This window comes from Pseudomonas mosselii (assembly GCF_019823065.1).
Taxonomy (GTDB): Bacteria; Pseudomonadota; Gammaproteobacteria; order Pseudomonadales; family Pseudomonadaceae; genus Aquipseudomonas; species Aquipseudomonas mosselii.
On sequence record NZ_CP081966.1, the window covers coordinates 2,805,850 to 2,918,012 of the forward strand.

General features: G+C 66.1%; 104 protein-coding genes and 1 pseudogene (1 of these 105 running past the window's edge). 54 read left to right on the top strand and 51 right to left on the bottom strand.

All coding sequences use genetic code 11. From position 1 onward, the window contains the following. Window positions 1-184: 184 nt before the first annotated feature. Entirely contained in the window at window positions 185-1,057 is an 873-nt protein-coding gene (locus K5H97_RS13010; RefSeq protein WP_028692176.1) for a helix-turn-helix domain-containing protein, read from the bottom strand. 166 nt (window positions 1,058-1,223) lie between these two features. On the opposite strand from K5H97_RS13010, the gene pobA reads away from it, so the two are divergent. Continuing rightward, a complete protein-coding gene (pobA, locus tag K5H97_RS13015) occupies window positions 1,224-2,411 on the top strand; it encodes a 4-hydroxybenzoate 3-monooxygenase (protein WP_028692175.1) in 1,188 nt (395 codons plus the stop codon). 50 nt (window positions 2,412-2,461) lie between these two features. Here the strand turns inward: pobA and K5H97_RS13020 are convergent, their stop codons facing one another. After that, window positions 2,462-3,106, bottom strand: coding sequence for an ankyrin repeat domain-containing protein (locus K5H97_RS13020; RefSeq protein ID WP_028692174.1), 645 nt, complete (start codon window positions 3,104-3,106; stop codon window positions 2,462-2,464). A gap of 159 nt (window positions 3,107-3,265) precedes the next feature. Here K5H97_RS13020 and K5H97_RS13025 point away from each other — a divergent pair, with 159 nt between their 5' ends. Further along, window positions 3,266-4,147 (top strand): LysR substrate-binding domain-containing protein, encoded by an 882-nt coding sequence (locus K5H97_RS13025; protein WP_028692173.1) that lies wholly within the window; start codon window positions 3,266-3,268, stop codon window positions 4,145-4,147. Window positions 4,148-4,164: 17 nt separating this feature from the next. Here K5H97_RS13025 and K5H97_RS13030 read toward each other — a convergent pair whose 3' ends face one another. Further along, entirely contained in the window at window positions 4,165-4,893 is a 729-nt protein-coding gene (locus K5H97_RS13030) for a DUF899 domain-containing protein (RefSeq protein WP_028692172.1), read from the bottom strand. 246 nt (window positions 4,894-5,139) lie between these two features. Between K5H97_RS13030 and K5H97_RS13035 the strand changes: the two genes are divergently transcribed. From K5H97_RS13035 to K5H97_RS13080, 10 genes are all read left to right on the top strand, one after another. Then, complete coding sequence (locus tag K5H97_RS13035) at window positions 5,140-5,748, top strand: transposase (RefSeq protein WP_028692171.1); 609 nt, start codon at window positions 5,140-5,142, stop codon at window positions 5,746-5,748. A gap of 65 nt (window positions 5,749-5,813) precedes the next feature. After that, a complete protein-coding gene (locus K5H97_RS13040; protein ID WP_232854068.1) occupies window positions 5,814-7,364 on the top strand; it encodes a ShlB/FhaC/HecB family hemolysin secretion/activation protein in 1,551 nt (516 codons plus the stop codon). 32 nt (window positions 7,365-7,396) lie between these two features. Then, a complete protein-coding gene (locus K5H97_RS13045; RefSeq protein WP_028692169.1) occupies window positions 7,397-9,202 on the top strand; it encodes a DUF2341 domain-containing protein in 1,806 nt (601 codons plus the stop codon). Between the two features lie 10 nt (window positions 9,203-9,212). After that, on the top strand, window positions 9,213-9,638 hold the full coding sequence (locus K5H97_RS13050; protein ID WP_028692168.1) for an ExbD/TolR family protein: 426 nt from the start codon (window positions 9,213-9,215) through the stop codon (window positions 9,636-9,638). Window positions 9,639-9,646: 8 nt separating this feature from the next. Next, on the top strand, window positions 9,647-10,318 hold the full coding sequence (locus K5H97_RS13055; RefSeq protein WP_028692167.1) for an energy transducer TonB family protein: 672 nt from the start codon (window positions 9,647-9,649) through the stop codon (window positions 10,316-10,318). A gap of 38 nt (window positions 10,319-10,356) precedes the next feature. Continuing rightward, window positions 10,357-12,057 (top strand): putative porin, encoded by a 1,701-nt coding sequence (locus K5H97_RS13060; RefSeq protein WP_028692166.1) that lies wholly within the window; start codon window positions 10,357-10,359, stop codon window positions 12,055-12,057. Between the two features lie 15 nt (window positions 12,058-12,072). Further along, complete coding sequence (locus K5H97_RS13065) at window positions 12,073-12,720, top strand: hypothetical protein (RefSeq protein ID WP_028692165.1); 648 nt, start codon at window positions 12,073-12,075, stop codon at window positions 12,718-12,720. Between the two features lie 28 nt (window positions 12,721-12,748). Further along, complete coding sequence (locus K5H97_RS13070; RefSeq protein WP_028692164.1) at window positions 12,749-13,225, top strand: YbjN domain-containing protein; 477 nt, start codon at window positions 12,749-12,751, stop codon at window positions 13,223-13,225. Further along, window positions 13,222-14,178, top strand: coding sequence for a peptidylprolyl isomerase (locus K5H97_RS13075; RefSeq protein WP_028692163.1), 957 nt, complete (start codon window positions 13,222-13,224; stop codon window positions 14,176-14,178). Before K5H97_RS13070 ends, K5H97_RS13075 begins: the two co-directional genes overlap by 4 nt. A gap of 99 nt (window positions 14,179-14,277) precedes the next feature. Further along, complete coding sequence (locus tag K5H97_RS13080; protein ID WP_051555736.1) at window positions 14,278-15,198, top strand: LysR family transcriptional regulator; 921 nt, start codon at window positions 14,278-14,280, stop codon at window positions 15,196-15,198. A 9-nt stretch (window positions 15,199-15,207) separates the two neighbouring features. Here K5H97_RS13080 and alkB read toward each other — a convergent pair whose 3' ends face one another. The 6 genes from alkB to K5H97_RS13110 all read right to left on the bottom strand — a co-directional run bounded on the left by alkB (window position 15,208) and on the right by K5H97_RS13110 (window position 23,897). Further along, on the bottom strand, window positions 15,208-15,852 hold the full coding sequence (gene alkB, locus K5H97_RS13085) for a DNA oxidative demethylase AlkB (protein ID WP_028692161.1): 645 nt from the start codon (window positions 15,850-15,852) through the stop codon (window positions 15,208-15,210). A gap of 347 nt (window positions 15,853-16,199) precedes the next feature. Beyond that, entirely contained in the window at window positions 16,200-17,447 is a 1,248-nt protein-coding gene (locus tag K5H97_RS13090) for an IS256 family transposase (protein WP_060489951.1), read from the bottom strand. 879 nt (window positions 17,448-18,326) lie between these two features. Continuing rightward, a complete protein-coding gene (locus tag K5H97_RS13095; protein WP_028692101.1) occupies window positions 18,327-19,772 on the bottom strand; it encodes a curlin in 1,446 nt (481 codons plus the stop codon). Between the two features lie 30 nt (window positions 19,773-19,802). Further along, window positions 19,803-20,273, bottom strand: a complete 471-nt coding sequence (locus tag K5H97_RS13100) for a curlin (RefSeq protein WP_028692100.1) — start codon at window positions 20,271-20,273, stop codon at window positions 19,803-19,805. Window positions 20,274-20,289: 16 nt separating this feature from the next. Continuing rightward, the gene (locus tag K5H97_RS13105; protein WP_028692099.1) at window positions 20,290-22,524 is read right to left on the bottom strand and encodes an Ig-like domain-containing protein; all 2,235 of its coding nucleotides are present in this window, start codon (window positions 22,522-22,524) and stop codon (window positions 20,290-20,292) included. A 26-nt stretch (window positions 22,525-22,550) separates the two neighbouring features. Beyond that, on the bottom strand, window positions 22,551-23,897 hold the full coding sequence (locus K5H97_RS13110) for a hypothetical protein (protein ID WP_028692098.1): 1,347 nt from the start codon (window positions 23,895-23,897) through the stop codon (window positions 22,551-22,553). Between the two features lie 387 nt (window positions 23,898-24,284). Here K5H97_RS13110 and K5H97_RS13115 point away from each other — a divergent pair, with 387 nt between their 5' ends. The 4 genes from K5H97_RS13115 to qhpG are packed head-to-tail and all read left to right on the top strand — an operon-like array spanning window position 24,285 to window position 29,875. Beyond that, a complete protein-coding gene (locus tag K5H97_RS13115; RefSeq protein ID WP_028692096.1) occupies window positions 24,285-26,198 on the top strand; it encodes a sigma-54-dependent Fis family transcriptional regulator in 1,914 nt (637 codons plus the stop codon). 3 nt (window positions 26,199-26,201) lie between these two features. Further along, a complete protein-coding gene (locus K5H97_RS13120) occupies window positions 26,202-27,929 on the top strand; it encodes an ABC transporter ATP-binding protein (protein WP_028692095.1) in 1,728 nt (575 codons plus the stop codon). Then, window positions 27,919-28,596: a subtilisin-like serine protease QhpE gene (gene qhpE / locus K5H97_RS13125; RefSeq protein ID WP_028692094.1), complete on the top strand. Its 678-nt coding sequence runs from the start codon at window positions 27,919-27,921 to the stop codon at window positions 28,594-28,596. The genes K5H97_RS13120 and qhpE overlap by 11 nt, the downstream gene beginning before the upstream one ends. Next, window positions 28,589-29,875, top strand: coding sequence for a flavin-dependent monooxygenase QhpG (qhpG, locus tag K5H97_RS13130; protein WP_028692093.1), 1,287 nt, complete (start codon window positions 28,589-28,591; stop codon window positions 29,873-29,875). Before qhpE ends, qhpG begins: the two co-directional genes overlap by 8 nt. 1 nt (window position 29,876) lies before the next feature. On the opposite strand, the gene K5H97_RS13135 is transcribed toward qhpG, so the two are convergent. Both K5H97_RS13135 and K5H97_RS13140 read right to left on the bottom strand, forming a co-directional pair. Next, window positions 29,877-31,190 (bottom strand): alginate export family protein, encoded by a 1,314-nt coding sequence (locus tag K5H97_RS13135; protein WP_028692092.1) that lies wholly within the window; start codon window positions 31,188-31,190, stop codon window positions 29,877-29,879. An 89-nt stretch (window positions 31,191-31,279) separates the two neighbouring features. After that, a complete protein-coding gene (locus K5H97_RS13140) occupies window positions 31,280-32,773 on the bottom strand; it encodes an aldehyde dehydrogenase family protein (protein WP_028692091.1) in 1,494 nt (497 codons plus the stop codon). 444 nt (window positions 32,774-33,217) lie between these two features. Between K5H97_RS13140 and peaA the strand changes: the two genes are divergently transcribed. The 5 genes from peaA to K5H97_RS13165 all read left to right on the top strand — a co-directional run bounded on the left by peaA (window position 33,218) and on the right by K5H97_RS13165 (window position 39,503). Next, the gene (peaA, locus tag K5H97_RS13145; protein WP_028692090.1) at window positions 33,218-34,783 is read left to right on the top strand and encodes a quinohemoprotein amine dehydrogenase subunit alpha; all 1,566 of its coding nucleotides are present in this window, start codon (window positions 33,218-33,220) and stop codon (window positions 34,781-34,783) included. 35 nt (window positions 34,784-34,818) lie between these two features. Further along, on the top strand, window positions 34,819-36,249 hold the full coding sequence (peaB, locus tag K5H97_RS13150) for a quinohemoprotein amine dehydrogenase maturation protein (protein WP_028692089.1): 1,431 nt from the start codon (window positions 34,819-34,821) through the stop codon (window positions 36,247-36,249). A 1-nt stretch (window position 36,250) separates the two neighbouring features. After that, window positions 36,251-36,574: a quinohemoprotein amine dehydrogenase subunit gamma gene (gene qhpC / locus K5H97_RS13155; RefSeq protein WP_028692088.1), complete on the top strand. Its 324-nt coding sequence runs from the start codon at window positions 36,251-36,253 to the stop codon at window positions 36,572-36,574. Window positions 36,575-36,593: 19 nt separating this feature from the next. Next, window positions 36,594-37,712 (top strand): quinohemoprotein amine dehydrogenase subunit beta, encoded by a 1,119-nt coding sequence (gene peaD / locus K5H97_RS13160; protein ID WP_028692087.1) that lies wholly within the window; start codon window positions 36,594-36,596, stop codon window positions 37,710-37,712. A 108-nt stretch (window positions 37,713-37,820) separates the two neighbouring features. Then, complete coding sequence (locus K5H97_RS13165) at window positions 37,821-39,503, top strand: AMP-binding protein (RefSeq protein WP_028692086.1); 1,683 nt, start codon at window positions 37,821-37,823, stop codon at window positions 39,501-39,503. Between the two features lie 3 nt (window positions 39,504-39,506). On the opposite strand, the gene K5H97_RS13170 is transcribed toward K5H97_RS13165, so the two are convergent. The 3 genes from K5H97_RS13170 to K5H97_RS13180 form a co-directional block, all read right to left on the bottom strand. Next, complete coding sequence (locus tag K5H97_RS13170; RefSeq protein ID WP_028692085.1) at window positions 39,507-40,064, bottom strand: TetR/AcrR family transcriptional regulator; 558 nt, start codon at window positions 40,062-40,064, stop codon at window positions 39,507-39,509. A gap of 138 nt (window positions 40,065-40,202) precedes the next feature. Continuing rightward, window positions 40,203-41,354 (bottom strand): acyl-CoA dehydrogenase family protein, encoded by a 1,152-nt coding sequence (locus K5H97_RS13175; protein WP_028692084.1) that lies wholly within the window; start codon window positions 41,352-41,354, stop codon window positions 40,203-40,205. Window positions 41,355-41,370: 16 nt separating this feature from the next. Then, window positions 41,371-42,441: an enoyl-CoA hydratase/isomerase family protein gene (locus tag K5H97_RS13180; protein WP_028692083.1), complete on the bottom strand. Its 1,071-nt coding sequence runs from the start codon at window positions 42,439-42,441 to the stop codon at window positions 41,371-41,373. A 429-nt stretch (window positions 42,442-42,870) separates the two neighbouring features. Here K5H97_RS13180 and K5H97_RS13185 point away from each other — a divergent pair, with 429 nt between their 5' ends. From K5H97_RS13185 to K5H97_RS13195, 3 genes are all read left to right on the top strand, one after another. Continuing rightward, a complete protein-coding gene (locus K5H97_RS13185) occupies window positions 42,871-43,719 on the top strand; it encodes a helix-turn-helix transcriptional regulator (RefSeq protein WP_028692082.1) in 849 nt (282 codons plus the stop codon). A gap of 68 nt (window positions 43,720-43,787) precedes the next feature. Next, complete coding sequence (locus K5H97_RS13190) at window positions 43,788-45,278, top strand: aldehyde dehydrogenase (protein WP_028692081.1); 1,491 nt, start codon at window positions 43,788-43,790, stop codon at window positions 45,276-45,278. 22 nt (window positions 45,279-45,300) lie between these two features. Next, window positions 45,301-46,683 carry an aspartate aminotransferase family protein gene (locus K5H97_RS13195; protein ID WP_028692080.1) on the top strand — a complete coding sequence of 461 codons (1,383 nt, stop codon included), beginning with the start codon at window positions 45,301-45,303 and terminating at the stop codon, window positions 46,681-46,683. 43 nt (window positions 46,684-46,726) lie between these two features. On the opposite strand, the gene K5H97_RS13200 is transcribed toward K5H97_RS13195, so the two are convergent. Next, window positions 46,727-47,524, bottom strand: coding sequence for a helix-turn-helix transcriptional regulator (locus K5H97_RS13200; RefSeq protein ID WP_028692079.1), 798 nt, complete (start codon window positions 47,522-47,524; stop codon window positions 46,727-46,729). A 205-nt stretch (window positions 47,525-47,729) separates the two neighbouring features. Between K5H97_RS13200 and K5H97_RS13205 the strand changes: the two genes are divergently transcribed. Both K5H97_RS13205 and K5H97_RS13210 read left to right on the top strand, forming a co-directional pair. Then, the gene (locus K5H97_RS13205) at window positions 47,730-49,094 is read left to right on the top strand and encodes an APC family permease (RefSeq protein WP_028692078.1); all 1,365 of its coding nucleotides are present in this window, start codon (window positions 47,730-47,732) and stop codon (window positions 49,092-49,094) included. Between the two features lie 17 nt (window positions 49,095-49,111). After that, a complete protein-coding gene (locus K5H97_RS13210; protein ID WP_028692077.1) occupies window positions 49,112-50,221 on the top strand; it encodes a DmpA family aminopeptidase in 1,110 nt (369 codons plus the stop codon). Window positions 50,222-50,320: 99 nt separating this feature from the next. Here K5H97_RS13210 and K5H97_RS13215 read toward each other — a convergent pair whose 3' ends face one another. Further along, window positions 50,321-51,649, bottom strand: a complete 1,329-nt coding sequence (locus K5H97_RS13215) for an MFS transporter (RefSeq protein WP_028692076.1) — start codon at window positions 51,647-51,649, stop codon at window positions 50,321-50,323. A gap of 155 nt (window positions 51,650-51,804) precedes the next feature. Here K5H97_RS13215 and K5H97_RS13220 point away from each other — a divergent pair, with 155 nt between their 5' ends. Continuing rightward, complete coding sequence (locus tag K5H97_RS13220; protein WP_028692075.1) at window positions 51,805-52,908, top strand: sugar diacid recognition domain-containing protein; 1,104 nt, start codon at window positions 51,805-51,807, stop codon at window positions 52,906-52,908. Window positions 52,909-53,019: 111 nt separating this feature from the next. Continuing rightward, a complete protein-coding gene (locus K5H97_RS13225) occupies window positions 53,020-54,159 on the top strand; it encodes a glycerate kinase (protein WP_028692074.1) in 1,140 nt (379 codons plus the stop codon). A gap of 114 nt (window positions 54,160-54,273) precedes the next feature. On the opposite strand, the gene K5H97_RS13230 is transcribed toward K5H97_RS13225, so the two are convergent. Then, complete coding sequence (locus K5H97_RS13230; protein ID WP_028692073.1) at window positions 54,274-54,921, bottom strand: helix-turn-helix transcriptional regulator; 648 nt, start codon at window positions 54,919-54,921, stop codon at window positions 54,274-54,276. A 227-nt stretch (window positions 54,922-55,148) separates the two neighbouring features. Here K5H97_RS13230 and hisN point away from each other — a divergent pair, with 227 nt between their 5' ends. Then, window positions 55,149-55,940: a histidinol-phosphatase gene (gene hisN, locus K5H97_RS13235; protein WP_028692072.1), complete on the top strand. Its 792-nt coding sequence runs from the start codon at window positions 55,149-55,151 to the stop codon at window positions 55,938-55,940. Between the two features lie 80 nt (window positions 55,941-56,020). Beyond that, on the top strand, window positions 56,021-57,079 hold the full coding sequence (locus tag K5H97_RS13240) for a metal-dependent hydrolase (RefSeq protein WP_028692071.1): 1,059 nt from the start codon (window positions 56,021-56,023) through the stop codon (window positions 57,077-57,079). A 15-nt stretch (window positions 57,080-57,094) separates the two neighbouring features. Here the strand turns inward: K5H97_RS13240 and K5H97_RS13245 are convergent, their stop codons facing one another. The 3 genes from K5H97_RS13245 to K5H97_RS13255 all read right to left on the bottom strand — a co-directional run bounded on the left by K5H97_RS13245 (window position 57,095) and on the right by K5H97_RS13255 (window position 59,085). Further along, window positions 57,095-58,297 carry an ISL3 family transposase gene (locus tag K5H97_RS13245; RefSeq protein ID WP_003464938.1) on the bottom strand — a complete coding sequence of 401 codons (1,203 nt, stop codon included), beginning with the start codon at window positions 58,295-58,297 and terminating at the stop codon, window positions 57,095-57,097. 165 nt (window positions 58,298-58,462) lie between these two features. Further along, a complete protein-coding gene (locus K5H97_RS13250) occupies window positions 58,463-58,645 on the bottom strand; it encodes a hypothetical protein (protein WP_028692218.1) in 183 nt (60 codons plus the stop codon). A 101-nt stretch (window positions 58,646-58,746) separates the two neighbouring features. Continuing rightward, window positions 58,747-59,085, bottom strand: a complete 339-nt coding sequence (locus K5H97_RS13255) for a hypothetical protein (protein ID WP_028692219.1) — start codon at window positions 59,083-59,085, stop codon at window positions 58,747-58,749. 161 nt (window positions 59,086-59,246) lie between these two features. Here K5H97_RS13255 and K5H97_RS13260 point away from each other — a divergent pair, with 161 nt between their 5' ends. Continuing rightward, window positions 59,247-60,068, top strand: coding sequence for a shikimate 5-dehydrogenase (locus K5H97_RS13260; protein WP_028692220.1), 822 nt, complete (start codon window positions 59,247-59,249; stop codon window positions 60,066-60,068). 83 nt (window positions 60,069-60,151) lie between these two features. Here K5H97_RS13260 and K5H97_RS13265 read toward each other — a convergent pair whose 3' ends face one another. The 3 genes from K5H97_RS13265 to K5H97_RS13275 form a co-directional block, all read right to left on the bottom strand. Beyond that, entirely contained in the window at window positions 60,152-60,397 is a 246-nt protein-coding gene (locus K5H97_RS13265) for a hypothetical protein (protein WP_028692221.1), read from the bottom strand. A gap of 93 nt (window positions 60,398-60,490) precedes the next feature. Then, window positions 60,491-61,018, bottom strand: a complete 528-nt coding sequence (gloA, locus tag K5H97_RS13270) for a lactoylglutathione lyase (protein WP_028692222.1) — start codon at window positions 61,016-61,018, stop codon at window positions 60,491-60,493. A 206-nt stretch (window positions 61,019-61,224) separates the two neighbouring features. Continuing rightward, a complete protein-coding gene (locus K5H97_RS13275) occupies window positions 61,225-61,581 on the bottom strand; it encodes a histone-like nucleoid-structuring protein, MvaT/MvaU family (RefSeq protein WP_028692223.1) in 357 nt (118 codons plus the stop codon). Between the two features lie 346 nt (window positions 61,582-61,927). Here K5H97_RS13275 and K5H97_RS13280 point away from each other — a divergent pair, with 346 nt between their 5' ends. Further along, window positions 61,928-63,217, top strand: coding sequence for an OprD family porin (locus K5H97_RS13280; RefSeq protein WP_028692224.1), 1,290 nt, complete (start codon window positions 61,928-61,930; stop codon window positions 63,215-63,217). Between the two features lie 64 nt (window positions 63,218-63,281). Beyond that, window positions 63,282-64,031, top strand: a complete 750-nt coding sequence (gene cobF, locus K5H97_RS13285; RefSeq protein ID WP_028692225.1) for a precorrin-6A synthase (deacetylating) — start codon at window positions 63,282-63,284, stop codon at window positions 64,029-64,031. Between the two features lie 169 nt (window positions 64,032-64,200). On the opposite strand, the gene K5H97_RS13290 is transcribed toward cobF, so the two are convergent. Next, the gene (locus K5H97_RS13290) at window positions 64,201-64,515 is read right to left on the bottom strand and encodes a hypothetical protein (RefSeq protein ID WP_028692226.1); all 315 of its coding nucleotides are present in this window, start codon (window positions 64,513-64,515) and stop codon (window positions 64,201-64,203) included. Window positions 64,516-64,675: 160 nt separating this feature from the next. On the opposite strand from K5H97_RS13290, the gene K5H97_RS13295 reads away from it, so the two are divergent. Genes K5H97_RS13295 through K5H97_RS13305 form a run of 3 tightly spaced genes read left to right on the top strand, consistent with a single transcriptional unit; the run spans window position 64,676 to window position 66,791 of the window. After that, window positions 64,676-65,320 (top strand): STN domain-containing protein, encoded by a 645-nt coding sequence (locus K5H97_RS13295; RefSeq protein WP_232853941.1) that lies wholly within the window; start codon window positions 64,676-64,678, stop codon window positions 65,318-65,320. Continuing rightward, entirely contained in the window at window positions 65,317-65,859 is a 543-nt protein-coding gene (locus K5H97_RS13300; RefSeq protein WP_028692228.1) for an RNA polymerase sigma factor, read from the top strand. Before K5H97_RS13295 ends, K5H97_RS13300 begins: the two co-directional genes overlap by 4 nt. A 29-nt stretch (window positions 65,860-65,888) precedes the next feature. Next, entirely contained in the window at window positions 65,889-66,791 is a 903-nt protein-coding gene (locus K5H97_RS13305; protein ID WP_028692229.1) for a FecR family protein, read from the top strand. On the opposite strand, the gene K5H97_RS13310 is transcribed toward K5H97_RS13305, so the two are convergent. Continuing rightward, complete coding sequence (locus tag K5H97_RS13310) at window positions 66,784-67,377, bottom strand: type II secretion system protein GspJ (RefSeq protein ID WP_028692230.1); 594 nt, start codon at window positions 67,375-67,377, stop codon at window positions 66,784-66,786. The genes K5H97_RS13305 and K5H97_RS13310 overlap by 8 nt on opposite strands. Beyond that, a complete protein-coding gene (gspH, locus tag K5H97_RS13315) occupies window positions 67,374-67,808 on the bottom strand; it encodes a type II secretion system minor pseudopilin GspH (RefSeq protein WP_028692231.1) in 435 nt (144 codons plus the stop codon). The genes K5H97_RS13310 and gspH overlap by 4 nt, the downstream gene beginning before the upstream one ends. A gap of 115 nt (window positions 67,809-67,923) precedes the next feature. Between gspH and K5H97_RS13320 the strand changes: the two genes are divergently transcribed. Continuing rightward, complete coding sequence (locus tag K5H97_RS13320) at window positions 67,924-68,364, top strand: general secretion pathway protein GspC (protein ID WP_028692232.1); 441 nt, start codon at window positions 67,924-67,926, stop codon at window positions 68,362-68,364. On the opposite strand, the gene K5H97_RS13325 is transcribed toward K5H97_RS13320, so the two are convergent. Then, window positions 68,346-68,825, bottom strand: coding sequence for a GNAT family N-acetyltransferase (locus tag K5H97_RS13325; protein ID WP_028692233.1), 480 nt, complete (start codon window positions 68,823-68,825; stop codon window positions 68,346-68,348). The two genes, K5H97_RS13320 and K5H97_RS13325, sit on opposite strands and share 19 nt — an antisense overlap. Window positions 68,826-69,069: 244 nt before the next feature. On the opposite strand from K5H97_RS13325, the gene K5H97_RS13330 reads away from it, so the two are divergent. The 4 genes from K5H97_RS13330 (at window position 69,070) to K5H97_RS13345 (ending at window position 73,509) form a co-directional block, all read left to right on the top strand. Further along, window positions 69,070-69,690, top strand: a complete 621-nt coding sequence (locus K5H97_RS13330) for a LysE family translocator (protein ID WP_028692234.1) — start codon at window positions 69,070-69,072, stop codon at window positions 69,688-69,690. Between the two features lie 18 nt (window positions 69,691-69,708). Continuing rightward, on the top strand, window positions 69,709-70,581 hold the full coding sequence (locus K5H97_RS13335; RefSeq protein WP_028692235.1) for an alpha/beta fold hydrolase: 873 nt from the start codon (window positions 69,709-69,711) through the stop codon (window positions 70,579-70,581). 293 nt (window positions 70,582-70,874) lie between these two features. Continuing rightward, window positions 70,875-72,011 carry an HlyD family secretion protein gene (locus K5H97_RS13340; protein WP_028692236.1) on the top strand — a complete coding sequence of 379 codons (1,137 nt, stop codon included), beginning with the start codon at window positions 70,875-70,877 and terminating at the stop codon, window positions 72,009-72,011. Next, the gene (locus K5H97_RS13345; protein WP_028692237.1) at window positions 72,001-73,509 is read left to right on the top strand and encodes an MDR family MFS transporter; all 1,509 of its coding nucleotides are present in this window, start codon (window positions 72,001-72,003) and stop codon (window positions 73,507-73,509) included. Before K5H97_RS13340 ends, K5H97_RS13345 begins: the two co-directional genes overlap by 11 nt. A gap of 3 nt (window positions 73,510-73,512) precedes the next feature. Here the strand turns inward: K5H97_RS13345 and K5H97_RS13350 are convergent, their stop codons facing one another. Both K5H97_RS13350 and K5H97_RS13355 read right to left on the bottom strand, forming a co-directional pair. Continuing rightward, window positions 73,513-74,118: an START domain-containing protein gene (locus K5H97_RS13350; protein ID WP_036986571.1), complete on the bottom strand. Its 606-nt coding sequence runs from the start codon at window positions 74,116-74,118 to the stop codon at window positions 73,513-73,515. 80 nt (window positions 74,119-74,198) lie between these two features. Continuing rightward, the gene (locus tag K5H97_RS13355; RefSeq protein WP_028692239.1) at window positions 74,199-75,035 is read right to left on the bottom strand and encodes a bifunctional allantoicase/(S)-ureidoglycine aminohydrolase; all 837 of its coding nucleotides are present in this window, start codon (window positions 75,033-75,035) and stop codon (window positions 74,199-74,201) included. A 255-nt stretch (window positions 75,036-75,290) separates the two neighbouring features. Here K5H97_RS13355 and K5H97_RS13360 point away from each other — a divergent pair, with 255 nt between their 5' ends. Together K5H97_RS13360 and K5H97_RS13365 are read left to right on the top strand one after the other, a co-directional pair. Then, on the top strand, window positions 75,291-76,199 hold the full coding sequence (locus tag K5H97_RS13360) for an NHL repeat-containing protein (RefSeq protein ID WP_028692240.1): 909 nt from the start codon (window positions 75,291-75,293) through the stop codon (window positions 76,197-76,199). Window positions 76,200-76,403: 204 nt separating this feature from the next. After that, window positions 76,404-77,429: an IS110 family RNA-guided transposase gene (locus K5H97_RS13365; RefSeq protein WP_197867106.1), complete on the top strand. Its 1,026-nt coding sequence runs from the start codon at window positions 76,404-76,406 to the stop codon at window positions 77,427-77,429. 1,325 nt (window positions 77,430-78,754) lie between these two features. Here K5H97_RS13365 and K5H97_RS13370 read toward each other — a convergent pair. Beyond that, window positions 78,755-79,387, bottom strand: a complete 633-nt coding sequence (locus tag K5H97_RS13370) for a hypothetical protein (RefSeq protein WP_028688762.1) — start codon at window positions 79,385-79,387, stop codon at window positions 78,755-78,757. Between the two features lie 257 nt (window positions 79,388-79,644). Here K5H97_RS13370 and ppk2 point away from each other — a divergent pair, with 257 nt between their 5' ends. Beyond that, complete coding sequence (ppk2, locus tag K5H97_RS13375; protein ID WP_028688763.1) at window positions 79,645-80,463, top strand: polyphosphate kinase 2; 819 nt, start codon at window positions 79,645-79,647, stop codon at window positions 80,461-80,463. Window positions 80,464-80,472: 9 nt separating this feature from the next. Here the strand turns inward: ppk2 and K5H97_RS13380 are convergent, their stop codons facing one another. The 3 genes from K5H97_RS13380 to K5H97_RS13390 form a co-directional block, all read right to left on the bottom strand. Continuing rightward, window positions 80,473-81,606 carry an HlyD family secretion protein gene (locus K5H97_RS13380; protein WP_028688764.1) on the bottom strand — a complete coding sequence of 378 codons (1,134 nt, stop codon included), beginning with the start codon at window positions 81,604-81,606 and terminating at the stop codon, window positions 80,473-80,475. Next, a complete protein-coding gene (locus K5H97_RS13385) occupies window positions 81,603-83,231 on the bottom strand; it encodes an MFS transporter (protein WP_028688765.1) in 1,629 nt (542 codons plus the stop codon). The genes K5H97_RS13380 and K5H97_RS13385 overlap by 4 nt, the downstream gene beginning before the upstream one ends. Before the next feature lie 64 nt (window positions 83,232-83,295). Next, window positions 83,296-83,805, bottom strand: a complete 510-nt coding sequence (locus tag K5H97_RS13390; RefSeq protein WP_028688766.1) for a GNAT family N-acetyltransferase — start codon at window positions 83,803-83,805, stop codon at window positions 83,296-83,298. A gap of 145 nt (window positions 83,806-83,950) precedes the next feature. Here K5H97_RS13390 and K5H97_RS13395 point away from each other — a divergent pair, with 145 nt between their 5' ends. The 3 genes from K5H97_RS13395 to dksA all read left to right on the top strand — a co-directional run bounded on the left by K5H97_RS13395 (window position 83,951) and on the right by dksA (window position 86,336). After that, entirely contained in the window at window positions 83,951-84,511 is a 561-nt protein-coding gene (locus tag K5H97_RS13395; RefSeq protein ID WP_028688767.1) for a gamma carbonic anhydrase family protein, read from the top strand. A 2-nt stretch (window positions 84,512-84,513) separates the two neighbouring features. Then, on the top strand, window positions 84,514-85,851 hold the full coding sequence (locus K5H97_RS13400) for a dihydroorotase (RefSeq protein ID WP_028688768.1): 1,338 nt from the start codon (window positions 84,514-84,516) through the stop codon (window positions 85,849-85,851). Window positions 85,852-85,928: 77 nt separating this feature from the next. Then, window positions 85,929-86,336, top strand: a complete 408-nt coding sequence (dksA, locus tag K5H97_RS13405) for an RNA polymerase-binding protein DksA (RefSeq protein ID WP_028688769.1) — start codon at window positions 85,929-85,931, stop codon at window positions 86,334-86,336. Here dksA and K5H97_RS13410 read toward each other — a convergent pair. Both K5H97_RS13410 and K5H97_RS13415 read right to left on the bottom strand, forming a co-directional pair. Next, the gene (locus K5H97_RS13410) at window positions 86,333-87,046 is read right to left on the bottom strand and encodes an MgtC/SapB family protein (protein ID WP_028688770.1); all 714 of its coding nucleotides are present in this window, start codon (window positions 87,044-87,046) and stop codon (window positions 86,333-86,335) included. The two genes, dksA and K5H97_RS13410, sit on opposite strands and share 4 nt — an antisense overlap. Window positions 87,047-87,384: 338 nt before the next feature. Then, on the bottom strand, window positions 87,385-88,155 hold the full coding sequence (locus tag K5H97_RS13415; RefSeq protein ID WP_028688771.1) for a class I SAM-dependent methyltransferase: 771 nt from the start codon (window positions 88,153-88,155) through the stop codon (window positions 87,385-87,387). Between the two features lie 73 nt (window positions 88,156-88,228). Here K5H97_RS13415 and K5H97_RS13420 point away from each other — a divergent pair, with 73 nt between their 5' ends. After that, window positions 88,229-88,690, top strand: a complete 462-nt coding sequence (locus K5H97_RS13420; protein WP_028688772.1) for a sterol desaturase family protein — start codon at window positions 88,229-88,231, stop codon at window positions 88,688-88,690. Window positions 88,691-88,705: 15 nt separating this feature from the next. Here K5H97_RS13420 and K5H97_RS13425 read toward each other — a convergent pair whose 3' ends face one another. Then, entirely contained in the window at window positions 88,706-89,599 is an 894-nt protein-coding gene (locus K5H97_RS13425; RefSeq protein ID WP_028688773.1) for a bile acid:sodium symporter family protein, read from the bottom strand. A 174-nt stretch (window positions 89,600-89,773) separates the two neighbouring features. Between K5H97_RS13425 and K5H97_RS13430 the strand changes: the two genes are divergently transcribed. Beyond that, window positions 89,774-90,652, top strand: a complete 879-nt coding sequence (locus tag K5H97_RS13430; RefSeq protein ID WP_028688774.1) for a Dyp-type peroxidase — start codon at window positions 89,774-89,776, stop codon at window positions 90,650-90,652. Between the two features lie 283 nt (window positions 90,653-90,935). Here K5H97_RS13430 and K5H97_RS13435 read toward each other — a convergent pair whose 3' ends face one another. The 6 genes from K5H97_RS13435 to K5H97_RS13460 all read right to left on the bottom strand — a co-directional run bounded on the left by K5H97_RS13435 (window position 90,936) and on the right by K5H97_RS13460 (window position 96,987). Beyond that, window positions 90,936-92,222, bottom strand: coding sequence for an alginate export family protein (locus tag K5H97_RS13435; RefSeq protein ID WP_232108888.1), 1,287 nt, complete (start codon window positions 92,220-92,222; stop codon window positions 90,936-90,938). Between the two features lie 168 nt (window positions 92,223-92,390). Then, entirely contained in the window at window positions 92,391-93,158 is a 768-nt protein-coding gene (locus K5H97_RS13440) for an SDR family oxidoreductase (protein WP_028688776.1), read from the bottom strand. Continuing rightward, window positions 93,155-93,946: an SDR family NAD(P)-dependent oxidoreductase gene (locus K5H97_RS13445; RefSeq protein ID WP_036985702.1), complete on the bottom strand. Its 792-nt coding sequence runs from the start codon at window positions 93,944-93,946 to the stop codon at window positions 93,155-93,157. The genes K5H97_RS13440 and K5H97_RS13445 overlap by 4 nt, the downstream gene beginning before the upstream one ends. Beyond that, window positions 93,943-94,761, bottom strand: coding sequence for a molybdenum cofactor biosynthesis F family protein (locus K5H97_RS13450; protein WP_028688778.1), 819 nt, complete (start codon window positions 94,759-94,761; stop codon window positions 93,943-93,945). Before K5H97_RS13450 ends, K5H97_RS13445 begins: the two co-directional genes overlap by 4 nt. A 76-nt stretch (window positions 94,762-94,837) precedes the next feature. Continuing rightward, on the bottom strand, window positions 94,838-95,497 hold the full coding sequence (locus K5H97_RS13455; RefSeq protein ID WP_081791512.1) for a helix-turn-helix transcriptional regulator: 660 nt from the start codon (window positions 95,495-95,497) through the stop codon (window positions 94,838-94,840). Window positions 95,498-95,499: 2 nt separating this feature from the next. Next, the gene (locus tag K5H97_RS13460) at window positions 95,500-96,987 is read right to left on the bottom strand and encodes an aldehyde dehydrogenase family protein (RefSeq protein ID WP_028688780.1); all 1,488 of its coding nucleotides are present in this window, start codon (window positions 96,985-96,987) and stop codon (window positions 95,500-95,502) included. A gap of 287 nt (window positions 96,988-97,274) precedes the next feature. Between K5H97_RS13460 and K5H97_RS13465 the strand changes: the two genes are divergently transcribed. The 5 genes and pseudogenes from K5H97_RS13465 (at window position 97,275) to feaR (ending at window position 102,388) form a co-directional block, all read left to right on the top strand. Next, window positions 97,275-98,444, top strand: a complete 1,170-nt coding sequence (locus K5H97_RS13465; RefSeq protein WP_028688782.1) for a p-hydroxyphenylacetate 3-hydroxylase oxygenase component — start codon at window positions 97,275-97,277, stop codon at window positions 98,442-98,444. A gap of 62 nt (window positions 98,445-98,506) precedes the next feature. Further along, window positions 98,507-99,016, top strand: a pseudogene (locus tag K5H97_RS13470) (flavin reductase family protein); the annotation flags it as partial. 212 nt (window positions 99,017-99,228) lie between these two features. After that, window positions 99,229-100,728: an APC family permease gene (locus K5H97_RS13475; protein WP_028688783.1), complete on the top strand. Its 1,500-nt coding sequence runs from the start codon at window positions 99,229-99,231 to the stop codon at window positions 100,726-100,728. Further along, window positions 100,709-101,272 (top strand): DUF3156 family protein, encoded by a 564-nt coding sequence (locus K5H97_RS13480; RefSeq protein ID WP_051555606.1) that lies wholly within the window; start codon window positions 100,709-100,711, stop codon window positions 101,270-101,272. Before K5H97_RS13475 ends, K5H97_RS13480 begins: the two co-directional genes overlap by 20 nt. 150 nt (window positions 101,273-101,422) lie before the next feature. Further along, window positions 101,423-102,388, top strand: a complete 966-nt coding sequence (gene feaR, locus K5H97_RS13485) for a transcriptional regulator FeaR (RefSeq protein WP_081100287.1) — start codon at window positions 101,423-101,425, stop codon at window positions 102,386-102,388. Between the two features lie 91 nt (window positions 102,389-102,479). Here feaR and K5H97_RS13490 read toward each other — a convergent pair whose 3' ends face one another. From K5H97_RS13490 to K5H97_RS13530, 9 genes are all read right to left on the bottom strand, one after another. Beyond that, on the bottom strand, window positions 102,480-103,589 hold the full coding sequence (locus tag K5H97_RS13490; protein ID WP_028688785.1) for a class II histone deacetylase: 1,110 nt from the start codon (window positions 103,587-103,589) through the stop codon (window positions 102,480-102,482). Continuing rightward, complete coding sequence (locus K5H97_RS13495) at window positions 103,586-104,755, bottom strand: MFS transporter (protein ID WP_051555607.1); 1,170 nt, start codon at window positions 104,753-104,755, stop codon at window positions 103,586-103,588. The genes K5H97_RS13490 and K5H97_RS13495 overlap by 4 nt, the downstream gene beginning before the upstream one ends. Before the next feature lie 9 nt (window positions 104,756-104,764). Continuing rightward, on the bottom strand, window positions 104,765-105,634 hold the full coding sequence (locus K5H97_RS13500; protein ID WP_028688787.1) for a transporter: 870 nt from the start codon (window positions 105,632-105,634) through the stop codon (window positions 104,765-104,767). A gap of 96 nt (window positions 105,635-105,730) precedes the next feature. Beyond that, complete coding sequence (locus K5H97_RS13505; RefSeq protein ID WP_036985706.1) at window positions 105,731-106,702, bottom strand: helix-turn-helix transcriptional regulator; 972 nt, start codon at window positions 106,700-106,702, stop codon at window positions 105,731-105,733. 213 nt (window positions 106,703-106,915) lie between these two features. After that, a complete protein-coding gene (locus K5H97_RS13510; protein WP_028688789.1) occupies window positions 106,916-107,281 on the bottom strand; it encodes a cupin domain-containing protein in 366 nt (121 codons plus the stop codon). Window positions 107,282-107,311: 30 nt separating this feature from the next. Then, window positions 107,312-108,610, bottom strand: coding sequence for an NAD(P)/FAD-dependent oxidoreductase (locus K5H97_RS13515; RefSeq protein ID WP_028688790.1), 1,299 nt, complete (start codon window positions 108,608-108,610; stop codon window positions 107,312-107,314). Between the two features lie 267 nt (window positions 108,611-108,877). Further along, on the bottom strand, window positions 108,878-110,035 hold the full coding sequence (gene cprA, locus K5H97_RS13520) for a cationic peptide resistance protein CprA (RefSeq protein WP_028688791.1): 1,158 nt from the start codon (window positions 110,033-110,035) through the stop codon (window positions 108,878-108,880). Between the two features lie 370 nt (window positions 110,036-110,405). Beyond that, a complete protein-coding gene (gene pdeM / locus K5H97_RS13525) occupies window positions 110,406-111,068 on the bottom strand; it encodes a ligase-associated DNA damage response endonuclease PdeM (protein WP_028688792.1) in 663 nt (220 codons plus the stop codon). Continuing rightward, on the bottom strand, window positions 111,065-112,163 hold the 3' end of the coding sequence (locus K5H97_RS13530) for a ligase-associated DNA damage response DEXH box helicase (protein ID WP_051555608.1). Its footprint extends 1,499 nt past the window's final position; only the last 1,099 of its 2,598 coding nucleotides appear in the window; its start codon lies off the right edge, out of view — the gene reads right to left on this strand; its stop codon occupies window positions 111,065-111,067. Before K5H97_RS13530 ends, pdeM begins: the two co-directional genes overlap by 4 nt.

The window sequence follows — 112,163 nt, forward strand, 5'->3', positions numbered from 1 at the left end:
CCAGGTTGACGTATACGTCAAGCGGACCTCCATGGGAGTTTGGGCCCCTGTGGGAGCGGCCTTGTGTCGCGAAAGGGGCGCGTAGCGGCCCCAAACCAACAGTAGCGCTGCAAAAAGCTGGGGCCGCTTTGCAGCCCTTTCGCGCCGCTCCTACAGGGATCGCGCAAGGCTAGTGGGGCTTGTTTCAGGTATTGACCGACCTGCGGTATTCCTTGGGCGTCCGGCCATCGAGCCGCTTGAAGAACCGCGCAAAGTAGGTCGGATCGCTGAACCCCAGGCTGTCGGACAACTGGCTGATGCTCATGCGGGTATACGCCAGATTACGCCGTGCCTCGAGCAGCAGGCGCTGGTGGATCACCTGCAACGCCGATTGCCCGGCCAACGCTCGGCACAGCTGGTTCAACTGCAGGCTGGTGATGCCCAGCCGGCTGGCGAAGTCGTCCACGGCAAGGTGCTCGCGGTAATGCGCCTCGACCAGGCGCAGGTAACGCCCCAGCAACTGCTGGTCCCGTTCGTCCTGGTTACGCGCGGGCAAGGCCTGCTGCTGGCGGTGGATCCAGACCATCAGCGCGGTGACCAGCGCCTGCAGCAGGGGGCCTCGTGCCGGCGCGCTGCCTTGATACTCCTGCTGCAGCGTGTCGATCAGCCCGTGCAGGCGCAGACGATCCTGGCCCAGCGGGTAACAGCGGGCAGCGGTCAGTACGCTCAAGGGAGCGCCGAGGCGCTGTTCCAGATCGACCACCAGGGCCGTGCCGAAGGTCAGTACGTGCCCCTGGATATCGGCGCTGAAGCGAAAACCATGCACGGTGAGCGGCGGCACCACCTGGATCGCCGCCTCGCGAATCACCCGGCGCTCGCCCTCGATCTCCACCTGGGCCTCGCCCCGCTGCACATAGAGAAGCTGGAACAGCTCGGCATGCCGATGCGGTTTGATTTCCCAATGGTGCAGGCGGCTGCGCGCCGGGATCGACTCGCAGTGCAGCAGGTCGGTGTCCGGCCAGGCGTGATGTTCGCCGTACAGCTGGAACAGCGGGATGCCGGGGAGCGGGATGTGCATGAAGGATTGTCCGTTAATCGAACGAATTTTTGAAAAGTGCAGTTTTTGACACAGATATCACACGTTTCGCCCAAGGTTCGCCAGTAAAAATACAGGTGCAAACCCTAACAGCAGATGTGCGGCCACTGCCAGTACCGGCCGGCATCGTCATCGCGAGACAACAACAATGAAGACTCAGGTTGCAATCATCGGCGCCGGCCCCTCCGGCCTGCTGCTGGGCCAGCTGCTGCAGCGTGCGGGCATCGACACGCTGATCGTCGAGCGCCAGACCCCCGACTATGTGTTGGGACGCATCCGCGCCGGCGTGCTCGAGCAAGGCACGGTCGACCTGCTGCGCGAGGCCGGGGTGGCCGAGCGCATGGACCGTGAAGGGCTGGTACACGAAGGCGTTGAACTGTTGGTCAATGGCCGTCGCCAGCGCCTCGACCTGAAGGCGCTGACCGGCGGCAAGACGGTGATGGTGTACGGTCAGACCGAGGTCACCCGGGACCTGATGCAGGCACGCCAGGCCAGCGGGGCGCCGATCATCTATTCAGCGGACAATGTCCGCCCCCACGCCATCGACGGCGAGCGGCCCTACCTCACCTTCGACAAGGACGGTTGTCAGCACCGGGTCGATTGCGACTATATCGCCGGCTGCGACGGCTTCCACGGAGTGGCGCGCCAGAGCATTCCGGCCGACGTGCTGAAGATGTACGAGCGGGTCTATCCGTTTGGCTGGCTGGGGTTGCTGGCCGACACCCCACCGGTCAACCACGAGCTGATCTATGCCCACCACGAACGCGGCTTCGTCTTGTGCAGCCAGCGCTCGCAGACCCGCAGCCGCTATTACCTGCAAGTGCCTTTGCAGGAGCGGGTGGAGGACTGGCCAGACGCGCGCTTCTGGGATGAGCTCAAGGCGCGCCTGCCGGCGGAGGTGGCCGCGCAACTGGTCACGGGGCCGGCGCTGGAGAAGAGCATCGCGCCGCTGCGCAGCCATGTGCTCGAGCCCATGCAGCATGGCCGGTTGTTTCTGGTGGGCGACGCCGCCCATATCGTCCCGCCCACCGGCGCCAAGGGGCTGAACCTGGCGGCGTCGGACGTAAACTACCTGTATCGGATCCTGGTCAAGGTGTACCGCGAGGGCCGCACCGACCTGCTGGCGCAGTACTCGCCGCTGGCCTTGCGGCGGGTGTGGAAGGGCGAGCGTTTCAGCTGGTTCATGACTCGGCTGCTGCATGATTTCGGCGCGCATCAGGACGACTGGGACCGCAAGATGCAGGAGGCCGACCGCGAGTACTACCTTGGTTCGCCGGCCGGCCTTGCCAATATTGCCGAGAACTACGTTGGGCTGCCGTTCGAGGCTGTGGAATAGAACAGTGGGGGACCGCTTTGCGGTCCAATCGCCGGCAACGACGCCAGGTTCTACTGCTCCAAGAGCGTCACCATCTCCCGGTATCCGCGCTGGCGGGCGTGCTCCAGCGCGGTCACACCCTCCTTGTCGGTGATCCGCGGATCTGCTCCGGCCGCCAGCAACCGGCGCACGATCTCCACATACCGAGGGCCGCCATCGCCAAGGATCACCGCCTCAAGCAGCGCGGTCCAGTGCAGGCGGTTGAGGTGGTCGACGTCGACGCCGGCCTCGATCAGCAGTTGCACGGTCTCGACGTGACCGCGCTCGGCCGCCGGGATCAGTGCGGTGCCGCCGTAGCGGTTGGTGCTCTTGAGGTCGGCGCCATGGGCCAGGGTCAGGCGCAGGATGTCGTTGAGCCCGCGCGCGCCGGCATACAGGTAGGGGCTGTCGTTGATGTTGTCCTTGGCGTTGACGTCGGCACCGGCCTCGATCAGCACCTTGGCCACCTCCACCTGGTTGGCATGGGTGGCCACCAGCAGCGCAGTCTGGCCCTGGTCGTTGCGGGTATCAGGCAGGGCGCCACGGTCGAGCAACTGGCGCACGGCAGGGGCGTCACCGTGGCGGGCGGCATCGAGCAAGGGGGGATTCATGGCTGAGGTCTCGGCATGGGTGGCAAGGCTCAGGCTCAACAGCAAGGCGGCGAACGGCAGGCGCATGGTCATCGGTATCCTGATGCGACGAAGCTTGAATGTAGGGCCCTTGTGGTTGTAGGAGAAGTGAATTATCCGGATGGGATCCAGTGTATTTGCGCATGTTGCCGGCACTGGGCGCCCATGGTAGAAGTCAGCCTTGTCATTCAGAAGTCGAATACAGAGATGTCTTCCAGCGTAAAACCGAATAGGGCCTTGTTCGACCTCGACCTGCTGCGCGCCATCGTCGTGGTGGCCGATTGCGGCAGTTTCACCACCGCCGCCGCCCGCCTGCATTCCACCCAGTCGACCATCAGCCAGAAGGTCCGCCGCCTGGAGGACATGGTCGGCCATCGCCTGCTGGTGCGTGGCAACCGCGATGTGTTGCCCACCGATGCCGGGCAGACCTTGCTCGGTTACGCCCGGCACATGCTGGCCCTCAATGACCAGATGCTTGAAGCCCTGGCCGGGGCGATGGTCGGGGTCACCGTGCGCCTGGGCGTGCCGGAGGATTTCGTCGGCGGGCGCACCACCAACGCATTGTCCGCGTTCAGCCGACGCCACCCGCAGGTCAAGCTGGAGGTCACCAGCGGCCTGTGCCGCGATCTCAGCCAGGCCTACGACAACGGTGAACTCGACCTGGTGCTGCTCAAGCAGCGGCGCAACAGCCGCGAGGGCGTGGCCTGCTGGCCAGAGCGTTTGCAGTGGATCGACAGCGCGCGCACGCCGTCCTTCGAGCTCGATCCGATTCCGTTGGTGACCTTTCCGCCACGCGGGCTGTACCGCGACGACATGATCAGCGCGATCGAAGGCATGGGCCGGCGCTGGCGCATCAGCTTTACCAGTTCCAGCCTCAGCGGGATCCAGGCGGCGGTGGCCGACGGCATGGGCATCAGCCTGCTGCCCCCGCGGGCGGCGCTCGACGAGCATCGGGTGCTGGGCGCCGGGCAGGGGCTGCCGGAGGTGGACAGCTACGAAATCGTGATCGTGCACCGGCCAACGGCGGACGCGATGGTCAAGGCGCTGGCCGAGGTGCTGACCGAATTGCTGGCGGTGCAGGCGATCTGACACCACCAGCGAAACGATCAGTCCCCGCAGCAGTGTGACTTGCCTTGGGCCCCGTCATAGCGATCATGATGGCGCACCCAATCCATCGTCCCTTCCTCGTTGCGCCCCAGGGGGGCCACGTCGAGGAAGTTGTAGGCATTGACCAGGATGTCCAGCCCCCGGGCATAGGTGGAGTAGGTGTGGTACAGGCTGCCGTCGGCGTCCCGGTAGAACGCGCTCAATCCGGGCAACTCCGCCTCGTCGCCGCTGTAGGGCTCGTAGTTGTACTGGGCGCTGCCATCGGTGGCGACAGTGACCCCGAAGTCCTGGTTGAAGGTGCTGCCGTGCGAGGAATACCACGGGAACTGCCAGCCCATGCGCTGGCGGAACGCCTGGAATTCGCCATAGGGTGCCCGTGACACCGCCACCAGCGACACGTCATGGTGGGCCAGGTGCAGGTTGGCGCCGTCGAAATGATCGGCGAGGAAGGAGCAGCCCGGGCAGCCTTCGCTCCAGCCCCCGGCGAACATGAAGTGATAGACCAGCAGTTGGCTGCGCCCGGCGAACAGCTCGGCCAGACTCAGCTCACCGTGTGGGCCCTGGAAACGATAGTCCTGCTCCACCTGCACCCAGGGCAAGGCGCGGCGGGCAGCGGCAAGTTCATCGCGTTGATGGGTAAAGGCTTTCTCGTGCAACCAGAGTTGCCGGCGGGCGGCGAGCCATTGGCTGCGCGTGACCACGGCATGCTTGGGGGTGGAATGGCTCATGGGCGTGACTCCACGCTGGGGGTTCACCGAGTGGTCGAATGGCAGCGCGGACATTCGACGCTGGATTTTCCGTTGCCGACCAATGGTTGCTCCGCCCCCTCGATGCAGTCTCCCTGATGAACCTTTCATGACAAAACGTCGGTAGCAAAGCGCCACCCCCGTCAAAGCCATGGATACCGGCAAGGCATCTGGCCATCAGGCCGGTCGAGCCTTGGGGAACGGCCTGGGAGCGGGGCGATGGGGACTATGGAACGCTACACGAAAGTGGGAATGCAGGAGCTCGACCAGCGCCTGGCGAAGATCGTCGAGGCGGCGCGCAAGCAGCCGGTCTCGGTCTATCGCTACGGCGCGCCGTGGGTATGGATCGTCTCCCAGGAAGACTGGCAGGGCGCCCTGCGCGAGGTGGCCAGCTGCGTGCCGCCCGGGCATTCGCTGGCGCTGCTCAAGCCGCGTATCGAAGCCTTGCTGGATGAGCACCAGGCCGCGCTGGCGCTGCTGGCCGAGCAGCAGGGCATGATCATCGCCCCGCACACACTGATGCACGTGCTGCTGCTGCAGTTGCTGTATTCGGTGCCCAGCGAGAAGCAGCTCTACGAGCAGCTCAACTACAACCTGCTGTTCCGCTGGTTCGCCGGCCTGGAACTGAAATCGCGGGTGTGGAACTTCAGCCTGTTCAGTCATGACCTCGGCGTGCTGCTGGGCAGCGCCATGGCCGTGTCGCTGCTGCAGCGCATGGTCGACGAGGTGCTCGGCGCGAGCCTGCAGGCCATGCCCGAGTTCAGCCTCAACCTGGCCTTGCTGCACAGCTGGCTGGCACGTCACCAAGGTCAGGCCGCGCCTGACGCAAACCACTAGAAACCCAACGAATTCCTGGCGCTCAAGGGGGCGGTGTGGAGCATTTTTTCTTCAAGCGATGCGCCATGGGCGCAGGGCTGCTGTCGTGCCTGCTGGCGGGCAACGTGTCCGCGGACGAGGCGCAGCGCCGGGTCGAGATCAATGAATACGTGGTGCGCGGCAATACGGTGCTCGACGCCCAGGCCATCGAGGAGGCGGTCTATCCCTACCTGGGGCCGGACAAGTCCCTGGCCGACCTCGAAGGCGCCCGCGAGGCCCTGCAGAAAAGCTACCAGGCCCGTGGCTACCAGTCGGTGTTCGTCGAGCTGCCCGAGCAGAAGGTCGAGGGCGGCGTGGTCTACCTGCAGGTGAGCGAAACCAAGGTCGGGCGAGTGCGGGTGGTGGGCGCCAAGCATTACTCGCCGCTGGAGATTCGTGAACAGGTTCCGGCGCTGGAGGAGGGCAAGGTGCCCGACTTCGCCCAGGTGCAGGACGAACTGGCCACGCTCAACCGCACCCCGGGCCGGCAGGTCATGCCGTTGGTGCGCGAAGGCCAGCGGCCGGGCACCATGGATGTCGACCTGCAGGTCGAGGACAAGCAGCCCTGGCACCTGAGCCTGGGCCTGAACAACGATCACAGCGCCGACACCGAGAAGCTGCGCAGCGTCATCAGCCTGGGCTACAACAACCTCTGGCAGGCCGGCCACAGCGTCTCGCTGACCTGGTTCACCGCGCCCCAGGACCGTGACAATGCCGAAGTCTGGTCCGGCTCCTACGCCGCACCCCTGAACGAGCGCTGGACCGTGCAGTTCTCCGGCTACCACTCCGACAGCAACGTCGCCACGGTGGGCGGCACCAACGTCCTGGGCAAGGGCCATTCCTATGGTGTTTCGGCAATCTACAACCTGCCGGGCGTCGGCGCCTGGGCCAACGCCCTGTCGATCGGCGTGGACTTCAAGGACTTCGACGAGCAGGTCGGCCTGGGCGCCAGCAGCGACAAGGTACCACTCAAGTACGCCCCCATCACCCTGGGCTACACCGGCTACCGCTTCACCGAGCAGGACCAGCTGAGCCTGGGCCTGAGCCTGGTGGCCGGCACCCGCAGCCTGCTGGGCTACGGCAGCGACGACGCCGAGTTCGACTACAAGCGCTACCGCGCCGATTCCAGCTTCGCCGCGCTCAAGGGCGACGGCAGCTACACCTTCGACTTCGCAGGCTCCTGGCAGAGCGCCTCGAAGCTGGCCTTCCAGCTGGCCTCGGGGCCGCTGGTGTCGAACGAGCAGTTCGCCGCCGGCGGTGCCACTTCGGTGCGCGGTTACCTGGCCGCCGAGCGTACCGGGGACGACGGCCTGCTGTTCTCCCAGGAGCTGCGCACCCCATCCATCGGCCGCTATGTCGGCAGCTACATCAGCGATTGGCGCTTCTATCTGTTCGCCGAAGGCGCCCAGCTGCGCCTGCAGGACGCGCTGCCCGAGCAGGACGACCGCTACAGCCTGGCCAGTGCCGGCATCGGCACCCGCGCCACGCTCAACGACTGGCTGTCCGGCAGCGTCGACTGGGCCGTGCCGCTCAAGGACGGCCCCAACACCGACAAGAACGCTTCCCGTGTGCACTTCAGTGTGCAGGCGACCTTCTGACTCATTGACCGGCATCGACCTGGAGACCTCTCATGCAACGCCTGATATTGACCTTGCTGCTGTGCCTGGGCTTCGCCCTGCCGGGCAGCGCCAGCGCCTGGTGGCAGGACGACTGGATGTACCGCAAGCAGATCGCCGTGGACACCACGCCCCAGGGCGCCGGACTGACCCAGGCGCTGGGCCGCACCGCGCTGCTGGTGCGCCTGCACACCGGCAACTTCAGCTTCGACGGCGTCAGCGAGACCGGCGCCGACATCCGCTTCGTCAGCGCCGATGACAAGACCGTGCTCAACCACCATGTCGAGCAGTTCGATCCGCTGATGGGCATGGCGCTGATCTGGGTGGACGTGCCACGCATAGAAGCGGGCCAGCGCCAGGAGCTGTGGATGTACTACGGCAACCCGAAAGCCCAGGCGCCTGCTGGCCAGCCCAGCTTCGACGCCGACTACACCGCGCTCTACCACTTCGACAGTGCCACCGCCCGCGACGCCAGCCCCTATGGCAATCAGCTGCAAGGGCCGACGGTGAGCGTCGACGGCGTGATCGGCCGGGCCATTCAGCTCGGTGGCCAGGGCCTGCAACTGCCGGCCAGCGCCTCGCTGCAACTGCCGGCGGGCGCGGCGTTCACTTTCAGCACCTGGCTGCGCCAGGATCAGGCGGTGGGCGAGCAACTGCTGCTGGCCCGTCGCGAGGCCGGCCACAGCCTGTTGCTGGGCCTGGCCCAGGGCGTGCCTTTCGTCGAGGTTGACGGCCAGCGCGCCAGCGCCAGCCAGGCCGTGAGCGCCGGTCAGTGGCAACACCTGGCACTGGTGGGCGAGGGCGGCAACCTGAGCCTGTTGCTCGAAGGCCAGCCGGTGGCCCGCCTGGCCGCCAGTCTGGCGGCCTTCAACGGTGCCGTCGGCATTGGTGGTGACCTGCCGCCGCCCGAAGGCGAGGTGACCAGCCAGTTCGCGCCTTTTGTCGGCGCCCTGGACGAACTGCGCCTGTCGCGCGTGGCCCGCAGCCAGGCAGGCCTGCAGGCCGATGTACTGGCCCAGGGCGCCGAGTCGCGCCTGGTGGTGTACGGCGTCGACGAGGAACAGTCGGGCTTCGGCTTCGGCGGCCTGGGCTTCCTGCTCAAGGCGGTGCCGGTGGACGCCTGGGTGATCATCGCCATCCTGGTGCTGATGATGGTGCAGTCGTGGGTGATCATGCTACGCAAGCAGCGCACCCTCAGTCGCGTCACCGCCGCCAACACCCGCTTTCGCGAGCGGTTCGCCATGGTCGGCACGCGCCTGGAGCAGTTCGCCGACGATCAGGACCTGCATGGGCGGCTCACCGACTCCTCGCTGTGGCGCCTGTACCTGGTGGCCGTGCAGGAACTGCGCACCCGCCGCGCCCAGGGCGCCGACACCCGCGAAGTGTCCGCGGCCACCATCGAGGCCATCCGCTGCTCCATGGACGGCGTGCGCACCCGCGAGAACCAGGCGTTGTCATCGAAGCTGTCGACCCTGTCCAACGCCATTGCCGGCGGCCCCTACATCGGCCTGCTGGGCACGGTGCTGGGGATCATGGTGGTGTTCCTCGGCACCGCCATGGCCGGCGACGTCAACATCAATGCCATCGCCCCGGGCATGGCCGCGGCGCTGCTGGCCACCGCCATGGGCTTGTTCGTCGCCATCCCCGCGCTGTTCGGCTACAACCGCCTGACCACGCGCAACCGCGAGGTCAGCGCCGACATGCGGGTATTCGTCGACGAGTTCATCACCCGCCTGGCCGAGCTGCACGGCGAGGGCCAGGCCGGTGAAGCGGCGCAGCGCCCGACCGGGCGCAGCGTCAACCCGTCGGTTCCGGCGTGAGGGCACAGCCATGGCATCCGTGAACAACGCCCATGACGACGACACCGACGCCGCGGTCGACAGCATCAACATCACCCCGCTGGTGGACGTGCTGATGGTGGTACTGGTGATGTTCATCCTCACCGCCACTGCGCAGGTTTCCGGGATCCAGGTGCAGCTGCCCAAGGCCAGCGCCACGGTGTCGCTGGCCCAGCCCAAGACCAAGGCGATCTCGATCAACGACGCCGGCCAGGTGTTTCTCGACGCCTATCCGGTGACGCTGCAGGAGCTGGAGGACCGCCTGCGCAGCGAGAAGGCGCGCAACCCCGACTTCCCGCTGATCGTGCGCGGCGACGCGGGCGTGCAGTACCAGAAGGTGGTCGAGGTGCTCGACCTGCTGCGCCGTCTCGAACTGGCCCAGGTCGGGCTGGTTACCGGCAAGCCGAACCAGGGGTGAGGGCAGCCATGGAACGTACAGTCAACCCCCGCCGCCTGCTGACCTGGGCCGTGCTCGCCGTTGCTGGCGCTGGCCTGGCCTGGCTGCTGTGGCAGTGGGCCAACGACATGGCCGGGGTGCGCCGCGAAGCGCCCAAGGTGCCGGCGATCATCCCGCTGCCGCCACCGCCGCCACCACCGCCCGAGCCGCCCAAGGAGCCCGAGCCGCCGGTCGAGGAGAAGATCGTCGAGCCGCAGCCGGTGCCCGAGGCCGAAGAGGTCAAGCCCGCCGAGGAGGCGCCCGATCCGGCCCAGGACCTGGCCGAGCCGATGCAGATGGACGGCGACGCGCAAGCGGGCGGCGACAGCTTCAACGTCGGCGCCGGCAAGGGCGGCGGCATGGCCGGTGGCGGCGGAGGGGGGCTGGGCAGCGGCACCTACAGCCAGTACCTGGCCTACGCCTTCCAGCGCCTGCTGCGCGACAACCCCGAGCTGCGCAACCTGGTGTTCAACCTGCAGGCCGAGATCTGGCTCAGCGCCGCGGGCGAGATCACCCGTGTCGAGCTGCTGCGCGGCAGCGGCGAGCCGGAGGTGGACGCCCAGGTGCTCGCCGCCCTGCGCGGCGCCCGCGCCCTCGACCAGCGCCCGCCCGCCAACCTGACCTTGCCGGTGAAGATCGCCCTGCAGGGGCGCCGGCCATGAACAACGAAGCACGACTGACCCACAGGAGCTGCAAACCCATGAAGTGCCCAGTCAACCGATTGACCCTGGCGCTCGGCCTGCTGGCCGCCGCCACCGCGGTCGGTCCGACCGTCGCCCACGCCGCGCCGTCGGAGAACGCGACCGTCAACCTGATCCGCCTGCTGGTGGAGCAGGGCGTGCTCAAGCAGGACAAGGCCGACGCGCTGATCGCCCAGGCCGAACGCGAAGCTCAGCAGGCGCGGGTCGCCGCCAGCGGCGCGCCGATTGTCGCCCAGGCCCCGGCCGCCAACGGTGAGGTGCGCGTGCAATACGTGCCGGCCATCGTCCGCCAGCAGATCCGCGACGAGATCAAGGCGGAGGTGATGAGCACCGCCAAGCAGGAAAACTGGGCCGCGCCCAACACCTTCCCTGACTGGGCCTCACGCATCAGCTTCGACGGCGATCTGCGTTTGCGCTACGAGTCGCGTTCCTATGCCGATGGCAACAGCAACGAGATCGTCGATTTCGCCAAGCTCAATGAAAAGGGCCCCTACGACGTCAACCCCAACAGCAGCTCAAGCCTGCCTCCGTTGCTCAACACCCGCGAGGATCGCGACAGCCTCCTGCGCCTGCGGGCGCGCTTCGGCCTCAAGGCGCAGCTGGCGGAGAACTGGGTGGCTGGCATCCGCGTCGCCACCGGCTCCAACAACAACCCGGTCTCGACCACCCAGAACCTTGGTGGCGGCTTCGGCAAGAAGGACATCTGGCTCGACCAGGGTTACGTCACCTGGACGCCGAGCGAGCGCCTGACGCTGACCGGCGGGCGGATCGCCAACCCGTTCATGTCCACCGACATCCTGTATTCCCACGACCTCAACTTCGATGGCGTGGCGGCGCTGTTCGACCAGCCGCTGGGCCGCGACCTCAGCCTGTTCGGCACCGTCGGCGCATTCCCTGTGCAATACAGCGACGACAACGCCACCAGCAACGGCCTGGATAAGGAAGACAGCGACAACAAGTGGCTGTACGGCGCGCAGTTGGGCGCGAAATGGGCGCTCAACGACAGCAATCGACTCAAGGGCGCGATGGCCTATTACCGCTTCGACGATATCGCCGGCGAGCGCTCCAGCCCTTGCGCCCCGTGGGATGGCCAGCCGGGCTGCGACAGCGACGAATCCCGGCCGACCTTCATGCAGAAGGGCAACACCGTGTTCCTGCTCCGCGACATCACGCCGAATCCGGCCAACCCGGCGGCCACGCCGCAGCCGCAATTCGTCGGCATCGCCTCGGAGTTTGAGCTGCTTGATTTGAACCTGGTGTGGGACGCCGACCTGCCCCATGACTTCAAGCTGCGCAGCCAGGCCAACTACGTCCACAACCTGGCCTACGACGAGGGCGACATGCGCAAGCGTTCGGCGGGACAACTGGCCAACAACGTCGACGAGAACGGCAACCTCAAGAGCGGCGGCGATGCCTGGATGCTCCAGTTCACCCTGGGCAACGCCCTGGACATGCGCAAGGCCGGCGACTGGAACCTGTTCGCCGGCTACAAGCGCATCGAGCCCGACGCGCTGCCGGACGGCTTCAACGACTCGAGCTTCCACCTCGGCGGCACCAACGCCAAGGGTTATTTCCTCGGTGGCAACTACGGCCTGGCCGACAACGTCTACGCTACAGCCCGTTGGTTGAGCAGCGAGGCGGTCTACGGCGCGCCGTTTGACATCGATGTGCTACAACTTGAAGTCAACACTCGGTTCTAGGGAAGGAGCACGGGCATGAACAAGGGAGCTTATCGCCACCGCTGCGCCTGGTTGATGCTGGCCCTGGGCGCAAGCCTGGCGGCCTCGGCGTCGGCCGAAACCCTCGAGGAACGTCTGCGCACCCAACTGCGCAGCACCACGCAACAGCTGCAGGCCCTGCAGAGCGAGCAAGCCCAGGCCAGCGCCGCCCGCCAGGCGGCCGAGCAGCAGCGTGACGCTGCTCAAGGCCAGGTACGCGAACTGACCGCGCAACTGGCCAAGGCCCGCGGCCAGAGCGAGCAACTGGCTGGCCAGCAACAGGCCGTGCACAGCCAGGCCCAGGCGCTGGTGGCCAGCAGCAACGAACAACTGCACAAGTACAAGCAGGCCTATGACGAGCTGCTGGCGATGGCGCGCGCCAAGGAAAGCGAGCGCGCCACCCTGCAGGCGCAACTGGGCGAGCGTGACAGCCAGGTGCAGCAATGCCAGGCCCGCAACCAGCAGATGTACGGGGTGGCCAAGGAGATGCTGGCCGCCTACGAGAAGGTCGATATCGCCGATGTCATGAAGATGCGCCAGCCCTTCGCCGGTGGTGCCCGGGTCAAGTTCGAGGAGCTGGCCCAGGCCTATGGCGACAAGCTTTACGAAAGCCAGTTCGACGCCCCCAAGGGCGTGCCCCATTGACGTTTTCTCAACGCAAGGAAGTAAGCACATGACCGAAGTGACCCTGATCGAAACCGTTAGCGCCGACTCCCTGACCCAGTTGCTGCAGGATGCCGGCTGCCGGGTCAACCGCACCGAGCAGAACGCCGTGGTGCAGTTGCTCAGCGCCAGCCAGGGCGTGGGTTATGCCGTACGTTTCGGCAACCGGGCCGCGGGCAAGGACGGCGAGTTCCTCGACTTCACCTTCAGCTGCGCCCTGCGTATCCAGGGCGAGCTGCCGGCGGGCCTGGCCGAGCACTGGAACGCCAGCCGCCGCTTCGCCCGGCTGTCGGTGCAGGGCGAGTTCCTGGTGATGGAGCAGGATGTGGTGGTCGCCGATGGCGTCAGTCAGCAGCATTTGCTGGGCAGCCTGGTGCTGTGGGATCGATTGCTGCAGGAACTGATCGTCTACCTGCGCGACTACAGCCGTAACGTGGCCGGCCAGCAACAAACCCAGGTCGCCCATGACGAAGAGCGCGCCTCGTGACGGCGCGCACTTTCTGGGCCGGCGCCGGCGCGCTGGCCATTGTCGCGGTGGCGGTTGCCCTGGCCTTGCGCCCGGGCGACGAGCCGGTGGCGGCGGCGCGTCCAGCGTCGCCAGCCGCCCTGGTGGCGGCCGACAAGGGCCCGGTATTGGCGCGCCTGGGCGAGCAGCAGGTTGGCAGTGGCGAACTCAAGGCGCTGTTCGCCCAGTTGCCCGAGGAAGCCCGGGCCAGCCTGCGCGGCGACCGACCGGCATTGGAGGCCTGGATCCGCGCCCGCCTGGCGGAAAAGGCTCTCTACCAGCAGGCCGAGGCCCAGGGCTGGTTGCAGCGCCCGGAAATCCAGGTGCAGACCCGCGCGGCCACCGAGCAGATCGTCCTGCGCGACTACCTGAACTCGGTGAGCAAGGTGCCTGACGATTACCCCAGCGAGGCTGAGCTCAAGCAGGCCTATGAGGCGGGCAAGGCCGGGTTGCAACTGCCGGTGCGCTACCGCCTGAGCCAGATCTTCCTGCGGGTGGAAAATCCCAGGGACGACGAGGCCGTGCGCAAACAGGCCCAGACGCTGGCCAAGCAGGCCCAGGCTGCGGATGCGGACTTTGCCGCGCTCGCCCGTGAACACTCCCAGGATGCCGGCACGGCCTCCGCCGGCGGCGACACCGGACTGCAGGCCCTGGCGCAATTGCAGCCCGAGGTTCGCGGAGTGGTGCCCAAGCTGAAGGTGGGCACGGTCAGCGACCCGGTGCAGAGTGTAGCGGGCTACCACATCATCAAGCTGGTCGAGCAGCAGCCCGCCAGGGCAGCGACCTTCGAGGAGGTGGCGCCACGTTTGCGCGAATTGCTGCGCGCCCAGCGCCAGGAGCAGGTGGCCAAGGCCTATGTCGAGGGGATGTTCGACACGGCCACCCTGAGCATCGATGGCGCGGCGCTGAACCAGGTCCTGGAAAGCAGCCGCTAGTCGCCAACAACCATGGAAGAGCCGGGCCTGCCCAGGCGGGCCCGTGGGAGGCGAGGGATGCCGATCGATCTGTCCCCGGGGCGAGCCCCGGATACCGCCATGCCTGTCGTTCGTCCCCAGGTGCCGTTGGCCCTGGACGAACAGACCCTGAACTGTTTCCTGGTCACCGCGCGCTGCGGCTGTTTCATGCAGGCGGCGCGGCGGCTTAATCTCAAACCGGTGGCCCTGCGCAAACGCCTGGCGGCGCTGGAGGCGCGCCTGGGCTACAGCCTGTTCGTCAACCGCAACAATAACCCGGTGCTCAGCCAGCAGGGTGAACGCCTGCTGCTGATACTCCAGGCGCGCGAGCCGGTCGTGCCGCTGCCGCGAGAGCAAAGCGCGAGCGTGCGCTTGGCCGTGGCCGAGCCGCTGCTGCAGGACCTGCTGGGTCGCAACCTGATCAACTTCGTGCGCCAGCATGCCGGCATGCGTCTGGAGGTGGCCACCCTTGACGGTCGCCAGGCGCCCGAGCAGGTTGCCGATGTCGCCCTGTGGCTGGGTGATGCCAGCCACGGCGCCCATGCTGGCAGTTTTGCCGGTGCGGCCCCCGAGGCTCTGGCCACCCTCGAGTACCTGCCGCATATCGCCAAGCGCTATGCCCGTGAGGCCAACCGGCCGACCAGCCTGGCGGACCTGCAGGACTACATGCTGGTGCAATGGCAGGGCGAAGCTGGCGTGCAGGCGCTGATGCCCTGGCAGGCGCTGCTGCGCACCCGTACGGCCGGGGTGACGCAGATCCAGGACTACGAGATGTACTGCCAGCTGATCAAATGCAGCGCCAGCGTCGGCTTGTTGCCGCACTATGCGACGCACCTGGACCGTGGATTGCTGGCCTTGCCGGGCCTGTTCCGCGAACCGATGCGGCGGCGGGTGTGGCTGGCGGTCAACGGCCAGACCGAGGCCGACCCGCTGGTGCAGGTGATGGTGGGGGCGATCCGGGCTGCTTTCGACGAACGGCGCGAGTGGTTCTGTAGTCCGTAGCTGCCGAACTCATCCTGCCTTGCGCAGGGTGAGGTTGATTCGTCGCTCGCCCATGCGTGGGTGAACGCCAGGTTTGATCGGCATCACGCCATGAAAGCGCAGACGGTCTTCGCCGCCCCATACCAGCACGTCACCGTGATTCAGCGGGATGCGCTGGGGACGGTCCGAGCGCTGCAGGCCGCCGAACAGGAATACCGCTGGCAGACCCAGTGAGATCGAGACGATCGGTTGTCCGTAGTCTTGTTCGTCGCGGTCCTGGTGCAGGCTCAGACGGGTGCCGGGCAGGTAATGGTTGACCAGGCAGGCGTCCGGTATGAAGCCTTCGAAGCCTGCCAGTGCGGCGGCTCGGGTGGCCAGGTCGATGAGTACCTGGGGCAGGGCGGGCCAGGGTTTTGCGCTGACAGGGTCAATGGGGGTATAGCGGTAGCCGTTTTCGTCGCTGATCCAGCCCAGTGAGCCGCAGTTGGTCAGGGCCACTGCCATGCGCAGGCCGCCGGGGGTTTGCATATGGCGAAATGGTGCTGCGCGGAGCACGGGGCGCAGGGCGTCCAGCAGGGGTTCGAGGTCGGGCAGGGCGAAGCCGGGCAGCAGCGTTGTCTGGAGGGCCAGGCGCTGGGGGTGGGGGGCGAAGAGGTCGAGGTTGGACTGGATCATGGTTGGCTTGGGGGAGGCCTGGGGAGGGGGTATTGTAGCTCGCGCTGGCGGGTGTAGGGATCTCGTATGGTTTTGAGTGTTTTAACTCTGGTGGCGTATTGTGTTTAAAGGTTTGTGGGTTGTTGTTGTTGTTGTTGTTGTTGTTGTTGTTGTTGTTGTTGTTAGGTGGTTTTGGAAGTTGTATGCGCATTTATTTGCGATGTCGACGCTTATTTCGTTGTTTCGCCTTGCGGCGACTTACTTTTGTCTTGGCAAAAGTAAGCAAAACCGCGCGCTCATTCATCCGGAAGTGTCAGATTTTTTGTGTGCGGGCCGGTAACGGCCTGCCGTCAGGCAGGCCCTGACTTTCACCAGGTCGGCCTGATGAACCGATCTCCGTACAAAATCGCGAATTGATTCATCGCACTTTTCCAATCATGCGCCGCTGAGCCCCAGTTCGCCGTGATGTTTCGCAGCCCCAGCCAGATCAGCTTGGTAGCTGCGTCATCGTTCGGGAAATGGCCTCGGGTCTTGATGATCTTGCGCAGCTGGGCATTGATACTCTCGATGGCGTTGGTGGTGTAGATCACTTTCCGGATGGCTGGTGGGAAGACAAAGAAGGGAATCACTCGATCCCAGGCGCGTCTCCAGGCCGCAACGACCGTTGGATACTGCTTGCCCCAGGGCCCGTTTTCAAACTCATCGAGTGCCTGCTCAGCCGCTTCGGCGTTGATGGCCTGGTAGATCGGCTTGAGCGCCTTGGCCAGTGCCCGCCGCTTGTCCCAGGCAGCAAAGTCCAGGCTGTTGCGGATCAGGTGCACGATGCACGTCTGCAGCGTCGTCTCTGGAAACACGGCGCTGAGAGCCTCTGGCATGCCTTTGAGGCCATCGGTCACGGCAATCAGCACATCCTCGACACCACGTGTCTTGAGATCGTTAAAGACCTTCATCCAGAACTTCGCACCCTCGGTGTTCTCGATCCAGATGCCCAAGATATCGCGCGTCCCGTCGGGTAGAACGCCCAGCGCCAAGTAAATGGCCTTGTTGCGCACCAAGCCTTCTTCGCGGATCTTCACCCGCAGTGCATCGAAGAAAATGACCGGGTACATGGGCTCCAGTGGCCGCTGCTGCCACGCGCCAATTTCTTCCATGACCTCGTCTGTCACAGAGCTGATGAAGTCGGGTGAGACCTCTGTTCCATACTGCTCGGACAGAAAGGCTCGGATCTCTCTGACCGTCATGCCACGGGCGTACATGGCGATGATCTTGTCATCGAAACCGGTGTACCGCCGCTCATGCTTGGGGATGAGAATGGGCGCAAAACTGCCGTCTCGGTCACGAGGAATTTCCAGCCGCAGCGGGCCATCGCCGGTCAAAACCGTCTTGCCACTCTTGCCGTTACGCTGGTTGGTTTCATCCTCTGGGCGCTGCGCGCCCGGCGGATAACCCAGGTGGTGGCCAAGTTCGGCGTGCAGAGCGCGTTCGATCAAGGCCTTCTTGAACGCCGCAGAGGCATCCTCGATAGCCTCTGCGGTCATCAGGCCCTCACCGAACTGCTCCAGCAGCTCTTTGGGGATTTTGGGCAGGTCACGCAAGGGTTTCTTTTTGGTTGGCATACATGCACCTCTTACTCATGTTATGCCCGAACACAAAATTTCTGACACCCTCATTCATCCGGCCCCTACGCTTCGCTACGGGGTCCCCTCACTCCGGCCTTGCTCCCGGGAGGACCGCGCTGCAGGGCCCATCCTGGGCCCCAGCGCTTGACGGGCATCCATGCCCGTCACCTCCCTCCGCAAGACCTGCGTTCGGCCTCCTGAAGTCGCGCAAGTTACGGGCGGCGCCTGAACTAACGCAGCTGTCGCTAGTTTAAACTTAATTAATCTCTCGATCGCATCGCGAGGCAAGCCAGCTCCCACGCGATAGTCGCCGTTATATATAACCCTGTGGAAGCGGGCTTGCCCCGCGAAAGGGCCGGAACAGCCAATACATAACTAACGGTCAAACAACTAACTTCGCGCTTCTTGCTCTTGCTCTTGCTCTTGCTCTTGCTCTTGCTCTTGCTCTTGCTCTTGCTTCTAAGCGCGCGATAGTTCAGGCAACACCAATTGCGACTTCAGGAGGCCGAGCGGAGTTCTTGCGTAGGGAGGTGACGGCCATGGATGGCCGTCAAGCGCTGCGCCCCAGGATGGGGCGTTCAGCGCGGTCCTCCCGGGAGCAAGAACGGAGCGAGGGGACCCCGGAGCGAAGCGCAGGGGCCGGATGAACGGAGCGGAACGGTTTTGCCTACTTTTCCCAAGAGAAAAGTAGGCCGCCGTAAGGGCGGAAAGGTGACTAAATGTCGTTATCTTCTACGAATGCGCATAAAAATATCAAAACAATCATCCCAGAACCAGAACCAGAACCAGAACCAGAACCAGAACCAGAACCAGAACCCGAAAAAAGAACCGCAGTGCCAGGGGAGCACCAACACCGCGGTCCAAGGGGAAAGCCCGTCACTGCTGGGTAACAGTCGCCATGTTGGCATTACCATACTGCGTAACATTGGCCGTCTGACTCGCACCGCTCTGGTCGACAAACGCCTGGTTGTTATTCCCCGCCTGAGTCACGTAGGCCAGGTTGACCCCATCGGTCTGCTTGATGGTCGCCTCGTTCCCATAGCCCTGCAGCTGGTAGGTGTAGCTCTGGTTGCCACTACCCGACTGCTCGACGGTAATGCTGCCGCCGCTACCAGCAGCCAACCCCTCGGCATAGTTGCCAGTCCCCCGCTGGTCGGCGATGAGCAGGTTGTCGCTGCCGTTCTGCTCGAAGTACAGTTCGTTGTTGCTGTCTGCCTGGCGGGTCTCCATCTGGTTGCGGTTGCCATTCTGGTTCAGCCGCGCGATCTGGGCGTTGCCTTCCTGGGTGATATTCACCCCGTTGCCATGACCTACCTGGTTGATCTGCGCCTGCTGCCCGACCCCGAATTGCCCGCCGGACTTCTCGCCCTTCCAGTTGCTGGCCATGATCTTGTTGGCGTTGCCCACCGTGCTGATGGTCAGGCTGTGGTTGTCACCGGTCTGGTAAGTGAAGTGCAGGTTGTTGTTGCCCACCTGCGAAATGTTCGTCACCGCCTGGCTGGTTTCGTATTGGTCCGACCAACTGGCGTTGCCACGGCCTGTCTGGCTGAGGCCGGCAGTGTTGACCTGGCCGAAACTCTGGTCGATGTAGCCTTCGTTGGCCTGGCCATTCTGGTAGACACTGGCCTGGCTGGCGGCCTGGTTGTCCTGCCACACTTCAACCGAGTTGCCGGTACCGTACTGGTCGATGCCGATGGTGCCGCCCAGGCCGTCGCGCTGGTCGCCGTAGGCCCAGTTCTGCTTGCCCTCCTGGTAGATGGCGATATCACCATCCCGGTGGGTCAAATGCTCGGCGGCGGCTTGGTTGTCGCTGCCACCTTGCATGATCGAACTCTTGTTGTTGCTGCCACCGAACAGCTGTTCGACGGTCGCACTGTTGCCGAAGCCCGACTGCAAGGTGGTGGCCTTGCTGCCGGTCTGCGTGTCCTGCCAGATGATCGACTGGTTACCGCTGCCGGCCTGGATCTGCAGCGCCTCGTTGTTTTCACCCACCGACTGGCTGGCGAATGCATCGTTGAGCTCGCCGCCGGCATGCTGGGTGATCTGGCTGCCGTTCTCGTACAGTTGCTCGGCGTAGCCGGCGTTGAACGAGCCGGTGGCGCTTTGCTGGATGTGGCTGGTGCTGGCGTCCTGCAACGCCATGTGGTTGTGATCGTGGCCGGTCTGGTTCTGCGTGGCCGAGGCGAAAGGCGCCTGCGACTGCTTGACCTCGGCAATGTTCTGGGCGCCTTGCTGGTTCTGGGTCGAAACGCTGTCGTCAGCCATGGCTTGGCCGGCAAGGGCCAGGACGATGGCAGCGCTCAGGGGGGCGAGCTTGTGCATGGTGTTGCCTCCAGATCTGTCTTGTTGGGCCTAGCGGTATTGGGTGACATGGACCTGCTGGCCGTTGCCGGCCTGGGTCACGGCGCTGTTCAGTCCCGTGCCACGCTGGTCGATGGTGGCGCTGTTGTGGTTGCCGATCTGTTCGATGGCGGCGCTGTTGTCGCTGCCGTTCTGGCGGATCGTGGCGTTGTTGCCTTGGCCCTGCTGGCTGATCGCGGCCGTCAGGTCGCTGCCCTCCTGCAGGATGTACGCTTCCTGCGCGCTCCCTGCCTGGACGATCCGGCCCAGCAGAGCCTGGCCGTTCTGGTCGAGGGCGGCGCGGTTGCCCGTGCCCAGTTGCTCGATCACCGCGGCCTGGCCGGCGCCCGACGGCATTAGGCGCAGCACCAGCGGCTCGCCGAGGTCGCTGCCGACGGCGAGGTCGGCGTTGTCCATCAGGTCGTCGGCCAGGGCCTGGCCGGTGAGGGCCAGGCTCAGCAGCAGTGGGTACAAGGCATTCATGGCATCCCCCCGAGTGTTACTGCACCACCACGTTGACCGTGCGCGTGGTGCCCTGGCTGCTGGTCACCGTGGCGGTCGGCGCGGCGGTGGGCACCAGCGTCGTGCTGTTGCTCACCGTCAGGCGCCAGCGGCCGGTGACCGGCACGGTGGTAGTGCCAAGGGTCTGCACGCCGGTGGTGGTGGTCACGCGCACGGTGATGGTGTTGCCGGTGGTCACCGAGGACGTTCCGCTGATGTCCCAGTTGAAGCGATTGTTCGAGCGCGCCGTGACCGTCGCCGCGGTGACCGCGAAGGTCTCCTGGGCCGGCCGTGGCGATACCTGCACGGTGACCGTGCCGGGCGTCGAGGTGGCGCCGATCGCGTCACGGGCGATGTAGCTGAAGCTGGTGGTGAACGTCGCGCTCACCGTGGCCGGTGGCGTATAGGTGATCACGTTGCCGTCGGTACTGACCGTGCCGCGCCCGGCCGGGGTCGGCTGGGTGACGCTGGCGATGGTCAGCGGCAGGTTGCCTTCCGGGTCGGTGTCGTTGGCCAGCGCGTTGATGGTCAGTGGCACGCCGAGGGTGGCAACGCTGTCGGCCACTGCAGTCGGAGGTTGGTTCGGCGCGACATTGACGGTTACCGTGGCCGGTGTCGAGTTCAGTCCCTTGGCGTCCTGGGCGCGGTAGCTGAAGGTCGCCACCACGGGCGAGGTTGCACCGCTCGGCGGGGTGTAGGTCACCGAAGTGCTGCCGTTGAGCACCACGCCGCCCAGGCCGGTGCCAGGCTGGGTGAGGTCGGTGATGCTCAGCGGCACATTGCCGTCCGGGTCGCTGTCGTTAGCCAGCAGGTTGAGGGTGATCGGCACCCCGACACTGGTGCTGGCGCTGTCGGCCTGGGCCACGGGAGCCTGGTTCTCGGTTGGTACCGGGGCGTTGCCGACCACCACCACCGGCTCCACATCGACACCGCCATGGGCCGACTTGACGGTGATGCTGGCGGGTGGCTGGGCCAGGTCGTTGACCGTCAGGCTCTGCTGCACGCCGGACTTGGACATGCGCCCGAAGCCCTGTACCAGCAGGTCGGGCACCACCACTTCATCACTGGAGTGGGCCTCGACCAGCAGGCGCTTGGCGCTCCAGTCGTAGCGCGCGGTGGCAACCTTGACCACGTCGCTGAGCTTGCTCGACAGCGCTGTCGGGCGCGTGGTGCCGGCCGGGCTGCTGGCAGTGACCACCACCACTGACGGCGGCACGGCCTGGCTCAGTTGCTGGCTGAAGAACAGCCCGTTGTTGTCGGCGAGCATGCTGAACTGGCACGGTGACGGCGGCGAGCCGATCAGTGCCAGGCCGTTGCGCAGGCACAGGCTGGCGCTGTTCGGCGCCTTGGCGAAGACCTCGACGCGGGTGCCGGCGGCGTTGCGCTGGTAGGTGGCGCGCTCCAGCGTCACCGGGGTCTGCTGGCGCTGGTCGAGAACCTTGCCCGAGACGCTGAAGACGTTGGTCTGGATGGTACCCGCCGGGCCCTGGATGCGCACGAAGTTGGTGTTGTTCGGGCTGCCGGTCACCGCCTCGGTGATGTTCGGGTCGCCGACGAAGGTCTCGGTGGCGCCGGTGTCCGGGTTGACCTCGGTGTAGGGGCCGCCGACCCCGCGCAGGAACGGGCCGAGATTACCGTTCAGGGCGCCGCTGAAGTTGCCCGGCGCGCCGATGCCGATGTCGCGGGTTATGTTGATCGCCCGCCGGCCGGCGGTGGTCACGTTGACCGTCTCGACGCCGAACGGGTGGGTGATGGTGTAGGTGCCGGTGCGCGGCACCGAGGCGCGGATGCGGATGCGGGCGAAGCTCTGCTGGTCGCCGTTGACCGGGTTCTCGGCGGCGAAGGCCGCCTCGAGGCCTGCGACATAGACTTCCAGCTCGTAGCCGCTGTTGCCCACCTGCGGGATCTGGGTCTCGGCCAGGAACCAGAACATCTCCGGCGGCCAGTTGTCCGGGAACACCAGCGGCAGGGCATCGTCGTAGACCCCGGGCTCGGGCAGCAGGGTGCACATGTAGGCCGGGGCGCCTGGCGCGCCCGGTGCCCGCGAGCTGGTGGCGCGTGACTGGCACAGCTCCAGGGCGAGGTTGTTGGCGTCCTTGTACCACATCGGGTAGCCCCCGGTGGCGAAGGTGTAGGGGCCGGGATCGACCTCGCTCAGCGCTGCCCAGGCCGCGCTGCTGACGGTGAGGGTGAAACCAGCGGCGCACAGCGCCCGACGCGACCAAGTATTCATGCGGCCTCCTTGAAGGCGGTGTCTGTTCATGGCACCAGCACCACGTCTTCGTTGTCGCTGCCGCCGTGGCTGCTGGTGACTTGCACCTGCGCCGGCGGGATGGGTGACAGCCCGGTGGTCAGGGACTTGACCGCGCCGTTGCCGCTCAGGTTGCCGATCAGCGTGCCGTTGCCGGTGCGGGCGGTGAGGGCGGGCGGGCTGGTCTCGTCGCTGCTGCTGGCGACCAGGGTCAGCTGGCCGCTGGCCAGGCTGTATTCGGCGCGGCTGATGATCACCAGGTCGGTGAGCGGCATGGCGGCGCTGGTCGGCGTGCTGGTGGCGATGGCCAGGCTGTTGTCGGCGGTCACCTGCAGGGTCAGCGGCAGGGTCGGGTTGAGCGCAGATTGGGCGTACCAGGCGCCGGTGCCGTTGGCCTCGCCCAGGGGCAGGGCCGGTGTCTGACTGGTCAGGGTGACCGTGGCCGGCGCCGGCGGCGCCATGACGAACACATCCTGCTGGGCCCGCAGGTCGCCGTTGACGGTGTGCCGTGAGTAGGTGCTGCGCTGCGGGATCAGCGGTGTCGGGCGGTTGACCGTGGACAGCTTGCCGGAGACGGCGAACAGCTCGGTGCGCAGGTCGATGCCGTTGGGGCCTTCGATGCGCACGAAGTTGGTGTTGAAGGGGCTGCCGGTGACCGGCTCTTCCAGGTTCGGGTCGCCGATGTAGCGTTCGCTGGCGCCAGTGCCCGGGTTGGTTTCGGTGTAGGGCCCGTTGACGCTGCGCAGGAACGGCCCGACGTCGCCCTTGAGCGCGCCGCTGTAGTCACCGGGGGAGCCGATGCCGATGTCGCGGGTCATGTTGATCGCCCGGCGCCCGCCCGCTGGCACGTCGAAGACCTCGACGCCGTAGGGGTGGGTGATCGTGTAGGTACCGGCCACCGGCACATCGACGCGAATGCGCACCCGGGCGAAGCTGACCTGGTCACCGTCCACCGGCTCTTCGGCGGCGAAGGCAGCCTCGATGGCCGAGCCAAAGCTCAGGTCGATACCGCGGGCGGCATCGACGATGGCGGCGTCGGCGGTGAACCAGAAGGCCTCGTCGGGGAAGTTGCTGGGGAAGACGATCGGCTGGGTGTCGTCGAACACGCCGGGGGTGGGCAACAGCGTGCACATGTACGAAGGCGCGCCGGGGGCACCGGCGACTCGCGAGCTCACCGCCTTGGACAGGCACAGGTCGAGCACCCGGCCGTGGCTGTCCTGGTACCAGGCGGGGAACTTGCCGGTGGGCAGGGTGTAGGGGCCGCTGTCGACCGCGTACAGCGCAGCCTGGGCCGGTAGCTGGAGCAGGCCGGCGAAGATCGCCACGGCCAGCGGGTGGGGAATCGGTCGGTGCATGAGTTGCTTCCTCCTGCAAACGGGCCCATGGGTTGGGGCGTCTGGGGAGGGATCGGCAACTGTTGTGCCAGGTTTTTCAGGGGGCGGTTGAAGGGCTCTGGGGTAGGGGTTTCAGCGTTTCTGGCAGGTGTTCGGCTAGGTATGGCGGGTGGGCGGGGGGACCCAGGATTGGGGAATGGGGCAGGGCTTTCAGGGGTTCGCCGATAGCCTTGCAGCGCTTATGAGATCGAGCGCCGTCCGCGCGGCGCTCGATCTCATAAGCGCTGAAAATTCCCCGGCATACACCTCCCAGCGCGTACCTGATGACTACCAACGATTTCTGACGCACACTGCCGAAAAATCCGATGCCCATTGCCCCGCCTGAGCGGGGCACCCCTGGAGCACGCAATGGCGCGACAACTTCCAACAACAACCGCCAACGATCCACTGCAGCAATCCCGTCTGGTCCGCCTGAAACTGGCCAGCGAAGGCGAACTGCCCTCCGGCATGCTGCGTGACGAAATCGATGCCTCCTGGCGCCGCAGCCTCGGCCATGGCCTTGACTGCCTGCAGGGCGAGCAGGTGGGCCTGGGCATTCGCCATGGCCTGGACCTGCGCGCGCTGCTGGAGCACAACCGCCTGCTGATCGACGCGGTCACCCCCGAACTGGACTACCTGGTCAAGCGCCAAGGCAAGAGCGGCATCGTCATCCTCGGTGATGCCCAGGCCAACGTGCTGGCCATCGAGGGCCAGAAGCACGTGCTCGCCCGCGAAGGCCTGCGTGACCTGCACCCGGGCAGTTGCTGGAGTGAGGCCCTGCGCGGCACCAACGCCATCGGCACGGCGGTGGTCGAGGGCCAGCCGACCCTGATCAACTGCGGCGAACACTATCTCGACCGGCTCAGCCCGTTCTCCTGCACCTCGGTGCCGCTGCGCGATCCGCGTGGCGAGGTGATCGGCGTGCTCGACGTGACCCGCGAAGGCGTCATGGCCCAGCCCCAGGATAGCCTCTCCACGTTGCTGCTCGCCGCCGGCAATATCGAAAGCCGGTTGTTCGGGCTGTATCACCCCGAGCACCTGGTGCTGGCCTTCCACAGCCGCCCGCAGTACCTGGCCAGCGCCTGGCAGGGCCTGCTGGCGCTGAGCCTGGAAGGCGAGGTGCTGGCGGCCAACGACAATGCCTGCCAATTGCTGCAGATGCCGCGCCAGGCGCTGCTTGGTCGGCGCAGCAGCGACCTGCTGGGCGAGCGCTCGCCGGCATTCATCGCCCGCCTGTGGCAGGGCGGTGTCAGCAGCGTGCAGACCGCCAAGGGTGAATTCTTCTTCCGCGCCTTGCAACTGCCACGGCATGGCCGCATCAGTGGTCCGGCGCCCACCACCAGGTCGACCGAGCCGGCCAAGATCCAGGCCCTGGAGGCCCTGGCCGGTGGCGATGCACGCCTGGCCCGTGCCTTGCGCATGGCCCGCCAGGGCCTGGCCAATGGCTTGCCGGTGCTGCTGCTGGGCGAAACCGGTACCGGCAAGGAAGTCGCCGCCCGCGCCCTGCACCAGGCCGGAACGCGGGCCGACAAGCCGTTCGTGGCGGTCAATTGTGCGGCGATTCCCGAGGGCCTGATCGAGTCCGAGCTGTTCGGCTACCGTGAGGGCGCGTTCACCGGCTCGCGCCGCGGCGGCATGGTCGGGCGGCTGATGCAGGCCCATGGCGGCACGCTGTTCCTCGACGAGATCGGCGACATGCCCCTGGCCTTGCAGGCCCGTCTGCTGCGTGTCCTGCAGGAGCGTCGGGTAGCGCCGCTGGGCGCCGGCGACGAGCAGGACATCGACGTGGCGCTGATCTGCGCTACCCACCGCGATCTCAAGCGACTGGTCGCCGACCAGCAGTTTCGCGAAGACCTCTACTACCGGGTCAACGGCGTATCCCTGCGCCTGCCGGCACTGCGCGAGCGCGACGACCTGGCGACGCTCATCCAGGGCCTGCTGGACAAGTCCGGGGCCAGGGGCGTAAGCCTCGATGCGCCCTTGGTGGCGCTGCTGGAGAACTTCGACTGGCCGGGCAACATCCGCCAGCTGGAGATGGTGGTGCGTACTGCCCTGGCGATGCGCGAGGAGGGCGAGCAGGTGCTGACCCTCGACCATCTCACCGACTGCCTGCTCGATGAACTGGCCAGCGGCGCCGCGCCGTCCGGCAGCCTGCGCGACAACGAGCTGGAGCTGATCCGCGCCGCCCTGGCCCGCCATCAGGGTAACGTCTCGGCGGCGGCCGAGGCCCTGGGCATCAGCCGCGCGACGCTGTATCGCAAGCTCAAGCAGTTGCGTGGTTGAGCCATGGGCGGACTGTTTTCCCGATTGATCGAATCCAGCGAGCCGGCGCTGATGCGTCAGGCGCTGGCCTGGCTGTATGGCTTCGTGCGTCCACACCGTGGCGCCATTGGCGCGCTGCTGGCGCTGTCCCTGGGCGCCTCGCTGCTGGCCCTGGCGCAACCCTGGCTGGTCAAGACGCTGATTGACGAGGGGCTGCTGGCCAAGGACTACCAGACCCTCTGGCACATGGCGGCGATCATGATTGTCGCCGGCCTGTTCGGTACCGTGCTGGCCGGGGTCAACCGCTACCTGCACACACGGCTGTCCGGGCGCATCCTGTTCGCCCTGCGCGATGACCTGTACCGCCATTTGCAACGGCTGTCGCCGACGTTCTATGGGCAGCGGCGCACCGGCGACATCCTGTCGCGGTTGGACGGCGATGTCGCCGAGATCCAGCGCTTTGCCGTGGATTCGCTGTTCTCGGCGGTGTCGGCGCTGATCGGCCTGGTCGGCGCCGTGGCCTTGATGCTCATGCTGTCCTGGCAGCTGTCGCTGCTGCTGGCGCTGTTGATCCCGCTCGAGGTGCTGTGGCTGCGCTGGATGCGGCGCAAGGTCGAGCGCGAGGTGCGCAGCCTGCGCGAGCGCTCGGCGGACGTGTCGTCGTTCCTGGTCGAGACGCTGCCGGCGATGAAGTTCATCCAGGCCGCCGGCCAGCAGCAGCGCGAGGCCGAACGTCTCGACCGGCTGGGCCAGGGCTACATGGGGCAGTTGCTCAAGGTACAGGTCACCGAGTTCTTCACCCAGGCGGTGCCCGGCACCCTGACCTCCTGGTGCCGGGCATGCGCGTTCCTGGTCGGCGGCTGGTGGGTGATCCAGGGGACCTGGCAACTGGGCGCGCTGATCGCGTTTTCCACCTACATGGGCATGGCCGTCGGCCCGGTGCAGAGCCTGCTGGGCCTGTACGTGGCGGTGCAGCGGATGGCCGTGAGCCTGGGGCGGGTGATGGAACTCAAACAAGAGGCGGTCGCGGTGCGCGAGGCGGATGATCCCAAGCCCATGCCGCAGGGGGCCGGCGAGCTGCGCCTGGACCGGGTGTGCTTCGCTCACGACGGCCGCCAGGGCAGGGTGCTGGACAAGGTCGATGCCTGCCTGCCGCCCGGGGCCAAGGTTGCCATCAGCGGCGCCTCCGGTGTCGGCAAGTCGACGCTGATCGACCTGCTGCAACGCTTCTACGACCCCGATGACGGGCGCATCCTGCTCGATGGCGTCGACCTGCGCGAGCTCGACCTGCAGGCCCTGCGGCGACGCATCGCCGTGGTCAGCCAGGACATCGTCCTGTTTCGCGGCACCCTGGCGCAGAACCTGGCCTACAGCACGCCCCAGGCCAGCCGTGACGACCTGGAGCGAGTGGTGCGCCTGACCCGCCTGGACAGTCTGGTGCAGAGCCTGCCGCTGGGGCTCGACGGCCTGCTGGGCGAGCGCGGCCAGCAGCTGTCCGGCGGGCAGAAGCAACGCATCGCCATCGCCCGGGCGCTACTGCAGCAACCGACAATCCTGGTGCTGGACGAAGCTACTTCGGCGGTGGACGAAGCCACCGAGCGCGAGGTGATCGCCGCCATCGACCAGTTGTTCGCCGGGCGCACGCGGATCCTCATCAGTCACCGCGCCTCGACCCTCGCCGACGCCGACCTGCACCTTGAGCTGCACGGCGGGCAGTTGCGCAGCAAGGAGCCCGTCGACCATGGCCGCTGAACCGTGGATTGGCGTGATCGACAGCGGCTGCTCGCCGGAGCAGGCGGCCGGCCTGCTGGATGCGCGACGTTTCTGGCTCGAAGAGGGCAGGTTGCGCGAGGGTGACTCGCTGCCGGACGCCTTGGGCCATGGCAGCGCCGTGCTGGCGCGGCTGCGCGCCGAGTCCGGTGCCCAGCCCGTGCTGCTGGCCCAGGTGTTCGCCGGGCAGGGCAGTACCAGTGCCTTGCAGGTGGCGGCTGGCCTGTTGTGGCTGGTGGAAGCCGGCGCGAGCGTGGTCAACCTCAGCCTGGGTCTGCGCCAGGACCGCCCGGTGTTGCGCCAGGCCTGCGCCGAGGCCGTGGCCGCCGGGGTGCTGCTGTGCGCCTCGAGCCCGGCGCGGGGCGAGCCGGTTTACCCGGCCAGCTACCCTGGGGTCATCCGCGTGACCGGTGATGCCCGCTGCGCTCCCGGGCAGTGGTCGTGGCTGGACACGGCCCAGGCCGACTTCGGCGCGGCGGTCGGCAGCGATGGCGGGGCAGGCGCCAGCCTGGCCTGCGCCGCGTTCAGTGGCCGGGTGGCGGCCCTGCTGCGCGATGAGCCCGGCATGACCCGGGAGGCGCTGTTGCGGTGGCTGAAGCATCACGCGGCGTTCGCCGGCCCTGAGCGCAAGGGGCCGATCGATGCCTGAAGCAAGCATCCTGGTACTCGGCGCCGGGCCTGCCGGCGCGGCCACGGCCCTGGGGCTGCGGCGGATGGGCTACCCCGTCACGGTGGTGTCCGACTGGCGTCGCTTCGCCGCGGTGGAAGGCGTGTCGCAGCGGGTGCTGGAGGGCCTGCGTCATGCAGGCCTGGGCGCCGCCCTGGCCGAGGCCACCACGCCGGCCACGCGCCAGGTGCACTGGAACGGCGAGCGGCTGCAACCGAACCAGGAGTGCCTGCTCGATCGCCAGCGTTTCGACCAGGCCCTGCGCGACGACCTGCGCCGCGCCGGTGTCGAGCTGGTCGAAGGGCGTGTGCGCGAGGTGGAGCGGGGGCAGGGGTACCGGATACATCTGGACGACGGTCGCACCCTGCACGGCGAGTTCCTGGTCGAGGCCCGTGGTCGTCAGGCCCCGTTGAGTGAAGGTCGCCTGCGCGGGCCGGAGACCGTCAGCCTGCTCAACCTCTGGCAGGCCGCGCCCGGCACGCCGGTGTCGGCGGTGGAGAGCCTGGACGACGGCTGGGCCTGGATGGCGCGGCTGGCCGATGGCCGCTGTTACTGGCAGGTGACGCTGGACGCGACGACGGCGCAGTTGCCGGGCAAGACGGCCTTGCCTGAATACTGTGCCGAGCGTCGGCGTGGTTCGGCGTTGGTGGCGCAACTGTTCGGTGAGCGGGCCTTCGCCCCTGCGCAGGTGCATGCGCGCAGCAGCACGGCGATCCTGGCCGGCAACTGCGCGGGCCCGGACTGGCTGCGGGTTGGCGATGCCGCGATGGCGGTCGACCCGCTGTCGGGCAATGGTATCTTCCAGTCGTTGTCCTCGGCGCTCCAGGCGCCCGTGGTGATCAATACCCTGTTGCAACGACCCGGGCAGGCGGACTTGGCGCAGCGCTTCCATCAGACACGGGTCGAGCAGCTGTTCCTGCGTTTCGCCCGGATCGGCCGGGATTTCTACGCGCAGGAAACGCAGCGCGTGGCCCAGCCGTTCTGGGCCCGCCGCCGGGGTTGGCCGGATGCCCAGCCGCTGCACGCGGCGGCTGACTGGCAAGCGGTGCGGGTGGAGCGACGCCCGGTGTTGCGCGAAGGCTGGGTGGAGGAGGCCGAGGTGGTGGTGACGGCGGACCAGCCGTTGGGCGTGTGGCACCTGCAGGGTGTCGAGCTGGCGCCGGTAGTGCGGGGGTTGCAGGCCGGCATCGGCCTGGAGCGCCTGGTGAAAAAGGCGCACCAGCCGATGGTCGAGCGCTGGTTACGCGAACAGGGCCATTGACTCAGAAGAACGTCCCGACCACCAGTTGCAGGTAGGTTCCGCTCTCCGGCCCACCCACCTGCACGCCGCCATCCTGCGCACTGCGCTGTGGGGTATAGAACCCCACCAGCGGGCTGATCAGCCAGTGCTCGTTGATCATCCATTCGACATACAGGTCCACCTCGCGCCCACCCAGGTTGCCCTGGTCGGTCTTGAGCGTGTCGAAGTCGAAGTACAGCGCCCCCACGGTCAGGCCCTCCCGCGGCGTGGCCTTGAGCGCCACATGGTGCACCTGGGTGTTGCTGTTGAAGGGACCGGCGTAGTTGGCCGCCACCTCGCCCTGGAACCAGGTGCCGTAGCCACGGCTCAGGCCATAGAACAGCGGGTCGAAATGCTCCGAGAAGCGGCTGTAGCGGTAGGTGGCGGTGGGCGACCAGGGCAGTGCGGAGAAGGTCCAGTTGCCCTCCAGGTACCAGGCGTTCTCGCGTCCGTCACTGCGGTCCTGGGTGACATATTCGGCGGCCAGTTCGAGGTCTTTGACCCCCAGGTTGCCGCGCCCGCGCAGGCTCACCGTGTCCATGCCGTCGCGGTGTTCCAGGCCGAGGATCTCGGCGTAGCGGCGGTCGACATCCAGGCCGTGGATCCAGCTCAGGCCCACGGTGCCTGCATCGGCGACATGTTCGAAGTTGGCCACCGCCATGGAGGTGTCGGCCTGGAACGGGTTGTCTGATTTGAGCCACATCAGGTCGCCACGCCAGCCTTGCTTGCCCCCCAGGCGCAGCACGGCGGTGCGGTCGAAGGCCTTGCGCGCCGCCAGGTAGTAGGCGCCGCCCCGGTCGAAATCGGCACCCAGGTCGACATTGCCGGCATTGACCGGGTCGCCCTGGATCAGGAAGCCGTCGCCGAGGGTGATGACCTGGCGCCCCCCGGAGACATCGATGCCATCCTCACCGAGGGCCGGGAACAGGCTGCCCGAGCGCCAGCCGAGGTAGGCGTCCTCGATACCGGTGCGACGTTCGTTGCCCAGAGTGAAGCCGGCGGCGTCGCCATCGCCCCAGGTGGCCGAGCTGAGCAGGCTGAAGGCACCGTACAGCGTGCCGCTGCCGGCCAGGGCGTGGCTGGCGCTCAGGCCGTATTTGACGTAGCCCTCGCGCCAGTTGCTGCTGCCGGGCTGGCGGTTGCCGAACTGGTCGAAGCTTTCGTCGCTGTGGAAGACGCCGAACAGGGCTTCGAGGTTGGCGTCCAGGGTGGTGCCGGCGTTGTTGTAGAGTTCATGGGCCTGGGTGAAGGGGGAGGCCAGCAGCAGGGCCAATGTGCAGGCGAGCTTGTGCGTCATGGTGTGCTCCATGTTTTTATTGTGTGTTCTGTAAGGTCTGTACCGGCCTCTTCGCGGGTAAATCCGCGAAGAGGCCAGTGCAGGAAGACTCAGAGCTTGATCAATACCGACTTCAGCTCGGTGTAGTGCTCGATCGCCGCCGCGCCCATCTCGCGGCCGACGCCGGAGAGCTTGTAGCCGCCGAACGGCAGCGCCGGGTCCAGCGCGCTGTGGCAGTTCACCCATACCGACCCGGACTTGATCCGCGGGATCATCCGGTGCACCGCGGCCAGGTCGTTGGACCAGATGCTCGCGCCCAGCCCGTAGGGGTTGTCGTTGGCCATGCGCACCACCTCATCGAGGTCGTCGAACGGCATGGCTACCAGTACAGGGCCGAAGATTTCCTCCTGCACCAGCCGGTGGCGTTGGTCGACATCGACGATCACCGTTGGTTTGACGAAGTAGCCCGGGCCGAAGCCTTCGCCGCCGCAGGCGATGGTCGCGCCCAGCTCGCGGCCCAGGTCGATGTAGCCGGTGACCCGGTCCTGCTGCTTGGCCGAGATCAGTGGCCCCATCTGCACGGTCGGGTCCAGGCCGTTGCCCAGTTTCATGGCGTTGGCGATGCCGGCGATATCCGCCACCACATTGTCGAAGTGCTTGCGGTGCACGTACAGGCGGGAACCGGCGCAGCACACCTGGCCCTGGTTGAAGAAAATCGCCGTGGCGGCGCCGGCGGCGGCTTCCTGCAGGTTGGCGTCGGGCAGGACGATGGTCGGCGACTTGCCGCCCAGCTCCAGGGTGACGCGGGTCATGTTGTCCATGGCGGCCTTGCCGATCAGCTTGCCGACCTCGGTGGAGCCGGTGAAGGTCAGCTTGTCCACGCCCGGGTGGCGGCTCAGGGCGGCGCCGGCGTTGAGCCCGGTGCCGGTGATCACGTTGAACACGCCGTCCGGGTAACCGGCCTCGCTCACCAGCTCGGCGAGCTTCAGCGCGGTCAGCGGGGTTTCGTCGGCAGGCTTGAGGACCACGGTGCAGCCGGTGGCCAGGGCCGGACCGAGCTTCCAGCAGGCCAGCAGCAGCGGGAAGTTCCAGGCGACGATGGCACCGACCACGCCGACCGCTTCGCGGCGAATGAAAGCATGGAACTCATCGTCGGGCATCAGCGGCAGTGAGGGCTCGACCGTGCTGCCTTCGAGCTTGGTGGCCCAGCCGGCCATGTAGCGCAAAAAATCGATGGCCAACTGCACATCCATTACCTGGGCCACCGCGGCGCTCTTGCCGTTGTTCAGGCATTCCAGCTCGGCCAGTTCCCGGGCATCGCGCTGCATCAGGTCGGCCAGGCGCCACAGCAGGTTCTGCCGCTCGCGCGGGCGTGTTCGGCTCCAGGCCGAATTGTCGAAGGCCAGGCGCGCGGCCTGCACGGCGCGGTCTACGTCCTGGGCCTCGGCTGCGGGCACCTCGCCGAGGATCTCGCCGGTGGCCGGGTTGCGCAAGGTCATGGTGCGGCCGCTGACGGCGTCCTGCCAGTCGGCGCCGATGCGCATCCTGAGCTTGCGTGCGAGGAAGTCGCGGGTGGCGGGTAGGATCGGCAGTTCGGAATGCATGGGCGGTGCCTCTTGTCAGGGTTGTGACCAGGGTCGGGGCAATGGGCGTGCCAAAGGACTCGGGTGGCGGGCAAGGCCCGGCTAGCGGTGGTTTTTGCCGGATTGGGAGTGAATAGAATCAGGGTTGATCTGTTGCATATTGAGATCGGGTGAGACGTCATGCGATACACATGGTTATGCGTTCGGCTCGAGGGTGCTGGGGGCGCAAAGCAGCCCCAGGATTGCCAGCCACGGCGGATGTCTCAAGGTGAAACACCCAGTCGCGAAATGGGACGTTCACCTACAACCCCAGACGCAGGCCCATTCCCGCAAAACATAGGCAACTCACTGATCCAAAACATTTTTGCTACAACTGGCATGCTTCCTGTATCGCAACTGTCACATGCACACCGCTGTATCCAAGCGTGCGAATAACGATAAGAACAACACCGTGGAGGTCTGACCTTGAAGACGACTCGACTCCGGCGGCAGGCGGGCACACTGGCGCTGGTCGCCACCGCACTGCTGTCCGCCCAGGCCATGGCGGCCGAGCAGGGCCCGAGCCTGTTGCAGAACAAGTGCATGGGTTGCCATATCCCCGAAGGCAACGACAGCTACAGTCGCATCAGTCACCAGCGCAAGACCCCGGAAGGCTGGCTGATGAGCATCGCCCGCATGCAGGTGATGCATGGCCTTTCGATCAGCGACGACGAGCGCCGCACCCTGGTCAAGTACCTGGCCGACAAGCAGGGCCTGGCGCCCAGCGAGACCGAGGGCGTGCGCTACGCCATGGAGCGCAGGCTGAACACCGTCGAACACTTCGACGATCAGCTCAGCCAGATGTGCGGCCGCTGCCACTCCGGTGCCCGGGTCGCCCTGCAGCGGCGACCGGCCAAGGAATGGGAGCACCTGGTCAACTTCCACCTCGGCCAGTGGCCGTCCCTCGAGTACCAGGCCCAGGCCCGCGACCGCGACTGGCTGGACATCGCCCTCAAGCAGATGGTGCCGGACCTGGCCAAGCGCTTCCCCCTCGACAACCCGGCCTGGGCCGAGTGGCTCAAGGCACGGCCCGAGTCCAAGGTCCTGGCCGGGCAATGGGCGTTCAGCGGCCACATGCTGGCCAAGGGCGACGTGCGCGGGGTGATGACGGTCAGCGCCGAGCAGGGCGATACGTTCAAGGTCGAGCTCAAAGGCGCCTATGCCGATGGCACGCCGTTCAACGGCAGCGGCTCGGCGATCCTCTACAACGGCTATGAATGGCGCGGCAACGTCAAGGTCGGCGAAGCCAACCTGCGCCAGGTGTTCGCCGCCATCGACGGCCAGATGAAGGGCCGCATGTTCGAGGCCGAGCACGACGAGCGCGGCCTGGACTTCAGTGCCTCGAAAGCCGGTCAGGGTCGCCTGCTGGCAGTGCAGCCGGCCTTCATCAAGGCCGGTGCCGAGAGCGAGATCACCCTGGTGGGCAGCGACCTGGCCGGCAACCCGGACCTGGGCGCGGGTGTCGAGGTGACCGAGGTGCTGGAGTCGACGCCGACGCTGATCCGGGTCAAGGCGCGTGCCGCCAAGGACGCCGCGAGCGGCCAGCGCGAAGTGGCAGTGGGCGCGCTCAAGGGCGTGCAACTGGCGGTGTACGACAAGGTCGAGGAGGTCAAGGTGGTGCCGGCGTTCTCCATTGCCCGTATCGGTGAGAACGGCGCCTCGGTGCCCAAGGTCCAGGGCCGCTTCGAGGCCGAGGCCTGGGGCAGGGACGCCGGCGGCCAGCCGCTGCGCATCGGCTACCTGCCGGCCAGCTGGAAGGTCGAGCCGTTCAACGAGCGCGCGGTCGAGGACGAGGACGTCAGGTTTGCCGGGCAGATGCAGGCCGATGGCGTGTTCGTGCCGGGCGGGGCAGGGCCCAACCCCGCGCGCAAGATGATGACCAACAACGCCGGCAACCTGAAGGTGATCGCCACCCTCGCCGACGGCGGCCAACAGGGCGAGGGTCACCTGATCGTCACCGTGCAACGCTGGAACAATCCGCCGCTGCCATAGGCATCAACTGACGCATCGAATCCCGGGAGGTCGCCATGGGCGCACTACTGAACCTGGTCGAACGCAACCTGCACGAAGTGCAGGTGGATGCCGACCGCATGCTGTTTCATATCCCCAGCAGTTCGCTGTTCGCCGCCGACGCGGTGACCGGCGGCATCATCGACACCTTGCGCCGCCAGGGCTGCTCCGCCGAGGAGCTGATGCAACGTCTCGGCCAGCAGTTTTCCGGGCAGGACATCGAGGAAACCCTGCGCGAGCTGATCGCCCTTGAAGTGGTCAGCGACGGCTCGCCGCTGACCCCGGAGATCGCCCTGAAGCAGGTCGAGCGTACGGCGCTGAACACTGTGGTGCTCAACGTCAACACCGGCTGCAACCTGAGCTGCACCTACTGCTACAAGGAAGACCTCGACAAGCCGTCGGCCGGGCGCAAGATGAACACGGCCACCGCCGAGGCCTCGGTGGAGATGCTGCTCAAGGAGTCGCCCGACGAGCAGCGCTACAGCGTGGTGTTCTTCGGCGGCGAACCGCTGTCCAACCGGGCGCTGATCGAGCACATGGTGACCTACTGCGAGCGGCGTTTCGCCGAGGCGGGCAAGCAGGTCGAGTTCATCATGACCACCAATGCCACCTTGCTGACCGAGGAAATCGTCGACTGGCTCGACGCCCACCGTTTCGGTTTGTCGGTCAGCATCGACGGGCCCAAGACCGTACACGACCGCAACCGCATCACCGTGGGCGGGCAGGGCACCTACGACGTGGTACGGCGCAAGGCAGACATGCTGCTGTCGCGCTACCGCAGCCGGCCGGTGGGGGCGCGGGTCACCCTGACCCGTGGCATCACCGACATCGAGACCATCTGGAACCACCTGTTCAACGAACTGGGCTTCGCCGAGGTCGGTTTCGCCCCGGTGACCTCCGGCGACATGGCCGACTTCAACCTCACAGGCGAGGAGCTGGTGCAGGTGTTCGCCAACATGAAGGCCCTGGGCCGGCGCTACCTGGAGGCGGCGCTGGAGCACCGCAACATCGGTTTCTCCAACCTGCATCAGCTGATCACCGATATCCACGAGGGCCACAAGAAGGCCCTGCCGTGCGGGGCCGGGTTGAAGATGCTGGCGGTCGACCACGAGGGCGAGCTGAACCTGTGCCACCGTTTCACCGGCTCCAGCTTGCCGACCTTCGGCAACGTGCATCAAGGCGTGAAGCAGGCGCAGCTCAATGATTTTCTCTCGCAGCGTCTGGACCGCAGCGGCACCGGCTGCGACAGCTGCCGCATCCGCAACCTGTGCTCCGGCGGCTGCTACCACGAGAGCTACGCCCGCTACGGCGATCCGCAGCACCCGACCTACCACTACTGCGAGCTGATGCGCGACTGGGTCGACTTCGGCATCGAGGTCTACAGCCGCATCATGGCCGCCAACCCGGCCTTCATCGATCGCTACATCACTCCCAGGAAGGCGCACTGACATGAAGCACCTCAAACCGCTGAACAACAAGGCGCGCATTCTTGAACAGGCCGCCGCCGAAGACCGCGTCGACGAAGTGCTGGCCATGAGCGCGGTGGCCGGCTGCACCGCCACCACCGACCCGGGCTGGGAGGTGGATGCCTTCGGCGGCGTCAGCTCGCTGTGCCAGCCGATGGAGGCCGACCTGTACGGTTGCTCCGACCCTTGCTGGTGGCCGGCCCAGGTGCCGGACATGATGAGCACCTACCAGGACTGGAACGCCCAGGCGAGCAACTCCGCCGAAGACTGGCGCAACCTCGGCACCGTATTCCCGAAAGACAAATAGAACGACAAGGGGAAACCGCATGAAAGCTGGATTCTGCGCGCAGCTCGCGCTCACCGTCGCCGCCACGGCCTGCGCCTGGGTGGCCCAGGCCGACGAGGCAAAGGCCTTGAAGGCTGGCCATGAATACCTGATCGCCACCAACTACCCGAACAACCTGCACGTGGTCGAAGTGGCCAGCGACACGCTGTACAAGACCTGCCGCATGCCCGATTCGTTCGGCCCCGGCACGGCGATGATGGCGCCGGACAACCGCACCGCCTATGTGCTGAACAACCATTTCGCCGACATCTACGGCATCGACCTGGACAGTTGCAAGACCACCTTCCACGCCAACCTCTCCAGCGTGCCGGGCGAGGTCGGCAAGGCCATGTACTCCTTCGCCATCAGCCCCGACGGCAAGGAGGTCTACGCCACGGTCAACCCCAGCCAGCGCCTGAATGACCACTACGTGGTCAAGCCGCCGCGTCTGGAGGTGTTCCGCACCCGCGATGGCCTCGACGCCAAGCCCGTGCGCTCGTTCCCGATGCCGCGCCAGGTGTACCTGATGCGCGCCGCCGATGACGGCAGCCTGTACGTGGCCGGGCCGGACATCTACAAGCTCGACGTCAAGACCGGCAAGTACAGCGTCGCGCTGCCACTGCGCAGCTGGAACCGCCCGGGCTACAGCGCCCCCGACGTGCTGTACTTCTGGCCGCACCAGAGTTCGCGGCATGAGTTCTCGATGCTCTACACCATTGCGAAGTTCAAGGATGCCAAGCAGGACCCGGCCACCGCCGAGCCGCTGTACGGCTACCTGAGCATCGACCTGAAGACCGGCAAGGCCCACACCCAGGAGTTCGCCGAGCTGACCGAGCTGTACTTCACCGGCCTGCGTTCGCCGAAGGATCCGAACCAGATGTACGGCGTGCTCAACCGCCTGGCCCGCTACGACATCCAGCAGAAGAAACTGGTCAAGGCCGCCAACCTCGACCATACCTACTACTGCGTGACCTTCGACAAGGCCGGCGACAAGCTCTACTTGGGCGGCACCTTCAACGACCTGGCGGTGTTCGATCCGAATACGCTGGAGAAGGTGCGCAACATCAAGCTGCCTGGTGGCGACATGTCGACCACCACGCCGCAGGTGTTCGTTCGCTAGCGCCATCGCGGGGCAAGCTCGCTCCCACGCCGGCCACACTGGACCGGTGGGAGCGAGCTTGCCCCGCGATAGGGCCATGTCAGGAAAAACAAAGACAAGAGACAGCCCATGCCCCAGCCCAGCCATACCCAAGGCTCAAAAGCCACTCCATTGCTTACCCATTGCATCGGCGACGTCTTCGACGCCACGGTCGCCCGCTTCGCCGACCGCGAAGCGCTGGTGGTCTGCCACCAGCACCTGCGCTACACCTGGCGGCAACTGGCAGATGCTGTCGACCAGCACGCCCGCGCCCTGATGGCCCTGGGCCTGCAGGCCGGCGATCGCCTGGGCATCTGGGCACCCAACTGCGCCGAGTGGTGCATCACCCAGTTCGCCAGCGCCAAGATCGGTGCGATCCTGGTCAACATCAACCCGGCCTACCGCACCAGCGAGCTGGAGTACGCCCTGGGCCAGTCGGCCTGCCAATGGGTGATCTGCGCCGACGCCTTCAAGACCTCCGACTACCACGCCATGCTGCTGGACTTGGCGCCCGAGCTCGGCGCCTGCCGGCCGGGCGAGTTGCACAGCGCGCGCCTGCCCGAGCTGCGCGGGGTCATCAGCCTGGCCGCCACGCCCCCCAATGGCTTCCTGGCCTGGTCGGCATTGCAGGCCCGCGCCGGCGAAATCGACGCCGGGCAGTTGGCCGTACGCCAGGCCAGCCTGCACCGGCATGAGCCGATCAACATCCAGTACACCTCCGGCACCACCGGTTTCCCCAAGGGCGCGACCCTCAGCCACCACAACATCCTCAACAACGGCTACATGGTCGGCGAAAGCCTCGGGCTGACCGAGCACGACCGGCTGGTGGTGCCGGTGCCGCTGTACCACTGCTTCGGCATGGTCATGGCCAACCTCGGCTGCATGACCCACGGCAGCACCCTGATCTACCCCAACGACGCCTTCGATCCGCTGCTGACTTTGCAGGCTGTGGCCGAGGAGCGCGCCACCGCGCTATACGGTGTGCCGACCATGTTCATCGCCGAACTCGACCACCCACGCCGCCACGAGTTCGACCTGAGCAGCCTGCGCACCGGCATCATGGCCGGCGCCACCTGCCCGATCGAGGTGATGCGCCGGGTGATCGACGAGATGCATATGGGCGAGGTGCAGATCGCCTACGGCATGACCGAGACCAGCCCGGTTTCGTTGCAGACCGGCGCCGCCGACGATCTGGAGCGCCGGGTGACCAGCGTCGGCCGCACCCAGCCGTGGCTGGAGAGCAAGGTGATCGACAGCACAGGTGGCACCCTGGCACGCGGCGAAATCGGCGAGCTGTGCACCCGCGGCTACAGCGTAATGCTCGGCTACTGGAACAACCCCAAGGCCACCGCCGAGAGCATCGATGCCGATGGCTGGATGCGCACCGGCGACCTGGCGGTGATGGACGATGAAGGCTATGTGCGTATCGTTGGCCGCAGCAAGGACATGATCATCCGCGGTGGCGAGAACATCTACCCGCGGGAGCTTGAGGAGTTTTTCTTCACCCACCCGGCGGTGGCCGACGTGCAGGTCATCGGCATTCCCTGCAGCCGCTATGGCGAGGAGATCGTCGCCTGGGTCCGTCTTCACCCGGGTCAGGCGCTGGGCGAGGACGCGCTGCGAGACTGGGCACGGGCGCGCATCGCGCATTTCAAGGTGCCGCGGCATTTTCGCTTCGTCGACGCGTTCCCGATGACCGTGACCGGCAAGGTACAGAAGTTCAGGATGCGTGAGATCAGCATCGAGGAATTGGCGGGCGGCACCGATCAATAGCCGTCAGCCCTGTGGCCGGGCGCCGTTCAGGAACAGCTGCTCGACCGTCCGCGCGCTGTCGGCGCTCGCGGCGCGGCCACGGTGCTCGGCATCGACCATGCCGTAGACCAGGGTCATGAACGTTTCGGTGAACACCGCCGCGCTGATATCGATGCGCAGCACGCCCAACTGCTGGGCGCGCAGGAAGAACGCGTCCATGGCCTGGATATAGGCCTGCCAGCGCAGGTCCTCGGCGTCGTTGAGCAAGGTGTCGGGGCGGTACTGGAACATCAGGAACATCAGCAACTCGCGGTGCTTGAGGTGTTCGGCGATCAGGTGACGAATACCGGCCAGCGGTTCGATGCGTTCCAGGTCGGCTTCGAGGATGACCTGGTTGAGCACCTGCTCGCCATGGTCCTCGAGCAGCTTCACCAGGTTGTCGCGGGTGCCGCAGAAACGGTGCAGGGTCGCCTTGCTGACCCCGGCGGTTTCCGCCAGCTCCTTGAGGGTGGCGCGGGGGTGGACGACAATGGCCTGGGCCAGGGCTTTGAGCAGGCGCTCTTCCTGGAGGGTTCTACGCATGTGGGACCTCGAGTCCGGATTCGGCGACGAAATATCCACAATTGTATCATATGAGACGAATAAATCTCATTGAGCGCATGATGACCGAGATTACGCGATCCCACAGGGATCGCGTATGGCCTGAGGCAATGGCCGGGCTCAAACCGTGTAATGCTTCAACTCACGCGCAATCAGCATGCGTTGGATCTCGCTGGAACCCTCGTAGATCTGGGTAATGCGCGCATCGCGATAGTACTTCTCCACCGGGTAGTCTTCCAGGTAGCCGTACCCGCCATGCACCTGGATCGCCATCGAGCAGACCCGCTCGGCCATCTCCGAGGCGAACAGCTTGGCCTGGGAGGCCTCCGACAGGCAAGGCTTGCCGGCGCTGCGCAGGCGCGCGGCATGCAGGATCAGCAGGCGAGCTGCGTTGACCTGCACCTGCATGTCGGCCAGCAGGTTGGCGATGCTCTGGTGCTCGTTGATCGGCTTGCCGAACTGGATGCGCTCGCGGGAGTAGGTCAGCGCCGCCTCGAACGCCGCGCGGGCAATGCCCAGGGCCTGGGCGGCGATGCCGATGCGCCCGCCTTCGAGGTTGGACAGGGCGATGGCCAGCCCCTTGCCGCGCTCGCCCAGCAGGTTGGCGGCCGGGATGCGGCAGTCGTCCAGGGTCACCGCGCAGGTGTCGGAGGCGCGGATGCCCATCTTGTGCTCGCTGCGGTCGACCTTGAAGCCTGGGTTGTCAGTGGGTACCAGGAAGGCCGAAAGGCCTTTCTTGCCCAGTTCCGGGTCGGTCACGGCAAAGACGATGGCCAGTTTGGCGCGGCGGGCGTTGCTGACGAACTGCTTGGCGCCGTTGATCACCCACTGGCCATCGACCAGTTCGGCGCGGGTGCGCAGGTTGTGGGCCTCGGAGCCGGCCTGCGGCTCGGTCAGGCAGAAGCAGCCGATCGCCTCGCCGCTGGCCAGTTGCGGCAGCCAGGCCTGCTGCTGCTCGGGCGTGCCGTAGGCCAGCAGCGGGCCGCAGCCCACCGAGTTGTGGATGCTCATCATCGCCCCGGTGGCGCCATCGGCGGCGGAGATTTCCTCCACCGCCAGGGCGTAGGCCACGTAGTCGGTGTAGCTGCCGCCGAACTGCTCCGGGGCGACCATGCCGAGCAGGCCCAGTTCGCCCATCTTGCGCACCGCGTCATCGTCGATCCAGCCGGCCTTTTCCCAGGCCTGGGCATGGGGCGCGATCTCGCCGCGGGCGAAATCGCGGGCCATGTCGCGGATCATGATCTGCTCTTCGCTCAGTTCCAGGTCTTGCATCTGTGTACTCCCGGGCTCACAGGCCTTCGAAGAATTGGTCGACCCGCTGGGTGGTGAGGCCGGCCAGGGTCGGCGGATTCCAGCGGGGTTGCTTGTCCTTGTCGACGATCAGGGCGCGCACGCCTTCGATGATGTCGCCATGGGCGAACCACTGGCGGTCGATGTGCAGTTCCATGGCGAAGCAGTCTTCCAGGGCCAGGTGGCGGCCGCGACGCAGCAGTTCCAGAGTCACGGCCATGGCCAACGGCGAGCGCGTATCCAGCAGGTCGGCGGTGTCCAGCGCCCACTGGCGACTGTCGCCGATGGTCACGGCGCGCAACTGCTCGATGATGCTCGGCAGGTCGGGCAGGGCGAAGAAGTGGTCGATCACCGGGCGCAGTTGCGCCAGTGGCGCGTCCGCCAAGGTCTGGGTGCCCAACCCGGCGAGCAAGCCTTGCAGGTCCTTGAGCGGGTTGGCGCCGAACGCCAGGCGGTCGAGCCTGTCATCGAGGGCCGCGAGCTTCTCACTGTCGACATACCAGTCGGCCAGGCCGCAGTACAAGGCATCGGCCGCCTTGATCTGGCTGCCGCTGACGCCCAGGTAGATGCCCAGCTCGCCCGGTACCCGGGGCAGGAAGTAGCTGCCGCCGACATCCGGGAAGTAGCCGATGCCCACCTCGGGCATGCCCAGGCGGCTGCGTTCGGTGACGATGCGCAGGTCGCAACCCTGGGCCAGGCCCATCCCGCCGCCGAGGGTGAAACCGTCCATCAGCACCAGCACCGGCTTGCGGTAGCGGTGGATGCACAGATCCAGGGCGTATTCCTCGACGAAGAAGTCCTCGTGGAGTTTCTCGCCGGCCTTGTAGCTGTCGTGCAGCGAGCGGATATCGCCACCGGCGCAGAAGCCCTTGGGCCCCTCGCCACGCAGCATCACGGCGTGCACCTGCGGATCCTGGGCCCACTGGTCGAGGTGGCGCTGCAGGCTGCGCACCATGTCCAGGGTCAGGGCGTTGAGGCCGGCGGGGCGGTTGAGGGTGAGGTGGCCAATGTGGTTGCGGACCTCGGCCAGTACTTGATCCGTTGCCGAGGGTTGAGCGTGCGCGGTCATCGCGGTCTCCCTGCTTTGTTATTGATTTTCCAAGTGAAGTCCTGGAATGCGCGGGCGGATCGAACGATCCTGTCATGCAAAATTACCTCGCACAATTGGCAAATCTGCAGGGCTGCCCTGCATTTTTGTCATCACGCGCATTCCCGGCCCGACGCGGTACTGTAGCAATAGCGCGCAATCTGTAGGAGCGGTCTTGCCGAGGCGTCGGACCGGTCGGAAAGGGCCGCAAAGCGGCCCCGGCGATAGGTGCATCAACGCTGAAAACCTGGGGGCGCTGCGCGCCCCTTTCGCGACACAAGGCCGCTCCTAAAAGGATCGTGCGGCAATTAAGACTCGTCCCTCATCTTCCTCACCCCGAAGGGTGATAGCCGCCCGTCCCCCCCCATGAAACAATCCCGCCCAGCACTCACCCTGGCGGGGACAACAACAATGAGCAACGCCCAGCTGAATTCGCCCGACTGGTACGCACAGATGGCCCGCGTGGTCGACGCCATTGGCACGCCCGTTTTCGTCGAGGCATTGTTCGCCGCCCTCAACCAACTGGCGACGTGCCAGGCCATCACGGTGTTCCTGTACCCACGCAAAGGCCTGCCCTCGGCACTGTTCGCCAAGGACGACGAGGGACCCTGGCTGCCGGAGGGCAACGTGCAGAAGTACCTCGAAGGCTACTACCTGTTGTGCCCGTTCTACCGCGCCTGCATGGACGGCATGCCCGCCGGCTGCTATCGCCTCAGCGATGTCGCCCCCGATCATTTCAAGCGCAGCGAGTACTACACCTCGTTCTACCAGCATGCCCACCTGGAGGACGAACTCAACTACCTGGTGCCGCTGGACGCCCAGCTGTCCATCGCCGTGGCCCTGGGCAGCACCCGGCGCCTGGGCAGCCGCCAGGTGGCCGAGCTCAAGTGCGTCGCTGCCTGGGTGGTGGCGGTGGTGCGCCGACACTGGGGGCAGCTGGATGCCGAGGCCCTGGGCGGACGCTTCGAGAGCGTGCTTGGGCGGCAGATCAACGCCGCGCTGAACAATTTCGGCTCCTCCCTGCTCACCGAGCGTGAATGCCATATCGCCCAGTACCTGCTGCGCGGCCATTCCACGCGCTCGCTGGCCGAACGCCTGGGGATCAGCGAGGACACCGTCAAGACCCACCGCAAGAACCTCTACGCCAAGCTCGACATCGCCACCCAGGCCGAGCTGTTCTCGCTGTTCATCGCTTCGCTGGCCCAGGCCCAGGAAGGCTTGAGCAAGGACCCGCTGGAAAGCTACCTGCGACGGCGCTGAACCACCGTTTCACTTCATCCAGACAACGACAATCACCGGCCCCGCGTGTGGCCGGAGGGGAGACCTGCGTGCATACGAAAAGCGATTGGCAGCAGCGCGCTGCACGGCAAAGCTTCATCACCACCGCGTTGATCGACGGCCGCCCGGTGGCGGCCCGCGACGGCGTCACCTTCGCCGCCGTCAATCCGGCGACCGGGCGTTGCCTGGCCCAGGTCGCCGCCTGCGCCGACGACGAGATCGACCAAGCGGTGCGTGCCGCCCGCCGAGCCTTCGAGCACGGCCCCTGGGCACGCATGGCTCCGGCCGAGCGCAAGCGCGTGCTGTTGCGCCTGGCCGAGCTGATGCTGGCCCACCGTGAGGAGCTGGCGCTGCTCGATTCGCTGAACATGGGCAAGCCGGTGATGGACGCCTACAACATCGACGTCCCCGGCGCCGCCCACGTTTTCGCCTGGTACGGCGAGGCGCTGGACAAGCTCTACGACCAGGTTGCGCCGACCGCGGCCAGCGCCGTGGCAATGATCAGCCGCGAGGCGCTGGGCGTTGTCGGCGCGGTGGTGCCGTGGAACTTCCCGCTGGACATGGCCGCCTGGAAGGTTGCCCCGGCGTTGGCCGCAGGCAACAGCGTGGTGCTCAAGCCCGCCGAGCAGTCGCCGTTCTCGGCCCTGCGCCTGGCGGAGCTTGCATTGCAGGCCGGGCTGCCGGAGGGCGTGCTCAACGTGGTGCCGGGCCTGGGCGAGACCGCGGGCCGCGCCCTGGGCCTGCACCCGGACGTGGACTGCCTGGTGTTCACCGGCTCCACCCAGGTGGGCAAGTACTTCATGCAGTATTCGGCGCAGTCCAACCTCAAGCAGGTGTGGCTCGAATGCGGCGGCAAGAGCCCGAACCTGGTGTTCGACGACTGCCGCGACCTCGATCTGGCGGCGCAGAAGGCGGCGTTCGGCATCTTCTTCAACCAGGGCGAGGTGTGCTCGGCCAACTCGCGGCTGTATGTGCAGCGCTCGATCCATGACGAGTTCGTCGAGCGCCTGCTGCGCCAGGCCCGTGAATGGTTGCCGGGCGACCCGCTGGACCCGGCCAGCCGCGCCGGCGCCATCGTCGATGCCGGGCAGACCGCGCGCATCGAAGCGGCCATCGCCCAGGGCCGGGCCGAGGGCGCGCGCCTGCTGTGCGGCGGCGAGCGGCTGAGCGTGAACGGCTCGCAGAATTTCATCACGCCGACGATCTTCACCGACGTGCGCCAGGACATGGCCCTGGCCCGCGAGGAGATCTTCGGCCCGGTGCTGGCGGTCAGTGCTTTCGACGACGAGGAGCAGGCCATCGCCCTGGCCAACGACAGCGTCTACGGCCTGGCCGCATCGGTCTGGAGCGACGACCTCAACCGCGCCCACCGCGTGGCCCGGCGGCTGAAGGTCGGCACGGTGTCGGTCAACACCGTCGATGCCCTGGATGTGACCGTTCCCTTCGGCGGCGGGCGCCAGTCCGGCTTTGGCCGCGACCTCTCGCTGCATTCGTTCGACAAGTACACCCAGCTCAAGACCACCTGGATCCAGCTGCGCTGACATTCACCCGAGGAGCACGACAATGAACGCACCTTTCTCGCCCAAACGCGACACCCGCGACTACCAGGCCAGCGACGCCGCCCACCACATCCACGCCTTCCTCGACCAGAAGGCGCTCAACGCCGAGGGCCCACGGGTCATCACCCGCGGTGAAGGCCTGTACCTGTGGGACAACGACGGCCGCCGCTACCTGGACGGTATGTCCGGCCTGTGGTGCACCCAGCTCGGCTACGGTCGCAAGGACCTGACCGCCGCCGCCGCCGCGCAGATGGACCAGCTGGCGTACTACAACATGTTCTTTCACACCACCCACCCGGCGGTGATCGAACTGTCCGAGCTGTTGTTCAGCCTGTTGCCGGGTCACTACAGCCACGCCATCTATACCAACTCCGGCTCCGAGGCCAACGAGGTGCTGATCCGCACCGTGCGCCGCTACTGGCAGGTGGTCGGCCAGCCGAGCAAGAAGATCATGATCGGCCGCTGGAATGGCTACCACGGCTCGACCCTGGCGGCCACGGCGTTGGGCGGGATGAAGTTCATGCATGAAATGGGCGGGCTGATCCCGGACGTTGCGCATATCGACGAGCCTTACTGGTTCGCCGCGGGTGGCGAGCTGACCCCGGCCGAGTTTGGCCGCCGCTGCGCCCTGCAGTTGGAGGAGAAGATCCTCGAACTGGGCGCCGAGAACGTCGCCGGTTTCATCGCCGAGCCGTTCCAGGGCGCCGGCGGCATGATCTTCCCGCCCGAGAGCTATTGGCCGGAGATCCAGCGCATCTGCCGCCAGTACGATGTGCTGCTGTGCGCCGACGAGGTGATCGGCGGTTTCGGTCGTACCGGCGAGTGGTTCGCCCACCAGCACTTCGGTTTCGAGCCCGACACCCTGTCCATCGCCAAGGGCCTGACCAGCGGCTACGTGCCCATGGGCGGCCTGGTGCTGAGCAAGCGCATCGCCGAGGCGTTGGTGGAGCGGGGCGGGGTGTTCGCCCACGGCCTGACCTATTCCGGCCACCCGGTGGCGGCGGCGGTGGCGGTGGCCAACCTCAAGGCCTTGCGCGATGAAGGCATCGTGCGTCAGGTCAAGGACGACACCGGTCCGTACCTGCAGCGCATCCTGCGTGAGGTGTTCGCCGATCACCCGCTGATCGGCGAGGTGCAGGGCGCCGGACTGGTGGCGGCGCTGCAGTTCGTCGAGGACAAGGCCACGCGCAAGCGCTTCGCCAACGAGAACGACCTGGCCTGGCAGTGCCGCACCTTCGGTTTCGAGGAAGGAGTGATCATCCGTTCGACCCTGGGGCGGATGATCATGGCGCCGGCGCTGGTGGCCAGCCGAAGCGAGCTGGACGAGCTGGTGGACAAGACCCGGATCGCGGTGGATCGCGTGGCGGGGAGGGTCGCCAGACGCTGAGTCTGGCTTGGGAGCCTGGGGGCGCAATGCGCCCCCAGGGTCGTCACGGGTCCTGCGGATCATGTCCCAGTGACTGCAGGAACAGCGAAAACAACTCCGGCTGCGATGAGATGTCCAGCTTGGCGTACAGGTGCCGACGATGGACCTTGATGGTCTCCGGCGAAATGGCCAGCCGCTCTGCCATGGCCTTGGATGAGTACCCGCGCAGGATCATTCGGGCGATTTCCAGCTCGCGCTCCGACAACACTTTCGCTCCAAACAGGCTCATGGCGTCGCGTACTTGGTGGGCCATGCCCGTCGCTGGCGCCGGGCGCAGGCTCAGCTGCAGCCAGTGCTGGGCCATCAGCGCGACTACCCACGGGCACACCACCGCCAGCAACCCATGACTGGCGCTGTCAAACCGCTCGCGGCGGCCCAGCGACAACGACAGGGCGCCACTTTCACCCAACTGCACGATGAACTGCACTTCGTCTTCCAGCACATGGTCGTGGAAGTACTTGAGGTAGTACTCGCTCTGGCGGAACTGGTCCGGCGCCACTTCCTCCAGGCGATGCAGACCATCGCCGATGCGCTCCTGGCAGGCCTGGTAGAACGGGTCGAGCTGGTACAGCCCGCTCAGGTACAAGGCCATGGCCTCGGGATTGCCTTCGCCCCGGGCATCGAAGATCTCCAGCGCGCGGGGCAGGCCGGCGCGCGGGTAGACCATCGCCAGCGCGTTGTCGAACGCCAGCCATTGCTGCAGCAACAGGATCAGCTGGCGCCAGAAGCGCGGCTGGCCGATCTGCTCGACGGTGCGGGCCAGGCCTGCGTGGGTACTGGCTTCGGTGAACAGGTTATGCATGCGGCGGCGCCATGAGAGTGAAGGAAGCGGGCTCGCCCGCGACAAGGCTCCCGCAGTGTTCAGAGCTTTTCACCTCGGCGTCAAGGGGCGTACCCCCTAAGGGTAATTGGCCCGGGCGTTCGCTCGGCCTACAGTCCAGCCCAGGTCCAGCGGCCGCGTGACCGGTTTTCCCCTCACAACCAATAACAACCAGAGGAAAAACGCCATGAGCTCCAGCGCAGCGCCCACGGGCGCGCTCCAGCAACGGCTGGGGGTGTTCGACGTGGTCGCCATCACCGTGTCGGCGGTGACCCCGGCCAGTTCCGTGTTCGTCATCGCCCCGTTCGCCATCCAGCAGGCCGGCAGCGGCGCCTTTCTTTCCTTCATCATGGCTGCGGCCCTGGCGCTGATGTTCGCCTGGTGCTACGCCGAACTGGGGCGTGCCCACAGCTCCGCCGGCGGTGAGTACGTGTACGCCAAGCGGGTGTTCGGTGGGCTGGCCGGCTACGCCACCTTCCTCACCGTGCTGGCCTCGATGCTGTTCATCCCGCCGGTGCTCGCCGCCGGTGCCGCCACCTACCTGAACAACGCCTTGGGTACCACGTTCGACACCCAGGCAGTGGCCCTGGTGATCGTGGTGTCGAGCTATGCGCTGGGCATCCTCAATATTCGCCTGAACGCCTGGATCACCGGGCTTTTCCTGTTCTGCGAGGTCGCCGCGTTGCTGGTGATCGTGACACTGGGTTTCGGCAACGCCAGCCAGCCAGTGGCGAGCTTGCTGCAACCGCAGATGCTCGAGCAGGGCAGCCTGGTCGTCGCACCCTGGGCGCTGGTGCTGGGGGCGGTGGGCATGGCCCTGTTCGCCTTCAACGGCTACGGTGGCGCGGTGTTGCTCGCCGAGGACATGAAAGACCGTGGCCGTACCGTGCACCGCGCAGTGCTGTGGTCGCTGGCGGTGGTGGTGGCGATCGAGGTGATTCCACTGGCGGCGCTGCTGATCGGCGCGCCGTCGCTGCAGGCGATGCTGGCCAGCGGTGATCCGATCGGCTACCTGCTGACCGCCCATGGCAACGAGACCCTGGCGCGACTGGTCAGCGCCGGTATCTTCCTCTCGGTGTTCAACGCCATCGTCGCCATCGTCATTCAGGTCGGCCGGGTGGTCTACAGCAGCGGCCGCGATGCGATCTGGACGCCAACCCTCAATCGCGCCTTCACGCTGATCCATCCGCGCTGGGAGTCGCCGTGGCTGGCGACCCTGTTCCTGGCCGTCCCTTCGGCATTGCTGAGCCTGTCCGGCAGCCTGGAGCAACTGACTTCGTTCACCGTGCTGCTGTTGCTGTTGATTTACCTGGTGGTGGCGGCCTGCGCGCTGTGCAGCCGGGTACTGCGGCGCGACCGTGAGCACCCGTATCGCATGCCGCTGTGGCCGTTGCCGGCCCTGCTGGCGGTCAGCGGCGCCGGCTGGCTGCTGGTGACCTTGCTGCGCGAGGCGTCGCTGCGCGACCTGTCGATCATTCTCGGGCTGCTGGCCGTGTCGATGGTGCTGTACAGCACCCACGGCCGCCTCAGCCCGACTTTCCAGAAATTGTGAGCATCCAAGGAGTACACATGCGTGCGCGTCAACTGGGCATCACCCTCGGCCACGGCACCCCGGGCCCGTTCAATGCCATCACCGACGTACCGGGAGTACGGGTCGGCCACAGCACCCTGGTCGACGAACAACGCCCGGTGCCGATCCGCACCGGGGTGACCCTGATCGAGCCACGCGCGGGTGTGGCCCGCCAGCAACCGTGCTTTGCCGGTTGCCATGTGCTCAACGGCAATGGCGACGCCACGGGGCTGGAGTGGATCCGCGAGGCCGGGCTGCTGACCACGCCGATTGCCATCACCAACACCCACAGCGTCGGCGTCGTGCGCGACGCGCTGATCGCCGCCGAGCGCGAGCGCCTGCCCGACGACGCGGTGTACTGGTGCATGCCAGTGGTGATGGAAACCTATGATGGCCTGCTCAATGACATCTGGGGGCAGCACGTGACGCCGGCGCAGGTGCGCGAGGCGCAGCAGGCCGCAGAGTCCGGCCCGGTGCAGGAAGGCCCGGTGGGTGGTGGCACGGGAATGATCTGTCATGAGTTCAAGGGCGGTATCGGCACGGCCTCGCGGCGCCTGGCAGATGACCAGGGGGGCTGGACCGTCGGCGTCCTGGTCCAGGCCAACCATGGCCAGCGGCGCGAGCTGCGGGTCGACGGCTATCCGGTTGGGCGTCAGCTGGGTCACCTGCCGTCGCCCTTCGCCGAGGCCGAGGCGGGCACCCCGGGTATGGGTTCGATCGTGGTGGTGATCGCCACCGACGCGCCCTTGCTGCCGCACCAGTGCCAGCGCCTGGCGCAGCGGGCGTCGATCGGTATCGCCCGTACCGGCGGCGGTACCGAGGACTCCAGCGGCGATATCTTCCTGGCGTTTTCCACCGGCAACCAGGACCTGCCCGCAGCGGACTATGCGCGCAAAGGGCTGGCGCAGTGCACGGCGGTGCGCATGCTCAACAACGACCATATCTCGGCGCTGTTCATGGCGGCGGCGGAGGCGGTGGAGGAGGCGATCGTCAACGCCTTGCTGGCGGGGCGGACGATGCAGGGCAAGGGCGGGCTGGTGGTGCCGGCGCTGGAGGGAGACACGCTGTTGACGGCGTTGCACGAGGCGGGGTGGAAGCCTCGCAACTAGCGTTATGACCATCGCGGGGCAAGCCCGCTTCCACAGATCCTGTGCCGGCTGGCTACAGGCGTGGGAGCGGGCTTGCCCCGCGATGAGGTTGTCTGCTGTCTAGCGGGCTCCAGCCAACACGGCACTACCACCTCGCGAAACCCGCAACGCCACCAGGCTGCCGACCACGATCAACCCCGCCAGCGCATACAGCGCCGCGTCGGTCGAACCGGTCTGGTCCTTGATGAAGCCCACCAGGTAAGGGCTGAGGAATCCCGCCATTTGCCCCACCGAGTTGATGATCGCCAGGCCCGCCACCGCGGTGCCTGCAGTCAGCAGTGCAGTCGGCATCGGCCAGAACATCGGCAGGCCGGTCAGCGCGCCCATGGTGGCGATGGACAGGCCGAGGATGGCGATGGTCGGGCTGCCGGCGAAGTTCACCGCGATCAGCAGGCCCAGGGCGCCCATCAGCATCGGCACCACAAGGTGCCAGCGGCGTTCGTTGCGCAGGTCCGCCGATCGTCCGACCAGGATCATGAACACCCCGGCCAGCAGGTAGGGAATGGCGCTCAGCCAGCCAATCAGCAGCGGGCTGTCAAAGCCCATGTTCTTGATGATCGACGGCAGCCAGAAGTTGATGGCGTAGACACCGCTCTGGATACAGAAGTAGACGAAGCCGAAGGTCCAGATCAGCGGGTTGCTCAGCACCGACAGCACGCTGTCGCCGCGGGTGGCCGGTTTGCTGGCGGCGTCGGCCTTCAGGTCCGCCTCGATCAGCTGGCGCTCGGCCGGGCTCAGCCAGCGGGCGCTCTGGTAACCGTCACTGAGCAGTACGATCGCCAGCGCGCCGAGTACCACGGTGGGCAGCCCCTGAATCAGGAACATCCACTGCCAGCCGGCCAGGCCATGCTGGCCGGCGGCGAAGTGGTCGAGGATCCAGCCGGAGAACGGTCCGCCGAGCAGGCCGGACACCGGGATCGCCGACATGAACAGCGCCATGATGCGGCCGCGGCGGTCGGCCGGGAACCAGCGCGAGAGATACAGCACCACGCCGGGGAAGAAGCCCGCCTCGGCGGCGCCGGTGAGCAGACGCAGGGCATAGAACTCGGTGGGGGTGGTGACGAACAGCAGGCAGGTGGACAGGCTGCCCCAGGCGATCATCATCAGCGCGATCCAGCGCCGCGGGCCGAAGCGGTTGAGCGCCAGGTTGCTGGGCAGGCCGCAGAGCACGTAGCCGATGAAGAAGATGCCGGCGCCGAGGCCGTACACGGTTTCGCTGAACTTCAGCGCGTCGAGCATCTGCAACTTGGCGAAGCCGACGTTGACGCGGTCCAGGTAGTTGAACAGGTAGCAGATGAAAATGAACGGGATCAGCCGCAGGGTAATGCGCCGGTACAGCGCGTTGCGGGTGCTCTCGATGCCTTGGTCAGGGGCGGGGCTGTGTGCCATGATCGGGTTCTCTGTTGTTATGGTTGTCACCGCGTCGCCTGTGCCGGCGCTCGCCTTGAGCAGTCTCGGGGAGTGTAGCGCGGCTGTCTTTGTGCTTTTGCACAGCCTCAGGTGCAGGCTGCTGTGCCGCCGACCAAAGTCGAAGGACACTTGGAATGTTCGAGCTGGACCACGACCTGGCCCAGGACATCGTCAATCGGGCGATGGCCATCCTGCCGTGCAACGTCAACGTGATGGACAGCCAGGGCCTGATTCTCGGCAGTGGCGAGCCCGAGCGCATCAATACCCGCCACGAAGGCGCGCAGCTGGTGCTGGCCAACGGTCGTATCGTTGAACTGGATACGGACGCGGCCAAGTGCCTCAAAGGCGTGCAGCCCGGTGTCAACCTGCCGCTGATGCTCGATGGCCGGCTGATCGGCGTGCTGGGACTGACCGGTGATCCGCAGCAACTGCGCACCTACGGCGAGCTGGTGCGCATGACCGCCGAGATGTTGCTGGCCCAGCGTCACCTGCAGGTGGAGCAGCAATGGCGTCGCCAGCGCTGCGACGACCTGCTGGCGCTGTTGCTGGGTGGCAGCGGTGATTCACCTCGCCTGGTCGACGAGGCCCAGCAACTGGGGCTCAAGCCCAACCTGCCACGAATTCCCTGTCTGTTCGAACTGCGCGCCGGGCCGCCGGCCGAAGCGCTGTCGGCCTGGCTGATGAACCGTTACCCGGACAGCTGGTGTGTCAGTCCTGCGCGCCAGTCGTTGCTGTGGTGCCGTCCGGCGGGCGTGGTGCTGGACGAGCCGCGCCTGTTCGAGCGCCTGCAGCGCCATGGCTGGGACGTGGAACGCCTGGCGCTGGGCAGTCCGGCGCAGAGCCTTGAGCAGTTGCGCCGTGGCTATCGACGGGTGCGCGACCTGCTGGCCTATGGCCGAGAAGTGCTGCCTGACGAACGCCTGCTGAGCCTGGCCCGCTATCGCCTGCCGGCGTTGCTCTGGCGGCATCGCAACGACGATGCGCTGGATGAACTGCTCGAACCGTTGCAACGCATCCGCGCCAAGGATGCCAGCGGCCAGTTGCTGCTCACCTTGCGCGCCTGGTGCGCCCATGATGGTCAGAGCCAAGCCTGTGCCGAGGCGCTGGGGATCCATCGCAACAGCCTGCGTTATCGACTGGAGCGGATTGCCGAGTTGGGGGAGGTGGATCCGTTGCGGATGGAGGGGATGTTGAGTCTGTATCTGGGACTGCAGCTGTTGCCGGCAAAGGGGTTGTAGCGTCGCGAACAGGCATCCGCCCAAACAACGCCCTTGTGTTTTGTGCATCCGACCGAGGCCGCTCTGGCGCACACCTGTCAGCATGCACGGCAACAGGACAGGAGAATCCCCATGAAGATCGTCATCGCCCCCGACTCGTTCAAGGACAGCCTCGACGCCGCCGGCGTCGCCCGCGCCATCGCCGCCGGCCTGGCCGAGGTCTGGCCGGCGTCCGAGCGCATCGAATGCCCGATGGCCGATGGCGGTGAAGGCACCATGGAGGCGATTGTCGCCGCCAGCCAGGGCGAGTTGCGCCGCCAGGTGGTGCGCGGCCCGTTGGGCGAGCCGGTCGAGGCGGGCTGGGGCTGGCTGGCCGCGAGCCGCACGGCGGTGATCGAGATGGCCCAGGCCAGTGGCATCCAGCTGGTGCCCAACGGCCAGCGCGACGCCTGCCGCAGCAGCACCTGGGGCACCGGTGAGCTGGTGGCCGCGGCGCTGGCGGCCGGTGCCTCGCGCATCGTCCTGGCCATCGGCGGCAGCGCCACCAACGATGGCGGCAGCGGCATGCTGCGCGCGCTGGGCCTGCGACTGCTGGATGCACAGGGCGCGCCCTTGGCCGAGGGCGGACTGGCCCTGGCGCAACTGGCGCGAATCGATGCCAGCGATCTGGATCCGCGCCTGGCGCAGGTGCGGGTGGACGTCGCCGCCGATGTCGACAACCCGCTGTGCGGCGCCAACGGCGCTTCGGCGATCTTCGGCCCGCAGAAGGGTGCCAGTCCCGAGCAGGTGCAGGCCCTGGACCTGGCCCTGGCGCATTTCGCCGATCATTGCGCGGCGCTGCTGGGCAAGGATGTGCGTGACCAGCCGGGCAGCGGCGCGGCCGGGGGCATGGGGTTCGCCGCCAAGGCGTTCATGGGCGCGCGGTTCCGCCCGGGCGTCGAGGTCGTTGCCGAGCTGGCCGGCCTGGATGAGCTGGTGCAGGGCGCGGACCTGGTGATCACCGGCGAAGGCCGTTTCGATGCCCAGACCCTGCGCGGCAAGACGCCGCTCGGCGTGGCGCGGGTGGCCAAGCGCCACGGCGTGCCGGTGGTGGTGCTGGCGGGGACCCTGGGGGCCGGCTACGAGCAGTTGTACGCACAGGGCATCGATGCCGCCTTTGCCTTGGCCAGTGGGCCGATGAGCCTGGAACAGGCCTGCGCCGAGGCAAAGACGTTATTGAAGGCGCGGGCCGGGGATGTGGCGCGGTTGTGGCAGGTGGCGCGCCAGCGCTGACTCTCAAGTCCTGCGGTAACCCTGAACAACGTCATGGCTGCTGTGCCTGCTGCCCCATTTCTCCAACCCCCGCATAGTCCGCGTGCGTCACCGGGACCAAGCCGGTGACAACCCTCAGGCCTCGGCATACATCCACCGCATCAGCGAATGCCGGCCACTGATTCCCAACTTGATTGCGGCGCGGCGCAGGTAACTCTCCACTGTATTGACCTTCAGCAGCAAGTGCTGCGCCTGCTGTGGCGCCGTACGCCCGGCCAGCAGCCCTTTGCATACCTGCATCTCGCGTTCCGAGAGGCTGATTCCGGTTTGATGCAGTCGTTCAAGGAACCGTTGACCCAGGCTGTCCAGATCCGCCAGCCCGACGGTGGCGGGCTGCAACGCATTGATGTGCTTCTCGAGCATAGGCAGCAACAAGGGCGAAATATCTTCCAACCGGCTGCGTTCGATGGCAGAAAAACCATTGCGCGTGCCCGCCCGCAGCACGGTGATTTCGTAGCGGTAGCCATCCTTGCGTCGGGTCAGGTGCAAGCGCGACGAATCGTCGAAGCCCTCACCGGGATCGCCGGCACTGAACACCGTCTCGTTGATCAGTGTCGTGTCAGGCTGGCTGGCGCACGCCGGGTCGATTCGCAGTTGACGGATATGCGTCGCGTCAATGGTCAGGTGGGTCTGGATCAAGTCGTGCAGGTGCCTGGGAAAGTGGCGGCTACCGGTACTGGATATGGCTTTGCCGATCTGCGGAAACAGCAGGTGCGAATTCATCGTGTCATCCATGATATGCGGTGGAACGGGGGCCCGCGCGCGCCAGTGACCAGCATCCTTGACTGCCGGCGGGGCCATTGGAGCTGCTTGCTATGCTAGTACAACGATTGAGTGACGATTAAATGAAGTAGCAATAATGGCATAACAATATCATTGTCGGTGCCAGTCATCCGCCGCGCCGCGCAGTCGGGTATCATGCGGGTCCTTTCAATCACGAGGCCCGCTCCATGTTCCTGAGCCCCGAACAGACCGACGAATTCCGCTCTTTCGCCGAGCAGCTGGCCGATGCCGCCGCGGAGGCGATCAAGCCTTACTTTCGCGCCAGCCTGGACGTCGAGGACAAGGGTGGGCGCCTTTACGATCCGGTGACCGTCGCCGACAAGGCCGCCGAAGAAGCGATGCGCCGATTGATCCAGTCTCGTTATCCGGACCATGGCATCCTGGGTGAGGAGCAGGGCACGGCAATGGGCAGCAGCCCGTTGACCTGGGTGCTTGACCCGATCGATGGTACCCGCGCCTTCATTACCGGTCTGCCATTGTGGGGCACCCTGATCGCCCTCAATGATGGCGCGCGCCCTGTGGTCGGCGTGATGAACCAGCCGTTCACGGGCGAGCGCTTCGTCGGCACCCCCCAAGGTGCCTGGCGTGGGCAGACGCCGCTCAAGACCCGTGGCTGTGCTGACTTGAACTCGGCCACGCTGATGTGCACCACCCCCGACATGTTCGATACCCCGGCGCGCAAGGCGGCTTTCGAGGCCGTGGCCGGCAAGGCTCGCCTCATGCGCTACGGCGGTGATTGCTACGCCTATTGCATGTTGGCGTCGGGCTTTGTCGATGTGATTGTCGAGGCGAGCCTGCAGCCGTATGACGTGCAGGCCTTGATGCCGATCATCGAAGGCGCGGGCGGGGTGATCTCCGCCTGGGATGGCGGTTCGGCCCAGAACGGCGGTTGCGTGGTGGCTTGCGGCGATCCAGCACTGCATGCGCAGGTGGTGGAAATGCTGCGTCACGCCATGTGACCCTCGCCAGCGCGCAGGCCTTCGGACGGTTTGCGCGCGTTTCTGGTTACCTTGGTCGATCGTGCGGGAGAATCGCCACCTTGGACTCACTTACCCAAGCCGTGCTCGGCGCAGCCTTGCAAGGCACCGTGTTGGGTCGCCTGCAAGGCCGCCGCGCATTGCTCTACGGCGCCGCTCTGGGCACCGTACCCGATCTGGATGTGGTGATCCGCTACGCCGATCCGGTGTCGCAGATGACTTTTCATCGCGGCTTTTCCCACTCGATCTTTGTCCTGACTGGGCTGGCCCTGGTGCTGGCCTGGCTGGTTGCCTGGCGCTGGCCGGACAAGGGTTACACCCGGCCCCGGCTGTTCCTGGCTTTCTGGCTGGCACTGGTCACCCATCCCATTCTCGACGCTTTCACCGTCTACGGCACCCAGTTGTTCTGGCCGCTGCACCTGACGCCGCAGAGCTGGGCCGCCGTGTTCATCATCGACCCGGTGTACACCGTGCCGTTGCTGCTGGCGGTCGGCTATACGGCGATCAAGGGGCTGCAGGGCAGGTCGACCTCGCTGCTGGCGCTGGCGTTGGCGTGCAGTACCGCGTACCTGGGGTTCGGCCTGGCTGGGCGCATGGCCGCCGAGCAGCGCTTCGAGCTGGCCTTGCGGGCACAAGGCGTCACCCCCGGCGAGGTCCGTGCGGTGCCTATAGCCTTCAACAGCCTGATCTGGCGGACACTGGCGAAAACACCGGAGGGTGACTACTACGAAGGTGTGAGCAGCTGGTTTGATCGCGAGTCTCCAGAGATGCTGCGCCAGTCGCGCAACCTGGAGGTGGCCAGGGTGCTTCGCGGTTCGGCGTTGCACGAGCGGCTGCGCTGGTTCACCGACGACTGGCTGCGCTACGACATCATTGGTGATTCGCTGGTGGTCACCGATCTGCGCATGGGCATGCCGGGCAGCTACAGTTTCCGCTTCGAAATGGCCCGGCGCGACCCCTCCGGGCGGTGGGTGGTCACCCAGCCCAGAGGGTGGATCGGGGGCGGCGCCGCAGCCCTGTTCGATGGCGGCAGGCTGGCCTTGATCTGGCGGCGGATCCTCGACCAGCAACCACCGCTGCCCCTGGCGGCCTGGGCGGCGCCGGGTTCAGGGCATTTGTGATACCCAAAAAAAGGTTCATCGCGCTTTCCCGGGGAAGGCAGCCTTGATTTTCAGGAAAAAGTATTCCGAGTCCCGAAAACCATAGGCCATACGCTTGATCACCTTGATGCGGTTGTTGACGCCCTCAAGGACGCTGGTATGCATATGGAAGTTGGCACTGGCGAGGATGCCTCGGGCGTATTTGCGCAGGTTGCGAGCGAAGCGCTGTAGCGGCGCGAGGCCGCTGTCCCGGGCGTGCCGCAACCAGGTTCGCCAGCGGCGCCAGCCCTCTCGTACGCTGGGGGCGAACCAGACATCCTTCAGCGCATCCTTGAGGACATAGACCGTAGCCAGCGGCTGGTTGGCCGCGAGTAGTTCTTGAAGCTGCACGGCTTGTCCGTCCTTCAGGTTGTTGCGATTGCGCAGCAGCAGCCAGCGGCTTTGCTTGACCGCCTTTCGTGCCGGCTTGTCTTCGCGCAGGAGGTTGGCCTGGTCAACCCGGATACGGTCGATCACATCCCGACCGTAGCGCGCGACGACGTGAAACAGGTCGTACACCACTTCGGCTTGCGGGCAATGCTTCTTCACCTCCAAATCAAAAGCCGTGTTCATGTCCATGGCCACCGCCTCTATCTGCTGGCAGTGCTTGCCGAGCAATTCAAAGAACGGGCGGACCGCCTCGCGGCTGTTGCCGTGGCCGACCCACAATACCCGCGTTCGCTCGGCATCCATGATGACCGTGGCATAGCGATGCCCTTTGTGCAGGGCGAACTCGTCCATCACCAGGCGGCGGACACCGGTTGAATCGAAGTTGCCTACCTCGGCTTGAAGGCGTCGTTTATCGAGCGTTTTGAGGGTGTGCCAATGCAGGCCGGTGAGCTGGCTGACGTGGCTGATCGGCAGCAGCCGCAGCAAGCTTTCGAGCCATATCCGTAACCGCTGGGTCAGCCGAGATGCTGGCTCCAACCAGTCGATCCGCTCGGTCACCCGCCCACAACTCAGGCAATCGACTCGGCGCACTGGTAGTTGAAGCAGGACGCGCTGATCGAACAGATCACGATCACGCACCAGACGAATCCGGCGATCGTGAATCAACGGGCTGAACTGGCCACAACGCCCGCACTTAGGAAGAGAGCCGGCTTGAGGTTCAAGCTCAATGAGGAGGGTGTTATCGGTAGATGGGCGACAGGTAACGGCGTCGTAGCCTGGCCAGAAAGCGGCAAGATCAATAGGATGCACGGCGACAGCAGGGACAGGTGAAGGGTGTGTTTGGCGACTGCCAATTTACCTGCTTCCCTGACTGTCAACTCGCTCTTCCCCCAGACTCCGCGAAGAACCCAAAAAAAGCCCGCCATGGCGGCGGGCAACAAGAGGCGTAGGGAGCAACGCACAACAAACTTCGGGTCAGGCGGTGAGCGTCTGGCCAAGCAAACGGTCGGCCAGGGTTTCAGCGGCGCGGCGACTGGTCAACGGGCCGCTGATGGTTTCGCCGTTGCGCAGCAGGTACCAGCAGGCCAGCAGGCCTTGTTGGCGCAGACTGCCGGGTACCGCGCTGCCGACAACGGACATGATCTGGATCGGGGCCATGATGGATCTCCTCTCGAACATGGCTCCACCTTACGCAGATGCCCTCAGGGTTAGAAATCAATGTCCTCGATAGTGGTCATTGCTTTTATCAACGATGGCGCCTACCAGCGCGGTGGACCGTAGTACACCGGCGGTGGGCCGTAGTAGCGACGGTACACCGGTGGCGGTGCCGGTACGTAGCGTTCGACCACGTAAGGCTGGTAGTAGACCGGTGGTGGTGGCGCCTGCACGTAGACCGGGGGCGGTGGATAGTAGGCCGGTGGTTGCTGGACATAGACGGTACGCGGAGCACTGGAGACGGCCGCCCCGAAAATCGCACCGGCCACGGCAGCACCGACGACCGGCCCCGGGCCGTACCAGCCGCCACCGTGGGCGGATGCCTGCCCGCTGACGGCCAGCGCGCCGACCAGCAGGGCGATTCCGGGGATGAAACGGTTCATGGTCGATCCTCACAAGACAACCCCACGTTCGGGGCTCGATTACTATGACCCCATCTTTGCGCAACTGCTGCCAGGGCAAGGGTAAAGGTTGTGTAAGGGGCGACCGGCGGCAGGGTCTGCTACGCTGGCGCAATCGTTTCAGCCATGACAGAGGATCCGCGATGAGCCATTCACCGAGCCGGGACACGGTGCTGTGCATCTCCCTGGCCGGGCGCCCCGGAACGTTCGGCGTGCGCTTTCACAACCATCTCTACCGCCAGCTCGGGCTGGATTACTACTACAAGGCCATGACCACCCAAGACCTGCCTGCTGCCGTTGCCGGCATCCGTGCACTGGGCATCCGTGGCTGCGGCGTGTCGATGCCGTACAAGGAGGCTTGCCTGGCGCTGGTGGACGAGGTCGATCCGTCCGCCGCGGCCATCGCCTCGTCGAACACGCTGGTCAACACCGACGGCCATCTAAAGGCCTACAACACCGACTACCTGGCGGTGCGCCAACTGCTGGCCCGACACCAGGTCGATCCATCCACCGCGTTCGCCCTGCGTGGCAGTGGCGGCATGGCCAAGGCAGTGGCCAGTGCGTTGCGGGATGCAGGATTCCGTGACGGCACTATCGTTGCCCGCAACGAGCAGGCCGGGCGGCAGTTGGCGGATGTCTGCGGGTATCGATGGCTGCCGGAGCTGGGCGACCGGTGTCCGCCGATGCTGGTCAATGTCACACCGATCGGCATGGCCGGAGGGCCGGATGCCGAGCGACTGGCGTTTGCCGAAGCCGCCATCGAGGCGGCGCAGCGGGTGTTCGACGTAGTGGCCATGCCTGCGCGTACCCCGCTGATCCGCGCCGCCGAGGCGCTTGGCACGCCAGTGATCACCGGGCTCGATGTCATCGCCTTGCAGGCGCTGGAGCAGTTCGTGCTGTATACCGGGGTGCGGCCGACACCGGAGCAAATGCAAGCCGCCGTGGCGTTTGCCCGGGAAAGTTGACGCCAGACGTCCCTGTTACAGGGCGCCGTTAACGCGCCGTATCGCCGGCGTGCCGGCGATACGGCCGGGGCAGGTCACAGGATTCAGAACACTTTCCGGCCAGTCTCGTCCAACTGCTGGTCAACCAGCGCCCTGCCATGGGCCAGGGACACATGCTGGGCATTTTCCAGGTCGGCGAAGAACTTCATCGGCATCGAGATTCGCCGGCTGCAGTGGCCCGCAGGATCGGTGATCACGCAACCGGCCGCATAGGGCAGGGGCGAGTCGGGGTGAGGCATCACGCTGGCGGTGATGGTGTGGTCGCGGTATTCACAGTGAAGGGTTTGCATCGTCCTTACCTCGCTGTGGCTGGGAACAGGCGCTCCTTCTAGATACCACAGCGAGGGGCCGGGAGTTCCCGGCCCGACGAGCGCGACCGACGATCAGGCCTTGAGTTCGGTCGGCTGGATGATCTCGACCCAGTAGCCGTCCGGGTCCTTGACGAAAGCCAGGTGCTTCATGCGGCCATCGCTCAGGCGCTTCTGGAACGGCACGTCCAGGGCTTCGAAGCGGGCGCAGGCGGCGACCACGTCGGGTACCGAGATGCAGATGTGCCCGAAGCCGCGTGGGTCGGTGTTGCCATCGTGGTAGGCGAACTCTGGGTCGTTTTCGGTGCCGTGGTTGTGGGTCAGCTCGAGCACGCCGGGGATCGACTTCATCCACTGGTGGCGTTCGGCGTCATCGGCCGGGATGGCTTTCTGGTCAACCAGGGCCAGGAAGTACAGGCTGAAAGCCGCTTCCGGGAAGTCACGCTTGTCCACCAGGCTGAAACCCAGCACGCGGGTGTAGAAGTCCAGGGACTTCTCGATGTCCTTGACCCGCAGCATGGTGTGGTTGAACACGAAGTGGGCGGTGGCGGTGTCCGGCTGGGCGGTGACGCCGGGCAGGGTTTGCAGATCGTGCAGGCTCATGGGTACTCCTGGATCAGGGCCTAAAACAGGCGGACCATGATACGGAAGTCCATCGCCAGCGCAAATGAAAGCGCCCCGCACGTGTGCGGGGCGCTGGAATTAGAGGCCCGCATGTGCGGGCGCGTGATGGGGTCGCTAGTCCTTTAGCTGGTTCGATACTGGGCCTGCGCATGTGAAAAAAGTGTGAAGCAGGTGTCGAGGTTTCATCACCGCACCCAACTTTCCACCGTCTGCGCCCCGTACTGTTCCTTCCAGGCTTTCAGCCCCCGATGGTTGCCGCCCTTGGTCTCGATCCGCTCGCCGGTATGCGGGTTCTGGTAGACCTTCACCACCCGTGGCCGACGCTGCTGCTTGATCGGCGCCGGGGCGCGGCTCGCGGCCTTCGGATCGAGGATGGCGATGATGTCGCGCAGGTTCTTGTCATAGCTTTTCATCAGGCCGACTAGTTTCTGCTCGAATTCGATTTCGCGTTTAAGGCCGGCATCCTTTTTCAGCGCTTCCAGTTGTGCCATCTGTTCCTTGAGCGCTTTTTCGGCAGCACGAAACTCTGCAAGTCTGGACACTGTCATCACTCCTGTAAGTCTGCCGTGGCGGGACGTGACGAACATGAAAACTGACTGAACGCCGGCCACGTGGATGGGTAAAGCTGTTCGCTAAGCGAGAGTGTAGTAGTCGCTTGCGAGTGGGTAAACTGCAAACTTTCAATCAATTAGCCGGGAACTTTGCCGGTTTTTTACGCGCTATTCGAAACCACCCTGGCAGCGGCGTTAGACCATGGTCCCATGGCGCAGGCTAGAGCCTTTGGCGGAAAATTATGGATGATGGTCGACATGTATTCGTTCATCGCGTAGTGCCGGTGCAGATGACTGCCCGGATGGTTTTTCGCCCTTCTTTTGGATGTTCCCTCGCATGTTTGCCCCTTTCCCCCTCGCCCCCGGGCGCCGAGTTGCCGGCCTGTTCTTCCTGTGTGCCGGTGTCAACGCCCAGGCCGCCGGTTTTCTTGAAGACAGCAGTGCCAAGGTCGAAGCACGCAATGTCTATTTCAACCGGGACTTCCGTGATGGCCACAGCAGTTCCAAACAGGGTGCGTCGAAACGCGAAGAATGGGCGCAGGGGTTTATTCTGAATGTCCAGTCCGGTTATACCCAGGGGCCGGTCGGCTTCGGGGTGGATGCCTTGGGCATGGTCGGTTTCAAACTCGACTCCAGCCCCGCCGACAGCAACAGCGGCCTGTTGCCGTCTTCCGGTCACGACCCGCGCCACTCTGCCGACCAGTACGCCAAGATGGGTGTCGCCGGCAAGGTGAAAGTGTCCAATACCGTGCTCAAGTACGGATCGATGATGCCGGACGTGCCGTTGCTCAAGTACAACGACGGCCGCCTGCTGCCGACCATGTTCCACGGTGCCTGGCTGACCTCCGAGGAGGTGCGCGACCTCAAGTTCACCCTGGCGCGCCTGAACCAGTACACCGCGCGGGACTCCACCGACCGCCAGGATATCCGCGTGCACTGCAAGAACAAGCGCTATGCCTGTGACATCGAGGCCGACCACTTCGACCTGGCCGGTGTCGACTACCGCGTCAACGAGCGTGTCAGCGCCCAGTACCAGGTTTCCAAGCTTGAGGACATCTACCGCCAGCACTTCCTCGGCCTGGTCGCCAGCCAGCCACTGGAGGTCGGCACGCTGTCGGCCGACCTGCGCCTGATCAAGAGCGACGACATCGGCAACGCCCGCGCCGGGCACATCGACCACCGCGCCTTCAGCGGCATGCTCGGCTACAGCCTCGGTGGCCACAAGCTCAGCGCCGGCTGGCAGCGCATGTACGGCGACAGCGCCATGCCGTACCTCGACGGCAGCAACCCGTACCTGGTCAACTACGCCCAGGTCAACGACTTCGCTGCCGCCCAGGAACGCTCCTGGCAGGTGCGCTACGACTACGACTTCAAGGCCCTGGGCGTGCCCGGCCTGACCTTCTTCACCCGCTATATCAACGGCGACAACGTCAAGGTTCCCGGCAGCAATGCCGAAGGCAAGGAATGGGAACGCGACAGCGAGCTGAAGTACCAGGTGCAGTCCGGCACCTTCAAGGACGTCAGCGTGCGCCTGCGCAACTCCACCTACCGCAGCAACTACGAGAAATGGGCGCGCGACATGGACGAGACCCGGGTCATCGTCAGCTACAACTTCTCGATCTTCTGAGCCGCTTTGCCAAAGGGCCGGTGGTCGGTCGACAATGACCACTGGCAACCAGGCAGGGCAGGCGATGAAACAGCTTCTACTGATCGGCATCGGGCCGGGCGATCCGCGCCAGGTCACCTATGAGGCGGTGGAGGCCCTGCGCCGCGCCACGGTGTTCTTCGTCCTCGACAAGGGGGCTGACAAGGACGAACTGGTGCGCCTGCGCCGGGTCATTATCGAGCGCTACCGGCCCGAGGGCGGCTACCGCCTGGTGCAGGTCGAGGACCCCCGTCGGGACGGTCAGGCGCCGGACTATGTCGGTGCCGTGCAGGACTGGCACGTCCAGCGCGCCGCGTTGTACGCCCGCCTGATCGAGGATGAACTGGGCGCCGCCGACACCGGTGCCTTCCTGCTGTGGGGCGAGCCCGGGTTGTACGACAGCACCCTGCGCATCCTCGACCTGGTGCGCGAGCGAGGCGTGGCGCTGGCCTTGCAGGTGATTCCCGGCATCAGCAGCATCCAGGCCCTGGCCGCCCGCCACCAGATCCCCCTCAACCGCATCGGCGAGCCGCTGACCGTGTTGCCGGGGCGACGCCTGGGCGAACAGGCGCGGATCGACAACGTGCTGGTGATGCTCGACGGCCAGTGCGCCTTTGCCGACCTGGACGACCCGCAATTGGTGATCTATTGGGGCGCCTACCTGGGCACGCCGGACGAGTTGCTGGTCAGCGGGCCGTTGCTGGCGGTGAAGGCACGCATCATCCAGTTGCGCGAGGAGGCGCGGCGGCGCAAGGGGTGGATCATGGATACCTATCTGTTGCGCAGGGAGGGGTAGTGGTGTCCATGCTGTAATTTCGTCGGGCCAACAAGGCGGACCAGGCATTGGTACAGGATTGATTGGCCCGAAACAGATGCAGGAGCGGCCTTGCGTCGCGCGGGCGGTGCTCGATCTTGTAGGCGCTGCAACTCTATCGCCAGAAACCCAGCAGACTCCGCCAACCCCCTCAAGGCCGCTGTGGCACCACGGAACTGCCAAAACTGTTACCCATGCGCGTCGAGGTCGCCGCCGGCGTCGCCAGCCCCATCTGGTTCGGCGCCCTGCGCTGCATCTGCCGCGCCGGATCCAGTTGCTCGCGCAGCCCCTTGGCGGCGCGCGGGTCAGTGCCTTGCAGCTGCTGGGTCAGGCAGTCATAAGCCAGTGCCCGTGATTGGCCGACCTGCACGTCGATACAGCCCTGGCCGTCCTTGGGCGGTTCGGCGTACGCCGGCAGGGCACAGGCCAGCAGCAGGGGCAGGGTGGTCAGGGGCAGGCGGGCCATGGCGGGTCTCCGGGCAATCGTTCTTCGGCGCAGTCTAGCCCCTGCAGGCCGCCGTCGGGGTGAAGCTTTGGTTGCCGCTGGCTGTCACCACAGCGTCATACACAGGCCCCAGGATGACGTTTCCCCGGCGACGGCGGCCAGCAAGGAGGCCCGGACAGCTGTGCGTGCATTGCTCGTGGCCGGCGTGCTGATGCTGGCCGGGTTGCTGGCGGCTCCCGGTCTGCGCGGCCAGCCGTTGCTGACCCTGGATATCCCGGCGCAGGCGCTGGACCGGGCGCTGGACAGCTTCGGCCAACAGAGTGGCCTGGCCGTGCTGGTCGACCAGGCCTTGCTCGCCGGTCAGCGCTCCAGCCCGGTCGTGGGCCGTTATCCGGCGCGCGAAGGCCTGCAGCGACTGCTGCAGGGCACCGGTCTGCAGGCGAGCTACAGCGACGGCGGCTTCACCCTGCAACCGTTGCGCCTGCGCGGCACACCCGCACGCGGTCGCGCCGGTGGCTTGTCACCGGGCAGTTATGCGCTGGCGCTGCAACACGCGGTCGAACGCGCCCTGTGCGCCTCGCCACTGACCCGGCCGGGCGCTTACCGGGCGGCCTTGCAGGTGTGGATCGATGTCAACGGCCAGCTGGTGCAGAGCCGCCTGCTGGCCTCGACCGGCGATTTCACCCGCGACGCAGCGCTCGTCGAGCGCCTGCGCACGGTGCGCCTGGAACAGGCGCCGCCGACATCCCTGGCGCAGCCGCTGACCCTGCTGCTGCGTCCGGAACCTATGGATTGCCCACTTTCGCAAGGAGCTGCGGCGGCATGAACAAACCTCGGGACAGTGCGCTGGTCAAGCTGTTTCTGACCTCCTACGACGCCTTCAGGGTACGCCTGAGGCGTCGACTCGGTTCTGATGACCTGGCCAACGACGTGCTGCAGGAAACCTACCTGCGGGTTGACCGCATGGACGCGACGCACGACCTGCAACGCCCTGGCGCCTACCTGTACCGCATGGCACTGAACGTCGCCGCCGACCGCCGCGAGGCCGACGCCCGGCTGCTCACCGGCGCCGAGATCGAGGCGTTGCTGCAGGTGGCCGAGGACCAGGACCCGGCGCGCATCGTCGGCGGCCAGCGCGAGATCCAGAACCTGCTGGGCGCCCTCTACGAACTGCCGGCCCGGCGCCGGCGGATCTTCATCGCCGCTCGCCTGGAGGAGGCGTCGCACCTGGAAATCTCCCAGCGCTTCGGCATCTCCACGCGCACGGTGGAAAAGGAACTCAAGGCGGCGCTGGGGCATTGCGCGATGCGCCTGGATAGAAAAGTGTTTCAGCGGTTCGGTCCCGGCGCGGGAAAACCGTCTTGAACGATAGTCGACCTCTTCATGTGAGCCCCATGTCCCAGATTCCGCCCGATCCCGACTTGCAGCGCCAGGCCCAGGACTGGCTGTTGCGGCTGACGTCCGGCCAGGCCACCCAGGCCGATGCCCGGGCCCTGCGCCAGTGGTGCGCGCGCAGCCCGGCGCATGCCCAGGCCTTTGCCCAAGCACGCCAACTCTGGCATTTGCTCGGCCCTGCGGCACGGCAGGCGGGGCAGGGTGCGCCGTTGCTCGGTCGCCGGGCGTTGCTGGGTGGCGCGCTGGCGGCGTCGGTGGCGCTGGTGGTCTGGCGCGGCGGCCTGCTCGAGGCGGCCATGGCGCCAGCACCGGCGTTTGCCACCGAGGTCGGCGAGCAACAACGGGTGGAGCTGGCGCCGGGGATCAAGCTTGAGCTGAACGTGCGTACCCGGGTCAGCCGCGAACTTGAGGGTATCGCACTGCTGGCCGGCGAAATCGAGGTGCAGGCCGGCAAGCCCTTGCAGGTGCGGGCGCAGGATGGGGTGATCAGCACCGAGCAGGCCCGATTCAACGTGCGTGAGGACGATGAAGGTGTCTGCGTGACTTGCCTGGGGGGTGAGTTGCGCGTGGCCTTCCAGGGGCGCGTCGAGGCGCTGCCGGCGGGCCGTCAGTTGCGCTATGGCGCCCAAGGCATCGGTGTGCCCGAACCGTTCGATCCGGGCCAGGTGATGGCCTGGCGCGAGCGCATGCTGGTATTTCGCGATGCGCCATTGGCCCGGGTGATCGATGAGATCAACCGCTACCGTCCTGGTCGCCTGGTGTTGCTCAACCCCACGCTAGGGCGCCGACGGGTGCAGGCGCGGTTCAGTTTCGACCAGTTGCGCCAGGCCGCCGAACTGATCCGTGTCGCCTATGGTGCCCGCTGTCTGGAGCTGCCGGGCGGCGTGGTGCTGGTCAGTTGAACGGCCCCAATACCTGGCGATAACGCTCCTCGCCCTGAGGGCCGCGGCGGGTAAGTCGCACCTCGAGACCAATGGGGTTGTCGTCGGCCTCGCTGGCCGGTGCGCGCCAGCCGCCCTTGGCTTGCCAGCTGCGCAGGTCGAAGGCGCTTACGTTATCCAGCACCGCCACCGCGACCTTGGGCGCGGGCAGCGCAAAGCGCTCGCGCAGCGGCGCGGCGGCGCGATACAAGGTGCCGCCACGCACGTACCAGCGCACCCGTTGCAGACCGCTGCCAGAGACGGCGCCGGAGCGCACCAGCTCAAGCCGGTCGGCACGGGCGCGCACCGCGGGCAGCAACGGCTTGCCAGGCGGTTCGCGGCCGGGCAGGGTCGGCTCGACCAGCTCGACGGTGGCGCGCAGAGCCAGGTCGCGTTCCAGTTGCTGGAACACCCTCAGGATCGCCTGTTGGTCTTCGCTGGCCTCACGCACATGCCGGTCGGCGCGGCTGACGCTGTCCAGCCCGCGCCAGGCGATCAGGCTGACCACCGCCATCAGCAGGATGGCGATCATCACTTCGATCAGGGTGAAGCCCGCCTGCCGGTTCATGGCTGGCTGACCCGCACCTGGCCGGCGGCGTTGCGCGCCAGCTCCACCCGCAGCGCGCCGCTGCGCAGGCGCAGGGTCAGTGGCGTGCCGATCCACTCGCCATCGAGCCATACCGCGCCGCGGGGCTCGCTTTGCACCTTGACCGCCTCGGCCTGCCAGCTGCGCGGCTTGAGTGGGCCGTCAGCAAGTATCTGGCCGTCGGCGCGGATGAAGCGGTAGCCGTCGCGGTCGCTGTGCCAGCGCAGCGGCTGGCCATCGGCCTGGGCTTCGCTCTGCGCCAGTTCCAGCAGGCGCGCAAGGCGCTCGGCGTCGGCGCGCAGGTGCTTGCCCGGGTCGGGGCGGATGTTCAGGCTGATGGCGGCGCTGGCGATACCGACGATCACCAGCACCACCATCAGTTCGATCAGGGTGAAACCACGTTGTCCGTTCACGGGGCGCTCCTTGTCCTGCCAGGTAGCTTGCCCGTGCAAGATGATCGCCGTGTGAAACAAAACCGTGAGAATCGCCCGGTATGCTCGGGCACAGGCACACAAGGAGCGCGTGACCATGCGTATTGTCCATCCCAACCTTTCCCTCGGCCCATTGTTGCAGGGGCTGGGGTTGCTGGCCCTGATCGCCGGCCTTGTGACCTGGACCAGCCTGTTGCTGCAGCCCTCGCCGGGCGTAGCCTCGCTGCAGCCTGCCGAGGCCCTGACACCCAGTGAAACACCGGCCGGGCGTTGGTTCGCCGACCTGCCGTTGCAGGCGCAGATCCAGGTCAGTGGGGTGATGGCCGGCAGCCAGGGCGCGGTGGCCATCGTCAGCATCGACGGCGGCCCGGCGCGTGCCGTGCGCAGTGGCGAGGAACTGGCCCGCGGCGTGCGCCTGGTGGCCATCGAAGGCCGCGGCCTGGTGATCGAGCGCGGCGGCCAGCACAGCCGCGTCGAGGTGCCGGTATTGGCGCAGGCGTCGTTCTGGGGGCAGGCGCCTCAGCCTTCGGCGAACTGACGCAGGCGCTCGCCGTCGAGGCGGTAGCGGATCCACTCGTCCTGCGGCTCGGCGCCCAGCGAGCGGTAGAAACCGATGGCTGGCTCGTTCCAATCCAGCACGCTCCATTCCAGGCGACCGCAGCCATTCTCCACCGCCTCGCGGGCGATATGCCGCAGCAGCTTGCGCCCGGCACCGTCGCCGCGCTGCTGAGGCGTGACGTAGAGATCCTCGAGGTAGATGCCGTTGCGCCCCAGCCAGGTGGAGTAGCTGTAGAAGTAGACGGCGAAACCGATGGCCTGGCCGTCGCGCTCGCAGACCAGGCTGCGCACCGTGCTGCTCGCGTCGAACAGGCTGTGCTCGATGTCGGCGAGGGTCGCCACGACTTCGTGGCGGGCGCGCTCGTAGTCGGCCAGTTCGGTGATGAAGGCCAGGATCTGGGCGGCGTCGCCGCGAACTGCGGGGCGGATGGTCACGGGCATGGTGGGCTTCCTTGTGATCGGTTGGGTACAAAGGTGATCGGTAGTGTCAGGGAAAACGAAGTGAGGCCGCCAGGTGCCTGGCGGATGATTTGCCGCGCCGATGATGTAGAAGCGGTCAGCAAACATGCATATGAATGGAACAGAAATTTGTATCTGCTCAATTTAGCGTAACTGTACCGGTCATTTCCCCCAACCCTCCGCTACTGTGGCCTTTCGATAATCAGAAAAGCCGGAAACCGCCGTCATGCTTGCCTCGCTCGATCTGCTCAGTGCGTTCGTCCTGTTCGCCTTCGTCTCTTCCATCACCCCCGGCCCGAACAACACCATGCTGCTGGCCTCGGGGGTCAACTTCGGCGTGCGCCGCACCATTCCCCACGCGTTGGGCATCAGTGTCGGTTTCATGGTGATGGTGCTGGCGGTCGGCCTTGGGCTGGGCGAGGTGTTCAAGGCCTGGCCGGCGCTGTACAGCATCCTGCGCTACGCAGGTGCGGCGTACCTGTTGTACCTGGCCTGGAAGATCGCCACGTCCGGTCCGATGTCCGGCGACAGTGGCGGCAGCCGCAAGCCGCTCGGGTTCTGGGGCGCCGCTGCGTTCCAATGGGTCAACCCGAAGGCCTGGGTGATGGCGGTCGGGGCGATCACCACCTATACGCCGGCCCAGGGCTACGTGTTCAACGTGATTGTCATTGCCGCCGTGTTCGCCCTGGTGAACCTGCCGAGCGTCGGTATCTGGGTGATGTTCGGCAGCGCCTTGCGCAACCTGCTGCGCAATCCGCGCGCGGTGGTGCTGTTCAATGTCCTGATGGCCGTGCTGCTGGTGATTTCACTGTATCCGCTGCTGTTTGTAGAATCGGCGTTTTCCTAGAGCCGATGAGTGCCGTCGATGGAGTTGATTCCCTGGTCCCATGAATGCGCCGAAGGCTTTACCCTGCGTGGATGGCGAACCCCCGCCAGCGGCAAGCCGCTGCTGCACTTTCTGCATGGCAACGGTTTCTGCAGCCTGGTTTACCAACCTATGCTCATGCGCCTGGGTGAACACTTCGACCTGTGGTTGAGCGATGTGCAAGGCCATGGCGACAGTGATCACGGCGGCGCCTTTTGCGGTTGGAATCGCAGCGCGGCGCTGGCGGTAGAGGCGTTCGAGACCGGGCGCGGCGAATATGGAGATGTTCCACGTTACGCCCTGGGCCACAGTTTCGGCGGCGTGCTCACTGGCCTGATCCTGGCCAGCGAGCCGCAGTTGTTCCAACGCGCCGTGTTGCTCGACCCGGTGCTGTTCAGCCGACGCATGATCGGAGTGATGGGCGCCGCCGCCATGGTCGGCCTGCACCGGCGCCACGCTCTGGCGCGCAAGGCCGCCACCCGCCGTAGCCACTGGCCCGATCGTGAGTCGGCGCAGGCCTCGCTGCAAGGGCGCGGGATCTTCAAGGGCTGGACCGATGCCGCCTTGCAGGCCTACGTGGAGCACGCCATCGGGGATTGTGGCGAAGGCGTGGTGCTCAAGTGCCGGCCCAGCCGCGAGGTGGAGATCTTCAGTTCGTTCCCCGAACGCATGTGGCAGCACCTGGGCCGTATCCAGACGCCGACGCGGATCCTGTACGGCGAGCAGACCTATCCGTTCGTGCCGCACTCGGTACAGCGCCTGGCGGGGCTCAATGCCCAGGTGAGCGGGCAGCAGGTGGCGGGCGGGCACTGCTTCATGCAGGAAGATCCGTCGATGGCCGCGGAGCAGGTGCTGGCGTTCCTGCAGGATTGAAGGCATTCCACAGCCAACGCAATCCCCTGAGCGGCCTTACCGAGGCGTCGGACCGGTCGGAAAGGGCCGCGAAGCGGCCCCAGGGCTTCAGCGTTGACGCATCAATCGCTGGGGCTGCTGCGCAGCCCATCCGAACGGTCCGACGCCTCGGCAAGGCCGCTCACAGGTTCCGCACGCAGGATTAGCGTTGATTGATCTGCTGTCCATTTCACGACGATTGCTTGCCGATTCACGAGCGAACGACAATCACAGTTTCCGTACCCTGGCGCTCCCCCCATCGGATGGAGCCCAGCATGAACCAGGCGGTCAGCCCAGATCCCCAGCACACCCTCGAACAAACCCAGATCCGGCGCCGCCAGCGCCTGCTGCGCTTCGGCCTGGCCGGGGGCGTAGGTCTGCTGTTGGCGGCCTATGGCGGCTACTGGTGGCTCGATGGTCGTTTCCTGGAGCAGACCGACGACGCCTACGTGCGCGCCGACTGGGCACCGATCAGCGCTCGGGTCAGTGGTTATGTGGCTGAGGTGGCGGTGGCGGAAAACGCCGCGGTCAAGACCGGCGACCTGCTGGTGCGCCTGGACGAACGGGACTTTCGCGATCGCCTGCGCAAGGCCGAGGCGCACCTGGCGGTGAGCGAGGCGGCGTTGCAGGTGCAGCGCATGCGCCTGCGCGCCTTCGCTGCCGAGCAGGACGAGCAGGCCCATGCCATCGCCCGTGCCGACGCCGAGCGTGGTGGCAGTCGCGGCGAGGCGCAGCGGGCCGAGGCCGACTGGCAGCGCTACCAGCACCTGGCGCAATGGCAGGCGGCCAGCGTGCAGCGCATGGAGCAGGCCCGCGCTACTCGTATCCAGGCCCAGGCCATGCAGCGCGCGGCCGACGCCGAACTGGCGCGCCAGCATGCACGCAAGGCGATGCTGGAGCAGCAGGGCAAGCAACTGGAGGCTGAGTTGCTGCAACGCCAGGCCGACCTCGACCAGGCCCGCGCCGAGGCTGACCTGGCCCGCAGCGCCCTGGCCGACACCGAGATCCGTGCGCCGTTCGACGGCGTGGTCGGCCAGCGCAAGGTACGCCAGCAGCAGTACGTCACCCCCGGCCTGCCGCTGCTGGCGGTGGTGCCGGTGGCACAGGCGTACGTGGTGGCCAACTTCAAGGAAACCCAGTTGGCGCAGATGCGTCCCGGCCAGCCGGTGACCCTTGAGGTGGACACCTTCGGCCAGCACTGGCGCGGTACGGTGGACAGCGTCTCCCCGGGTTCCGGCGCGGTGTTCGCGCTGCTGCCGCCGGACAACGCCACCGGCAACTTCACCAAGATCGTCCAGCGCTTTCCAGTCCGTATCCACCTCGACCCGGCGGGTGACGACAGCCCACGGCTGCTGCCCGGCATGTCGGTGATCGCCACCGTCGACACCCGGCAGGCCCGCCATGAGCGCTGAAGAAAAGGTCTCCCTGCGCGCCTGGGTGGCGGTGATCGGCGGCCTGTTCGGCTGCTTCATGGCTGGCATGAACGTCCATGTCACCAGTGCCGCCCTGCCCGAGATCGAGGGCGCGCTGGGGGCCAGCTTCGAGGAGGGCTCGTGGATCTCCACCGCCTACCTGGTGGCCGAGATCAGCATGATCCCGCTGACCGCCTGGCTGGTGCAGGTGTTTTCCCTGCGCCGGGTGATGCTGGTGGGCTCGGCTGTGTTCCTGGTCAGCTCGGTGAGCTGCGCCATGGCCGGCAGCCTGGAGGCGATGATCAGCCTGCGGGTGATCCAGGGCGCCTCCGGTGCGGTGCTGATACCGCTGTCGATGCAATTGATCATCACCGAGCTGCCGGCCAGCCGCCTGGCGCTGGGCATGGCGCTGTTCAGCCTGTCCAACAGCGTGGCCCAGGCTGCCGGGCCGTCGATCGGCGGCTGGCTCACCGACATGTACTCCTGGCGCTGGATCTTCCTGCTGCAGTTGCCGCCGGGCGTGGCCCTGCTGGCGGCGGTGGCCTGGTCGATCAAGGGTCAGGCCGGGGATCGCAGTGCCTTGCGCCAGGCCGACTGGCTGGGCATCGCCGCCATGGCGCTGGGGCTGGGTGCGTTGCAAGTGGTGCTGGAGGAGGGGGGGCGCAAGGACTGGTTCGAGTCGCGCTTCATCGTCGGTTTCAGCCTCGTCGCGATGATCGCCCTGGCGTTGTTCATCCAGCGCCAACTGTGGGGCACACGGCCGTTCATCAACCTGCGCCTGCTGGGCAGCTACAATTTCGGTGTATCGAGCCTGGCCATGGCGGTGTTCGGCGCAGCCACTTTCGGCCTGGTGTTCCTGGTGCCCAACTACCTGTCGCTGGTGCAGGGCTACAGCGCCAGCGAGATCGGCAAGAGCCTGATCGCCTACGGCATGGTCCAACTGCTGCTGGCGCCGTTGCTGCCCCGGCTGATGCGCTGGCTCAATGCCAAGCTGCTGGTGGCCAGCGGCTTCGCCATCATGGCCCTGGGTTGTTGGCTGGGCTCGACGCTGACGGTGGACTCGGGCAGCAACGTGATCATCCCTTCGACTGTGGTGCGCGGCATCGGCCAGCCGTTAATCATGGTGGCGCTGTCGGTGCTGGCAGTGAAGGGCCTGGACAAGGCCCAGGCCGGCTCGGCCTCGGCGCTGATCTCGATGCTGCGCAACCTGGGTGGCGCTTTGGGCACGGCGTTGCTGACGCAACTGGTGTCGCAGCGCGAGCGTTTTCATTCGGTGCGGGTGGGCGAAGGGCTGACGCTGTTCGACGGCGCGCTGCAGCAGCGCCTGCCCGATGGCATGGTCGATCCGCAGTCACCACAGGTGATGCAGACCCTGGCGCTGATCGACCAGAGCGTGCGCGAGCAGGCCTACCTGATGGCCTATTCGGATGCGTTCTATCTGTCGTGCGTGGCGTTGCTCGGTTGCGCGCTGGCGTCCCTGCTGCTGCGCAGTCGCTAGCCATCACGGCTGGCGTTCGGCCACGGCGCGCAGGGTCTTCAGGGTAACCATCGGCGCATCCACCACGAAGCGATTGGCCAGCCAGCCCGGCACATCGCCGGCCGGGTCGGCGCGTAGTTGGTAGGTGACCTCGGTCTCGCGCTCGCCCAGCGGACGCATGACCCATTCGCCGCTGAGCCGGCGCACCCGGATCAGCCCGGGCGCAGCCGGCACCCGTCCGGGCTCGGCGCTCAGGTGACGGACCAAGGTGTCGCTGTCGAGGCGCTCGGTGCGCACCTTGAGCACCATGTCGCGGGGCTTGGCCGGCCAGGGCAGGGCGGTGGTGAGGTAGACCCAGGTGGTGTCGCCGTCCACCTCCAGCAGGCGCATGTCGGCGCAGGCGTACAGCCATTTACAGGCCACCCGCAGGTTCTCCTGCAGGTCGGTGAGGGTGCGCAGGCTGGCCTTGATCCGGGTGATGCCGCGGAACTGCTGGTAGGCCGAACCCTCAACGCTGCTCAGGTAGACATCGATGCCGTCTTCCTGGTGGGCGAGTTGCCAGTCGTCTGCCCACGGCAAGGTGCCCGGCAGCAGGAGCAGCAGGACAAACAGAGGGCGCAGGAGGGGCATGGCGGGGACGCCGAAGGAGGAAGGTCCGATCAGTATGGATCAAGACCGGCAGGAGCGGGCGTGCCCGCTCCTGCATTGCATCAACGCTGCGGATTGAGCGTCAGGTGCACGTGACGGTTGACGTCCTTGTACAGCAGGTAGCTGAACGGGCCTGGGCCGCCGGAATAGCAGGCCTGCGGGCAGAAGGCGCGCAGCCACATGAAGTCGCCGGCCTCGACCTCGACCCAGTCCTGGTTCAGGCGGTACACCGCCTTGCCTTCCAGCACGTACAGGCCGTGTTCCATGACATGGGTCTCGGCGAACGGAATCACCCCGCCCGGCTGGAAGGTCACGATGTTCACGTGCATGTCGTGGCGCATGTCGGCCATGTCGACGAAGCGGGTGGTGACCCAGCGGCCTTCGGTGCCAGGCATCTCGATGACGGTGGCGTTGTCGCGGTGGGTGACGAACGACTCGGGAACCGGTAGGCCCTCGACCTTCTGGTAGTGCTTGCGCAGCCAGTGGAAGGTGACATTGGCCTTGCTGTTGTTGCGCAGGCTCCAGTCGGCGCCCGGGGCCAGGAACGCGTAGCCGCCCGGCACCAGGGTGTGGTGCTTGCCTTCGACGGTGATGTCGATTTCACCCTCGACCACGAACAGCACCGCTTCGGCGTTCGGGTCCAGCTCAGGACGCTCGCTGCCGCCTTCGGGGGCCACTTCGACGATGTACTGGGAGAAGGTTTCAGCGAAACCGGTCAGCGGGCGGGCGATGACCCACATGCGCATCTTGTCCCAGAACGGCAGGTGGCTGGTGACGATGTCACGCATCACGCCCTTGGGGATGACGGCATAGGCTTCGGTGAACATGGCACGGTCAGTCAGCAGCTCGGTCTGAGCCGGGTGCCCACCGTGGGGGGCGAAGTAGGAAGGTTTCGACATGAACGGTCTCGACTTGTTGTTCTCTCCCCATGCCTTGGACCACACCGGCCGGTGCGTGCAGGGGATGCACCGACAGCATAGGGGCGGGCCGGCGCCATCTACAAATTAAATGTTGGAATACCCGGTATCCAGTTGCTGAATGTCATGACAGCATTCTCATGGCGCCGGTGTAGGAAGTTTCCCAGGGTTTACGGCCATGACATTTTTTTCACATCGCCTTGCTAGCATCGCCAGCACTTCCACGGAGCTGAATCGATGATACCTGTCCTGCGCAAACGTGCTGTTCGCCTCGCCCTGGCCGGTACCGGAGGGCTGCTGGCCTGTACCCTGGGTTTTTTCGGCTGGCAGTCCTTCTACCCGGTGCAGGCCGCCGAGGGCTGGGACGTTCAGGTGCTGCACAATTCGGTGACCCGGGCCGCCTCGTTGCTGCCCCAGGCCGACGGCAGCTTGCTGGTCAGTCGCGAGCTCAACGGTGGCAAGGGCAGCATCATGCGCATCACTGCCGAGGGTGACCGGATGGTGGTGCTCGATGGCCTGTCCAAGCCCGACGGTATGGTTGCTGTCGAGGGTGGATGGGCGTTCAGCCAGGAGGTAGGCGGGGCTCCGGTCAGCCTGTCGCGCGATGGCAGGGTCAGCCAGCTGTTCTCGGGCAACAATGTGCAGGGGTTGTATAACGATGGCCAGCATCTTTATGCCATTGAGGACCGCAAGGGTGATGGCCGATTGATGCGATACGACTGGCGCAGCGGTGAGGTCGATGTGCTGCGTGCGGGGTTGACCGAGACCGAAGGGCTGACCCGTTGTACCGATGGACGGTTGCTGTATACCGAGAAGGCTACCGGCAAGATTCGTGCGTTCAATGCCGAAGGCGCTGATCCGGTGGTGGTTGAGGGGCTGCGTAACCCGACGTTCCTGCTTTGCGATCAGCGTGGATTGTGGATCAGCGAGGATTCCACTCATCGGGCGCGGTTGGTGCGGATTGATGGTGATGGTGCTCGGCATACGATTCTCAGCTATCTGAAGGCGCCTCAGGCTATTGTTCCGGATGGCAAGGGGGGGTATTTGCTGGCTGAAGGAGGACGGGATCGGGTTTTGCGGTTGACGCCGCCGGTCGAGGCCAGTACGGCTCAGGTCGACGGGTTGCCTCGGGGGCCTGAGGCCTGACCTGGCGTTGTTGTTGTTGTTGTTGTTGTTGTTGTTGTTGTTGTTGTTGTTGGGTGGTTTTGATCGTTGTATGCGCATTCATTTGCGATGTTGACGCTTATTCACCTTTCCGCCCTTACGGCGGGTTACTTAATGAGATGGTCACCCCGGCACCCTGCGAGGCGTACGCTTTCGCAGGGTGCTTTTACTTCGGAGACCGTCATCATGAGCAGCGTGACCCTGATCGGCATCGACATTGGTAAACATACCTTCCACCTGCACGCCCAGGACAAGTTCGGCAAAGAGGTAATGCGCAAGAAGTGCTCAAGGCAGCAGATGATGCGGTTTCTGGCCAATCATCCCCCTTGCACGGTAGTGATGGAGGCCTGTGCCGGTTCACACTGCCTGGCGCGAGAAATCAAAGCGATGGATCATGAGGCCAAGCTGATCTCGCCGCAGTTCGTTAAACCTTTCGTCAAGAGCAACAAGAATGACTTCGTCGATGCGCAAGCCATCTGCGAAGCCGCTTCCCGACCCTCCATGCGCTTTGTGACGCCAAAATCGCCTGAGCAGCAAACGCTCTCTGTTTCTCATCGGATGCGTGAATCATTGATCCGCGACCGAACCAAGACGGTGAACCAGATGCATGGGTTCCTGCTCGAATTCGGTGTCAGCCTGCCGACCGGATTGGCAGTGGTCAAACGCCTTGCTTCGGTGCTTGAAGAGCACGACCTGCCAATACGGCTCGTCGCATTACTGCAGCGCCTGCATGATCATTTCGTCTACTTGAGCGAGCAGATCAAGGTGTTGGACAAAGAGCTGGAGAGCCAACTGGCTGACGATGATCTAGGCAGTCGTTTGCTGAGCATGCCGTGTGTTGGGCCGATCACCGCCAGCCTGCTGGCTGTAGAAATGGGAGATGCTCGGCAGTACGGCAGTAGCCGGGACTTTGCGGCCTCTGTAGGTCTGGTGCCCCGCCAGTACAGCACTGGTGGTAGGCCAGCTTTGCTGGGGATCAGCAAGCGTGGCGACAAGAACCTTCGGCATTTGCTGGTGCTGTGCGCACGGGTCTACATGCTTCGCCTGAAGTATCAGAAAGGCCCATTGGCCGATTGGGTGCGTTCATTGCTCGCGCGACGTCACTCCAATGTGGTGGCCTGCGCGTTGGCCAACAAACTGGCACGCATTGCGTGGGCCATTGCCACTCGGCACACGCAATATAAAACGGAGCCAGACGCGATAAACGCCTGACCCCGTTGTGCTGCACCGAGTTTCACCATCAGGTTTTGCGATAGCTGAACAACAGATGAAATAAACGGCCGATCGGCCTGGCGATGATCCTGAACGACCAATTGGCTCTTGGAAGCCGCCTACTTTGTTAGGATCGCCAGGTGCGAATGCTCATCGTGGCGCGGGATGCGAGCCCAATAGACGCCGGATAGATTGAAGCAAGCCATCCATTCCATCTGATGAACAGTATTGCAAAAAATGGGGTGACCATAGATTGGTCGTGGCCAAAGTAACCAAAGCCGTGGCGCTCCATTCATCCGGCCCTCCGCTTCGCTCCGGGTTCCCTCACTCCGGCCTTGCTCCCGGGAGGACCGCGCTGCAGGGCCCATCCTGGGCCCCAGCGCTTGACGGGCATCCATGCCCGTCACCTCCCTGCGCAAGTCCTGCGTTCGGCCTCCTGAAGTCGCGAAGTTACGGGCGGCGCCTGAACTGGCGCAGCTGTCGCTAGTTGGAGATTTATTAATCTTTCGATCGTTTCGCGGGGCAAGCCCGCTCCCACGCAATAGTCGTCGTTAAATATAACCCTGTAGGAGCGGGCTTGACCCGCGAAAGGGCCGGAACAGTCAATACATAACTAATAGTAAAACAACTAACTTCGCGCTTCTTGCTCTTGCTCTTGCTCTTGCTCTTGCTTCTAAGCGCGCGGTAGTTCAGGCGCCACCAATTGCGACTTCAGGAGGCCGAGCGGAGTTCTTGCGAAGGGAGGTGACGGCCATGGATGGCCGTCAAGCGCTGCGCCCCAGGATGGGGCGTTCAGCGCGGTCCTCCCGGGAGCAAGAACGGAGCGAGGGAACCCCGGAGCGTAGCGCAGGGGCCGGATGAACGGAGCGGAACGGTTTTGCCTACTTTTCCCTAGAGAAAAGTAGGTCGCCGTAAAGGCGAAAAGGTGACTAAATGTCGACATCACCTACGAATGCGCATACAAGAATCAAAACAATCTCCCCGAACCCGAACCCGAACCTAATCAACTGGAAGGCTTATCGTCACTCCCAACCCCCTGCTGCTGCCCACCCCGCGACTGATCCGACAAGGGCACGCCCCCCTGGGCAACCTGCTCAGCCTGCTGCCGCTGCAGCGCCCACTGATCGCTCCGTTCCTTGAGGCGATCAGCACCACCTTCCGCAAAAGCCGAACCCGCCGAGATCATTACTAAAAGTGCGAGCACAGATGCTAAGGATTTGTTCACCGGAAAACCTCCATTGATTGACCTTGAAACCGGCCACCCTGGCAGCCGGATCGAGGCAAGAATGGAGGCCACGGATTTTCCCAGGATTAACACACCCCGTTCAGTTGGCCAGCAACTGCTCGTGCACCCACCCCTGAGCCGTGAGCACCATGGATCGGGTTTCCTCCAGCGGTTTGGCCGAGCTGCCCGCTGCCAGCCCAAGCCCGGCGATGTTGGCCTGGACCGCCGCGTCACTGGCCCATACCGGCAGCTCGGTGACCTGGTAGCTGTAGGTCACCTGGGACTGCCGTCGGCCATTGTGCTCGACAGGTGCGCTGAAACCCTTGACGGCGGTGACTCGGGCCTTGCCGAAGCACAGCCCGCCGGTGCTGGCGCCGTTCGCCCTGGGCCGGGCGTCGGCCTTGTAGTAACGCCGGCCCTCGTCGGTCAGGTCATAGGCGTAGTAGATGTCAGTGCGCGCTGGTTGCCACAGGCGCTCCGGCACCTCCGTACGGGCGACTTCCCGCTCGCTGACCACCCCGACCCGGGCCAGGGCGTGCAAGGCCTTGTTGGTGCCCTCCACATCGAAGTCACGGGTGCGGGTGGGGAAGGCACTGATCACGAAACAGTGCGGGTACCGGGTGTCGAGGTACGCCTGGGCGGCCTGGCGCAGCTCGGCTTCGTCGGGCTGTTGGCCGTCCGAGCAGCCGACCAGGGTCGCCAGCAGTGCCAGCGGTATGATCTTCCTGTCCATTGTAAGGCTTCCTTGAGTTGCCAATTGCAGGGTTGCGCGCCGGCCAGGCCGGCTGGTACGGGATTAGAACCCGCGGGCCAGAGCCCCCGCAATCATGGCAAGACGACATATCCTCGGCGCTGTGCGCTGTTTGGCAACGCCCGCGTTGCGCCAGTTCCGGCAAAATGCCGATGCTCATCCATACTCCTCGGGTCCGCTCCGGCACCTTCGGGCAGCCGTCAACGGACAGACCTGCAACGACCACAGAGGAGCCGCCGATGGCCAAGGGCGAGGGGAAGAAACGCAAGGGTGACGCCACGGAGAAACTCGGACGCAAGACCTACGAAGCGGAACTCAGGCGGCTGCACGTCGAGCTGGTCAAGCTCCAGCAGTGGGTGGTGGAGAAGGGCCTGAAGGTGTGCATCGTCTTCGAGGGCCGTGATGGCGCCGGCAAGGGCGGCACCATCAAGGCCATCACCGAACGCGTGAGCCCGCGAGTGTTCCGCGTGGTGGCGCTGCCGGCGCCCACCGAGCGCGAGAAGACCCAGATGTACGCGCAGCGCTACCTGACCCACCTGCCGGCGGCGGGCGAGGTGGTGATCTTCGACCGCAGCTGGTACAACCGCGCTGGGGTGGAACGGGTGATGGGCTTTTGCAGCGACGAGCAGGCCCACAAGTTCCTCACCGTGGTGCCGATGTTCGAGCGGATGATGGTCGAGTCGGGGATTATCCTCATCAAGTACTGGCTCGAAGTCAGCGCCGAGGAACAGACCCGCCGCCTGCAGGACCGCATCAGCGACGGTCGCAAACTGTGGAAGCTGTCGCCGATGGACGTCAAGTCCTACACCCGCTGGGACGACTACACCCGTGCCCGCGATGACATGTTCGCCGCCTCCGACTCATCCTGGGCACCGTGGTACCTGGCGCGCTCGGAGGACAAGCGCAAGGCGCGGCTGAACATCATCAGCCACCTGTTGCAGCAGATCCCTTACAAGGACCTCAGCCAAGAGCACAAGGTGTCGCTGCCCAAGCGCGGCAAGATCGGCAAGTACAAGGCGCGGCCTTATCCGTTCAAGATGGTGGCGGAGCGGTTCTGATGCCGCCGATCACTGCGCCTGGCGGGTATCGATGCTCACCACCACCGACATCCCCGGCCGCAGTTGCCTGGCCTCGGGCTGATCGTCATCAACGGTGATCCGCACCGGGATGCGCTGGGCGATCTTGACGAAGTTGCCGGTGGCGTTGTCGGCCTGCAGCAGGGCGAATTCGGAACCGGTGGCCGGCGAGATCTGCTGCACATGGCCGCGCAGCTTCAGGTGGTTGAGCGCATCGACGGTGAAGGTGGCGGGCTGGCCGATGCGTACGTTGGCCATCTGCGTTTCCTTCAGGTTGGCGATCACCCACAAGGTGTCCGGCACCAGCGCCATCAACTGCGCGCCGGGGTTGACGTAGGCGCCCAGGCGGGTGCCGATCTGCCCCAACTGGCCGTCGCGCGGCGCCTTGACCCGAGTGTTGTCCAGGTCGATGCGGGCCAGCTCCACGGCGGCCTTGGCATTCTCCACCGAAGCCTGCAGCGCAGCGCGGTTGACGATCACCGTCTCGCGATCCTGGCGGGCGATTTCCAGCGCGGCCCTGGCCTGGGCCAGGCTGGCGACGGCGGCGGCATGGCTGGCGCGGCTCAGGTCCAGTTCGCGGCGTGACACCGAGCCATCGCTGACCAGCGCCTGGTTGCGCTGCAGGTCGGCCTTGGCCTTGTCGGCCTGGGCTGCCGCGTCGCTGATCGCGGCCTGGCGCTGGGCGATGCCGGCCTCGGCGCTGTTGCGTTGCTGCAGGTTGTTGGCCAGCGCCGCTTCCTGCTGTTTGAGCTGGGCGATGGACTGGGCCAGGCGCTGGGTGTAGATGCGGTCGTCCAGGCGTACCAGAAGGTCGCCCTGCTTGACGAACTGGAAGTCGTGCACCGGCACCTCGACGATATAGCCGCCCAGCTGTGGCCCGATGATCGTCACCTGGCCGCGCACCAGGGCGTTCTCGGTGCTCTCGATGGCGCTGCTGAACGGTGGCAGGCGCCAGGCGTAGAGCACCAGCAGGATACCGGCCAGGGCCACGGCGGCGAAGCTCAGCGACGACAGCAGGCGCACCCGCCGGGTGCGCGCCGGGCTGGTCGGTTCGCTGGGCGGCGGCGTGCCTTCCGGGGTTTCGGCGAGGGCGGTGGTGGTGGTCGTTGGCGTCTCTTGGGTCATCGGCTTGAAGCACCGCTGGTGGAGTGGCTGTAGCGCAGGTACAGGCTGCGAATGAAGATCCAGATCATGGTCAGGATAGCGATGGTACCGATCAGCATGAACACATCGTTGTAGGCCAGCACGTTGGCCTCCTGGGTCGCGGCGTTGGCCAGCAGGCGCATGCCGGCCTCGTTGCGCAGCGCCGGGTCGGCCAAGACCCCGGCGTAACCGGCGCCACCGCCCTGCACGCGGGCGCTGACCAGGGGTTCCAGGGCGCTCAGGCGGTCCATCAACTGGCTGGAATGAAACTTCTCGCGCACGGTCTGGAAGGTGCCCAGCAACGCCGAGCCAATCAGTCCGCCGAGGTTGTTGCAGATACCGAACAGCACCGAGAAGCTCACCAGGTTGCGCGGGTTGGCGCGCACATGGCCGATGCCCAGCGCCATCGACGGGCCGACGAAGAAGGTGCTGCCGAAGGCCAGCAGGAACTGGCTGAGGTACATCTGCGCCGGACGGGTCAGGTTGCTCGAGGTGCTGTCCATGAAGGCGCCGGTGGCCATGGCGGCCAGGGAGATGAACAGCGGTAGCACCAGGTGCTGGGGGGTGATGGTCAGGGCGCTGGTGGCCAGCCCGGTGACCGCGCCCAACAGCATCACCGCGTACAGCGCGCGCATCTGCTCGTTGCCCATGTTCAGCGCCTGGAGAAACCCCACGGCGCCGGTGGACTGCTCGGAGATCACCATGCGGATCAGGACCACGCACAGGGCCAGGCGGATGATCGCGCCGCTGCCCAGCCAGCGGGTCATCAGCAACGGGTTGCTGCGGTTGTGCTCGATGGCCAGGCCGGAGAGGATCAGGGCGATGGCGGCGGCCAGGGCGACGCCGATCCACGGCGCGTCCAGCCACCAGTCGATGCGTCCCAGCGACAGCGCCGCGCAGAGCAGGGCGGTGCCGCTGGCCATCAGGGTGAAGGTGAGGAAATCCAGGGGTTCGAAGGTCTTGAAGCGATCACCGGGGGGCAGTTTGAGCAGCAGCACGCAGCCCAGCGCGGTCAGGGCCAGGCCCAGCTCGAACAGGTACAGTCCGCGCCACTCGGCGATCTGCAGCAGGTCTTCGGAGAATACCCGGGCCAGTGGCACCGCCAGCTGCGAGGCGCCCAAACCCAGGACCATCGCCTTGAGCCGCCACTGCGCGGGGAAGGCCTGGATCATGTAGTACAGGCCCAGCGAATTCAGCGCTGCGCCGACCATGCCATGGGCGGCGCGCACGGCGATGGCCGAGTTGAGGTCGTTGACGAACAGGTGGGCGAGGGTGACCAGGGCATAAAGCATCAGGAACACCTCGGTGAACGCGCGCAGGCCGAACTCCTGGCGGAACTTCACCAGCAGCAGGTTCATCGACACGTTGGTCATCACGAAGGCGGCCGGCAACCAGGCCATTTCAGCGCTGGTGGCCCCCAGCGCACCCTGCAGGAACGGCAGGTTGGCAACCACCAGGGCGTTGCCCAGACCGCCGGTGATGGCCACCAGCAGGCCGACCAAGCCGTAGGCCAGGCGCTTGGCCGGGGCGTGCAGCGGCGTCGAGGGCGAGCCGGGCAGGCTGGGCTTCTCGTGGGGGAGCCACTGGCGGGGGGCGTACTTGTCCATCGGGTTGTCCGTTACCACGGGTGATCCGACTCTACGTCAATGGCCGGCTGGATGAAAACATCGCTCAAACGCCGAGCGACAGGCGCATGGCGCAGCGGTTGCCCAGGCCATGGGCCAGTTCGCCGGCGAGGATGCCTTGCAGCCGTGTATCGACCTGCGACGCTGGGATGCGCTCGAAGCCATAGCGGGCGTAGAACGGGGCATTCCAGGGGACATCGTCGAAGGTGGTCAGGGTCAGCCAGGGCAAGCCACCCAGGCGCGCGGCCGCCCGCGCCTGGTCCAGCAGTCCACGCCCTAGGCCCTGGCCCTGGGCTTCCTGGCGGACCGACAACTCGTGAATGTGCAGGGCGTCGCCTGTGGCGCTGGCGCAGAGGAAACCCAGCGGCTGGTCCTGATCATCCACGGCAACCCAGCTGCCGCCCTCGGTGACGAACGCCAGGTGTTCGGCTTCGCCCAGCACATCGCTGTCGGCCAGCCAGGTCAGGTGCGGCAATTGCCGGAAAGCCTGGGCCGCGGAGTGTTCCAGGGCGGGAAGCAGGGGGATGTCGCTGACGAGGGTGGGGCGGATACGCATGGGGGATCAGGACCTGTAGGTGCGATAATGCGCCCGCGCGTTGTCACGCAGGTAGGCGGAGTTTGCCAGATCGGTGTGAGGAGGTGTTGCATTGTAAATGTTATAACGTAACATTTGGCTCTTCCTTCCTTGCAGAGCCCTTACCGTGATCCGCAGAAACCCCTCCGGCCATCTCCCGCAAATTGCTGAATCGGCCTATATCGACCACACCGCCATCATTTGCGGCAAGGTGATCATCCATGACAACGTGTTCGTCGGCCCCTACGCGGTGATCCGCGCCGACGAGGTGGATGGCAGCGGCGACATGCAGCCGATCGTCATCGGTGCCAACTCCAATATCCAGGACGGCGTGGTGATCCACTCCAAGTCCGGCGCGGCGGTGCGCATCGGCCAGTACAGCTCGATCGCCCACCGCTCCATCGTGCATGGCCCGTGCGAGGTCGGTGACCGAGTGTTCATCGGCTTCAACAGCGTGCTGTTCAACTGCAAGGTCGGCGACGGCAGCGTGGTGCGGCACAACTCGGTGGTCGATGGCCGCGACCTGCCGCCGCGCTTCTATGTGCCGCCCACCGAGCACATCGGCCCGCACACCGACCTGGAGCATTACCCGCCGGTCAGCGTGTCGGCCTCGGAGTTCTCCGAGGACGTGGCGCGCACCAACATCGACCTGGTCCAGGGCTACAAGGCTCTGCAGAACGAGTTCTGAACATGGACACATTGCTGGTGCGCAACGCACGGCTGGTCAATGAAGGGCGCGAGTTTGAAGGCGACCTGCTGGTGCGCCACGGGCGCATCGAGCGGATCGCCGGCAGCCTCGACAATGCCCGGGCGACGCTGGAGATCGATGCCAAGGGCGCCTGGCTGTTGCCGGGGATGATCGACGACCAAGTGCATTTTCGCGAGCCGGGGGCGCCGCACAAGGGCAGCATCGCCAGCGAGTCGCGGGCGGCGGTGGCCGGGGGCATCACCAGCTACATGGACATGCCCAACACCAACCCGCCGACCCTGACCTTGGACGCGCTGGCCGACAAGAAGCGGCGGGCGGCGGCGAGTTCGCGGGCCAACTACGGCTTCCATTTCGGCGTGAGCCGCGACAACCTGGACACCATCGCTGCCCTCGATCCGCGCGAAGTGGCCGGGATCAAGGTGTTCATGGGCGCCTCCACGGGCGACATGCTGGTGGACGACCCGCAGGTACTGGAAAAGCTCTTCGTCTATGCGCCGACCCTCGTCCTGGCCCACTGCGAGCACACTCCGAGCATCCTCGAGAACGAGGGCTGGTGGCGGGCCCGCCATGGTGAGTTCATTCCCCCCGCCGCACACCCGCTGATCCGCGACGCCGACGCCTGCTACCGCTCCTCGAGCCTGGCGGTGGAGCTGGCCCGGCGCTTCGGCACGCGCCTGCACGTGCTGCACCTGAGCACGGTGCGCGAGCTGGCGCTGTTCACGCCGGGCCCGGTGAGCGGCAAGCACATCACCGCCGAGGTGTGCCTGCACCACCTGCTGTTCGACGACAGTGACTACGCCAGCCTCGGTCACCTGATCAAGTGCAACCCGGCGATCAAGACCGGTACCGACCGCGATGCCCTGCGCAAGGCCCTGGCCCGCGACCGCATCGATGTGATCGGCACCGACCATGCGCCGCACACTTTGGAGGAAAAGCGCCGCGTGTATACCCGCGCGCCATCGGGGCTGCCGCTGGTGCAGCATGCCTTGCCGGCGGCGCTGGAGCTGGTCAGCGAGGGGCTGCTGAGCATGGCCCAGGTGGTGAACAAGACCAGCCACGCGGTGGCCGAACTGTTCGCCATTCGCGAACGCGGCTTCCTGCGCGAGGGGTATTGGGCGGACTTCGCCATCGTCGAGCGCCTGGCCAGCCCACGGGCTGTCGCTGACGATCCGATCCTGGCGCACTGCGGCTGGACGCCGTTCCAGCAGCGCGCCTTCCACCATGTGGTGCGCAGCACGGTGGTGTCCGGACAGTTGGCCTGGCACCAGGGGCGGGTACGTGACCAATGCCAGGGCTTGCCCTTGATGTTCGACCGCTGAATCCCCCAGATCCCGTAGAAACGGCTCCATGCCGCGAAAAGGCCGCAAGGCGCCCCCAGTGTCCCGGAGTGACCCCCATGACTGAAGAGCAACTGCTGCAACAACCCGCCACTGCTTACATGAACGAACCCCAGCGCCAGTTCTTCCGCAACCTGCTGCTGACCCAGCGCGGCGAGCTGCAGACGCGCATCGAGCAGGAGTTCCGCGCCCTGCGCGAACAGGAAGTGCACAGCGACCCCGCCGACATCGGCAGCGCCGAGGAGGAGCGCCACTGGCAACTGCGCTCGCTGGAGCGGGAGAAGAAGCTGCTGGACAAGATCGACCAGGCGCTGGAGCGCCTGGCCCGTGGCGATTATGGCTGGTGCGAGGAAACCGGTGAACCGATCGGCCTGCGCCGCCTGCTACTGCGGCCCACAGCGACCCTGTGCGTCGAGGCCAAGGAGCGCCAGGAACTGCGCGAACGGCACGTGCGTGACGACGTTTAGTCAGTGGGCAGACCCTGGGCCTGCAGCTGCCAGCGCACGGCGCTGACACCTTTCTCCAGGCTCACCCGCCCGACCAGACGCTCCAGCTGGGTCGGCGCCTGCGGTGTGCCGAGCAGTTCGGCGCGCACTTCCAGGCGTGCCGGGTCGGGCAGGTCCTCGCTGTGCAGTGACTGCAGGCGCAGGCCTGGGTCGCTGAGGCTGTGCAGCATCAGGCTACGTACCTGGATCTCGTCCTCGGCGCGGCAGACGATGCGCACCTCGTAGCGCTGCTCGACCTCGCTGGCCGGCACCACGTCCTGGCGGTCCAGGCGCTGGGCGAGGTCGCGCAGCAGGATGTTGGCGCACAGCACCACCAGGCTGCCCAGGGAGGCCTCCAGCAGCAAGCCGAGGCTGCACAACACGCCGACCGCGGCGGTGCACCAGAGGGTGGCGGCGGTGTTCAGGCCGCGTACATTGAAACCGTCGCGCATGATTACGCCACCGCCGAGAAAGCCGATGCCCGACACCACATAGGCGGCGATGCGCGAGGCATCGGTGGGCGCCATGCCCGGCACGGCCTGGGTCATCAGCACGAACAGGCAGGCGCCGGTGCTGACCAGGGCGTTGGTGCGCAGGCCCGTCAGGCGCTGGCGCAGTTGACGCTCGGCACCGATCAGGGCACCGAGCAGCAGGGCCACGCTGACGCGCAGCAGAAAGATTTTCCAATCCATAGCGAACTCCGTTCCGCGGGCGATGGCCCGCACGAGCGCCGACCGCAGACGACGCGAATGAAAGCGAGGAATGCGCAGGGCCACGCGCCTAGCCAGGTGGCAGGGCAGGAAAGGAAGGAGGAATGTTCAGCCCCGCAGGGCCGAAGGGAACCACCGTCTACCGTGTGCGGCGAGACAGTGGCAGGAACGCTGCCGGACTAGCTCGCCGTGTGGGCCTGTCGCAATCGACTGGGGCTACTGTCCAATGCAGGGGACTCCTGTGTGGGGGATGCTTGAATGCGCGGCGGACCATACGCCTTGACCCGTGCAGGGTCAAGGCATGAATCATGACAATTGCATTACGCCAGGCGTTGGCAGACGTAGGCCTGGGTCTGGTACGGGAAGGCAACGCGCTCGCGGCCCTTGAGCGCCGGGTGGTTGTCGACCAGGTCTTGCAACCGGGCCATGACCCTGTCCTGCTCGGCCTGGGGTAGGGCGGCGATGAAGCTGACCGAGCGCAGGCGCTCGAGGATCACCGTTTGCGGACTGCCTTCATGGACGTGGGGCAGGGTGGTCAGTTGCGGCGCGCTGAAGCGGCTGCCCGCAAAGGCGTCGCGCCAGCGACCCGTATGGAAACGCGGGGTGTTGCCCTCGTAGGGGGTGATGATCTCGGTGATCCGCGCCACCCAGTCGACCGTTTCGTCGCGTACGTTCCAGATCAGCCCCAGGCGCCCGCCCGGCGCCAGCACCCGGTGCATCTCGCGCAGGGCGTCGGCATCGGCGAACCAGTGGAAAGCCTGGGCGCAGACCAGCACCTGCTGACTGGCGTCGGCCAGCGGGATGTGCTGGGCAGTGCCTTCGAGCACGGGAACCTCGGGGAGGCGCTCGCTGAATCGCTCGCGCATGGCAGCCACCGGCTCCACCGCAGTCAGGCGTGGCGCCAGCGCGGCGAGCAGGCGGGTGAACTTGCCGGTGCCGGCGCCCAGGTCGAGCACCGGGGTACCTGCGCCGATGCCCAGGGTGTCGCGCAGCCAGCCCTGCAAGGCGCTGGGGTAATCAGGCCGGCCCTGCTCATAGTTGCTCGACTGGCGGGTGTAGCCGGTGCTGGCCGCGGTGTGCACATCCTTCATGGAAAATCCCTCCGAATGACCTGGCGGCAATGGTACCCTTGCGCCTTTCGTTGCCAAACCCCCGGACCGATCCATGTTGTTCAATCTCGCCGTGCTGTTCGGTACCCTGGTGGCCATGGAGGGCGTCGGCACGCTGGCCCACAAGTACGTCATGCATGGCTGGGGCTGGTGGCTGCACCGCTCGCACCACGAGCCGCAGCTGGGCATGCTGGAGACCAACGACTGCTACCTGCTGGCCCTGGGCTTGATCGCCACGGCGCTGGTGGCCCTGGGCAAGGCCGGGCATGCGCCGTTGCAGTGGGTCGGCGCCGGGGTGGCGGGGTATGGCGTGGCCTATGTGCTGGCCCACGATGGCTTCTTCCACCGGCATTGGCCCCGCGCGCCAAAGCCGGTCAACCGCTATCTCAAGCGCCTGTACCGGGCGCACCGCCTGCACCATTCGGTGAAGGGGCGCCAGGGCAGCGTGTCGTTCGGGTTCTTCTACGCGCCGCCCTTGCGGGTGCTGAAGCGACAGCTGAAGCGGCGGCGGGGCTGATGCCCCGCGATGTTTTCAATTGACGGTCTCGACCGCGACGTCCTCGCGACGATGCCCTCGACTCACCCACCAGCCAAACCCCGCCGCCGTGAAGAACATGATCAGGCTGTAGATCGCTGCCGGCACCGCCATGGTCGCGTTGTTGAGCAGCGTCGGGCTCAGGGCCAGTGCAATCGCCAGGGTGCCGTTGTGGATGCCGATTTCCATGCCGATGGCGATCGCCTGGCGTTTCGGGATGCTCAGCAGGCGCGGCACCCAGTAGCCCACCGCGAGGCTGAGCAGGTTGAACAGCAGCGCGGCGCCACCGACGATCGGCGCGTACTCGACCACGGTCTGCCAGTCCTTGGCCAAGGCCAGGACGATGGTGAAAGCCAGGAACAGCGCCGCGACGATCTTCATCGGTTTTTCCATGCGCGCGGCGAAACGCGGCGTCCAGTGGCGAATCAGCATGCCCAGCGCCACCGGCAACAGGACGATGGCGAACACCTGCATGACCTTGGCGAACTGCAGCGGGATGGCCTGGTCCGATTCCATGAACCAGATCAGCGACAGGTTAACCAGCAGCGGCATGGTCAGGATGGCGATCAGCGAGTTGACCGCCGTCAGGGTGATGTTCAGCGCCACGTCGCCATGGGCCAGGTGGCTGAACAGGTTGGCGGTGGTGCCGCCCGGAGAGGCGGCCAGCAGCATCAGGCCGACCGCCAGTGCCGATTCGAGGCCGAAGCCGTTGGCGATCAGGAAGCACACCAGCGGCAGCAGCAGGATCTGGCAGACCAGGCCGATCACCACCGGTTTGGGGTACTTCACCACCCGGGCGAAGTCGGCCAGGGTCAGTGACAGGCCCAGACCGAGCATGATGATGCCCAGGGCCAGCGGCAGGAGGGCGGTGAGCAGCGGGGAGGCGGTCATGGGCGGTCTCTCGGGCGAAGGATTCCGAGGAGTGTAGGGGGTGGCGCAACGATAGCTAATCGCAAACGGCGCGCCTTGGTAACCGATTGTTACCGGGGCGAGCGGCCCTGTGTCGCGTTGCGATGTATCGCCCGGCGCAGTAGCATTCGCGCTTTTGCCGAGGATTCGCCTGTCATGCCGTTCCAGCCAGGTCTGCTTGCCACCCCGGTGCCGGCCCATGCCCGTCACCTGTTCTTCGCCCTCGATTCGCTCGAGGCCTTGCCCGCCGTCCTCGACCAGCTGTTGCCGCAGGTCGATGGGCAGCGCCTGATCCTGGGCATCGGCGCGCCGCTGGCCAAGGCCCTGGGCCGCGAAGTGCCGGGCCTGCGCAGCTTCCCGCAACTGGATGCGGTGGTGGAGAACCCGGCGACCCAGCACGCCCTGTGGCTGTGGCTGCGCGGCGCCGAGCGCGGCGAGTTGTTCCTGCGCGCCCAGGCCCTGCAGCAGGCGCTGGCTCCGGCGCTGCGCCTGGTCGACAGCGTCGATGGTTTCCTGCACCGCGGCGGCCATGACTTGACCGGCTACGAAGACGGCACCGAAAACCCGGTGGACGAAGACGCCATCACCGCCGCCATCGTACCGGGCGATCAGCCTGGACTGGCGGGTTCCAGCTTCGCCGCGTTCCAGCTGTGGAAGCACGACCTGGAGTACTTCAAGTCGTTGCCCCAGGCTGAGCAGGACAACATCATCGGTCGCCGCCTGAGTGACAACGAAGAGCTCGACGACGCGCCCGAGTCGGCCCACGTCAAGCGCACCGCCCAGGAAAGCTTCGCGCCGGAGGCGTTCATGGTGCGTCGCTCGGTGGCCTGGACCGACGAGCGTGGCGCAGGCCTGGCGTTCGTCGCCCTGGGCTTCTCGCTGGATGCCTTCGAGGTACAGCTGCGGCGCATGAGTGGGCTCGAGGATGGCGTGGTCGATGGCCTGTACCGCTTCAGCCGGCCATTGACGGGGGGGTACTACTGGTGCCCGCCGTTGGCTGAAGTGGGTGCAGACCTGCGCCTTCTGTTGGGCTGATGGATCCTGGGGCTGCTGCGCAGCCCTTTCGCGATACAAGGCCGCTCCCACACCTGTCAGGCCATGGTTATCTGCCTTGGCCCATGCCTTGAGTCAAGAGGGACAGCAGTGGGGCTCACGCTGAAACCGAGTCGGACCAACAAGGCGGACAAGGTCATGGCACAGGATTGACTGGCCCGAAACAGATGTGGGAGCGGCCTTGCGTCGCGATGCGCCGCGCGGGCGGCGCTCGATCTTGCAGGCGCTGCAAAACCAACGTTGTACACCTTGAAAGGACTGCCCGTCAGAACGGCACCGCCACCGTCAGCTGGCTGTAAACGTTGGTCCCGCTTCCCACCTGGTTGCCGCCATTGCTTTGATCCTTGCGTGGCTTGAACAGCCCCAGCAGCGGGGTGACGATCAGGTGCTCGTTGACCGCCCACTCCACATACAGGTCCAGCTCCTGGGCATCCAGCTTCAGGGTGTCGCGGCTGCGCACGGTGTCGAAGTCGAAGAACAGCGCGCCGACCGTGAGGTCGTCCCGTGGCGTGGCCTTCAGGCCCACATGGTGGATGCCGCTGTTGGTGTTGAACGGCCCGGCATAGTTGCCGGCGACCTCGCCCTGGATCCAGGTGCCGTAGCCGCTGGACAGGCCGGTGAACAGCAGGTCCCAGCCCGCCGAATAGCGGGTGTAGCGGTAGGTCAGCTGCGGTGCCCACGGGGCCTCGGCGAAGGTATGGCTGGCCTCGGCGTACCAGGCGGTCTCGCGGCCGCCGCGCGTGTCCTGCCAGGCATACTCGAAGGCAAAGCGGGTGTTTTCCAGCCCGACGTCACCTTCGCCGCGCAGGCTGTAGACATCCATGCCTTCGCGGCCCTTCTGGAACTCGCTGGCCCACTGGTCGGCCACGTCGATGCCGTGGATATAGGTCAGGCCCAGGGTGCCCAGGTCATGGGTGTAGTCCAGGGTACCGGCCGCCAGCTCTGTTTCGGCTTGGGCACGGTTGTCGGACTTGAGCCACAGCACGCTGCCATGCAGCCCTTCCTTGCCGCCCAGACGCAGTACCGCGGTGCGGTCGAAGGCGTGGCGCGCGCCCAGGTAGAAGCCGCCGCCGCGATTGAGCTGGCCATCGGCCGGGCCCTTGCCCAGGTTGGGGCCGTCGTCGTTGATCAGGAAACCGCTGCCCAGGCGGATCACCTGGCGGCCGCCGGACAGGTCCACGCCATCCTTGCCCAGCAGCGGGAACAGGTCGCCTGAGCGCCAGCCCAGGTAGGCGTCCTCGATCTTGGTGGTGCGTTCGGAGCCGTCCTGGTTGCCGCCGGCGTCGCCGTCGCCCCAGGCGCCGGAGCTGACCCAGTTGAGGGCACCGTACAGCGAGCCGTTGCCGCCCAGGCCCTGGTCGCCGCTGAGGCCGTACTTGATGAAACCTTCGCGCCAGGTCGAGCCGCCGGGGGTCCCATCGTAGTTGTGGCGGCTATTGAACATGCCCCAGACCGCGAGCAAGTCGGCATTCAGGTGGCTGTCATCGTCGGCGTACAGCTCATAGGCCGGGCTGGCCTGGCCATGCACCAGCAGGGCCAGGGCCGTGGCCATTGCGGTGCGACGTGGGGTGAGACGCATGGATCGATCCTCGTTTGTTGTGTGCGGTCTTGAGTGCCGCGTCGTTGTGGAGGCAGTGTCGAAAGGCGACGGGCTATTAGCGCGTGGAACGCTGGCGGTGGTCTTGCCCGTGGCTGCCAGCGGCCTTGCCTGTCGCCGCCATCACAGGCGCGCGGCGGTCTCCGGCAAGGTGGCACCGCCGTCGACCACCAGGGTTTGGCCGGTGATGTAGCGGGCAGCGTCAGAGGCCAGGAACAGCATCGCCCCGGCGATATCGGCCGGCTCGCCCAGCCGTCCCAGGGGCACGCCGGCGGCGATCCGGGCGTTGAGGGTGGTATCGCCGAGGTTGTCCATGGCCGGTGTGCGCACCATCCCCGGTTCCACGCCGTTGACCCGCACGTTGAACGGCGCCAGTTCCAGCGCGGCATTGCGAATGAGGCCATTGACCCCGGCCTTGGACGCTGCGTAGTGGCTCAGGCCTGGATAGGCCACCCGGGGACCGGTCACCGAGGAGGTGGCCAGCACGCATCCGCCACCCTGGCGGCGGAACAGCGGCAGGGCGCCTTGGGTGAGCCAGAACAACGCGCCCAGGTTCACCGCCAGGGTGCGCTGCAGCAGGGCCGGGTCGATCTCGACGAATGCGGTGAGTGGGAAGTAGGCGGCGTTGTGCACCAGCACATCAAGGCGTTCCAGCCCGGCCAGCAAGGCGCGGATCGCGCCGGGGTCGGCCAGGTCGAGCATCTCCCCACGCACCTGGTGGCCCAACGTCAACTGATCCTCGACCAGGCGCTGCAACGCCTGCGGATCAAGATCCACGGCCAGCACCCGGGCGCCGCCACGGGCGAAACCCTCGACGATGGCCTGGCCGATGCCGCCGGCCGCGCCGGTGACCAGCACCGTGCGGCCTTGGAAGTCGTAGCGCGCGTTCATGTCGACGGCTCCAGGCGGGTATAGGCCAGGGTCGGCACGTCGACCACGGTCGAACCGCCATCGGCGGTGATCACCGCGCCGGTGACGATGCTGGCCTCAACGCCGACCAGGAACTGGCACACGGCGGCGATCTCGTCGCTGCTGGCCGGGCGGCGCAGCGGCACGTCGGCGGTGACGCGGCGGTAGGCGGCGTCGAGGTCTTCCTGGTAGTGATCCATCAATGGCTGCATTTCCTGGTCGGCCATGGGCGTGCGCACCCAGCCTGGGCAGACGCAGTTGACCCGTACGCCGAACGGCCCGTAGTCGCGAGCCAGCGAGCGGGTCAGGCCGACCAGGGCGTGCTTGGCGGTGGTGTAGCCGCAGACTTCGGGACCGGCCGCCAGCGAGGCGATGGAGCCCAGCAGCACCAGGCTGCCGCGCCGCTCGCGCAGCAACGGCAGGCAGGCCCGGGCAGTGTGGAAGGCGCTGTCGAGGTTGCTGCGCAGGGCCTCGCGCCAGGCATCGTCGCTGGTTTGCTCGGCCCGCCCGAGGCCGTGGCCGCCGGCGCAGGCGATCACCGCGTCGAGGCCGCCGAAACGGGCGCGCACCTGCTCGATGAAACCCGCCCAGGAGGTGCTGTCGGCGGCATCGCCGGCCAGCACCAGGCCATCGCACCGCTGCGCGACGCGCTCCAGCGCCTCGCGGCGGCGGCCCACCAGCGCCACCCGCCAGCCCTGGCGGGCCAGGCGCAGGGCGCAGGCTTCACCGATGCCGCTGCCGGCCCCGGTAATCAGCACGCTGCGGTTCACTGCGCATGCTCCGTGCGATTGAGCACCCGGCAGTGGGACGACACCGGGAAGTTGGCCAGCGCATCGAAGCCGCCACCCTGGTAGCCGAAGATCTTGCCGTCGCTGCGGTGGCGCGCCAGGTCGATCATCACCAGGCCCAGGGTGGGCACGATCTTCTCGCACCAGACGAACAGGTACAGCTGCTCGGCGATCTTGTAGTAGTACGCCCGGTCGGTGTCGCACAGCCCCTGCTCGACGCCCTTGAGGCACTGCCAGCTGTAGTAGTTGGCATTGAGGTAGATGTGCTCGTACTCCTCGGTGGGGCTGTAGCGGTAGTGGTTGCGCAGGCCGACCAGCTCGGTGGTCGGCGCGTGGGGACAGGCACCGGCCTGCCAGGGGCGGTCGAGGCTGCCGTGCAGGAAGCTGGCCTCTACGCCAGTCAGCGCTTCGCCGGCCAGGGCCAGGGCATACAGGCCGCGCTGAGTCCGGACCTGGTCGGGTAGGCGCCCGAGCACGGCGGTGAAGGCGTGCTCTAGGGTGTCGAGCACCAGCGACACCGACCAGGCCTGGCCGGCCTCGTGCTTGATGAAGTCGACCAGGTAGATCCCGGGGCGTACCGAAGTCGCCCGGTAGCCGGCGCTGCCGCTGCTGTGGCCGTCCGCGGCGCGCCAGTGCAGGCGCTCGCTGTCGAAGCGGTGTTCGATGACCCAGCCATTGGCGAAGTGCAGGGTAAGCGTGCGCCCGGACAGGTCGGCCAGTTGCGGCAGGATGAAGGCTTCGGGCGCGAAGCCATCGGCGAGGGCGCCCACGGTGATCCAGTCGGCGGTATTGGGCATGGCGGTGACTCCTGTGGTTGGGGTGGCCACAGGGTGCAACGGCGCGTCGGGCGACGGTATCAACCGTAAGGTTGAGTCACAGGTAGAGGCTGGCCACCAGCTCGGTGCGGTTGCGCACGCCGCGTTTGCGGAACAGGTTGATCAGGTGGGTCTTGACCGTCGGCAGGCCGACGCCCAGGGCGCGGGCGATCAGCTTGTTGCTGCTGCCCTGGCGCAGCAGCTCGGCGATCTGCCGTTCCCGCGGCGTCAGTTCGACGGACGCGGGGGCGCACGCCAGCGGCTGGCTGGCCACGGCGAGCTGCATCAGCCCGTGCAGGGGCAGCAGGCGTTCGAGTTCGTCGCCGCGAAACTCACCGAGGCTGGCGCAGCGCAGCAGCGAGACGCCGGCCACGGGGCGGCCATCGGCCTGGGCGATGATCTCGACCACGTCCACCACCTGATGCTGCGCGAGGAAACACCGGTAGGTCTGGCCCTGGGCTTCGGGCAGGTGGGCCAGGCCCTGGCGCAGCGACACCACCGGGCGGCCGATGGCCAGGCAGCGTCCGGGCTGCAGCGGGTCGAAAGCCCGGTAGTGCTCGAGGTAGCGGGCATGCATCGGTGCCTGCAGGTCCTGCAACAGGAAGTCGCAGGCCTGCTGCCCGGCATCGATGCGGTAGAACGCCGCCAGCGAGGCCGGCACCTGCTGGCTGAAAGCCTGCAGGCAGTAGCGGCCCAGGTCGTGGTTGGCACTGGCCATGATCAGTAGCGGATCATCACCGACTTCAGCTCGGTGAAGTCGTCGATGAACGCCGAGCCGAACTCGCGGCCGATACCCGAGGCCTTGATGCCGCCGAACGGCACCGCCGGGTCGAGCAGGGTGTGCATGTTGACCCATAGCGTCCCGGCATGGATTTGCGGGATCAGGCGCATGGCCTTGCCCAGGTCGTTGGTCCACAGGCTCGCGCTCAGGCCGTAGGGTGAGGCGTTCATCAGCTGGATCAGTTCGTCTTCATGATCATAGGGCAGGAAGGTCGCCACCGGGCCGAAGGTTTCCTGGTTGAGCAGGGTGTCACCTGCGTTGTTGGCAAGGATGACCGTGGGCTCGACGAAGCAGCCCGGACCTTCGCCGAGGCGTCCGCCATGGACGATGCGGTTGCCCTCGGCACGGGCGGTGGCGAACAGCTCGCCGAGCTTTTGCTGGTGTGGCTTGTTGGCCACCGGGCCGAATTGGGTGGTTTCGTCCAGCGGCGAGCCGATCTTCAGCTGGTCCAGGCGCTGGGACAGGGCCTCGAGCAGCGGGTCGAGGCGTGAGCGATGGACGTAGAAACGCTCGCCGGCGGCGCAGATCTGCCCGGAGTGCAGGAAACCGGCCTCGATGATGCCGTCCACCGCCTTGTCGACGGCGACGTCGGGCAGGAACGCCACCGCGTTCTTGCCGCCCAGCTCCAGGGTCGCCCGGGTCAGCTTGGCGCCCATGGCCGCTTGGCCGACCGCGATACCGGTGGGCACGGAGCCGGTGAACGACACCTTGTCGGTGCCAGGGTGCTCGACCAGCGCCTTGCCCACCTGGCCGGCGCCGGTCAGCACGTTGAGCGCGCCCGGCGGCAGGCCGGCCTCGCTGGCCAGCTCGGCGATGCGCAGCAGGGTCAGCGGGGTGAACTCGCTGGGCTTGAGCACGATGCTGCAGCCGGTGGTCAGGGCCGAGGCCAGCTTCCACAGGGCAATCATGGTGGCGAAGTTCCATGGCACGATGCCCACCACCACGCCCACCGGCTCGCGCAGGGTGAAGGCGCTGTAGCGTTCGCCGGCGAAGGAGGGCAGGGATGGGGTGATGGTCTGGCCGGTAATTTTGGTGGCCCAGCCGGCGTAATAGCGCAGGAAGTGCGCGGCCTGTTCCACCTCGAAGGCGCGGGCGATGCCGATCAGCTTGCCCGACTGCAGGGTTTCCAGCTGGGCCAGCTCCTCGCGGTTGGCCTCGAGCAGGTCGGCCAGGCGGAACAACACCGCGGCACGGGCGGCGGGGCTGGTGCGCGACCAGCTGGCAAAACCCTTGCGGGACGATTCGACGGCGCACTCGACATCGGCAAGGTTGGCGTCGGCGACCTGGGCGATGGCTTCGCCGTTGGCCGGGTTGTGCACGGTGATGCGGGCGGTGGATTGGCTGGCGACCGATGCGCCATGGATGTACAGACCGTGGTCACGGGCCAGGAAGGCGCTGACGCTGGGGAGGAGGGCGATGTCGCTCATGGCAGGGCTCCGGGTGGTTTGCCGAGGGCTTCGTGGGAGCGGGCTTGCTCCGCGATGGGCCTTATTGCGGCCTGATTTCCCCCAGATTAAAGCCCGACACGCTGGTGATCTTGTCTGCCCATGCCGCCCCCATGACCCTGTCTGCCAGGTGCCACGAAAAGTGCAATCCGAGGTGCGGAAGTTGCATTTTCCGGCTCGGCCACGGCTCCCATACTGACCCGGCATTCATCAGTGAGCGGCCCATTCCGGGCAGCGTTCGCCAGGGTCCAATAACAATGAGCCAGACCATGAAAAAGCCAAATTCCCTGCTCGAAGACCTCAAGCCCCTGCTGCCGGCCATCGCCGCTCGCGCCGACCAGGCCGAGCGCGAGCGCAGCGTGCCCGTCGAGAATATCGCCGCGCTCAAGGCCATTGGCCTGCACAAGGCCTTCCTGCCCAGGCATTACGGCGGCCTGGAAATAAGCCTGCCACAGTTCGCCGAATGCATCGCCGCGCTGGCCGGCGCCTGCGCCAGCACTGCCTGGGCTATGAGCCTGCTGTGCACCCACAGTCATCAGCTGGCGATGTTCCCGGCACGCTTGCAGGACGAGATCTGGGGCCGTGACCCGGACGCCACCGCCAGCAGCAGCATCGCGCCGTTCGGTCGCACCGAGGAAGTCGAGGGCGGCGTGCTGTTCAGCGGCGAGATGGGCTGGAGCAGCGGCTGCGACCACGCCGAGTGGGCGATCATGGGCTTTCGCCGGGCCAACCCTGAGGGCGGCCAGGACTACTGCTTCGCCGTGCTGCCGCGCAGCGACTACCAGATCCGCGACGACTGGTTCGCCGCCGGCATGCGCGCCAGTGGCAGCCGCACGCTGATCGTCGAGCGCGCCTTTGTGCCCGAACACCGTATCCAGAAGGCCAGGGACATGATGGAGGGCCAGTCGGCGGGCTTCGGGCTGTACCCGGACAGCGCGATCTATTTCAACCCCTACCGGCCATACTTCGCCAGCGGGTTCTCCACGGTCAGCCTGGGCATCGCCGAGCGCATGCTCGAGGTCTTCAGGGACAAGACCCGCAACCGCGTGCGCGCCTACACCGGCGCCGCCGTCGGCGCGGCCACCCCGGCGCTGATGCGCCTGGCCGAGTCCACCCACCAGGTCGCCGCGGCGCGGGCGCTGCTGGAAAAGAGCTGGGAGCAGATCGCCGAGTACAGCGCCCGGCACCAATACCCGACGCGCACCGAGCTTACGTACTGGCGCACCAACCAGGGCTACGCGGTCAAGTTGTGCATCCAGGCCGTGGATCGGCTGATGGAGGCGGCTGGCGGCGGCGCCTGGTTTGACGGTAACGAGCTGCAGCGGCTGTTCCGCGATGCGCACATGACCGGCGCGCATGCCTACACCGACTACGACGTCTGCGCGCAGATCCTCGGGCGCGAGTTGATGGGGCTGGAGCCGGATCCGGCGATGACCTGAGCTTCAGCCGATGAACATGGCTGGCGCCCCAGCCTAGCCCAACAACAATGATGGAGCCTTGCATGTCCAATCCCTTCGATAGCCGCGCCTTCCGCCGCGCCCTGGGCAACTTTGCCACCGGCGTCACCGTGATCACCGCCGCCGACGCCTCGGGGCGCAAGGTCGGGGTCACCGCCAACAGTTTCAACTCGGTATCCCTCGACCCGCCGCTGGTGCTCTGGAGCATCGACAAGCGCTCCGGCAGCCATGCGGTGTTCGAGGCCGCCGGGCACTTCGCCGTGAACGTGCTGGCCGCCGACCAGATCGACCTGTCCAACACCTTCGCGCGCCCCAGCGAAGACCGCTTCGCCGGTATCGAGCATGAGACCGGCGAGGGCGGCGCGCCCCTGTTGCCGGGCTGTTCGGCGCGCTTTCGTTGCGAGAAGTTCCAGCAGATCGATGGCGGTGATCACTGGATTCTCATTGGCCGGGTGCTGGCGTTCGACGACCTGGGGCATGCCCCGCTGCTTTATCACCAGGGGGCCTATTCCAGGGTTCTGCCGCATGGGGTGATGGACCGTTGCGCGCAGGGGTAAATGGTTCGAGGTATTCGACATTAGAGTTGCAGTGCCTGTGAGATCGAGTGCCGCCCGCGCGGCGCTCGATCTCAAGAGCGCTGCAAGACTATCGCCAAGCACCTGGCAACACGGATCAAGCCCTGCGGCAGGCAGTGGCAAGACCCGCCCGGGTGCAGGCCGCAAAGTGACAGGGAAGAATCTTTCCCTCGTCCACCCAGGGCCCACCCATGACAATCAACAATAAGCTCACCGAGCACCTCAACCGTGGCAGCGTCGGCTTCCCCACCGCGCTGGCCAGCACCGTCGGCCTGATCATGGCCAGCCCCGTGATCCTCACCGCGACCATGGGCTTCGGCATCGGCGGCAGCGCCTTCGCCGTGGCCATGGTGATCGCCGCGGTGATGATGCTGGCGCAGTCGACTACCTTCGCCGAGGCGGCGGCGATCCTGCCGACCACCGGCTCCGTCTACGACTACATCAACTGCGGCCTGGGCCGTTTCTTCGCCATCACCGGCACTCTGTCGGCGTACCTGATCGTGCATGTGTTCGCCGGCACCGCCGAGACCATCCTCTCCGGGGTCATGGCCCTGGTGAACTTCGAGCACCTCAACACCCTGGCCGAGTCGGCCGGTGGTTCGTGGTTGCTGGGCGTGGGTTTCGTGCTGGTGTTCGGCGTGCTCAACGCTTTCGGCGTGAGCGCTTTTGGCCGCGCCGAAGTGGTGCTGACCTTCGGCATGTGGACCACGCTGATGGTGTTTGGCGTGCTTGGCCTGATCGCGGCGCCCGCCGTGGAGCTGGACGGGCCGTTCGGCGTGTCGCTGGTCGGCACCGACCTGATGACCATTCTGTCGCTGGTGGGCATGGCCATGTTCATGTTCGTCGGTTGCGAATTCGTCACCCCGCTGGCCCCGGAACTGCGCCGCTCGGCCTGGGTCATGCCCAAGGCCATGGCCCTGGGTTTGTTCGGCGTGGCCAGCTGCATGTTCATCTACGGCGCGGCGATGAAGCGCCAGGTGGAGAACGTCGTGCTTGACGCCGCCAGCGGCGTGCACCTGCTGGACACGCCCATGGCCATCCCGCGTTTCGCCGAGCAGGTGATGGGCGATATTGGCCCGGTGTGGCTGGGCATCGGCTTCCTGTTCGCCGGCGCCGCCACCATCAACACGCTGATGGCCGGGGTGCCGCGGATTCTCTACGGCATGGCGGTGGACGGGGCGCTGCCCAAGGTGTTCACCTACCTGCACCCACGGTTCAAGACGCCGTTGCTGTGCATCCTGGTGGTGGCGCTGATCCCGTGCCTGCACGCCTGGTACCTGGGCGGCAACACCGACAATATCCTGCACCTGGTGCTGGCGGCGGTGTGCGCCTGGAGCACCGCGTACCTGCTGGTGACCCTGTCGGTGGTGATCCTGCGCATCCGCCGGCCGGACCTGCCCCGCGCCTACCGCTCGCCGTGGTTCCCGCTGCCGCAGATCGTCTCCAGCATCGGCATACTGCTGGGCATGTGGTTCATCACCCCGCCGGGCATGAACCCGGCCGATGTCTACGTGCCGTTCGCCGTGATGCTCGGCGCCACCGCGGCCTACGCGCTGTTCTGGACGCTGTGTGTGCAGAAGGTCAACCCGTTCCGCCCGGCGCGGGTCGAGGACGTGCTGGAGAAGGAGTTCGCCGCCGAACCCGGTCATTCTCACCACGAGCAGGTGCGCCATGTCGGCAAGCTGGCTTGAACGCCTGACCGGCCCACGCACCCCGGCCGGTTATCGGCCTGGGGCGACCTTGCAGCGGGTGTGGCGAAACCTGGGATTGACGGATTTGCAATCCGCAGCATCGTTTACCTACCGCGAAGATGGCCCTCGGATCGAAGTGCGCGAGCGCACTGAGAGCCATCTGCTGATGCATCTGGTGCTGTGCGAGTTCATCCTGCAGGTGCCTGCCTTGGGGCAGGGCGCGGTGCGGGTGGAACTGCACCATACCGGGGCGTTGCGCCGAACGGGGCTGGCATGCCGCCTGCGGGGCGGCGATCAGGTGCTGTTCGAAGCGCTGCGCGAGCGCCTCGGGCGTGCTCAGGCTGTATTGATGCCGCTGGATTTCAAGCGCCTGGCCATCGAGTGCCGCGACGGTCAGTGGCGGGTAACCCTGGAGCATATGGGCGCCAGCGAGGTGGTCAATCGGGTGCCCGCGTTTCGCCGCTACATCCCCCTCGACATTGAGCAGCGCAAGCATCTCTGGCGAGCTTTCGATGCGCTGCAACTGATGCTGAGCGACCTGTAGAGCCAGGGGCCGCTTTGCGGCCTTGTGTCTTGCTCAATTCACCTGGCACGGAACCTGCTGCCAACACCGGCAAATAATGACAGTTGTACGCTCATTGATAACATGTTAACAATTAGCGCATAACAACAACGCCCGCGTGTGGAGGTTGCCATGCCCCAGCCCGTCACTCAGTGCAACGCCAGACCCGCCTTGGACGGCCTGGAGCGCTGGACCACGGCCATGCAGAAGGTCTGCGGCCGGTTCCAGACCGAACTGGCCTTCAACCGCTCGCTGTTCATCGGCGAGATCTCGACCTACAACCGCGCCGGCCTGGCCCTGGCCAACCTGCGCACCAACGCCGGCACTATCCGCCGCCTGGGCGACAACCCCGACCGCGACGACGACCAGCATTGCTTCCTGGTCAGCCAGCGCATGGGTTACTCGCAGATCACCCAGGATGGCGTGAGCATCCAGCTGTCGCCGGGCGAACTGCTGCTGATGGACTCGGTGGGCCCGTGCGAGATCACCCCGTTCGGCCTGATCGAGCATGTCTCGCTGTCATTGTCTCGCGAGCAGGTGCGCAAGCACGTGACCGGGCAGGGCGCGACCTTCGGCAAGATCTCCTCGACCAACGCCTGCGGGCGCATGCTGCACCTGCTGATGGACCAGTTGTGCCGCGAAGGCGACGAGGCCGGGGAAACCCAGGGCGAGGCACTGCAGGCGGCGTTCATCGCCTTGCTGGAGCCAGGTTTCGAGCGTGGTGACGACAATCCCGGATCGCTCGCCGGGCTCAGCGGCGCCAGCCTGCGCGGCTACGTGCAGAAGGTCATCGACGAGTCGCTGGGCCAGCCGGGCCTGACCCCGGCAAACCTGGCCGAGCGCCTGAGCATCTCGGTGCGTCATCTGTACCGTCTGTTCGAGGAGGAGGGCGACAGCGTCTGCCGCTACATCCAGCGTTCACGCCTCAAGCGCAGCGCGGATGACCTGTCCAACCCGTTCCTCAAGCGCGAGTCGATCACCTCGATTGCCTACAAGTGGGGATTCACCGACTCGGCGCATTTCAGCCGGGCATTCAAGAAGCACTTCGAGCAGTCGCCGAAGGATTTCCGGGCGATGGCTCTGATGCCTGGGCGGTAAGGACATCGCGGGGCAAGCCCGCTCCGACTAGGTTCTCATCGAACCTGTGGGAGCGGCGGTGCGCCGATGCGGCTTGCCCACGATGATGCAGTCAGACCAGACGCGCTCGCAGCCCTTCTACGTACTGCGCCACAAAACACCCATGTTCCGCCCCCGGCTGCTGCAACTCGATGAATGCCAGCATCGGGTCTTCCACCGCTGTCCTCACCCCCACCAACTCCTCCATCACCGCCAACCCACAGAACGGCACATAGGCCTCGGCATACCCACCCTCGTGCACCATCACCAATCGCCCTGAGCACAGCTGCTCGGCGGTCTCGCGCAGCATCCGCGTCATGACCCGGAACGACTCGCTGTGCAGCAGCATCCGCGCCAGCGGATCGACCGCGTTGGCGTCATAGCCGCAGGCCACCACGATCAACTCCGGCTGGAAGCGCTGCAATGCTGGCAACACGATCTGCTCCATCGCCTGCAGGTAACCCGCATGCCCGGTACCGGCCGGCAACGGAATGTTCAGGTTGCAGCCCTCGCCATCGCCCACGCCGCGTTCATCGGCGCCGCTGTAGCCCGGTGGGTAGCAATGCTCCTGGTGCAGGGACACGGTCAGCACGTCACCGCGCTGGGCATAGATCGACTGGGTGCCGTTGCCGTGGTGCACGTCCCAGTCGATCACCGCCACCCGTCCCAGGCCGTGGCGTGCCTTGGCCGCCTCAATAGCGATGGGGATGTTGGCCAGGAAGCAGAAGCCCATGGCCTGGTCGGCCAGGCAGTGGTGCCCCGGCGGGCGCGACAGCGCGTAGGCATTGTCGGCTTCGCCGCGCAGTACCGCGTCAACAGCGGCGATGGCCAGGCCAGCGGAGAGCCTGGCGATCTCGAAGGTGCCCGGGCCGATCGGCGCCTGCAGCCCCAGTTCGCCGCCACCGGCATCGCTCAGCGCCTTGAAGCGCGCCAGGTAATGCGACGGGTGCACGCGCAGCAGGTCGGCGTCGCTGGCGGCTTCGGCGCTGCGCTGCAGCAACTGGCGCGACAGGCCCGAGACGTCCATCAGGTTCTTCAGGCGTCGCTTGGTTTCCGGCGACTCGGCAAAGCCCGCGGCGGCGGGGGGCTGCACCCAACCGCCGACTGGCAGGGTGAGGGCATGCAGCCCGGCGCTGTGCCAGAAGCACAGTTCGTCGGAGAAAAACGCGGTACGGCGGCTCATGGGTGGACTCCAGTGGTGAGCGGGGAACGGTTAAGGCGGGCGAGCATCAGGCTGATGAACGCCAGCAGCAGGCAGCCGATGCTGCCGAGCAGCACGGCGGGCATGCCGTGGCGCGATTCGAGCAGCGGGCCGGCGATGGCCGGGCCCAGGGCCAGGCCGCCACCGATGACCAGGTTGGCGCTGTTCATCAGGCGCCCGGCGCGGTCGTGGTCGGCCAGGCAGGCAAGGATGAATGGCAAGGCGAAGGTCCAGCAGTACTTGAACAGCAGCGCGGCCAGGGCGAAACGGCGCAGGTCGGGGCTGCCCAGCAGCAGGGCGACGGCCAGCGCCATCAGGCCGATGCCCAAGGCCAGAGGCAGGTTGCGCGGCCAGCGTGGGCCGATCAGCGTGGCGCACAGCGAGCCGGCAATGCCCATCAGGGTGGCGATGGACAGGATCCGGCCACTGCTGCCCGGGTCGATCGCCGCGCTGGCGGCGATACTGCCGATGAAGGTCCACACCGCGCTGAGCCCCGTGTAGAACAGCAGTACCGCCAGCAGTCCGCACAGACCCGGGAGCCAGCGGTGCTCGAGCGGGGCGTGCGCAGGTTTCATCGGGCCGGGCGCGGCCGAGGCCGGAAAGGCGCCGGCCAGCGGCAGGCACAGCAGCATCAGCAGCGCCAGGCCCAGGTACAGGGCCTTGAGCCCGAATGCCCCGAACAGCGGCGGCAGCAGCCACAAGCCCACGGCGCCGAGGATCAATTGGCCGCTGACCCACAGCCCATACACCCGGTCGGGCTGCCGGCTGCTGGCCGCGCTGGCGATGCACACCACCATCAGCGTGCCGCCGGCCAGGGCGCTGAGCACGCGCAGGGCCATCAGCGCCAGGTAGCTGTCGCAGCCGGTCGAGGCCAGGTTGGCCAGGATGAACAGCAGCGCCGCGCCTCGCGCCACCCGACGCCAGTCCCAGCGGGGCTGCCAGTAGTAGGCGGGCAGGGTGGCCAGGCTCATGGCCGCCAGCTCCGCGGAAAACAGCTGGCCGACACGCGCCGGCCCGAGGCCCAGCTGGGCGGCGTACTGGCCAGCGACCGCCGGCGCGGTCATCAGCACGCAGGGCACCACGGCGGCGAACAGCACAATGGCCAGCAGCCGCAGCGGTGGCAGGCCGATAGCAGTGAAGACAGGCATGGCGATTCCTCAGAAGACGTGGACGAAACGCAGCAGCAGGTTGTCCTGGGCGTAGGCGTTGTCGGTGGAAACATTGCGGGTCAGGCCGAGCAGCACTTGGTTGCGCCGGTCGAGCCAATGGCCGAGCTCGAAGCCGACCTGGGTGTAGCGCTGGTGGCTGTTGTCCAGGTGCCGGTCATCGAGCTCCAGTTGGCCGCCGTCGGCGTGGATCAGGCGCAGGGCGCCGTAGGTGGTGGGAGTGAAGTCGTAGGAGGCGAAGGCCTGCAGGCGGTACAGCGGCTTCTGCTTGAGCTCGTTGTCGAAGTAATCGTCGTTGCGGCCGTACAACTGGGCTTCGAGATTGGCCTCGAGCAGCCAGCGTTCGCCCACGCCCTGGGTGTAGTTGTAGTTCAGGTGCAGCGCCCAGCGGTTGGCGCCGGGCGATACGCCGGGGTTGCTGGCGTGGTACTCGCCGACCGGCACGCTGAGCAATGCCAGCAGCCCGCTGTAGGTACGGTTTTGCGGATCGTTGATGAAGAACAGCGTGCCACCGACCTGCGGATCGCCGATGCCGCGCTCGCGGGTGTGGCCGTCGCTACCCGGCAGGCGCGCCTCGGTGTCGACGTAGGGCACGATGAATTGCGGCGTACACAACGTGCCGCAGATGTCAGTGAACCACAACTGGCGATAGGCGAAGGCGTTGACCGCCAGGTCGGCCTTGCCGTTGCCGTCGGCGGCGCCATGGTAGTCGTTGGCGCGGGTCAGCGGCAGGTACGCGACCCCCAGGCGGGTGCCCACCGGGGCACTGACGAAATCGCGGGCATTGAGGTCGGCGGCCTGGGCATGGGCGCCGGCCAGGGTGAGGGCCAAGGCAAGCCAGCGGCTGCGAGGGTCAAGCATGGGCGTGTTCCTTTGTTGTTGTGGTTGGCGAACAGCGGGCAAAGGCGCCCCAACCCCGCGAGCCAGGCTGGCGGGCTGGAGGGCGTCAGGAAGGGGTCAGAGCGGAGGGTGGTGCAGCAGCTGGGTGATCCCGGCCTTGCTGTTCACGCCCAGCTTGCTGTAGATGCTGCGGATGTGGTGGCGCACGGTATTGGGCGCCACCCCCAGTTCGCGGGCGATCTGTTTGTAGGTGCCGCCGCCGCCGAAGCGCTCGGCCACATCCGCCTCGCGGGCGCTGAGCTGGGCCAGGGCTGAACGGGGCCGGGCGGCCAGCAGGAACAGGTCGCCCACGGCGGTGGCGTCCAGTTGCAGGTGCTGGCCACGGTAGCTGGCGGGACTGACCTCGGCCGGCAGGTGCGGGCCGCTCCAGCGCGGCCATTCCAGCAGCAGGCGCTCGACGAAGCCGCGTTCGGCGTGGTGCAGGGTGCCCTGGCGGTCGCAGACGGCCAGCGACAGGGTGTTGGCGCCGTCCAGCGCCTCGCGCAGTGCCACCAGGGCGCGGATCTGGTTGGCGCCCTCGGCGGCCACCAGGTGCGGCATCAGGTGATCGAGCAGCAAGCGCTCGTGGGCGGTGAAGCTGGCCGCGCCGTGGGCCCGGTAGAGGGTCAGGTGCACGCTGAGGCGGGTCTGTGGGTCGATATGGATGATGCACAGGAACTCGCCGAAACCGTGGCGGGCGCCGAGCCAGCGCAGGCCCTCGGGGGCGTCGTCGGCCTGGCTGTCGACGATCACCGAGCGGCCCGGCTGGGCATGCACCTGCTGCACGGTGATGTCCTGGTGGCGAATCGACTGCCAGTCCTGCACGTAACCAGGCGGCAGCCTGTAGACATGGCTGCTGTGTTCGTGGGGCAAGCCGTCGACCAGCGCGGCGCGGCCCCACCAGGCCTTGTCGAACGGGATCAGCTCGCCGGCGCGTTCGAGCATGCGGTCATGGAAGCTTGGCAGCGGCTGTTCCTGGGCCAGGCGTTGCAGTTCCAGGACCAGGGCGTTGAACAGCGTGAAGCCTGGGGACGCGAGGAAATCGGACATGGGCGGTACCTGGCTGCGACGTTCTTGTTGTTGTCAGGGCCTGGGGGAGTATCGCCAAGTGGGGAGGGGTAAGACCATCCTGCAGATGCAGGATACAGTGCCTGAAGCGTCATAGGCGTGGGAGCGGGCTTGTCCCGCGATAGCATCAGTCTGCCTGACGAGGATGTACCGGCAGCCGCTATCGCGGGGCAAGCCCGCTCCCATAGGGAGGTATCAGGCAATCGCCAGGTAATGCTTCACAAAGGTCTCGCTCAGCACTTCCCACAGCACCGGCGTGCCCTTGGTCACGAACCAGGCATCACCCGCTTTGTAGCGCGTCACCTGACCGGTGGATTCATCGGTCAGCTGGATCTCGCCGGTCACGATCACCGCCTGCTCGCTGAACGGATAGACCATGCGGAACTTGCCTTGGGTGGTGCCGAAGTAGGCGCTGCTGAGCGGATCGGTGGGGGCGCCGTGGGTCATCTTGCCGTAGCACTTGACCTCGCCTTCGAGGATGGTCGAGCCCAGGTCGGCAACGGTGCCCCAGGCGTCGAGTTCGGACAGTTGCACACCCTGGCGGACGGCGGTGAGGGTCATGGTGGTTCTCCTGGTCTTGTTCAAAAGGAATCAACGGCGGCCGTTGAAGAAGCCCGACAGCTGATGCACGGTCTTGCCGGCGGTCAGCAGCAGCGGGCGGATATGGTCCTTGCCGAGGATGCGCGCATGCTTGACCGAGCTGATCAGGTCGTAGCGGCTGGAGCCTTCGCTCATGCCTTCGGCGAGAATCTTGCAGATGATGTGGCTGGGGGTGACGCCAAAGCCCGAATAGCCCTGCACGTAGAAAGCGTTGGGGCGGTTGCTCAGGGTGCCGATCTGCGGGAACAGGTTGGCGCTGGTGGCCATCGGCCCGCCCCAGGCCAGGTCGATGCGCACGTCCTTGAGGTAGGGGAAGATCTTCAGCATCAGGTTGCGGTTCCAGGCCTTCAGATCCTTCGGGATGTGTTCCACGAACGGGGTGGCGGCGCCGAACAGCAGGCGGTTCTCGCGGGTGACGCGGTAATAGTCGATTACCGGGCGGATGTCGCTGTAGGCGCCGCGAATCGGGCTGATGCGCTGGATGAGTTCGTCCGGCAGTGGCTCGGTCATCAGCTGGAAGGCGTAGGTGTTGACGGTGCGCGCATGCAGCTCGGGTTCGAGCTTGTTGAGGAAGCTGTCACAGGCCCACAGCAGTTTGTTGGCCTTGACCGAGCCGCGCCCGGTGCGCACGGTGATCCGCTCGCCGTAGCGCACCTCCAGGGCCGGGCTGTGTTCGAAGATCCGCGCGCCGTGGCCGGCCAGGGCCTGGGCCTCGCCGAGCAGCAGGTTCAGCGAGTGCACGTGGCCACCACCCATGTGCAGCAGGGCGCTGCTGTAGGCGTCGGAGCCGATGATCTGCTTGACCTCCGAGCCGCCGAGAAAGCGAATCTCGTCCTTGCCGTTGATCGCCTTGAAGTCCTTTTCCCAGGCGCGCAGGGTCTTTTCCTGGCGGGCGTTGAAGCCCATGTAGCCGTAGCCGTGGCAGAAGTCGGCGTCGATCTGGTAGCGGGCGATGCGGTCCTTGATGATGCCGGCGCCCAGTTCGCTGATCTCGAAGATCTCGCGCAGGCCCTTTTCGCCGACACTGCCCTTGATCTTCTCCAGGTCGTGGCCGATGCCGGCCATGATCTGCCCGCCATTGCGACCGGTGCCGCCGAAACCCAGGTAGCGGGCTTCGAGCACGACGACGTTGGTGATGCCTTTCTCCGCCAGTTCCAGGGCGGTGTTGATGCCCGAGAAGCCGCCGCCGATCACCACGACATCGGCCTCGATGTCGCTTTCCAGGGTGGGGAAGCTCAGGTTGTACTTCTTGGTGGCGGTGTAGTACGTGGGCGTTTCGATGTTGATCATGGCGCAGCCTGGACAGTTGGAATTGTTGGACAGCAGGGCTTGCACAAGCGCTGGCGGTTACAGGCATTGAGCACCTAACGACAGGTAGGTGTCTTGCCTGGGGCTGCCAGGGTGTTGCTTCAGGCTGCCAGAAATTCCATCTCGAAAGGCATACGGCGGCAGCATGACCTCCACGGGAGGTGTGGTGATCATGCGCCTCATGAATATGTTAAGTAAATTACCCCCAGCGACTGTTTTCCCTGTAGGAGCGGTGAATGGCTTGGGTTCTTACTTGAAATCCCACTGCATCTGCGTGGCGATGCTCACGCCGCTGGACGACCTGACACACACGTCCAGGTAGTCGGTGAAGCGTGGCGGCACGGCGATGCCTTCTTCCAGCAACCGGCTGTTGTCGAACAGGTAGTTGAGGTCAGCAAAACCGCTGTACAGGCGCAGTGCGCGCAGCACCAGGCGCGGGTTGGCCGGGCCGATGCGGGCTTCGAAGCGGCCGGCCAGCGACTTCAGGTCGTCGACATCGACCTTGCGGTAACGCTCGCCCACCGGTTGCGCGCCATTGGCCAGGGCAAAGGCCTGGTCGATCTCGGCGAAGGTGCAGGCCGAACCGTGGCCGGCGGAGATGTGGTACAGGTCATGGCCCAGGCGCGGCTTGAGAGCCAGGCCGATCAGCGCCTCGGCGCAATAGTCGACCGGGATCACGTCGATCTGTTCGTCCAGGCCACAGGTAAAGCTTTCCAGGGCGAAACCCATGCGGAACACCCAGAAGATGCTGCCCGACGCCTGGCAACCGAGGCTGCGATGGCCGACCACGATGGACGGCCGCGCTACCACCAGGGGCAGGGCGGGCAGCGCTTCACGCAGGCGTCGCTCGATCTCCGCCTTCGAGGCGGTGTAGTCCACCAGTTGCTGGGCCGCCTCGGGGAATTCCCAGGATTCGCTGATCGGCGACTCCCGCTGCGGGCCGCAGCACATGGCGGTGCCCACGTGCAGGAAGCGCTTCAGGCGCGTGGAGCGGCTCAGCACCTGGGCGAAGGCGAAGGTGCCCTCGACGTTCACCGGCCAGATGTTGGGGTTCTTCGAGAATGACGCCACGGCGGCGCAGTTGATTACCCGGTCGATCTGCATCAGCCGTGGGGTCTCGCGGGCCAGCCAGGCGGTGTCGAGAAAATCGCCGCAGATGATCTGCGCCTCGCTCAGTGCCAGGCCCTGGCGCTCATCGACGCCGTGTTGGCGCAGGTTGTCGCGCAGGCGCTGCAGGCCCTGGGCCGAGTTGTCAGCGCGGACCAGGAAGCACAGGGCGCTGGCCTGGCCTTCGGCGATCATCCGGGCGGCGACGGCGCCCCCGAGAAAACCTGTGGCGCCGGTCAGCAGGATACGTTCCTGCGTTGCGTTGAACGTGTCGGGCGCGCCGGTGGCTGGGGTGTTCATAGTTTTCCTCGGTAGATGTTTTGCCCGTACTACATGCCATGGAATGGATGTAAAAGTTTTGTGTACGGTGCGGCTGCAACACAATTGCATGGGCGCGCGTCTTTTCTTTTAATTAAAAAGCGCAGACGCTGACATAAAAGATGAAGTGCTCGGTGTAGGGCGAGCACCCCGTTGCCACGCCAGTCGTGGACCAGGGCGGTGACTGATTGTCGGTCCGTTGAAACGTGAATTCAATTAACTGTTGTGCGCGATATTAATGTTTTTAGTGAAATAATTTTAATGGGTGGTGAGCCGATGTAAATCGGTGTTATCAATATGTAAATATATTTAAAGTTGGCGCGCGGTTGACACTTTTTCACACCAAGGTTATTCACGGTGCTTCCCAGATCCCGCCGTCGCCGATGACGAAAACCCGCTGCCCGACAGTTGCCTGCACGGTGAAGCCGCCGGTGAAACTGCCGAATGCTGGCAGCAGGGTCAGGTGTTCGCTCACGCTGAAACAGGGCAGGCGCACCTGCTGTCGGCCCCGGCCACGCAAGCGATACGCAGGATGCACATGGCCCGCCAGCACGTGACGGCCTGGAAACGGGATCGGCTCGTGCTGCAGGGCGAACGGCCCGAGCAGCAGGGGCTCGGGAACGACCTCGATGCCCAGCTGCGCAGGTGGATCGCCGGCATGTCGGTCATGGTTGCCGCGCACCAGCAGCATCGGCAGTGTGGGATGGCGACCGCGCCATTCGGCCAACGCCGCCAGTGTGCGAGGTGTCCTCCCCGCCGCGCTGTGCAGGAAGTCACCGAGCAGCACCAGCTGTCGACAGGCGAAGCCGCTCAGCAGGGTGTCAAGACGCTGCAGGTTTTCAGCGGTGGTGCCACTGGGCACCGGCTGGCCCAGCGCCCGGTAACCGGCGGCCTTGCCCAGATGAAGGTCGGCGACCAGCAAGGTACGTTGCTCAGGCCACCACACTGCCTTGCCTGCGAGCAGCCAGAGTTCGCTGCCGGCCACCTGTACGACCTGGTGAACGGGGTGGGTCATGGCTCGTTGTTCCGTGCCTGACGTTTCGGCCGGGGTCGGCCATCCTTGTGTCGCCTCTGGGCTGCGGCTCGAGGCTGTGCACATTCCACCCGTGGCGGCGCCAGGGCCGTGCCCGTGCCGCTCGCGTCTCCGGCCGCCTCTTCCAGCTCGGCCACCATGCGCTGGATGCGGTCCGCCAGTTTTTCCGAACTGAGGCCTTCGCGGAACCGCTCCACCAGCAGCGGGAAGGCGAACGGTGTCGCGCGCCGTAGCGGCCTTACCAGCAGGCGCAGTCCGCGCAGGCGCTGCAGCGTCTGGTCCAGGCGCGTTACGTCAAGTTCCTGGCTGAGTACCTCCTGATGCGCCTGGGTGAGCAACAGGTTGTCCGGATCGTGCTGTCTGAACACATCGAAGTACAACCCGCTCGAGGCCTGCAGCTGGCGGGCACTCTTGGGCGCACCGGGATAGCCGGTGAACACCAGCCCGGCGACCCGGGCAATTTCGCGAAAGCGTCGTCGTGCCAGCTCGCCGGCGTTAAGGCTGGCGAGCACCTCAGGCAGCAGGTCGTCGCTGGCGAACAAGGCTGGGGTCAGGGCTTCGGCGTAATCAATGGCGCTGGCACAGAGCAGCTCCAGGCCGTAGTCGTTGACCGCGATCGAGAAACTCAGGGGCACATTTCGCGCCAGCCGCCAAGCCAGCAGGCTGGCGAGCCCCAGATGGACCGAGCGTCCGGCGAAGGGGTAGAGGAACAGGTGCCAGCCCTCGCGCGACTTCAACGTTTCCGCCAGCAAGGTGTCCTTGCCGGGCAACGCCGACCAGGCTTTCTGCACCTGCAGCAGGGGGCGCAGCAGCTGCATTTCCGGGCCGTCGTACACGCCCTGGTCCGCTGCATCCAGCTTGGCCAGCATGGCATCGGCCAGCTCGCCGGAAAGCGGCATGCGCCCGCCGTTCCAGCGGGGAATGGCGGCTTTGCGGCGGGTTGAGCGGCGCACGTAGACCGTCATTTCGCGCACCTCCACCAGTTCCAGGGGGCGACCGGCGAACAGGAAAGTATCCCCAGGGCGCAGGCGGGCAATGAAACCTTCCTCGATGGTGCCCAGCGAGCCGCTGCCGCCC

Excerpts from the sequence above, each read along its gene's own strand:
- K5H97_RS13010 (WP_028692176.1), bottom strand. The coding sequence starts at position 1,057 with ATGCACATCCCGCTCCCCGGCATCCCGCTGTTCCAGCTGTACGGCGAA.
- pobA (WP_028692175.1), top strand. The coding sequence starts at position 1,224 with ATGAAGACTCAGGTTGCAATCATCGGCGCCGGCCCCTCCGGCCTGCTG.
- K5H97_RS13020 (WP_028692174.1), bottom strand. The coding sequence starts at position 3,106 with ATGCGCCTGCCGTTCGCCGCCTTGCTGTTGAGCCTGAGCCTTGCCACC.
- K5H97_RS13025 (WP_028692173.1), top strand. The coding sequence starts at position 3,266 with ATGTCTTCCAGCGTAAAACCGAATAGGGCCTTGTTCGACCTCGACCTG.
- K5H97_RS13030 (WP_028692172.1), bottom strand. The coding sequence starts at position 4,893 with ATGAGCCATTCCACCCCCAAGCATGCCGTGGTCACGCGCAGCCAATGG.
- K5H97_RS13035 (WP_028692171.1), top strand. The coding sequence starts at position 5,140 with ATGGAACGCTACACGAAAGTGGGAATGCAGGAGCTCGACCAGCGCCTG.
- K5H97_RS13040 (WP_232854068.1), top strand. The coding sequence starts at position 5,814 with ATGGGCGCAGGGCTGCTGTCGTGCCTGCTGGCGGGCAACGTGTCCGCG.
- K5H97_RS13045 (WP_028692169.1), top strand. The coding sequence starts at position 7,397 with ATGCAACGCCTGATATTGACCTTGCTGCTGTGCCTGGGCTTCGCCCTG.
- K5H97_RS13050 (WP_028692168.1), top strand. The coding sequence starts at position 9,213 with ATGGCATCCGTGAACAACGCCCATGACGACGACACCGACGCCGCGGTC.
- K5H97_RS13055 (WP_028692167.1), top strand. The coding sequence starts at position 9,647 with ATGGAACGTACAGTCAACCCCCGCCGCCTGCTGACCTGGGCCGTGCTC.
- K5H97_RS13060 (WP_028692166.1), top strand. The coding sequence starts at position 10,357 with ATGAAGTGCCCAGTCAACCGATTGACCCTGGCGCTCGGCCTGCTGGCC.
- K5H97_RS13065 (WP_028692165.1), top strand. The coding sequence starts at position 12,073 with ATGAACAAGGGAGCTTATCGCCACCGCTGCGCCTGGTTGATGCTGGCC.
- K5H97_RS13070 (WP_028692164.1), top strand. The coding sequence starts at position 12,749 with ATGACCGAAGTGACCCTGATCGAAACCGTTAGCGCCGACTCCCTGACC.
- K5H97_RS13080 (WP_051555736.1), top strand. The coding sequence starts at position 14,278 with ATGCCTGTCGTTCGTCCCCAGGTGCCGTTGGCCCTGGACGAACAGACC.
- alkB (WP_028692161.1), bottom strand. The coding sequence starts at position 15,852 with ATGATCCAGTCCAACCTCGACCTCTTCGCCCCCCACCCCCAGCGCCTG.
- K5H97_RS13090 (WP_060489951.1), bottom strand. The coding sequence starts at position 17,447 with ATGCCAACCAAAAAGAAACCCTTGCGTGACCTGCCCAAAATCCCCAAA.
- K5H97_RS13095 (WP_028692101.1), bottom strand. The coding sequence starts at position 19,772 with ATGCACAAGCTCGCCCCCCTGAGCGCTGCCATCGTCCTGGCCCTTGCC.
- K5H97_RS13100 (WP_028692100.1), bottom strand. The coding sequence starts at position 20,273 with ATGAATGCCTTGTACCCACTGCTGCTGAGCCTGGCCCTCACCGGCCAG.
- K5H97_RS13105 (WP_028692099.1), bottom strand. The coding sequence starts at position 22,524 with ATGAATACTTGGTCGCGTCGGGCGCTGTGCGCCGCTGGTTTCACCCTC.
- K5H97_RS13110 (WP_028692098.1), bottom strand. The coding sequence starts at position 23,897 with ATGCACCGACCGATTCCCCACCCGCTGGCCGTGGCGATCTTCGCCGGC.
- K5H97_RS13115 (WP_028692096.1), top strand. The coding sequence starts at position 24,285 with ATGGCGCGACAACTTCCAACAACAACCGCCAACGATCCACTGCAGCAA.
- K5H97_RS13120 (WP_028692095.1), top strand. The coding sequence starts at position 26,202 with ATGGGCGGACTGTTTTCCCGATTGATCGAATCCAGCGAGCCGGCGCTG.
- qhpE (WP_028692094.1), top strand. The coding sequence starts at position 27,919 with ATGGCCGCTGAACCGTGGATTGGCGTGATCGACAGCGGCTGCTCGCCG.
- qhpG (WP_028692093.1), top strand. The coding sequence starts at position 28,589 with ATGCCTGAAGCAAGCATCCTGGTACTCGGCGCCGGGCCTGCCGGCGCG.
- K5H97_RS13135 (WP_028692092.1), bottom strand. The coding sequence starts at position 31,190 with ATGACGCACAAGCTCGCCTGCACATTGGCCCTGCTGCTGGCCTCCCCC.
- K5H97_RS13140 (WP_028692091.1), bottom strand. The coding sequence starts at position 32,773 with ATGCATTCCGAACTGCCGATCCTACCCGCCACCCGCGACTTCCTCGCA.
- peaB (WP_028692089.1), top strand. The coding sequence starts at position 34,819 with ATGGGCGCACTACTGAACCTGGTCGAACGCAACCTGCACGAAGTGCAG.
- qhpC (WP_028692088.1), top strand. The coding sequence starts at position 36,251 with ATGAAGCACCTCAAACCGCTGAACAACAAGGCGCGCATTCTTGAACAG.
- peaD (WP_028692087.1), top strand. The coding sequence starts at position 36,594 with ATGAAAGCTGGATTCTGCGCGCAGCTCGCGCTCACCGTCGCCGCCACG.
- K5H97_RS13165 (WP_028692086.1), top strand. The coding sequence starts at position 37,821 with ATGCCCCAGCCCAGCCATACCCAAGGCTCAAAAGCCACTCCATTGCTT.
- K5H97_RS13170 (WP_028692085.1), bottom strand. The coding sequence starts at position 40,064 with ATGCGTAGAACCCTCCAGGAAGAGCGCCTGCTCAAAGCCCTGGCCCAG.
- K5H97_RS13175 (WP_028692084.1), bottom strand. The coding sequence starts at position 41,354 with ATGCAAGACCTGGAACTGAGCGAAGAGCAGATCATGATCCGCGACATG.
- K5H97_RS13180 (WP_028692083.1), bottom strand. The coding sequence starts at position 42,441 with ATGACCGCGCACGCTCAACCCTCGGCAACGGATCAAGTACTGGCCGAG.
- K5H97_RS13185 (WP_028692082.1), top strand. The coding sequence starts at position 42,871 with ATGAGCAACGCCCAGCTGAATTCGCCCGACTGGTACGCACAGATGGCC.
- K5H97_RS13195 (WP_028692080.1), top strand. The coding sequence starts at position 45,301 with ATGAACGCACCTTTCTCGCCCAAACGCGACACCCGCGACTACCAGGCC.
- K5H97_RS13200 (WP_028692079.1), bottom strand. The coding sequence starts at position 47,524 with ATGCATAACCTGTTCACCGAAGCCAGTACCCACGCAGGCCTGGCCCGC.
- K5H97_RS13205 (WP_028692078.1), top strand. The coding sequence starts at position 47,730 with ATGAGCTCCAGCGCAGCGCCCACGGGCGCGCTCCAGCAACGGCTGGGG.
- K5H97_RS13210 (WP_028692077.1), top strand. The coding sequence starts at position 49,112 with ATGCGTGCGCGTCAACTGGGCATCACCCTCGGCCACGGCACCCCGGGC.
- K5H97_RS13215 (WP_028692076.1), bottom strand. The coding sequence starts at position 51,649 with ATGGCACACAGCCCCGCCCCTGACCAAGGCATCGAGAGCACCCGCAAC.
- K5H97_RS13220 (WP_028692075.1), top strand. The coding sequence starts at position 51,805 with ATGTTCGAGCTGGACCACGACCTGGCCCAGGACATCGTCAATCGGGCG.
- K5H97_RS13225 (WP_028692074.1), top strand. The coding sequence starts at position 53,020 with ATGAAGATCGTCATCGCCCCCGACTCGTTCAAGGACAGCCTCGACGCC.
- K5H97_RS13230 (WP_028692073.1), bottom strand. The coding sequence starts at position 54,921 with ATGAATTCGCACCTGCTGTTTCCGCAGATCGGCAAAGCCATATCCAGT.
- hisN (WP_028692072.1), top strand. The coding sequence starts at position 55,149 with ATGTTCCTGAGCCCCGAACAGACCGACGAATTCCGCTCTTTCGCCGAG.
- K5H97_RS13250 (WP_028692218.1), bottom strand. The coding sequence starts at position 58,645 with ATGGCCCCGATCCAGATCATGTCCGTTGTCGGCAGCGCGGTACCCGGC.
- K5H97_RS13255 (WP_028692219.1), bottom strand. The coding sequence starts at position 59,085 with ATGAACCGTTTCATCCCCGGAATCGCCCTGCTGGTCGGCGCGCTGGCC.
- K5H97_RS13260 (WP_028692220.1), top strand. The coding sequence starts at position 59,247 with ATGAGCCATTCACCGAGCCGGGACACGGTGCTGTGCATCTCCCTGGCC.
- K5H97_RS13265 (WP_028692221.1), bottom strand. The coding sequence starts at position 60,397 with ATGCAAACCCTTCACTGTGAATACCGCGACCACACCATCACCGCCAGC.
- gloA (WP_028692222.1), bottom strand. The coding sequence starts at position 61,018 with ATGAGCCTGCACGATCTGCAAACCCTGCCCGGCGTCACCGCCCAGCCG.
- K5H97_RS13280 (WP_028692224.1), top strand. The coding sequence starts at position 61,928 with ATGTTTGCCCCTTTCCCCCTCGCCCCCGGGCGCCGAGTTGCCGGCCTG.
- cobF (WP_028692225.1), top strand. The coding sequence starts at position 63,282 with ATGAAACAGCTTCTACTGATCGGCATCGGGCCGGGCGATCCGCGCCAG.
- K5H97_RS13290 (WP_028692226.1), bottom strand. The coding sequence starts at position 64,515 with ATGGCCCGCCTGCCCCTGACCACCCTGCCCCTGCTGCTGGCCTGTGCC.
- K5H97_RS13300 (WP_028692228.1), top strand. The coding sequence starts at position 65,317 with ATGAACAAACCTCGGGACAGTGCGCTGGTCAAGCTGTTTCTGACCTCC.
- K5H97_RS13305 (WP_028692229.1), top strand. The coding sequence starts at position 65,889 with ATGTCCCAGATTCCGCCCGATCCCGACTTGCAGCGCCAGGCCCAGGAC.
- K5H97_RS13310 (WP_028692230.1), bottom strand. The coding sequence starts at position 67,377 with ATGAACCGGCAGGCGGGCTTCACCCTGATCGAAGTGATGATCGCCATC.
- K5H97_RS13320 (WP_028692232.1), top strand. The coding sequence starts at position 67,924 with ATGCGTATTGTCCATCCCAACCTTTCCCTCGGCCCATTGTTGCAGGGG.
- K5H97_RS13325 (WP_028692233.1), bottom strand. The coding sequence starts at position 68,825 with ATGCCCGTGACCATCCGCCCCGCAGTTCGCGGCGACGCCGCCCAGATC.
- K5H97_RS13330 (WP_028692234.1), top strand. The coding sequence starts at position 69,070 with ATGCTTGCCTCGCTCGATCTGCTCAGTGCGTTCGTCCTGTTCGCCTTC.
- K5H97_RS13335 (WP_028692235.1), top strand. The coding sequence starts at position 69,709 with ATGGAGTTGATTCCCTGGTCCCATGAATGCGCCGAAGGCTTTACCCTG.
- K5H97_RS13340 (WP_028692236.1), top strand. The coding sequence starts at position 70,875 with ATGAACCAGGCGGTCAGCCCAGATCCCCAGCACACCCTCGAACAAACC.
- K5H97_RS13345 (WP_028692237.1), top strand. The coding sequence starts at position 72,001 with ATGAGCGCTGAAGAAAAGGTCTCCCTGCGCGCCTGGGTGGCGGTGATC.
- K5H97_RS13350 (WP_036986571.1), bottom strand. The coding sequence starts at position 74,118 with ATGCCCCTCCTGCGCCCTCTGTTTGTCCTGCTGCTCCTGCTGCCGGGC.
- K5H97_RS13355 (WP_028692239.1), bottom strand. The coding sequence starts at position 75,035 with ATGTCGAAACCTTCCTACTTCGCCCCCCACGGTGGGCACCCGGCTCAG.
- K5H97_RS13360 (WP_028692240.1), top strand. The coding sequence starts at position 75,291 with ATGATACCTGTCCTGCGCAAACGTGCTGTTCGCCTCGCCCTGGCCGGT.
- K5H97_RS13365 (WP_197867106.1), top strand. The coding sequence starts at position 76,404 with ATGAGCAGCGTGACCCTGATCGGCATCGACATTGGTAAACATACCTTC.
- K5H97_RS13370 (WP_028688762.1), bottom strand. The coding sequence starts at position 79,387 with ATGGACAGGAAGATCATACCGCTGGCACTGCTGGCGACCCTGGTCGGC.
- ppk2 (WP_028688763.1), top strand. The coding sequence starts at position 79,645 with ATGGCCAAGGGCGAGGGGAAGAAACGCAAGGGTGACGCCACGGAGAAA.
- K5H97_RS13380 (WP_028688764.1), bottom strand. The coding sequence starts at position 81,606 with ATGACCCAAGAGACGCCAACGACCACCACCACCGCCCTCGCCGAAACC.
- K5H97_RS13385 (WP_028688765.1), bottom strand. The coding sequence starts at position 83,231 with ATGGACAAGTACGCCCCCCGCCAGTGGCTCCCCCACGAGAAGCCCAGC.
- K5H97_RS13390 (WP_028688766.1), bottom strand. The coding sequence starts at position 83,805 with ATGCGTATCCGCCCCACCCTCGTCAGCGACATCCCCCTGCTTCCCGCC.
- K5H97_RS13400 (WP_028688768.1), top strand. The coding sequence starts at position 84,514 with ATGGACACATTGCTGGTGCGCAACGCACGGCTGGTCAATGAAGGGCGC.
- dksA (WP_028688769.1), top strand. The coding sequence starts at position 85,929 with ATGACTGAAGAGCAACTGCTGCAACAACCCGCCACTGCTTACATGAAC.
- K5H97_RS13410 (WP_028688770.1), bottom strand. The coding sequence starts at position 87,046 with ATGGATTGGAAAATCTTTCTGCTGCGCGTCAGCGTGGCCCTGCTGCTC.
- K5H97_RS13415 (WP_028688771.1), bottom strand. The coding sequence starts at position 88,155 with ATGAAGGATGTGCACACCGCGGCCAGCACCGGCTACACCCGCCAGTCG.
- K5H97_RS13420 (WP_028688772.1), top strand. The coding sequence starts at position 88,229 with ATGTTGTTCAATCTCGCCGTGCTGTTCGGTACCCTGGTGGCCATGGAG.
- K5H97_RS13425 (WP_028688773.1), bottom strand. The coding sequence starts at position 89,599 with ATGACCGCCTCCCCGCTGCTCACCGCCCTCCTGCCGCTGGCCCTGGGC.
- K5H97_RS13430 (WP_028688774.1), top strand. The coding sequence starts at position 89,774 with ATGCCGTTCCAGCCAGGTCTGCTTGCCACCCCGGTGCCGGCCCATGCC.
- K5H97_RS13435 (WP_232108888.1), bottom strand. The coding sequence starts at position 92,222 with ATGGCCACGGCCCTGGCCCTGCTGGTGCATGGCCAGGCCAGCCCGGCC.
- K5H97_RS13440 (WP_028688776.1), bottom strand. The coding sequence starts at position 93,158 with ATGAACGCGCGCTACGACTTCCAAGGCCGCACGGTGCTGGTCACCGGC.
- K5H97_RS13450 (WP_028688778.1), bottom strand. The coding sequence starts at position 94,761 with ATGCCCAATACCGCCGACTGGATCACCGTGGGCGCCCTCGCCGATGGC.
- K5H97_RS13455 (WP_081791512.1), bottom strand. The coding sequence starts at position 95,497 with ATGGCCAGTGCCAACCACGACCTGGGCCGCTACTGCCTGCAGGCTTTC.
- K5H97_RS13460 (WP_028688780.1), bottom strand. The coding sequence starts at position 96,987 with ATGAGCGACATCGCCCTCCTCCCCAGCGTCAGCGCCTTCCTGGCCCGT.
- K5H97_RS13465 (WP_028688782.1), top strand. The coding sequence starts at position 97,275 with ATGAAAAAGCCAAATTCCCTGCTCGAAGACCTCAAGCCCCTGCTGCCG.
- K5H97_RS13475 (WP_028688783.1), top strand. The coding sequence starts at position 99,229 with ATGACAATCAACAATAAGCTCACCGAGCACCTCAACCGTGGCAGCGTC.
- K5H97_RS13480 (WP_051555606.1), top strand. The coding sequence starts at position 100,709 with ATGTCGGCAAGCTGGCTTGAACGCCTGACCGGCCCACGCACCCCGGCC.
- feaR (WP_081100287.1), top strand. The coding sequence starts at position 101,423 with ATGCCCCAGCCCGTCACTCAGTGCAACGCCAGACCCGCCTTGGACGGC.
- K5H97_RS13490 (WP_028688785.1), bottom strand. The coding sequence starts at position 103,589 with ATGAGCCGCCGTACCGCGTTTTTCTCCGACGAACTGTGCTTCTGGCAC.
- K5H97_RS13495 (WP_051555607.1), bottom strand. The coding sequence starts at position 104,755 with ATGCCTGTCTTCACTGCTATCGGCCTGCCACCGCTGCGGCTGCTGGCC.
- K5H97_RS13500 (WP_028688787.1), bottom strand. The coding sequence starts at position 105,634 with ATGCTTGACCCTCGCAGCCGCTGGCTTGCCTTGGCCCTCACCCTGGCC.
- K5H97_RS13505 (WP_036985706.1), bottom strand. The coding sequence starts at position 106,702 with ATGTCCGATTTCCTCGCGTCCCCAGGCTTCACGCTGTTCAACGCCCTG.
- K5H97_RS13510 (WP_028688789.1), bottom strand. The coding sequence starts at position 107,281 with ATGACCCTCACCGCCGTCCGCCAGGGTGTGCAACTGTCCGAACTCGAC.
- K5H97_RS13515 (WP_028688790.1), bottom strand. The coding sequence starts at position 108,610 with ATGATCAACATCGAAACGCCCACGTACTACACCGCCACCAAGAAGTAC.
- cprA (WP_028688791.1), bottom strand. The coding sequence starts at position 110,035 with ATGAACACCCCAGCCACCGGCGCGCCCGACACGTTCAACGCAACGCAG.
- pdeM (WP_028688792.1), bottom strand. The coding sequence starts at position 111,068 with ATGACCCACCCCGTTCACCAGGTCGTACAGGTGGCCGGCAGCGAACTC.